Annotated in this window: 110 protein-coding genes, 4 tRNA genes and 3 pseudogenes; 69 read left to right on the forward strand and 48 right to left on the reverse strand. The window is 42.5% G+C overall.

Annotation, left to right across the window (positions count from 1 at the left end; translation table 11 throughout):
- Positions 1-123 precede the first annotated feature (123 nt).
- From JWG44_RS12740 to JWG44_RS12785, 10 genes are all read left to right on the forward strand, one after another.
- Positions 124-1,440 carry an imelysin family protein gene (locus JWG44_RS12740; RefSeq protein WP_205275342.1) on the forward strand — a complete coding sequence of 439 codons (1,317 nt, stop codon included), beginning with the start codon at positions 124-126 and terminating at the stop codon, positions 1,438-1,440.
- A gap of 53 nt (positions 1,441-1,493) precedes the next feature.
- Entirely contained in the window at positions 1,494-2,996 is a 1,503-nt protein-coding gene (locus tag JWG44_RS12745; protein WP_408611967.1) for a di-heme oxidoreductase family protein, read from the forward strand.
- Positions 2,993-4,213, forward strand: a complete 1,221-nt coding sequence (locus JWG44_RS12750; RefSeq protein ID WP_205275344.1) for an imelysin family protein — start codon at positions 2,993-2,995, stop codon at positions 4,211-4,213. The genes JWG44_RS12745 and JWG44_RS12750 overlap by 4 nt, the downstream gene beginning before the upstream one ends.
- A 232-nt stretch (positions 4,214-4,445) precedes the next feature.
- Positions 4,446-4,994, forward strand: coding sequence for a hypothetical protein (locus JWG44_RS12755; protein WP_205275345.1), 549 nt, complete (start codon positions 4,446-4,448; stop codon positions 4,992-4,994).
- Between the two features lie 248 nt (positions 4,995-5,242).
- The gene (locus tag JWG44_RS12760; RefSeq protein ID WP_205275346.1) at positions 5,243-5,665 is read left to right on the forward strand and encodes an MAPEG family protein; all 423 of its coding nucleotides are present in this window, start codon (positions 5,243-5,245) and stop codon (positions 5,663-5,665) included.
- A gap of 50 nt (positions 5,666-5,715) precedes the next feature.
- On the forward strand, positions 5,716-6,165 hold the full coding sequence (locus tag JWG44_RS12765) for a hypothetical protein (RefSeq protein WP_205275347.1): 450 nt from the start codon (positions 5,716-5,718) through the stop codon (positions 6,163-6,165).
- Positions 6,149-6,583 (forward strand): PRC-barrel domain-containing protein, encoded by a 435-nt coding sequence (locus tag JWG44_RS12770; RefSeq protein ID WP_205275348.1) that lies wholly within the window; start codon positions 6,149-6,151, stop codon positions 6,581-6,583. Before JWG44_RS12765 ends, JWG44_RS12770 begins: the two co-directional genes overlap by 17 nt.
- A 109-nt stretch (positions 6,584-6,692) precedes the next feature.
- Positions 6,693-7,406 (forward strand): phosphate signaling complex PhoU family protein, encoded by a 714-nt coding sequence (locus JWG44_RS12775; RefSeq protein ID WP_205275349.1) that lies wholly within the window; start codon positions 6,693-6,695, stop codon positions 7,404-7,406.
- A 143-nt stretch (positions 7,407-7,549) separates the two neighbouring features.
- Positions 7,550-9,760: a WGR domain-containing protein gene (locus JWG44_RS12780; RefSeq protein ID WP_205275350.1), complete on the forward strand. Its 2,211-nt coding sequence runs from the start codon at positions 7,550-7,552 to the stop codon at positions 9,758-9,760.
- A gap of 386 nt (positions 9,761-10,146) precedes the next feature.
- Entirely contained in the window at positions 10,147-10,656 is a 510-nt protein-coding gene (locus JWG44_RS12785) for a DUF1564 domain-containing protein (RefSeq protein WP_205275351.1), read from the forward strand.
- Between the two features lie 9 nt (positions 10,657-10,665).
- On the opposite strand, the gene JWG44_RS12790 is transcribed toward JWG44_RS12785, so the two are convergent.
- Positions 10,666-11,475: a prohibitin family protein gene (locus JWG44_RS12790; protein ID WP_205275352.1), complete on the reverse strand. Its 810-nt coding sequence runs from the start codon at positions 11,473-11,475 to the stop codon at positions 10,666-10,668.
- Positions 11,476-11,505: 30 nt separating this feature from the next.
- Positions 11,506-11,784 (reverse strand): annotated as a pseudogene (locus JWG44_RS22695) (FxLYD domain-containing protein); the annotation flags it as partial.
- A gap of 353 nt (positions 11,785-12,137) precedes the next feature.
- On the opposite strand from JWG44_RS22695, the gene JWG44_RS12800 reads away from it, so the two are divergent.
- Positions 12,138-12,863, forward strand: coding sequence for a CPBP family intramembrane glutamic endopeptidase (locus JWG44_RS12800; protein WP_205275353.1), 726 nt, complete (start codon positions 12,138-12,140; stop codon positions 12,861-12,863).
- 146 nt (positions 12,864-13,009) lie between these two features.
- Here the strand turns inward: JWG44_RS12800 and JWG44_RS12805 are convergent, their stop codons facing one another.
- Positions 13,010-13,684 carry a hypothetical protein gene (locus JWG44_RS12805; RefSeq protein ID WP_205275354.1) on the reverse strand — a complete coding sequence of 225 codons (675 nt, stop codon included), beginning with the start codon at positions 13,682-13,684 and terminating at the stop codon, positions 13,010-13,012.
- Positions 13,681-14,388 carry an alpha/beta hydrolase gene (locus JWG44_RS12810; protein ID WP_205275355.1) on the reverse strand — a complete coding sequence of 236 codons (708 nt, stop codon included), beginning with the start codon at positions 14,386-14,388 and terminating at the stop codon, positions 13,681-13,683. Before JWG44_RS12810 ends, JWG44_RS12805 begins: the two co-directional genes overlap by 4 nt.
- 160 nt (positions 14,389-14,548) lie before the next feature.
- On the opposite strand from JWG44_RS12810, the gene JWG44_RS12815 reads away from it, so the two are divergent.
- The gene (locus JWG44_RS12815; protein ID WP_205275356.1) at positions 14,549-15,316 is read left to right on the forward strand and encodes a beta-ketoacyl-ACP reductase; all 768 of its coding nucleotides are present in this window, start codon (positions 14,549-14,551) and stop codon (positions 15,314-15,316) included.
- A 434-nt stretch (positions 15,317-15,750) separates the two neighbouring features.
- Here JWG44_RS12815 and JWG44_RS12820 read toward each other — a convergent pair whose 3' ends face one another.
- The 3 genes from JWG44_RS12820 to JWG44_RS12830 are packed head-to-tail and all read right to left on the reverse strand — an operon-like array spanning position 15,751 to position 17,924.
- Positions 15,751-16,071, reverse strand: coding sequence for a DsrE family protein (locus JWG44_RS12820; RefSeq protein ID WP_205275357.1), 321 nt, complete (start codon positions 16,069-16,071; stop codon positions 15,751-15,753).
- A gap of 40 nt (positions 16,072-16,111) precedes the next feature.
- A complete protein-coding gene (locus tag JWG44_RS12825) occupies positions 16,112-17,242 on the reverse strand; it encodes an NAD(P)/FAD-dependent oxidoreductase (protein WP_205275358.1) in 1,131 nt (376 codons plus the stop codon).
- 1 nt (position 17,243) lies between these two features.
- Positions 17,244-17,924, reverse strand: a complete 681-nt coding sequence (locus JWG44_RS12830) for an ArsR/SmtB family transcription factor (protein WP_205275359.1) — start codon at positions 17,922-17,924, stop codon at positions 17,244-17,246.
- A gap of 73 nt (positions 17,925-17,997) precedes the next feature.
- On the opposite strand from JWG44_RS12830, the gene JWG44_RS12835 reads away from it, so the two are divergent.
- From JWG44_RS12835 to JWG44_RS12850, 4 genes are all read left to right on the forward strand, one after another.
- Entirely contained in the window at positions 17,998-18,567 is a 570-nt protein-coding gene (locus JWG44_RS12835) for a class I SAM-dependent methyltransferase (protein ID WP_205275360.1), read from the forward strand.
- 135 nt (positions 18,568-18,702) lie between these two features.
- Positions 18,703-19,527 carry a sterol desaturase family protein gene (locus tag JWG44_RS12840; protein WP_205275361.1) on the forward strand — a complete coding sequence of 275 codons (825 nt, stop codon included), beginning with the start codon at positions 18,703-18,705 and terminating at the stop codon, positions 19,525-19,527.
- A 16-nt stretch (positions 19,528-19,543) separates the two neighbouring features.
- Positions 19,544-20,599: a hypothetical protein gene (locus JWG44_RS12845; RefSeq protein ID WP_205275362.1), complete on the forward strand. Its 1,056-nt coding sequence runs from the start codon at positions 19,544-19,546 to the stop codon at positions 20,597-20,599.
- 71 nt (positions 20,600-20,670) lie between these two features.
- Entirely contained in the window at positions 20,671-21,375 is a 705-nt protein-coding gene (locus JWG44_RS12850) for a class I SAM-dependent methyltransferase (protein ID WP_205275363.1), read from the forward strand.
- A gap of 9 nt (positions 21,376-21,384) precedes the next feature.
- On the opposite strand, the gene JWG44_RS12855 is transcribed toward JWG44_RS12850, so the two are convergent.
- The gene (locus JWG44_RS12855; RefSeq protein ID WP_205275364.1) at positions 21,385-22,443 is read right to left on the reverse strand and encodes a helix-turn-helix domain-containing protein; all 1,059 of its coding nucleotides are present in this window, start codon (positions 22,441-22,443) and stop codon (positions 21,385-21,387) included.
- 301 nt (positions 22,444-22,744) lie between these two features.
- On the opposite strand from JWG44_RS12855, the gene JWG44_RS12860 reads away from it, so the two are divergent.
- The 5 genes from JWG44_RS12860 (at position 22,745) to JWG44_RS12880 (ending at position 25,488) form a co-directional block, all read left to right on the forward strand.
- Positions 22,745-23,905: a thiolase domain-containing protein gene (locus tag JWG44_RS12860; RefSeq protein ID WP_205275456.1), complete on the forward strand. Its 1,161-nt coding sequence runs from the start codon at positions 22,745-22,747 to the stop codon at positions 23,903-23,905.
- Between the two features lie 2 nt (positions 23,906-23,907).
- Positions 23,908-24,264, forward strand: coding sequence for a Zn-ribbon domain-containing OB-fold protein (locus JWG44_RS12865; RefSeq protein WP_205275365.1), 357 nt, complete (start codon positions 23,908-23,910; stop codon positions 24,262-24,264).
- Between the two features lie 114 nt (positions 24,265-24,378).
- Positions 24,379-24,792 (forward strand): c-type cytochrome, encoded by a 414-nt coding sequence (locus tag JWG44_RS12870; protein ID WP_205275366.1) that lies wholly within the window; start codon positions 24,379-24,381, stop codon positions 24,790-24,792.
- 92 nt (positions 24,793-24,884) lie between these two features.
- Positions 24,885-25,100, forward strand: a complete 216-nt coding sequence (locus JWG44_RS12875) for a hypothetical protein (RefSeq protein ID WP_205275367.1) — start codon at positions 24,885-24,887, stop codon at positions 25,098-25,100.
- A gap of 49 nt (positions 25,101-25,149) precedes the next feature.
- Positions 25,150-25,488, forward strand: coding sequence for an STAS domain-containing protein (locus JWG44_RS12880; protein ID WP_205275368.1), 339 nt, complete (start codon positions 25,150-25,152; stop codon positions 25,486-25,488).
- Here the strand turns inward: JWG44_RS12880 and kdsB are convergent.
- The 6 genes from kdsB to JWG44_RS12910 are packed head-to-tail and all read right to left on the reverse strand — an operon-like array spanning position 25,481 to position 29,748.
- Complete coding sequence (gene kdsB, locus JWG44_RS12885; RefSeq protein ID WP_205275369.1) at positions 25,481-26,221, reverse strand: 3-deoxy-manno-octulosonate cytidylyltransferase; 741 nt, start codon at positions 26,219-26,221, stop codon at positions 25,481-25,483. The two genes, JWG44_RS12880 and kdsB, sit on opposite strands and share 8 nt — an antisense overlap.
- On the reverse strand, positions 26,221-26,745 hold the full coding sequence (locus JWG44_RS12890) for a flagellar basal body-associated FliL family protein (protein WP_010573664.1): 525 nt from the start codon (positions 26,743-26,745) through the stop codon (positions 26,221-26,223). Before JWG44_RS12890 ends, kdsB begins: the two co-directional genes overlap by 1 nt.
- Before the next feature lie 40 nt (positions 26,746-26,785).
- Positions 26,786-27,613 carry a flagellar motor protein MotB gene (gene motB, locus JWG44_RS12895; protein WP_205275370.1) on the reverse strand — a complete coding sequence of 276 codons (828 nt, stop codon included), beginning with the start codon at positions 27,611-27,613 and terminating at the stop codon, positions 26,786-26,788.
- Between the two features lie 15 nt (positions 27,614-27,628).
- Positions 27,629-28,411: a motility protein A gene (locus tag JWG44_RS12900; RefSeq protein WP_205275371.1), complete on the reverse strand. Its 783-nt coding sequence runs from the start codon at positions 28,409-28,411 to the stop codon at positions 27,629-27,631.
- 6 nt (positions 28,412-28,417) lie between these two features.
- Positions 28,418-28,642 (reverse strand): flagellar FlbD family protein, encoded by a 225-nt coding sequence (locus tag JWG44_RS12905; RefSeq protein ID WP_069608486.1) that lies wholly within the window; start codon positions 28,640-28,642, stop codon positions 28,418-28,420.
- Entirely contained in the window at positions 28,639-29,748 is a 1,110-nt protein-coding gene (locus JWG44_RS12910; protein WP_205275372.1) for a glycosyltransferase, read from the reverse strand. Before JWG44_RS12910 ends, JWG44_RS12905 begins: the two co-directional genes overlap by 4 nt.
- Positions 29,749-29,905: 157 nt before the next feature.
- Between JWG44_RS12910 and JWG44_RS22475 the strand changes: the two genes are divergently transcribed.
- Both JWG44_RS22475 and JWG44_RS12915 read left to right on the forward strand, forming a co-directional pair.
- Positions 29,906-30,028: a hypothetical protein gene (locus JWG44_RS22475; RefSeq protein WP_269752209.1), complete on the forward strand. Its 123-nt coding sequence runs from the start codon at positions 29,906-29,908 to the stop codon at positions 30,026-30,028.
- 30 nt (positions 30,029-30,058) lie between these two features.
- Complete coding sequence (locus JWG44_RS12915; RefSeq protein WP_205275373.1) at positions 30,059-30,232, forward strand: hypothetical protein; 174 nt, start codon at positions 30,059-30,061, stop codon at positions 30,230-30,232.
- A gap of 233 nt (positions 30,233-30,465) precedes the next feature.
- Here the strand turns inward: JWG44_RS12915 and JWG44_RS12920 are convergent, their stop codons facing one another.
- Positions 30,466-31,266, reverse strand: a complete 801-nt coding sequence (locus tag JWG44_RS12920; RefSeq protein WP_205275374.1) for an MlaD family protein — start codon at positions 31,264-31,266, stop codon at positions 30,466-30,468.
- Between the two features lie 325 nt (positions 31,267-31,591).
- On the opposite strand from JWG44_RS12920, the gene JWG44_RS12925 reads away from it, so the two are divergent.
- Genes JWG44_RS12925 through ftsZ form a run of 3 tightly spaced genes read left to right on the forward strand, consistent with a single transcriptional unit; the run spans position 31,592 to position 34,797 of the window.
- Entirely contained in the window at positions 31,592-32,338 is a 747-nt protein-coding gene (locus JWG44_RS12925; protein ID WP_205275375.1) for a cell division protein FtsQ/DivIB, read from the forward strand.
- 1 nt (position 32,339) lies between these two features.
- Positions 32,340-33,569 carry a cell division protein FtsA gene (gene ftsA, locus JWG44_RS12930; RefSeq protein WP_205275376.1) on the forward strand — a complete coding sequence of 410 codons (1,230 nt, stop codon included), beginning with the start codon at positions 32,340-32,342 and terminating at the stop codon, positions 33,567-33,569.
- A gap of 25 nt (positions 33,570-33,594) precedes the next feature.
- On the forward strand, positions 33,595-34,797 hold the full coding sequence (ftsZ, locus tag JWG44_RS12935; protein ID WP_205275377.1) for a cell division protein FtsZ: 1,203 nt from the start codon (positions 33,595-33,597) through the stop codon (positions 34,795-34,797).
- A 295-nt stretch (positions 34,798-35,092) separates the two neighbouring features.
- Here the strand turns inward: ftsZ and lep are convergent.
- Together lep and JWG44_RS12945 are read right to left on the reverse strand one after the other, a co-directional pair.
- Positions 35,093-35,475 (reverse strand): annotated as a pseudogene (gene lep / locus JWG44_RS12940) (LipL41-expression chaperone Lep).
- Positions 35,453-36,520, reverse strand: a complete 1,068-nt coding sequence (locus tag JWG44_RS12945; RefSeq protein ID WP_205275378.1) for a lipoprotein LipL41 — start codon at positions 36,518-36,520, stop codon at positions 35,453-35,455. The pseudogene lep and the gene JWG44_RS12945 overlap by 23 nt, the downstream one beginning before the upstream one ends.
- A gap of 182 nt (positions 36,521-36,702) precedes the next feature.
- On the opposite strand from JWG44_RS12945, the gene JWG44_RS12950 reads away from it, so the two are divergent.
- From JWG44_RS12950 to ispF, 4 genes are all read left to right on the forward strand, one after another.
- Positions 36,703-37,209, forward strand: a complete 507-nt coding sequence (locus JWG44_RS12950) for a hypothetical protein (protein WP_205275379.1) — start codon at positions 36,703-36,705, stop codon at positions 37,207-37,209.
- Positions 37,206-38,180, forward strand: a complete 975-nt coding sequence (gene nadA, locus JWG44_RS12955) for a quinolinate synthase NadA (protein ID WP_205275380.1) — start codon at positions 37,206-37,208, stop codon at positions 38,178-38,180. The genes JWG44_RS12950 and nadA overlap by 4 nt, the downstream gene beginning before the upstream one ends.
- 190 nt (positions 38,181-38,370) lie before the next feature.
- Positions 38,371-39,483, forward strand: a complete 1,113-nt coding sequence (locus JWG44_RS12960) for a tetratricopeptide repeat protein (protein WP_205275381.1) — start codon at positions 38,371-38,373, stop codon at positions 39,481-39,483.
- Positions 39,484-39,533: 50 nt separating this feature from the next.
- On the forward strand, positions 39,534-40,025 hold the full coding sequence (ispF, locus tag JWG44_RS12965) for a 2-C-methyl-D-erythritol 2,4-cyclodiphosphate synthase (RefSeq protein ID WP_205275382.1): 492 nt from the start codon (positions 39,534-39,536) through the stop codon (positions 40,023-40,025).
- Positions 40,026-40,291: 266 nt separating this feature from the next.
- Here ispF and JWG44_RS12970 read toward each other — a convergent pair whose 3' ends face one another.
- From JWG44_RS12970 to JWG44_RS12980, 3 genes are all read right to left on the reverse strand, one after another.
- Complete coding sequence (locus tag JWG44_RS12970) at positions 40,292-41,035, reverse strand: LIC_13076 family protein (protein ID WP_205275383.1); 744 nt, start codon at positions 41,033-41,035, stop codon at positions 40,292-40,294.
- Positions 41,036-41,099: 64 nt separating this feature from the next.
- A complete protein-coding gene (locus JWG44_RS12975; RefSeq protein ID WP_205275384.1) occupies positions 41,100-42,131 on the reverse strand; it encodes a glycoside hydrolase xylanase in 1,032 nt (343 codons plus the stop codon).
- 240 nt (positions 42,132-42,371) lie between these two features.
- Entirely contained in the window at positions 42,372-42,818 is a 447-nt protein-coding gene (locus JWG44_RS12980) for a GNAT family N-acetyltransferase (protein ID WP_205275385.1), read from the reverse strand.
- Between the two features lie 131 nt (positions 42,819-42,949).
- On the opposite strand from JWG44_RS12980, the gene JWG44_RS12985 reads away from it, so the two are divergent.
- The 4 genes and pseudogenes from JWG44_RS12985 to JWG44_RS13000 all read left to right on the forward strand — a co-directional run bounded on the left by JWG44_RS12985 (position 42,950) and on the right by JWG44_RS13000 (position 46,794).
- A complete protein-coding gene (locus JWG44_RS12985) occupies positions 42,950-43,297 on the forward strand; it encodes a DoxX family protein (RefSeq protein ID WP_205275386.1) in 348 nt (115 codons plus the stop codon).
- Between the two features lie 203 nt (positions 43,298-43,500).
- A pseudogene (locus JWG44_RS12990) lies at positions 43,501-44,346 on the forward strand (tetratricopeptide repeat protein); the annotation flags it as partial.
- Positions 44,343-45,326 (forward strand): DNA-processing protein DprA, encoded by a 984-nt coding sequence (locus JWG44_RS12995; protein WP_205275388.1) that lies wholly within the window; start codon positions 44,343-44,345, stop codon positions 45,324-45,326. The pseudogene JWG44_RS12990 and the gene JWG44_RS12995, both read left to right, overlap by 4 nt.
- On the forward strand, positions 45,283-46,794 hold the full coding sequence (locus JWG44_RS13000) for an HTTM domain-containing protein (protein WP_205275389.1): 1,512 nt from the start codon (positions 45,283-45,285) through the stop codon (positions 46,792-46,794). Before JWG44_RS12995 ends, JWG44_RS13000 begins: the two co-directional genes overlap by 44 nt.
- A 2-nt stretch (positions 46,795-46,796) precedes the next feature.
- On the opposite strand, the gene ygiD is transcribed toward JWG44_RS13000, so the two are convergent.
- Both ygiD and add read right to left on the reverse strand, forming a co-directional pair.
- Positions 46,797-47,567: a 4,5-DOPA-extradiol-dioxygenase gene (gene ygiD, locus JWG44_RS13005; protein ID WP_205275390.1), complete on the reverse strand. Its 771-nt coding sequence runs from the start codon at positions 47,565-47,567 to the stop codon at positions 46,797-46,799.
- A gap of 158 nt (positions 47,568-47,725) precedes the next feature.
- Positions 47,726-49,054 carry an adenosine deaminase gene (gene add, locus JWG44_RS13010; protein WP_205275391.1) on the reverse strand — a complete coding sequence of 443 codons (1,329 nt, stop codon included), beginning with the start codon at positions 49,052-49,054 and terminating at the stop codon, positions 47,726-47,728.
- Between the two features lie 614 nt (positions 49,055-49,668).
- Between add and JWG44_RS13015 the strand changes: the two genes are divergently transcribed.
- Positions 49,669-50,877, forward strand: a complete 1,209-nt coding sequence (locus JWG44_RS13015; protein WP_205275392.1) for a DegT/DnrJ/EryC1/StrS family aminotransferase — start codon at positions 49,669-49,671, stop codon at positions 50,875-50,877.
- On the opposite strand, the gene JWG44_RS13020 is transcribed toward JWG44_RS13015, so the two are convergent.
- Positions 50,874-51,680 carry an alpha/beta fold hydrolase gene (locus JWG44_RS13020; RefSeq protein ID WP_232371636.1) on the reverse strand — a complete coding sequence of 269 codons (807 nt, stop codon included), beginning with the start codon at positions 51,678-51,680 and terminating at the stop codon, positions 50,874-50,876. The genes JWG44_RS13015 and JWG44_RS13020 overlap by 4 nt on opposite strands.
- Before the next feature lie 332 nt (positions 51,681-52,012).
- Here JWG44_RS13020 and JWG44_RS13025 point away from each other — a divergent pair, with 332 nt between their 5' ends.
- The 4 genes from JWG44_RS13025 to JWG44_RS13040 are packed head-to-tail and all read left to right on the forward strand — an operon-like array spanning position 52,013 to position 57,633.
- Complete coding sequence (locus JWG44_RS13025) at positions 52,013-54,334, forward strand: ATP-binding protein (protein ID WP_205275394.1); 2,322 nt, start codon at positions 52,013-52,015, stop codon at positions 54,332-54,334.
- A 53-nt stretch (positions 54,335-54,387) separates the two neighbouring features.
- Positions 54,388-55,899: a hybrid sensor histidine kinase/response regulator gene (locus JWG44_RS13030; protein ID WP_205275395.1), complete on the forward strand. Its 1,512-nt coding sequence runs from the start codon at positions 54,388-54,390 to the stop codon at positions 55,897-55,899.
- A gap of 7 nt (positions 55,900-55,906) precedes the next feature.
- Positions 55,907-56,899 carry an aminoglycoside phosphotransferase family protein gene (locus tag JWG44_RS13035; protein WP_205275396.1) on the forward strand — a complete coding sequence of 331 codons (993 nt, stop codon included), beginning with the start codon at positions 55,907-55,909 and terminating at the stop codon, positions 56,897-56,899.
- 14 nt (positions 56,900-56,913) lie between these two features.
- Entirely contained in the window at positions 56,914-57,633 is a 720-nt protein-coding gene (locus JWG44_RS13040; protein ID WP_205275397.1) for a sugar phosphate nucleotidyltransferase, read from the forward strand.
- A gap of 132 nt (positions 57,634-57,765) precedes the next feature.
- Here JWG44_RS13040 and JWG44_RS13045 read toward each other — a convergent pair whose 3' ends face one another.
- From JWG44_RS13045 to JWG44_RS13055, 3 genes are all read right to left on the reverse strand, one after another.
- Positions 57,766-58,653 (reverse strand): hypothetical protein, encoded by an 888-nt coding sequence (locus tag JWG44_RS13045; protein WP_205275398.1) that lies wholly within the window; start codon positions 58,651-58,653, stop codon positions 57,766-57,768.
- Between the two features lie 656 nt (positions 58,654-59,309).
- Positions 59,310-59,645, reverse strand: a complete 336-nt coding sequence (locus JWG44_RS13050) for a hypothetical protein (protein WP_205275399.1) — start codon at positions 59,643-59,645, stop codon at positions 59,310-59,312.
- A gap of 115 nt (positions 59,646-59,760) precedes the next feature.
- A complete protein-coding gene (locus JWG44_RS13055; protein WP_205275400.1) occupies positions 59,761-61,098 on the reverse strand; it encodes a glucose-6-phosphate isomerase in 1,338 nt (445 codons plus the stop codon).
- Between the two features lie 273 nt (positions 61,099-61,371).
- Here JWG44_RS13055 and galK point away from each other — a divergent pair, with 273 nt between their 5' ends.
- The 3 genes from galK to JWG44_RS13070 are packed head-to-tail and all read left to right on the forward strand — an operon-like array spanning position 61,372 to position 63,617.
- Positions 61,372-62,529: a galactokinase gene (gene galK / locus JWG44_RS13060; protein WP_205275401.1), complete on the forward strand. Its 1,158-nt coding sequence runs from the start codon at positions 61,372-61,374 to the stop codon at positions 62,527-62,529.
- A 35-nt stretch (positions 62,530-62,564) separates the two neighbouring features.
- Positions 62,565-62,987 carry an STAS domain-containing protein gene (locus JWG44_RS13065; protein WP_205275402.1) on the forward strand — a complete coding sequence of 141 codons (423 nt, stop codon included), beginning with the start codon at positions 62,565-62,567 and terminating at the stop codon, positions 62,985-62,987.
- A gap of 12 nt (positions 62,988-62,999) precedes the next feature.
- Entirely contained in the window at positions 63,000-63,617 is a 618-nt protein-coding gene (locus tag JWG44_RS13070) for a uracil-DNA glycosylase family protein (protein ID WP_205275403.1), read from the forward strand.
- A gap of 214 nt (positions 63,618-63,831) precedes the next feature.
- Here the strand turns inward: JWG44_RS13070 and JWG44_RS22700 are convergent, their stop codons facing one another.
- Entirely contained in the window at positions 63,832-64,335 is a 504-nt protein-coding gene (locus JWG44_RS22700) for a DUF1564 family protein (protein WP_205275404.1), read from the reverse strand.
- A gap of 98 nt (positions 64,336-64,433) precedes the next feature.
- Positions 64,434-65,345, reverse strand: a complete 912-nt coding sequence (locus JWG44_RS13080; protein ID WP_205275405.1) for a TIGR01777 family oxidoreductase — start codon at positions 65,343-65,345, stop codon at positions 64,434-64,436.
- A gap of 92 nt (positions 65,346-65,437) precedes the next feature.
- Between JWG44_RS13080 and JWG44_RS13085 the strand changes: the two genes are divergently transcribed.
- The gene (locus tag JWG44_RS13085) at positions 65,438-66,064 is read left to right on the forward strand and encodes a hypothetical protein (protein WP_205275457.1); all 627 of its coding nucleotides are present in this window, start codon (positions 65,438-65,440) and stop codon (positions 66,062-66,064) included.
- A gap of 35 nt (positions 66,065-66,099) precedes the next feature.
- Here JWG44_RS13085 and JWG44_RS13090 read toward each other — a convergent pair.
- From JWG44_RS13090 to sppA, 7 genes are all read right to left on the reverse strand, one after another.
- Positions 66,100-66,175, reverse strand: a tRNA-His gene (locus JWG44_RS13090).
- Between the two features lie 18 nt (positions 66,176-66,193).
- Positions 66,194-66,270: transfer RNA gene (locus tag JWG44_RS13095), tRNA-Arg, on the reverse strand.
- 17 nt (positions 66,271-66,287) lie between these two features.
- Positions 66,288-66,359: transfer RNA gene (locus JWG44_RS13100), tRNA-Pro, on the reverse strand.
- Positions 66,360-66,394: 35 nt separating this feature from the next.
- Positions 66,395-67,102, reverse strand: coding sequence for a tetratricopeptide repeat protein (locus JWG44_RS13105; protein WP_205275406.1), 708 nt, complete (start codon positions 67,100-67,102; stop codon positions 66,395-66,397).
- Positions 67,095-67,844: a 5'/3'-nucleotidase SurE gene (surE, locus tag JWG44_RS13110; protein WP_205275407.1), complete on the reverse strand. Its 750-nt coding sequence runs from the start codon at positions 67,842-67,844 to the stop codon at positions 67,095-67,097. Before surE ends, JWG44_RS13105 begins: the two co-directional genes overlap by 8 nt.
- Positions 67,841-68,440 (reverse strand): hypothetical protein, encoded by a 600-nt coding sequence (locus JWG44_RS13115; RefSeq protein WP_205275408.1) that lies wholly within the window; start codon positions 68,438-68,440, stop codon positions 67,841-67,843. The genes surE and JWG44_RS13115 overlap by 4 nt, the downstream gene beginning before the upstream one ends.
- A 6-nt stretch (positions 68,441-68,446) precedes the next feature.
- Positions 68,447-69,400: a signal peptide peptidase SppA gene (gene sppA / locus JWG44_RS13120; RefSeq protein ID WP_118980848.1), complete on the reverse strand. Its 954-nt coding sequence runs from the start codon at positions 69,398-69,400 to the stop codon at positions 68,447-68,449.
- 330 nt (positions 69,401-69,730) lie between these two features.
- Here sppA and JWG44_RS13125 point away from each other — a divergent pair, with 330 nt between their 5' ends.
- Together JWG44_RS13125 and JWG44_RS13130 are read left to right on the forward strand one after the other, a co-directional pair.
- A complete protein-coding gene (locus JWG44_RS13125) occupies positions 69,731-72,844 on the forward strand; it encodes an efflux RND transporter permease subunit (RefSeq protein WP_205275409.1) in 3,114 nt (1,037 codons plus the stop codon).
- A 4-nt stretch (positions 72,845-72,848) separates the two neighbouring features.
- Complete coding sequence (locus JWG44_RS13130) at positions 72,849-73,556, forward strand: TetR/AcrR family transcriptional regulator (RefSeq protein WP_205275410.1); 708 nt, start codon at positions 72,849-72,851, stop codon at positions 73,554-73,556.
- Here the strand turns inward: JWG44_RS13130 and JWG44_RS13135 are convergent.
- The gene (locus tag JWG44_RS13135; protein WP_205275411.1) at positions 73,550-75,262 is read right to left on the reverse strand and encodes a hypothetical protein; all 1,713 of its coding nucleotides are present in this window, start codon (positions 75,260-75,262) and stop codon (positions 73,550-73,552) included. The genes JWG44_RS13130 and JWG44_RS13135 overlap by 7 nt on opposite strands.
- A 240-nt stretch (positions 75,263-75,502) precedes the next feature.
- Between JWG44_RS13135 and JWG44_RS13140 the strand changes: the two genes are divergently transcribed.
- A complete protein-coding gene (locus tag JWG44_RS13140; protein WP_205275412.1) occupies positions 75,503-76,369 on the forward strand; it encodes an MBL fold metallo-hydrolase in 867 nt (288 codons plus the stop codon).
- Here JWG44_RS13140 and JWG44_RS13145 read toward each other — a convergent pair.
- Positions 76,366-76,788 (reverse strand): hemerythrin HHE cation-binding domain protein, encoded by a 423-nt coding sequence (locus JWG44_RS13145; protein ID WP_205275413.1) that lies wholly within the window; start codon positions 76,786-76,788, stop codon positions 76,366-76,368. The two genes, JWG44_RS13140 and JWG44_RS13145, sit on opposite strands and share 4 nt — an antisense overlap.
- Before the next feature lie 374 nt (positions 76,789-77,162).
- Between JWG44_RS13145 and JWG44_RS13150 the strand changes: the two genes are divergently transcribed.
- Positions 77,163-78,827 carry a GGDEF domain-containing phosphodiesterase gene (locus tag JWG44_RS13150; RefSeq protein ID WP_205275414.1) on the forward strand — a complete coding sequence of 555 codons (1,665 nt, stop codon included), beginning with the start codon at positions 77,163-77,165 and terminating at the stop codon, positions 78,825-78,827.
- A gap of 366 nt (positions 78,828-79,193) precedes the next feature.
- Here JWG44_RS13150 and JWG44_RS13155 read toward each other — a convergent pair whose 3' ends face one another.
- The 3 genes from JWG44_RS13155 to metG form a co-directional block, all read right to left on the reverse strand.
- Positions 79,194-80,882 (reverse strand): acyl-CoA dehydrogenase family protein, encoded by a 1,689-nt coding sequence (locus JWG44_RS13155; protein WP_232371632.1) that lies wholly within the window; start codon positions 80,880-80,882, stop codon positions 79,194-79,196.
- A 193-nt stretch (positions 80,883-81,075) separates the two neighbouring features.
- Entirely contained in the window at positions 81,076-83,706 is a 2,631-nt protein-coding gene (locus JWG44_RS13160) for a [protein-PII] uridylyltransferase family protein (protein WP_205275415.1), read from the reverse strand.
- 516 nt (positions 83,707-84,222) lie between these two features.
- Positions 84,223-86,313, reverse strand: coding sequence for a methionine--tRNA ligase (gene metG, locus JWG44_RS13165; RefSeq protein ID WP_205275416.1), 2,091 nt, complete (start codon positions 86,311-86,313; stop codon positions 84,223-84,225).
- A 116-nt stretch (positions 86,314-86,429) separates the two neighbouring features.
- On the opposite strand from metG, the gene JWG44_RS13170 reads away from it, so the two are divergent.
- Both JWG44_RS13170 and JWG44_RS13175 read left to right on the forward strand, forming a co-directional pair.
- Positions 86,430-86,933: a TerB family tellurite resistance protein gene (locus JWG44_RS13170; RefSeq protein ID WP_408611974.1), complete on the forward strand. Its 504-nt coding sequence runs from the start codon at positions 86,430-86,432 to the stop codon at positions 86,931-86,933.
- A 62-nt stretch (positions 86,934-86,995) separates the two neighbouring features.
- Positions 86,996-87,958 carry a hypothetical protein gene (locus JWG44_RS13175; RefSeq protein WP_205275418.1) on the forward strand — a complete coding sequence of 321 codons (963 nt, stop codon included), beginning with the start codon at positions 86,996-86,998 and terminating at the stop codon, positions 87,956-87,958.
- A 746-nt stretch (positions 87,959-88,704) separates the two neighbouring features.
- Here JWG44_RS13175 and JWG44_RS13180 read toward each other — a convergent pair.
- Positions 88,705-89,871 carry a DUF1554 domain-containing protein gene (locus JWG44_RS13180; protein ID WP_205275419.1) on the reverse strand — a complete coding sequence of 389 codons (1,167 nt, stop codon included), beginning with the start codon at positions 89,869-89,871 and terminating at the stop codon, positions 88,705-88,707.
- 291 nt (positions 89,872-90,162) lie between these two features.
- Entirely contained in the window at positions 90,163-91,329 is a 1,167-nt protein-coding gene (locus tag JWG44_RS13185; protein WP_205275420.1) for a helix-turn-helix domain-containing protein, read from the reverse strand.
- Positions 91,330-92,061: 732 nt separating this feature from the next.
- On the opposite strand from JWG44_RS13185, the gene JWG44_RS13190 reads away from it, so the two are divergent.
- Entirely contained in the window at positions 92,062-94,143 is a 2,082-nt protein-coding gene (locus tag JWG44_RS13190; protein ID WP_205275421.1) for an Lcl domain-containing protein, read from the forward strand.
- 17 nt (positions 94,144-94,160) lie between these two features.
- Entirely contained in the window at positions 94,161-94,784 is a 624-nt protein-coding gene (locus JWG44_RS13195) for an Lcl C-terminal domain-containing protein (RefSeq protein ID WP_205275422.1), read from the forward strand.
- Positions 94,785-94,850: 66 nt separating this feature from the next.
- Here the strand turns inward: JWG44_RS13195 and JWG44_RS13200 are convergent, their stop codons facing one another.
- On the reverse strand, positions 94,851-95,294 hold the full coding sequence (locus JWG44_RS13200; protein WP_205275423.1) for a hypothetical protein: 444 nt from the start codon (positions 95,292-95,294) through the stop codon (positions 94,851-94,853).
- A 669-nt stretch (positions 95,295-95,963) separates the two neighbouring features.
- Between JWG44_RS13200 and JWG44_RS13205 the strand changes: the two genes are divergently transcribed.
- From JWG44_RS13205 to JWG44_RS13240, 8 genes are all read left to right on the forward strand, one after another.
- Positions 95,964-96,947, forward strand: a complete 984-nt coding sequence (locus JWG44_RS13205; protein ID WP_205275424.1) for a c-type cytochrome — start codon at positions 95,964-95,966, stop codon at positions 96,945-96,947.
- 304 nt (positions 96,948-97,251) lie between these two features.
- Positions 97,252-98,733, forward strand: a complete 1,482-nt coding sequence (locus JWG44_RS13210) for a SpoIIE family protein phosphatase (RefSeq protein WP_205275425.1) — start codon at positions 97,252-97,254, stop codon at positions 98,731-98,733.
- A gap of 2 nt (positions 98,734-98,735) precedes the next feature.
- Positions 98,736-100,184, forward strand: a complete 1,449-nt coding sequence (locus JWG44_RS13215; RefSeq protein ID WP_205275426.1) for a tetratricopeptide repeat protein — start codon at positions 98,736-98,738, stop codon at positions 100,182-100,184.
- The gene (locus tag JWG44_RS13220; RefSeq protein ID WP_205275427.1) at positions 100,181-101,152 is read left to right on the forward strand and encodes an LB_137 family protein; all 972 of its coding nucleotides are present in this window, start codon (positions 100,181-100,183) and stop codon (positions 101,150-101,152) included. The genes JWG44_RS13215 and JWG44_RS13220 overlap by 4 nt, the downstream gene beginning before the upstream one ends.
- Before the next feature lie 14 nt (positions 101,153-101,166).
- Positions 101,167-101,574 (forward strand): STAS domain-containing protein, encoded by a 408-nt coding sequence (locus JWG44_RS13225; protein WP_205275428.1) that lies wholly within the window; start codon positions 101,167-101,169, stop codon positions 101,572-101,574.
- Positions 101,575-101,661: 87 nt separating this feature from the next.
- On the forward strand, positions 101,662-102,438 hold the full coding sequence (locus JWG44_RS13230) for a helix-turn-helix domain-containing protein (protein ID WP_205275429.1): 777 nt from the start codon (positions 101,662-101,664) through the stop codon (positions 102,436-102,438).
- A 71-nt stretch (positions 102,439-102,509) separates the two neighbouring features.
- Complete coding sequence (locus JWG44_RS13235) at positions 102,510-103,001, forward strand: Mpo1 family 2-hydroxy fatty acid dioxygenase (RefSeq protein ID WP_205275430.1); 492 nt, start codon at positions 102,510-102,512, stop codon at positions 102,999-103,001.
- 192 nt (positions 103,002-103,193) lie between these two features.
- Entirely contained in the window at positions 103,194-103,793 is a 600-nt protein-coding gene (locus JWG44_RS13240) for a DUF1569 domain-containing protein (protein ID WP_205275459.1), read from the forward strand.
- Positions 103,794-103,992: 199 nt separating this feature from the next.
- Here the strand turns inward: JWG44_RS13240 and JWG44_RS13245 are convergent, their stop codons facing one another.
- The gene (locus JWG44_RS13245) at positions 103,993-104,826 is read right to left on the reverse strand and encodes a metal-dependent hydrolase (protein ID WP_205275431.1); all 834 of its coding nucleotides are present in this window, start codon (positions 104,824-104,826) and stop codon (positions 103,993-103,995) included.
- A 229-nt stretch (positions 104,827-105,055) separates the two neighbouring features.
- On the opposite strand from JWG44_RS13245, the gene JWG44_RS13250 reads away from it, so the two are divergent.
- Both JWG44_RS13250 and JWG44_RS13255 read left to right on the forward strand, forming a co-directional pair.
- Positions 105,056-105,132: transfer RNA gene (locus JWG44_RS13250), tRNA-Val, on the forward strand.
- Positions 105,133-105,199: 67 nt separating this feature from the next.
- Positions 105,200-106,405 carry an MFS transporter gene (locus JWG44_RS13255; protein ID WP_205275432.1) on the forward strand — a complete coding sequence of 402 codons (1,206 nt, stop codon included), beginning with the start codon at positions 105,200-105,202 and terminating at the stop codon, positions 106,403-106,405.
- A 72-nt stretch (positions 106,406-106,477) separates the two neighbouring features.
- Here the strand turns inward: JWG44_RS13255 and JWG44_RS13260 are convergent, their stop codons facing one another.
- Entirely contained in the window at positions 106,478-107,353 is an 876-nt protein-coding gene (locus tag JWG44_RS13260) for a HEAT repeat domain-containing protein (protein WP_205275433.1), read from the reverse strand.
- A 49-nt stretch (positions 107,354-107,402) separates the two neighbouring features.
- The gene (locus JWG44_RS13265; RefSeq protein ID WP_205275434.1) at positions 107,403-107,963 is read right to left on the reverse strand and encodes a polyhydroxyalkanoate synthesis regulator DNA-binding domain-containing protein; all 561 of its coding nucleotides are present in this window, start codon (positions 107,961-107,963) and stop codon (positions 107,403-107,405) included.
- A gap of 76 nt (positions 107,964-108,039) precedes the next feature.
- Between JWG44_RS13265 and JWG44_RS13270 the strand changes: the two genes are divergently transcribed.
- The 4 genes from JWG44_RS13270 (at position 108,040) to JWG44_RS13285 (ending at position 110,141) form a co-directional block, all read left to right on the forward strand.
- Positions 108,040-108,912 (forward strand): response regulator, encoded by an 873-nt coding sequence (locus JWG44_RS13270; protein ID WP_205275435.1) that lies wholly within the window; start codon positions 108,040-108,042, stop codon positions 108,910-108,912.
- Between the two features lie 54 nt (positions 108,913-108,966).
- Positions 108,967-109,398, forward strand: coding sequence for a GNAT family N-acetyltransferase (locus JWG44_RS13275; RefSeq protein WP_205275436.1), 432 nt, complete (start codon positions 108,967-108,969; stop codon positions 109,396-109,398).
- Between the two features lie 8 nt (positions 109,399-109,406).
- Positions 109,407-109,601, forward strand: a complete 195-nt coding sequence (locus JWG44_RS13280) for a KTSC domain-containing protein (RefSeq protein WP_205275437.1) — start codon at positions 109,407-109,409, stop codon at positions 109,599-109,601.
- Between the two features lie 72 nt (positions 109,602-109,673).
- Positions 109,674-110,141 carry a MarR family winged helix-turn-helix transcriptional regulator gene (locus tag JWG44_RS13285; protein WP_205275438.1) on the forward strand — a complete coding sequence of 156 codons (468 nt, stop codon included), beginning with the start codon at positions 109,674-109,676 and terminating at the stop codon, positions 110,139-110,141.
- A gap of 133 nt (positions 110,142-110,274) precedes the next feature.
- On the opposite strand, the gene JWG44_RS13290 is transcribed toward JWG44_RS13285, so the two are convergent.
- The gene (locus JWG44_RS13290) at positions 110,275-110,811 is read right to left on the reverse strand and encodes a redoxin domain-containing protein (RefSeq protein WP_205275439.1); all 537 of its coding nucleotides are present in this window, start codon (positions 110,809-110,811) and stop codon (positions 110,275-110,277) included.
- Positions 110,812-111,031: 220 nt separating this feature from the next.
- Between JWG44_RS13290 and JWG44_RS13295 the strand changes: the two genes are divergently transcribed.
- Positions 111,032-111,961 carry an alpha/beta fold hydrolase gene (locus tag JWG44_RS13295; protein ID WP_205275440.1) on the forward strand — a complete coding sequence of 310 codons (930 nt, stop codon included), beginning with the start codon at positions 111,032-111,034 and terminating at the stop codon, positions 111,959-111,961.
- A 49-nt stretch (positions 111,962-112,010) separates the two neighbouring features.
- Here the strand turns inward: JWG44_RS13295 and JWG44_RS13300 are convergent, their stop codons facing one another.
- Positions 112,011-112,556 carry a GyrI-like domain-containing protein gene (locus tag JWG44_RS13300; RefSeq protein ID WP_205275441.1) on the reverse strand — a complete coding sequence of 182 codons (546 nt, stop codon included), beginning with the start codon at positions 112,554-112,556 and terminating at the stop codon, positions 112,011-112,013.
- A 200-nt stretch (positions 112,557-112,756) separates the two neighbouring features.
- On the opposite strand from JWG44_RS13300, the gene JWG44_RS13305 reads away from it, so the two are divergent.
- From JWG44_RS13305 to JWG44_RS13315, 3 genes are read left to right on the forward strand one after another with little or no spacing between them, the layout of a single operon-like run.
- The gene (locus JWG44_RS13305) at positions 112,757-113,596 is read left to right on the forward strand and encodes an ankyrin repeat domain-containing protein (protein WP_205275442.1); all 840 of its coding nucleotides are present in this window, start codon (positions 112,757-112,759) and stop codon (positions 113,594-113,596) included.
- Positions 113,593-114,279 carry a TetR/AcrR family transcriptional regulator gene (locus tag JWG44_RS13310; RefSeq protein WP_205275443.1) on the forward strand — a complete coding sequence of 229 codons (687 nt, stop codon included), beginning with the start codon at positions 113,593-113,595 and terminating at the stop codon, positions 114,277-114,279. Before JWG44_RS13305 ends, JWG44_RS13310 begins: the two co-directional genes overlap by 4 nt.
- 24 nt (positions 114,280-114,303) lie before the next feature.
- Complete coding sequence (locus JWG44_RS13315) at positions 114,304-115,023, forward strand: PPK2 family polyphosphate kinase (protein WP_205275444.1); 720 nt, start codon at positions 114,304-114,306, stop codon at positions 115,021-115,023.
- Positions 115,024-115,343 lie beyond the last annotated feature (320 nt).

Consider the following 115,343-nt stretch of genomic DNA (forward strand, 5'->3'; position numbering starts at 1 on the left):
GAACTGGTTGTTATGATATTGATACTAATTCTCAAAATCATAATTTTGGTCAATCGAAATTCTTTTTGGTGGGCGAAAGCCTTCTCCCGGGACCTTTTTTCAAAGACATTCAGGAAAAAATACATGGACCTAAAAAAATCACCTCTCATTCTCCTATTCTTTCTAATCGGGCTTTTCCTTTTTGCAGATTGCAAAGCAGATAAGAATAACAACGATTCGACGATCCTCGCAGGAATCGCCGTATTAGGATCGGTTCCAACGGCTACAAAGGCGCAGGTCATAGACCGTTACCTTCAGTTAGGTTACGAGTCCTACGATCAGAGTTATAAGGATGCCGTCGCATTACAATCGGCAGTAACAACATTTGCGGCGACCAATACTCCTACGGCGGCCGATCATACGAATTTGAAAAATCTCTTCATCATCGCGCGTGCTTCTTATCTCATCACCGAAGCATTCCGTTTTTCATCCGGACCGATCGACAATTCCGATGTAGTAGCTTGCGGAGCCGGAGCTGACGGATCGGGAGGATTAGAATGTGAAGGAGTTCTCAACGCATGGCCGTTAGACGAAAGCGCAATCGAAAACTATATCGGCGGCGGAGACCCGACAACTTACGCCGCGATCTTAGCGGCAAACGGCGATTCAGCAGCGACTGGCGCAGCAGAAGGTAACGATGATAAGGCGATCACCGTCGGTTGGCACGCGATCGAATTTCTCCTCTGGGGACAGGATCTTTCCGGAGGTGGCACAAACCAAATATCGGGACAACGTCCCGTGGGTGATTTTAACGGAGCGGCCGGCGTCCCGGCCCGCAGAAAGGCCTATTTAAAAGCGATAACCGACGCACTCGTACTCCAACTCAAATTGGTTCGGGATCAATTCTCCGACGGAACCGTCTATTCCAACACCATGAAATCCAGTCCAAACGCGGGAATCACAAATATCTTCCAAGGACTCGGAAAGTTCATCGCGGGAGAATGGGGTGGAGAAAGGCTAACCGGAACATTCGACGGACAACAAGAAGAGGAACATTCTTGTTTTAGCGATACGACAAAAGCCGATTTTTACTACGACGCACAAGGTGTTCTCAATCTCTGGACGGGATCTTATCAGATCAAAAAGAACGTCGCGATCTCGACCGGCCCCGGACTCAGCAGCCTTTTCGGAACTTTTACGGCCCCTCCGATCGCGGCTCAGTTGATCGCATCCAGAGACGCTTTCTGCATCAATCTCCCGGAACAGACCTCGGATCCGAACTACACTTCGACTTGTTCTTCCGGAACCCTCACGGGACGTTACGATCAAATCATCAAGAATACGGATTCCGAATATAAAATTCTTTTTGATACGCAAAAATTGATCGGAGACACTCTGAAAAAAACCATCACGGACGCGGCAAAGGGCGTCGGGGTTTCCATCACCGATTTCTCGATTTAATAAAAAAATAAAATATAAAAAGATGAACCGTTATGAAAAACAAAAGTATAAAAATGAAGGAAAAATTTCATTCCTTCATGGTTTCAGCATATTCTAATATACGAATAGGATTCCTCCTCGGAATCCTTTTTGTTTTATTCTCCCAATGCGGCGGAATTTTAGATTCGAAAAAGAAGAACAATAACGATCTAGAATTAGCCGCCATTCTTCTAATTCTCCAAAACATAGATCCGGGAGAACAATACTCGGGCGGATTGACGACCACGTTCGACACAACGGTAAACGCATTCGACTTAGTCGCTTCGAATCTTCGAGACGGCGGAAACATCGACTTTCAGGGCGGAAACTCATTCTTTAACAGACTCTGGGTCCAAGGCGGAAATTCCGCGTCCGACGGATTGGGTCCCGTATTCAACAGCAATTCCTGCAACGGCTGTCACGTAAAAGACGGAAGAGGAACTCCTCCCGTCAGCGGAAGCAGCACCTTCTCGACGATGTTGGTTCGAGTCAGTAAGAATGGAAAAGATCCGATCACGGGCGGTCCCGTCGGTTTGGACAACTACGGATTACAGATCAACGATCGTGGAGTGGCCGGTCCTCCCTTAGTTCCCGGAGAAGCTACCACAACGGTGACATTTGTGGAAGAACCCGGAACCTTTCCGGACGGAGAAGCCTATTCTCTCCGAAGACCTACGTTTACGATTTCAGCTTGGGCCTTTGGAGTTCCTCCCGTCGTCAATCAATCTCCCCGTACTTCTCCTATGATTCCGGGGCTTGGACTTTTGGAAGCGATACCGGAATCTACGATTCGTTCTTTTGCGGATCCGGATGACACGGATGGAGACGGTATATCAGGAAAACCGAATACAGTTTGGGATGCCAGACTTCAGAAAAAAGTTCTCGGTCGATTCGGATGGAAGGCAAACGAACCAAACTTAAACCAGCAGAATCAAGGCGCTTTTTTAGGCGATATCGGAATCACAAGCCCTCTTTTTCCGACCCAGAATTGCACTGCCGCACAAGCCAACTGTCTCGCGTCCACACCCGGAAACAACGGAACCTCGGAAGGAACCGAAGTTTCGACAAAAACCGCCGATCTCGTAACTCTCTATACAAAACTCGTGGGTGTACCCGGAAGAAGAAACTGGACGAATACGAACGTGATTCGCGGAAAAGAGATCTTTTCCGAAATCGGATGCAACTCCTGTCACAAACCTTATATTTTCACGGGTTATCTTGAAGGATTTCCCGAAGTATCCTTTCAACACATAAAACCTTATACGGATCTTCTTCTTCACGATATGGGAGCCGATCTCGCGGACAATCGAGAAGATTTTGAAGCTACCGGAACCGAATGGAGAACCCCTCCTCTTTGGGGAACCGGACTTGTTCAAAAGGTAAACGGGCATAACCATCTCCTTCACGACGGAAGAGCAAGGGGACACAAAGAAGCGATCCTTTGGCACGGAGGAGAAGCCCTCAATTCCAAAAACAAATTTATCGCCCTTTCGAAAGCGGATCGGGATAAACTGATCCTTTTTCTGGAGTCTTTATGAGAATTTTAGAATTTTCTAATATGATTAAGAAAAGAGCCCTCATTGCCGGAAAAGTCAAAATTCTACTTTTTACTTTTTTGGTTATTTTTCCCGGAATCCGTTGTGAAGAAATCGGAAAAATATCGGGAGCGGAAACGCTCATCATCGCCTTGTTTGCAAACGCTAGCACGGGAGAATTTCTAAATTACACGGCCAACCAGGTCGCAGTCCCTCAATTCAATCGACTTCTGATCGCTTCCAATCAATTGAAAACGAGCGCCGCAAACTATTTTACGACCGCAGGAACCGGAACTGGGCCGGCTGATTTGGCCGACCTCCAAAACAAATGGTTAGCAGCCAGAAAACTTTTCAAACAAGCCGAGATCTTTTATATCAACCGTTCGTATCTTCCTTCCACATACGTTCACAGATTGGACGGTTATGTTTTGGGAGAAAGCAGCCGTCCCACTACGGCCGATTTGGACACGGCGGCGGCTACCTCCCCATCCTCGAACGCCGTAGACGGATTTCCTCTCACTCGAAAAGGATTCGCGGCTTTAGAGTATTTCATCTTCGACAACGGAGCCAATGTTCATACGTTAGCCGCCATCGATAATGCAAACGGCTTGAGCGTGGGAAGAAGAACTTACATCGCCTCACTTGCGAGTGTGATCGAACTCGATTCACAAAGACTCTACAACTCTTGGAATTCTTCTTTTGCAAACGAGTTGGCGACGGGTTCCGGTTCCTTTGCGGGAATCAAAGACGCGGTCGATTCGTTTATCAACGGAATCGTACAATTGGAATACACGAATCAAGTCGTTCGTATCGGAGTTCCCGCAGGGTTAACGGTCGCGGGAACTACTCAGTATCCTGCAAAATTAGAATCGATTTACAGCGACACTTCCTACCAAGACCTTCTTTCTTCGGTGGAAGGACTGGAACTAGTATACGCCGGAAATGCCGGAGACGCGGATTCCCGATCCCTGAGTTATTTGGTAAAATTGCAAAACAGCGAGTTGGACACTAGGGTGAAAAATAAGATCGCAACTCTCAAAAACAATCTTCAGAGCAGAATCAACGCATCCATCACTTTAAAAACGGATCTCACCGGAAATCTGACTTTTGTAAACACCCAGATTCACGCCAATTTTAAGGATTTGAGAACTACCTTTGCGACCGAAGTGATCGGCATTTTGGGCGCGAACGCACTTCCGTCGAACTCGGACGGAGATTAGAATTTTAGAATATTCTAAATTCTAATTTTCGACAAAAAAGAATAAAGGGGAACAAACGAATTGTGGTTCCTCTTTATTTAAGAATCCGGAAAGGAAAAATCAAACGGAACACCGCGGGAAAACCGTAACCTTCGAATCAAAAAAATCGCCTTTTTCCAAGTTTTAAATTCGTAAATTTCTTTCCAGAACCGCTTTTCTTTTCTAAATTCGAATTTACGACTGAAATTCCGATATGAACCTTTCCAAAAAAATAACGTTCTATTGGATTCTACTTTGGAGTCCTTTTCTCTGCATGAGCCAAATTCACTACCAACAAATCACTCTGGAGGAATTGGTTCGAAGTTCTCCCTATATCTTTTTGGTCCGCGCGGCCGATCCTTCTTTTTCCGTGACAAAGATAAAAATTCATTCCAAACTTTTAAAGGAACTTGGGATTCAGGAAAAACTCAAAAAAAAGGTTCCCGATTTCGAAAGAAGAATCGCTCATTACGAGGTTCAAGAAGTTTTAAAGGGAAGCTGGGATCAAAAAACGATCTCGGTTCTTCCTGCGAATTTCGTCAATTCACTCGAACTCCATATTCTTTATTATGGGACCGGACTTTCAATTTCCCCCATCTATCTTTCCTACAATCCTCCTCAGGAAGTGAACGAGGAGAATCAAGATTTTATCATATTCTTACGGCGCTCTTCCCGGTTCGAAACGTTTGAGTGGAACACGGTCGGAAGTATAGAATCGATAGGCCGTAAGGAAGAAATTTTGGATCTTATCCGCAATCGATAGAGAAAAGACTCGATTCTTCTCAAACGCACAGAATAAGAATCCGCTTTCTATTGCCGATCGTGATCTGCGTTAGTCCGCATTTCTCCCCGTTTTCACTCGATCGCCCCTTCTAAGTTGTGTTCCGTTTTTTAAAATTCAACAACGACTTCGAAGAATTTTCCGAGGAAGAAGTTTCGAATTTGAAAATCCGACTTGCCATTCTTAGCAAGATTGATTCCATTCTCCGAAAAACAAAGAGTGGAGAAACAATGAATCCTGCAATCATCGCGTTAATTGGTTTTACGATTTGGACCATCCTTCTCGGAATCGGAGTGATCAGCATCCGCACGTTTAAGGTTCTGAAGGGAGAAAAAAAATCGAACGAGTTTCCTTCCGGAGTTCAACACGGAAGTAATTTCTATTGGAGACTGAACAGAGCTCACAACAACTGTATCGAAAATCTTCCGATCTTTGCGACCTTGGTTTTGATCGGGGCCTTTATTGGAGTTTTGGATTCGACATTCGCATTCGTAAGTCAAATCGTCTTGGGAGCGAGATTGATTCAATCCTTGGCGCATCTGAGTTCCGGTTCCGAGATGGCGGTAAACATACGTTTTACCGGCTTTGTCGTTCAATACGGAAGTTTTCTCTATTTGTTCTGGCAAATTCTCCGCAAGTCGGGAACGATCTGAAAAACAAAAAGAATTGGATTCTTTAGAATTCTCCTGGATTCTGGAATCCGATGATTCTATTTGCGGACAAAGAAAAAGAATTCAAAAACTCGAAAAGTTTTTGGACCTCCCTCGGAAAAAACGTTCTCTCCAAATCCGGAGAGAACTCCGGAAGATTGATCGACGTCCGAATTCTTTCCGGAAATCTCTCGGGTATCGTAGTCCTCAAAGGATTTCGAAAAATCTACTTTTCGAAAGAATATCTCAAATCCGATTCCAAAGAAAGAATCCTCTTAAAGATCGATCCTCCTAGCAACCTTCTCGGCAAAAGAGTCTACGATAAAAACGCAAGACTTCTCGGATCGGTCGTTTCGATTCAAGTTTCGCCGGGTTCTTCCAAGTTGATCCGTTTTTGGGTAAGGAAGTTTCCATTCTCTCCAAAGATCGAGTTTTATCCCGAAGACATCGAAACATCCATTAAGAATGTCTTATTAAAAAAAGATTATGCCAAACGAAAGTAACATAATCACTTCCGATGATATTCTAGGAAAGGAAGCTCTCGATCCGGAAGGCCAAATTCTCGGGGTCGTGGTCAAACTTCATATCGATCGTACTGAAAAAAGAATCATAGGTATCACGATCGACCAAGGTTTTATGAAACCCGATCTTTTTGTGGGAATCGACTTTGTTCGTACTTTAGGAGTGGATGCGATTTTTCTCAATACGATTCCATTTGAAAAATACAAAGGGCTCAAGGTTTTGAGCAGCGACGGCTCCGAAGCCGGAATCGTTGATGAAGTGATTTCCAAAAACGGAAAGTTGGAATCCATTCTCGTAAAAACGTCCCTCAATCCGCTTTCCAAAGAAAGAACTAAAATCCCCGCCGCTAAGATCCAGGAAATCGGGGACAAGATTTTGCTCAAAAGAAAATCTTCTTGACCAAAACGGGTTTTTAAGGAGGATTCTGAGTACCTGAACTTTTGTCCACTTTCCGCGATAAATTTGATTCGGAACCTTGTTATCAAATCTACAGGTCTTAAGAAATCCTATGACTTCCAAGTTTGACTTTCTCCGCAAAAATCTCTACAGTATGGCGGAGCTTTGTCTCGAACAAGTACTCATTCTCGACGACGCTCTGGAAACCGACGATTCCGAACTTGCAAAAAAGCTAATCGACCGAGACGATCTGATCGATAACCTCGAAAAACAAAACGACAACCTTTCCCAGAACGCGATCTTGGAAGCGGTCGCCAATCGGAATTCTATGGGAATGGATCAGGTCGACGGAGAAGTCATCTTAAAAAGAGACCCTCTTCGTTTCGCACTTTCTGCGATCCGGATCACAAGAAACTTGGAAAGAATGGGAGATCAGATCGTAAACTGCGCGAAGTGTTTTCGAAGAGGCCTGATCCCGAAACGTTTTTTCTGCGACGAAGAGATTCTAAACAAACTTTTATCCAGAGTCATCACCATCGTCGGAATGGCGGTGGAATCCTTGGTCGAAGAAAAAAATCGTTTTTACGGAAGCGTTCATTCTGTCGAGGAAGAGATCAACAATCTCTGTCAATCCGCATTCTTAAAATTCGTAATGGATCCAAGATTGGATAAAAATCAATTCGCGGATGTGTATCGTCTCATCCTCTGTTTAGAAAGAACGGGAGACTATGCGGTCAACATCGCGGAAGAATTGGTTCGTTTGAATACGGGAATGGACATTCGACACGTTTCGGATCCGGTTCAAGCGATTGCAAAAACAAGCTGAGACTCCTTTCACACCTAACTCCAATTAGTATCTCTGGATGTATAAATTCTGTTATCTCAGAATATAACGTGATAGGTAGTTTTCTCCGCGATGAGTTATACTGTTAACGCGTAATCTTTACAATCTAAGAATTAGGTTTTATCATGAGAAAACACTTCACTCAAACTCGGAACGGCCTAGAAAGGTTTTGGCAGATCGAGATCTCCGGTTATTCTCTCCTTGTTTCTTTTGGAAAAACGGGTTCTCTCGGAAAAAGAAGAATTCTCAATTTTGAAAAGAGGGACGAGTGCAGCAAAGAATTCGAAAGGCTCGTAGAGGAAAAAACAAAACAAGGTTTTCAAGAATCCGATCGGATTCCTTCTTATAAAATTCTTTCCGGCGATCCGAACTATTTGGAGAGCTGGAATCGAATCTTAGAATCTTCCGATCAAAAAGAAGCCCTTCGAAATCATTTTCATTTTTTGACGGAAACGGAAGAGTGCAAAACTCTTCTGGAGCAAATTTTTTCCCAGATCACCGACGTAAAAATCGAAGAAGAACAATTGATTCTTACTTTACCTTGGTCTTACGATAACGAAACTCCGGTTCATCTTTGTTGGCAAAAACCATTTCTCGGGAAAATTCATACTTCCGTTCCCAACTCGATGGCAGAATTTGCCTGCATCTTTAACGGAATCAAAATCAAACACGACAAAGACGATTATCCAACGTTTGCGATCCGAGGAATCGGGGCGGATTCAAATTCTCCGGATCAACCCGCCGTAGTAGAAGACGACTACGGATGGGAAGAAGAAATCTTGGAAGATGGCGAAAGCTGGTGGATCGCTCCTCTGGAAATCGTAGGAAAGGATTTTTCCGACATACAGTCGTTAGGCGCATTGCTCGTCTATCATCCGTTTATCAAAAACAAACACGGAGAAGCGGCTATCTCTTGTGTCGATCACGGAAGCTGCGACTTAGAACCTCCTGCGGTCCGTTATGGAATGGGCGGTTTTTTGCTCCGAGAAATTGGCCGCTGGGTACGAGATATCGAGGTGGATTCGGATAAGGATTTGAGTTTCGACGGAACTCCGATCGTTTCGAGACGGTTTCAGGAATTTATGGCTCACAAAGCGGTGGAGATTTCCGAAAACGATTCCGACGTCGCAAAGAGAATTTTAGAATTCGACTGGCATTCTCTCGCGTTTAAAATTCACAGAACGATTTCGAAATGGATCCAAGGGCTCGGAAAAGAAGGTGCGATCCAAGAAAAAATTCTCGTTTTTGATTCTTATTGGGACGACGCGGGGGAAATCGTTTTTCTCGGTTTTGATTGGCACGCAGGAAAGGACTATGAAGACGCAATTTCGGAAGGTGCAAACTTTATAGATTATTTTCTGAATTTCACGTCCTTCTACAACTATATATTAGAAAATTCTGATTCTTCCGAAATCTCCGGAGGGGAGATCGTGGAAATTCTCGGAGAAGATTACAATTCGGTTCGAGACATTCTCGCGTTTTTATCCATTGAGAATTTTATTTCCATCGCGAACGGTAAAGAATTCAAAAAAGTTCCGAAAGAAGAGGAAGGTGTTTATTTCGCGTATTCTCATTTTCACGACGAGGAGGCGAGTGTCGCTTATCATTCTCAGAAAGGAATCGAGGAAAAATTTTTCGAGGAGTATTTTCCAAAGGAAAAAAAAACTAAAAAGAAAAAGGAAATCCCGGAAGAAGATCGGGAACTTTTGGACGATATTATCGGCGACGTTATGGATGACTACGCCGGCGTCTGGAAAACCACGATGGAACAATCCATTGAACGTCTGGATCAAAACTTTCACGAAAATCAGGAAAGGTATAAAAAAGAATTCGATCGAATTTTAGAATACAAAGAGAAAGTTTCCTCGAAAGAGGAAAAAGAAAAGTTTAGCGACTTGGGAATGCAGATCAGTTCCATCGCTTTGAATCGGTTTCTAAAAGCGAACAAACCCGACGTTGCGGGTTGGGTTCTGAATTGTTATCACGAAATTTATGAGAAGTTAGGAATCAACAGAAACTCCGTAGTGAAGGGAAACGAGTCAGGTAAGATGTACAATACTTCCGAATACTTTGCGGGAGATATCATCGTCTTTATCGCCAAATACGGCGGAGGGAAATTTCTCGCCTTAGTGGAAGAATTACTCCCGACCGAGATCAAGGATAGTCGTCTCGCTTTTAATCTTGCCTGTTTGAATTCTTTAGAAAAGAAAAGAACCGATATGCTTCGTTATACTCAGATCGCGTTGGCCCTTGGAAAACCGAAAAGCGATTTTAAAGATCGAGACTTTGACAATTTTCGAGAGGATCCCGAGTTTCATGCGTTAGTCGGTCCTTGACCAAAAGGATAGGAATTTTGAATTCTAAAAATCGGATTCTCCCCTTAGCAAAACGGCGTTTTGAATGAGATTATTTTCGGTTTTTGTAATATCGATCCTAGGTTTTTTTCTCGGAAAACGTCTGGAAAGTTTGTTTGGTTTGGATCCGCCCTACTCTTTGTTCTATGCCGGTATTCTAATTCAGCTTTATTCTATCATTACCCTTGCTTTTTCCCTGGCCTTCTTTGTAACAACGAATACAATTTTAAGAATCCGTTCTAAAGACCGGCGGTGATGTTTCATCCCCATCGAGCGCCGAAGAGAATGTTTTTTTGAAAAAATTCTTCAGCGTCTTTTTTTTTCTCCAAAAATCGACGGCCTGATCTTGTTCGAGAACCGTCTTGTGTATGGGAACAATCCATCTTGACACAAAGAGAAAAATTCAATCCTCCTTTTCCGATTCCAAGAAGGAAGTGGAAACGATCCTTTTTCCGGAAACATTTCTGAATTCTTTATCCGACGAAGAAAGGAAAAAACTTCCGAGATGTGTTTTTCCTCTTCTGAAGAGATATCAAAAGTTCATCTTATCAAAAAGAAGAATCAATCCAAGAGCCGGGAAAACGCTTTACCAAGGAGATCGGGGAAAACTGATTCGTGTGAATCTTAGAATCGAATCCGAAGCTTGGTTGTTGCTCGGAGTTCTTTCGGCGGCGCACGGAGTATCTCGCTGTTTTATGTTGAACTATCTCCTTTGGTTGGAGGCCTCCGAAGTCGGGGACTCTATCGATAAAGTTTTGAACGTGGGATGTCCACCGCTCCACAACTCTTACAGCTATATCTGGCACCTCGATCGGGTCGAAAAGAAGATCATTCGAAGGATAGAATTCGATCCCGACCCGCTTTTTACCGATTTTTAGGAGAATTTCTCATTCTTTCGGACTTACTACGATCGGAAGATTGTTCTTATCCAAAGGAACAAAAATCAACTTTGAGTTCGGATTATCAAAAGCTTTGTATTGAAGATATCTCGTCGTCAACTTATCGTTGATAATCGCTTGCGACCTTGCTTGCCCGTCTGCACGAATCATCTGCGCTTCCGCATCGGCCCTCGCCTTCTTCTTCGCAATCTCTATACTTTTCTCCGCTATTTCGAGTTCGTATTTTTGTTGTTCAAGTTCCTGTTGTTTCGTAAGTTTCGCTTCGATTGCGTGCAACATATTTGGAGAATATTCTATGTCGTCCAAGATTACGTCGAAAACTTCGATGTGTTTTCCTTTGGTTCTTTCGATCACTGCGGTTTTGATATCTCTCGCGAGGACGGCGCTGTTTTTAGAAATTTGAATCATCTGATGATGGGAAACTACGTTTCTAATCGAAGCCCTAAACTCCGGCTGCACAATACTTCTGTAATATTCCGGACCCACCTCGATATGAAGCTGATACACTTCTTCCCTTATCGGTCGCATGATGATAACCGCTTGAACGTCGATCTTTAAGTCGTCGTTTGAAAGAACGTCCACCTTTTCCTTATACGAATTCCATTGTGTGGAATAAGTATAAATATCGTTCCAAGGAAGTAACCAGTAAAACCCGTTAAAAACAGGATCTTTACTGAGTCCGACATCCGAAAGACCGAACGGTTTCCAAAACAATCCGATTTCGCCCGGACGCACCGTAGCGCCGCAATTAAGGGTGAGAATGGCTAAAAGAATGAAAAAAAGTTTTTTCTGATTCATAAATAAACTCTTATATTCCTGATTTTTAATTTAGTTACTTCCGTCGAATTCTATCGTAAAACGTACGATCAATTTAGGATCCACATGTCTCGCGCTTCCGTAAAAATCTCTTTTATGACCCGCGAGAAGACCTTGAATCGCGATTTGACAAGATTCCAAAAGGGAATCGTCCTTATCGTATAGTTTTACGGTAAAAAAAGCCTCTGCGTAATCTTGACCGGATCGATTCTCGATCTGTCCGAAGATTTCAAGATAAGCGAATTGATCCTGGATTCCTACGTTGTAGTATTTGAATTTTCCGTCCAAAGTCGTTTCCGGGGAGGATTTTCTGGAAGCGTCCAATGATTTAAAATCCGCCATCGACGCAACAAACATCGTCAAAAGAAAAATTGAGAGAAAGGCAAATATAAATCTTCTCAGAAATAGGATTGTAGAACGAATCTTTAAAATTTCAGATTTGGAAATTTCTTTCCAAAGTCTAAAAAACGTTTTTGGGACTTTTTTTTGATCGACGGGTTTAATCGTATCTAACGATGTTTTCATTCAAAATGATCCTTTAGAAAAGAAAGAATAGAGAACGTATCGGCTTCGTTTTTTCATGGATCCCGTATTTCTTTACGAAGTAATATTAGATTCGCTTTTTAGAAAAGGTAAACAACTTTATGAGTTCCGCAAAATCGATTTCTTCCGGTTCTTCCCTTTGGTTTCTCGTTCTTTTTCCACCGTTGAGTTTTTTGATTTCGATTCTGGGATTCTCCATCTTTTTTGTTCTCTCCGGGCTTCAAGAACCGGATCAAATTTCAAAAGAAGTTCAATCCAACGTCCCACTGATCCTTTTATTTTCTCAAATCCAAATTCTCCTTCTTTTTTTCATTCTCCTCAATCGGAACGAACACTACCAGATTCGGGAAGAATGGAAGATTCTCTCCTTTTCGGAAACGTTTCAGAAGATCGGACTCGGATTTTTTTTTGGAACGGGACTCGCCTTAAGTTACATCTTTATTCTCGCCGATTTCCTTTTTTTTCTACAGACTCGACTCGGAGACTGGGTCCCTCCGGGAGAAATGTTGTCTTCGTTTCAAAAACCGGTTTGGATTTTTATCGCTGCAAATTCTCTATTGGCTCCTTGGATCGAGGAATCGGTTTATAGAGGAATGACAATGCGCGCTTTGGAGGAAAGATTCGGGATTACGGCGTCGATTCTCGGATCCAGCTTACTTTTCGGCATTTTACACTGGTTAGGCGGTTTTTGGTATATTCTTCTGACGGCGATCGTGGTCGGAATTCCATTTGCGATAGTCAAACGTTATACGAAATCGTTATGGGTCGTCTTCTCGGCCCATTTTATTCTAAACCTAATCGAAAGTTTATGGATTCTAAACCGTTAGAGAAATTTCTCCATCGACTCTTTTTCCAGGAGGATTTTTGATTTTTTTGGAGATTCCATTCTTATCCGGAAAGAAGAAGATATTTGTTTTTTACACACAAAGCGAATCGAAAAAAGTCATGGATCTAATTTTAGAAAATAGAAAGTTTAAACTTCCGGAACATCATCCAGATAACTTTTTAATTCCTCTTTAAGACCGGGAGGCAACGCTAAACCTGCGCCTTCGATTCTTTCATTGTATTTGTTAAACGAAAAACGATGTCTCGAGGTCCGAATGTAATCTTCCAATGCTTCGGAGCCCCAGTCTAAAATATCGTTTATAAATTCTTCGTTCTCCTCCAGCTTTTCACAATAAGGAATAAAAAGAGGACGATTGACCGGTCTTCCGATGGTTCTGTAAAACATAAGCCTTTTGATGAGATCGCTGTCTTTCAGATTTTCCTTTTTCTCTATGGCTTTTTCGACCATTCTCAGATTGATACAATCTAAGAATTCAACTTTCAGATTTTCGTCGTTCAGACGTTTTCGAAGCGAGGTTTTAATCTCCTCGGTCTCGTAAAGAAAGTTTGGACAGAATTCGGGACATTCCACGTCTTTGTGAAGGTCGCAAAAGTGAAGAAGAATACAATCGATATCGGAAGCCGTTTCCACAATTCCGAAATTGATCGAACCTAAAATTTCAACTCCCGTATGAAAACCTTTCTCCTGCAATTCCTTAAGGGCGATCCGAAAAGCCTGCATTCTTTTGAGAGCTTCCTTCGTATCGTAATTGCGATACTTGTTTTTTAGAGCTATGTATTTTTCTACAAGTGTTGACGTCATCCGGTGATGTTCCTGAGATACAGGTTCATTCCCCTAAGTACGATCTCAGGAATTTCGTGTCCACCCGGAAACGCTATCATTTCTCCTTTCCATCCGGCTCCGATTAAAAGTTGTTCCAACTTTTTCGCCGCCGGATAACCCAGAACGGGATCCATTCTTCCATGACTCTGAAAGAATTTGTAATCCTTCTTCTTTTCCGCCAAACGTCTCCAGTCGGTTTCGCTGATCAGAGTTCCCGATAAAATAAGAAGTCCCGCGGGATTCATTTCAGAATGAAGCGCGATATCTGTGGCGAGCATCGCACCTTGACTAAAACCTCCCAAGATCACTTTGTCCATGCTAAGACCTAGACTGGAAATCATCTCCACCGCTTTCTCGCGTGCGCTTTCAAGTCCTGCGGGATAACGATCCGAAAAATCTCTGTATCCTCCGGTCATCATCGCCTTCTGCAGCGCTTCCATATCGATCGGAAACCAAGCCCTTCCGTTGTAGCCTGGCATCACGGGAATTTCTAAAATTCCGTTTGGGAAAAGCCAATTGGTTCCTTCCGGGAGATCCAAGTATGCGCTGAGAGGAGAAAGGTCGTATGCGTTCGCTCCGTATCCGTGAAAAAGAATCACGGTATAAGCTTCCGGGTTTCCCGGAAGATAAACGGCTTCGATCGGACCGATCGATTCTAAAGGACGGTTGTATGAAGATTGCATGTTTTGATTCTCCAAATTCAAAATGAAAGAATGTTCATCTAACGATGATATATTTTCGTTTTAGAAAGGCAAAGGAAATTCAAGAGAAAGTTTTTACTTGGCAATTCTATTTCTCTCACGGAAATGGAAAGCCAATCAGTAACTCGACACGAGGGGAATCATGTCTAAACAATTCGAAGGAAAAATAGCACTCGTTACCGGAGCGGCGTCTCCACGCGGGCTCGGAAGAGCGATCGCAAATACTATCGCTAAAGAGGGAGGGGACATAGTAGTATGCGACTTAAACAAAGAACATATCGAACAAGCGGCGGCCGAGATCGCCAAAGAATTCGGCGTAAAAACCTTAGGAATTCCGTGTAACGTAACAAAGCCCGAAGACTGCGACGCCGTCATCGCGGGAATCAAAGAAAAATTCGGTAAACTGGACTTTCTAGTAAACAACGCGGGAGTTCTCAAAGACAATCTTCTTATGAGAATGAGCGAGCAAGAATTCGACTTCGTGATGGACGTAAACCTAAAAGGTGTTTTTCTTATGACAAAGTCCGCGTCCAAACTTCTTCTCAAAGCCGAGTCCGGAAGAATCGTAAACATCTCTTCGGTTTCAGGTCTTACCGGACAACCGGGACAAGCAAACTACTCGGCTTCAAAGGCGGGTGTGATCGCTCTTACAAAAGTTTCCGCGAGAGAATTTTCAGGAAGAAACGTTCTTGTAAACGCGGTTTGTCCCGGATATGTTCAGACAGACATGACCGCTTCCCTTCCGGAAGAAGTTCAGAAAAAACTGACCGACCCTATGTTCATTCCTCTGAGAAGACCCGGAACACAACAAGAGATCGCAAACGCAGTGAAATTCTTCTTAAGCGATCAATCCAATTACATCACAGGCACTTACTTGAGAGTGGACGGCGGCGCCGCGATCGGAATGTAATTTGTCTTTTTTGAATTTTGCAGGAGCTTTTTAAGAATGGCTTCTGCAGAATTCAAAATTCTGCATGTAATTTGCCTTTTTTCTACAAGCCATTTCTCTTTCTTTTCATTTCATAAACCAAAGAGGATAACTTCCTGAAAAGTTCATAAGGACGGATTTAAGTCCAGTTCCAAGTAGTTCTCTATTCTTCTTTAGAAACAAAAAGAGCGAATTCGAATTTCAAAAAAATTCGATACGATCTTTTAAACCTCAGAATGTAGGAACTCCCATAAGGATCCAACGGTTACGCATCTTTTGGAAAGCCGCTGAACTTTTAGAGAAGGAATTTGCGGGAACTCCAGCGTTCTGATTACGTCTCGGCGACCTGGAAAAGCGGGGTTTCGGGTCCGACTCTCGATTGTTAGCAGGAAAAATGAAAAAAACGGAATTAACTTTTAGAAACTCAAGAGTCGATCGCTTTCGGAGATAATTTCATAAAGATCGGTAAGGTTAGAATATTTGCAGGAGCCGGCCTCTTTCGTATTCCTCAGATCCAAACAAGTTCCACACGCAAGAATTTCACCGCTCCCGTCCTGAAAGAGCGAAATCTGATCTTTGATTTTAAATTCTGAAGAATCGAGTCGTATCGATTCTACACCTTCACCCAAAAGAAAAACTTTTACGGAATCTCCTTTTTTCAAAGCAAAGTTTCCGATCCGAAAAGCGTTGTAAACGGTTTCCGGTTTTGCAGAATCGATAAGAATACCCAATTTCATCTCCAATGCTCCTTTCTCAAAATTGAAACTTGCGGACGACTTATACCCAATGCCAAAGCCACCACTTTTCAAAAAGAACTTTGGCTAAATGCCAAAATCGGGAAGGAGGACGAATCGAAACGCCCGGACCTTCTTGAGAATAAAACTTTCCGTTTGCAAACCCGGCCTTCCCATCGCCGACTTCTAAGAAACAACCGCCTTCCCCTAAAAATTCATCCTTAGGAGTTCGCATCGATAATTCATCCGTAATTCTGGATGCAACGATTTCCGCCTGGGCGTGGGCAAAAACTCCGGCCTTCGGAAGAGGTTTTCCTGAGGGTAGAGCGATCGTAGTAATGTCGCCGATGGCATACACATTTGGAAGAGAAGTTTGAAGAGTAACCGGATCTACTTTTACCCAACCACTCTCCGCAACAATGGGCGAATTCTTTAAGAACATCGGAGGAGAATGAGCCGGAATTCCAATCAAGAGATCAAAAGACTCCGCCTCTTGATCGGAAAAAATCAACTCTTTGCGGGCCGTATCGATCTTCGTAACCGCACTTTTATTATGAAAGGATATTCCCCTTTGTTTTAAAAGCTCAACGACCTGACGCCCAGCTTCGGGACCGCCCGCCGACATCGGCATTTCTTCCGGCGTTACGATCGTAACGTTTGAATTTATTTTTCTCTCTTTGAAAAATGAGTCGATCAGCAATGCCGCTTCATAAGGAGCCGCAGGACATTTAAAAGGAATTGAAGAGACTAGGATCGTAACGTTTCCGGACGAGGAGGAAAAAAGTTTTTCCTTAGCCTTCATCACTCCGTCGAGTGAATACAAATTGAATGCACTCTGCTGAAATCCCGGAACTTTTTCAGGATTCAGATCCGCACCGGGAGATAGAACGAGATAATCGTAAGACAGTTCGTTCGAAATCGTATTTACGATTTTTTGATTCCAATCTATGCTCAAAACGGAATCGACGATGAGGTTAACTCCTTTCGAACGTATTTTTTTTTGAAATTGGTTCGGTTTTCTTTTGCCCACCAATGCCCAAAGAAGAGACGGGGAAAACGTATGAATTTCCGAACGATCGATCATTATGATTTCGACATTTCGATTCTTCCTTCTCAATTCCCTCGCGACGACAATTCCACCGATTCCTGCGCCTATGATTACGATTCGTTTCATCTTAATTCTCACCTTCTTTTATCAATTCGATACCGTTATTTTTGAACTCAAGCGGACCTTGTGGAATTCGATACGCATGCAAACCCTTCGCCCTTAGAATTTCAACCGCCTCTTTGGAAAGAACACAATACTTGCCTCGACAGTAGGCCACGATCTTTTTGCGTTTGGGAAGTGTATCCATTTTTGATTTGAGTTCGCTCAATGGAATGGAAATCGAACCGGGAACGTGACCGGAATTGTATTCGTTTTCGGGACGTACGTCGAGGAGTATGATATCTTTCAAAAAAACCCGTTTCAGAAATTCCTTATATTCGAGTTCGCTTAATTCTTCCTCGGAATCAAAAAAAGAATCCATCGCGACCCTGATTTCAGCGCTAAATTCCTCTCCCGTCGAAGCAACGCTGTCAAAAATCGAAATTCCCGCCGATTCGATACGATAAAAAATGTTTCTTCCCTCTTTGCGATCCGTTACGAGGCGCGCTTCTTTTAAGATTTGAAGGTGGTGTGAAGTCGCGGCCACGCTCATTCCGATTTCTCTGGATAAAAGATCGACGTTTTTCTCCGCTTGAAGCAGAAGATCCAGTAATTCGATTCGTTTTGGATCGGAAATCGCCTTCCCGTATTTCGCCAATACGGAATAGACAAAACTCTTAAATTCGCGACCGGATTTTTGGTTTTCCATAATTCCTCAAATATTCAAATATATGTTTGAATATTTGATTGACTTTGTCAATCCTAATTTTTAAATAAGAATCATGAAAGTAAGAGACAGCGGAATGCCGGAAGCCGAGTATTGGGATACCCTTTTTAACGTATCTTTGATTCTTGAAAGAATGAATTTGCTAAACGATATCGGAACGATTGTGGAATTCGGGTCCGGTTACGGAACGTTCACGATCCCTTTGGCGAAAAATCATAAAAATCGAATCATCGCCTTCGAGATCGAAAGTGATCTCGTAAAAGATCTTCGGGAAAAAGCGAAACGGGACGGTCTGGACCATATCATTCCGATCGAAAAAGACATCATTGCGGAAGGAACCTCGCTCGCACCCGATTCCGTGGATTACGTAATGATCTTCAATCTTTTACACCACGAAGATCCGATTGCGATCCTTAAAGAAGCTCACAGAATTTTAAAACCGGGAAGTTATGCAGGGCTCGTTCATTGGAACTACGATCCAAAAACTCCCCGCGGTCCCAAAATGGAAATTCGTCCAAAACCGGAAGAGATTTATAACCGAGCCAAAGAAGCAAAGTTCCAAATGGAAACGGCTCAACCGATCGATCTTCCGCCGTATCACTACGGCTTCCTCGCAAAAAAATAAAACGAACTAAAAAAGACCGATCGAATCCGGCTTTGATCAGTCTTTTGCCGAATTCGATAAGAGCGGAATCGGAAAATAGGTTCTAATAGGTTCATAAGTCCGGACTCAACTCAACGCGGACTTAAAGGATGAACCATGAACGAACAATGCCACTTTCTCCAAACCGTATCGGCGCTGCTCCCTCACACGCCGAAAATCTTTTTGATCGATTTTCTCAGATACTTCGTATTCGCCGGACTCGCCTTTACGACGCTCTATATCTGGAAACATCCTTTTCAACACAGGAAGATTCAAACAAAAACCGCAAAACCTTCCCAGTTTAGAAAAGAGTTTTTATACTCCGTCTCTTCCGTCGTAGTATATACAACCGTTACCTTGATCGTCTTGATTCTTAAAGAATACGGATTTTTTAAGTTCTACGATAGAATCGAAGACTACGGTTGGGGTTATCTTCTCTTGAGCGTATTTCTCATTCTTTTGATCCAGGACTTTTACTTCTACTGGACTCACCGTCTGATGCATACGCGTCTTTTTTTCAAAACCTTTCATAAGATTCACCACGACTCTACGACTCCCTCTCCTTGGACCGCGTATTCGTTTAGCCCCTGGGAAGCTCTCGTACATGCGATGATCATGCCGATCGTAGTCTCCTTATTCCCGGTTCATACGTTTGCCCTCGTGATCTTTATGACAATCCAGATCGTCAGAAACGTATTGGGTCATAGCGGTTATGAAATGTTCCCGAGTTGGATCCTATCCAATCGAATTCTAAAGTATATCAATACGAATACGAATCACGATATGCACCACCAATACTTTCGATATAACTTCGGACTTTATTCTACGATTTGGGATGAAATATTCGGAACCGTTCATCCGGAATACGAACAAACATATAAGAATATAACAGAACGAGAACCGGCCGATCTTTCTCAAGAAGCAAGAACGTTAGCCGATTAAAATTTTGTTAAACGAAATGCACAACGTAGCGATCATCGGAATACTGATTTTGTTCAGTCTCTTTTGTCAGCGGACTCAAAAATTCTACCGCGCACAAGGAATACTCGTCGGAAAGGAGAGAGAATTGGCGTTAGACAGCGAAGCGGCGGCAAACCTACTTCAGTCATCGGAAGCGGGATTGAGAATTCCATCACTCAAAGAACTTTCCGCTTTGGTAAAACGATATTCTTCCGATTACGCTACGATTTTTCTTTTAAGGGCCATCTACTCGAACACGTTTCAGGAGAGATCGCAAAAACTGTATTGGAGTTTCGCCGAACGATTAAAAACGTCCGATCTCTCGAAACGAGATCTCGTCCGGCTCGGTGAATTCCGATTTCTTTTTGTTCCGGGGCTAGCTTATCGTCTCGATACTTCTACGGGAGCTGATTTTGCCAGACAACGCCGGTGGTTTGATAAACAAGGGATTGAATCCGTTCTCATTGAAACCGATGAACTCGGTCTCGCTAAAAACAATGCGCTTAGCATTCGAAAATATTTGGCGACTCATCCCGATAAACGCAAAATAATTTTAGTCAGTGCATCGAAAGGAAGCCAGGACGTTCTCGCGTATCTCAATGAAATAGCATCTTCGGAAGAAACCGCCCGGATTCACGCCTGGGTCAATATCGGAGGAATCAATCGGGGAACCTTGCTCGCGGATGAGTTCGCGAAATTTCCGAAAATCTTGTTTGCAAAAATTCTTTTGGGATTTCGCGGAAGATCGACCGCGCTCGTAAACGATCTTCAAAGAAAACAAGATCCGTTAGAGTCCGCGAAATATTCTTTTCCAAAAACGATCCGAGTGATTCATTTTCAAGGGGTTTTGTTGGAATCGCAGGTGAGTGATAAAATCCGCTCTCGTTATAAGATTTTAAAACCTTATGGTCCAAACGACGGTCTGACACTGACGATCGATTCGATTATTCCCGATGGGATCGTAATCACGGAGATCGGACTCGATCACTACTTTCAGGATCCGGAGATCGACATAAAAACCGCCGCACTTGCCTTGCTTGCGGCAGAGAAATAAACAACACACAATTATTTAAGAATATTAAATAATTACAATATATTGATTAAAAATCCAATTGAGGAATGAATATGAGACTTACAAATCTTACAGAAAGTTTAGCTTATGTTACGGCAAATATCAGATTACGGGGTTCTGTCCCGGTATTGGGACGGGTTTTTATTACGATCACAATTTCTTTGGTCACTATATCCTGTGCCGGAATGAATAAACTTCAGTATTCTAAGATTTACTCAAGAGCGGGATGGCAACTGCCGGAACAAGTAGTGGAGACGCTGGAAATCAAACCCGGGCAGTCCGTCGCTGACTTAGGCGCGGGGAATGGATATTTTACTAAATATCTTTCCAAGGCCGTTGGCGAAACTGGAAACGTATTTGCGATCGAAGTGGAACCGGATTTGGTTTCACAGCTTAAAACAAAATTTTCCGATCACAAACCTGAGAATGTTCGGATCGTTCTTGGAAGTTCTGAGAATGCAAATCTGCCGGAAAAAGTGGATCTGATATTTTCCTGCAATACCTATCATCACGTTGAGAATCGCTCCGCGTATTTCTCAGAGTTAAAAAAGTTTCTAAAACCCGGCGGAAGAATCGCAATCGTCGATCATAAGGACGATCTAACCGGAGTTCTTCGCATTTTTGTAACAAAGGATCATTGGTCTCCAAGAGAAATCCTGGAAAAGGAAATGAAAGAAGCGGGCTTTGAAAAAATCGGTAATTTCGATTTTTTACCGACTCAAAATTTCTTTCTTTTTCAGATACAAAAACGGAATTGATGGTTTTATTTAGTTAATTTTTTGCAAAAGATTTTGTTTTCGGAAATCGGAAGGAGTGATTCCTACGATTTCCTTAAATGCTCGATTGAACGGAGCCAAGGATCCGTAACCGAGATCCATCGCGATCCGCAAAACCTGCAATTCGTTTTTGGAAGGATCCGACAAAATCGTCTTTGCTTCCCGGATCCGATAGTGATTTAAGAACTCGTTAAAGTTGCGATAACCCAAACCTTGATTGATCAGTTTTCTTATTTTCTTTTCGGGAACGTTCATCTGCCGGGCAAGACTTAAGATCGTGAGATTTTCTTTTAAAAAGATGCGTTGTATGTCCAAAAGGGAATTCAGAGTTTTGAGTAGATTCTCATCCAAAGGTTCTTCATCCGATTGTTGTTTCGGTTCCGAAACCAAAAAGGTGTTCTCTCTAAACTCAAAAAGTTTAAAGGAGAAAAAGAAAACAAGCGACGTGATTAAAACCGAATTCACCAAATCCAATTCTATGGAATATTCCGAATTTTTTATGATCACTTCCACCATTACTACCGAAATGGCGTAAATTCCGGTTATGGCCGCAAAGATCACTCGAAATTCCCGTCTCGATTCCAAAAGATCCACATTCTTATCCTTTAAAACGCCGCCTAACGCAAACAGAATGAGCCCTAAATAAACCAATTGGGGCATACTAAAGAGAATTTTAGCTATTACTGAAGTTTCGTTTCGTACATTCGAAAAATTGAATATAAAAAAACTAAAAAGATTGATTGTAAAAAATAAAACTCCGTGCCAAACCCTGAATCGAAATCCGTCCGCAAACAGGCTGGAAACAAAAAGATAAAAAAATAGCGATACGGAGTAACATCCGATATGTATGACTACGAAGAGGAACGGATTTACTTCGGTATGACCGAACGCGGGACACAAAAAATACGCGATCAGGCTTGTACAAAATAAACTACCGAGCGCGGTCCGATACGTGATCTTGATTCTTATTAAGAAGTTTAGAATCAGAAAACCCAGTTGTGCGACCGTGATCGCTTTCAATACCAAGATAAAATTTGCCAAATCGGACATTTTCCTTCCCTATCGAATTCAAATGGATTCACGATCCATCGGAGACAACAATCCCTTTTCTTTTAAAAGAGTCTTCGATCAAGTATAAAATCCAGTCTACGGATCACAGATAAAAAAGTATAAGAGGAGTATTACGAAAAAAATCACTTTGGATTCACGGCTTTTAGCCTAAAAAAAGAAGTGCATTCTCCGTAAACTTCCGGATTCTTCTTCCAAAACTTGGAAGGGATCGATGGATTTTAATGAACTTTTGTTCACTACATTCTTAAAACCTTCAAATTCAATTCAGGGAGAATCTTCAATGAGGGAAGTTGCGATCATCGGAGCTTATGAAACGGAACACGGGAACCACAAGGATAGAACCCTAAGAGATCTTGTCACCGAAGCCGGAAACGGAGCGATCTTAGATTCGGGAATCGATCGAAAGGAAATCCAAGCCGTTTTTGTCGGCAATTACGCCGGCAACGAATTCAATCATCAAAACACGATGGGTTCTTATGCAGCCAACTTACTTGGGTTAGGCGACAAACCCGCGATCCGAACGGAAGGAGCCTGTGCTTCCGGAGGAATCGCCGTCCGTCAGGGATTCTTATCCGTCGCCGCGGGAATCTATGATACGGTTTTGATTTTAGGCGTGGAAAAGATGAACGGTCTCGATCCGGAAACCACGATGGAAATTGTGGCGAGAGGACAAGACGCGGACGTAGAAGGGGGTTATTGTATCTCCGGTCCTTCCGGTTTTGCACTCAACGCGACCCGTCACATGCACGAATTCGGAACGACGAAGGAAATGCTCGCCAAAGTCGCCGAAAAAAATTATTATCACGGAAGTCTCAATCCGTTCGCTCACAAACAAAAAGAGATTTCGTTTAACAATATTATGAGAGCCAGAATGGTCACCACTCCTTTCGGTTTTCACGACGTTTCCTTGGTAACGGACGCAAGCGCGGCTATCGTGATCACAACCTTAGACAAAGCCAAATCGATCCGCAAAAATCCGATCGCGATCAAAGGTTCCGGAATCGGAGGAGATTATTTCAACGTTGCTTTGAAAAAAGATTCAGTCAGTTTTCCCGCGAGTATCCAAGCGGCCGCGGAAGCTTTCAAAATGTCCGGGGTAAAAAGAGAAGACATCGACGTTTTGGAATGTCACGATTGTTTTACGATTACCGAAATCATCAACATCGAAGATCTTGGTTTTGTGGAGAAGGGAAAAGGCGGAGCCTTTACGATGGACGGACATACTCGTCTCGGAGGCAAACTTCCCGTAAACACTTCCGGAGGACTCAAGGCAAAAGGACATCCGGTTGGAGCCACAGGAGTCGGTCAGATCGTCGAGATGACTTTTCAGCTCAGAGACCAAGCCGATAAACGTCAGGTAACAAACGCAAGAACCGCGATGACTCACGTTTTGGGCGGTCCGGGTGCGGTCAGTTGTATTCATATTCTTCAGAGGGTTTAACAATGTCGGAAACTATATTAGAAATTTTGAAAGGGAAAAAATGCAACTCCTGCGGTTTTCGGATGACGGAACCTTCGGTCGCCTGCACGAATTGCGGAAGTTCGGAGACTTCCGAAATTCAATTTTCAGGAAAGGGTAAGATTTATACTTACACAGTTGTGCACGTAGGTTTTGGTCATCTCGCAAAAAGAGCGCCTTATGTTTTGGCAGTCGTTGAGTTGGAAGAAGGAATCAAGACGATGGGTCTTTTGGAAGGGGAAGTTTCCGGTGTTCCCGTGACGGAATCCGTTCAAATCGATCTTCCCGTACAATTCCTAAAAGAAGAATCCGGAACCGGTTTTATCTTCACGCCGGCTTAAGCCGTTATCGGGACTTGAGAAAAATCAAGTCCCGTGACAATAACCTGACAAAAAAATTCTATCGTGAAAATTCCTCCCAAGATAAGCTGGTTGCACAAATAGAGGTGATTTTCGATGAACTCCAAAAATATGATCATTTCCATCGTTGTCGCTCTTACCTCTCTGGTTCTTTTTTTGAACTGCGGAGATAAGTCCGAGAAACCCGCTGAAACGCCTGCGCCTGCCGCAACTACAGCTTCCACACTCAGCCCGGAACTTCAAAAAGGACAGGAAATCTTTCTGCAAAACTGCGCTTCCTGTCATGGTGAAAAAGGCGCCGGAGACGGAGCTGCTGCGGCGAGTCTGAATCCGAAACCTCGCAACTATAAGGCTCCCGCCGGACAGTGGAAAAACGGAAACACCGAAGCGGGAGTTTTGAAAACTCTGAACAACGGAATTCCCGGCGGTCCGATGGTCGCTTACAAATTCTTAGGGGATGAGAATATTAAACTACTTGCAAAATATGTAGTTTATCTGACTCAAAACTAAAATTTTCTTTTCGGGTCGGAAGCGACTATTTTCCGACCCATCTTCCGGTTTTTCGACTGGTATTTTTTACAGCCCGAAAGGAACCTACTTTTGTGAACTCAAACAACCAGCTGCCTCCTTGCGGCGAAAATTGCGGAATCAGCAGAACTTCTCCGAACGCTCAAGAAAAAAAGACTTATACCAAACTCGGAATTTTTTTGATTCTTTTTGGAATCTCGTCCAAACCGAAGGAAGTAAAATTCTTTTGTAAAAAATGCGGAAGACAATTCGACCAATTGTCCGCGATCGAACTCGGAAATTATGCGTAATTCGATTGACTTTAATAGAATTTAGCTGTTTTTAGTGGAAAGATTCCTTATGTCCGACGATTTCAAAATTTTCGTAGATCTCACCGTATCCGTTCCCATCATTCACATTGAAGGAGAGATTACTTCCGAAGCCGACGAGGAAATCGTAGGGAAGTATGAATCCATTCCCGCAGACAAAAGAAGCAGAGTGATCTTGAACTTTCAAGGAACTTCGTATATCAATTCGGCGGGAATCGCGACTTTGATCAGCTTGATTACGAGAGCTTCCGAGACAAAAGGGAAAATCGAATTTGCGGGTCTCAACGAACACTTTCGAAAGGTGATGGACATCGTCGGTTTAACCGATTTCGTCTTAATCCACAACACTCTTCAAGAAGCTCTTAAGTAACCCAACCTTTCTTTTTAAAATCCCGGATTACGATTTCCAGATCTTCTGGAGTGTCCACAGACAATCCCGCTTCCTTTGTTAGAAAAACTCCGATCCCGTAACCGGCTTCGATCGCCCTAAGTTGTTCCAACGATTCGGATTCTTCCAAATTGCTTTTCGGGAGTGAATTGTATTTTAATAAGAATTCTCGATCGTATCCGTAAATTCCCAAATGGCGATAGAGTGGGACTTTTGTTTTGAACTGACTCGGTATAAGCGACCTTGAAAAGTAGATCGCCTTTCCGTTGTGATCTATAATAACTTTGACCCGATTGGGATCGGTTCCATGAGAAGAATCCAAAAGCGGAACTGCGGCGGTGCTCATCGTCCATTCCGGATGAGAGGCTTTCATACTTGCGACTCCGTCGATGAGTTCGGGTTCGATCCCGGGTTCGTCTCCTTGAATGTTTACGATGACCGGAAAATCAGGAAACTGTTCGGCGACTTCGATGATTCGATCTGTTCCCGAAGGATGACCCGGACTCGTAAGAACGCTCTTTCCCCCAAAACCGATTACAACTTCGTGAATCCGTTCGTCGTCGGTTGCGACTACCAACTCCGAAAGAGTGGAAGACCGGGAGGCATTCCGATACGTCCACTCAATCATGGTCTTATCGCCTATCTTTGCGAGCGGCTTTCCCGGAAACCGAGAGCTCGCATAACGCGCCGGTATAACCCCGAGAATTTTTCTCATCAGTTGACGATAAATTCAGTAAAGTAAACTTCCTGGATCTTTCCTTCCGTAAGAATGTGATTCACCTGAGCCTTGATCTCTTCCCGAAGATCCAACTGATCTTCGATATTGATCAATTCGTCTTTGGATTTTCTTCCCACGATCAGGTTGATCAAATCCCGCATCTGCGCGTTTCTTTCCGCAAGTTCCGCGGACAAGGTTTGATCTTCTTTTGCGATCCCGAATGCCAACTTCATTTTTACGAAGTGAGCTTCTCCTTTGTCCGAAGTATTGATCCGAAATTCTTCCGTAAAATTATAGTTCGCTAACGGCGGAGGCGGTTTTACCAACGCCACGTTCTTCATCTGTTTGAATGTGCTGGTCGCGGTTTGTTTCGCGACTACCATTGCTATGATGGCTACGATGATAATTCCAAATATTGCCCCGGCTACGTAAAGAAGCCATTTGATTATGGGCGATGTTCCGCCGCCGCCTTCGGCGGCGGGTAGCCCGCCTTCTTCCTCGTCTATTTCCGCATCACCCATTGGTTTGCCTCCTGAATTTTAACGTTAGTCGCTCTTCCGATTACTCGTTGCCTGGTGTGGACGACTCGGAACCGGGAATTTTAGTTTTTGGAAGTCCGAAATTGGTTTCGTATGGACTTCTCTTGGTAGACTTGTCTGTCATGATTACGATATCGATTCTTCGATTGTATGCCTTTGCTTCCGGTGTTCCGGAATATTCCACAACCAAGGGTCTAAAGGCCCCAAAACTCACCGCTTGGAACCAGGAAGGATCCAATTTCTCCACGTTGATGATATAGTCCGTCGCGTTGATCGCTCTCGCTCCGGCCAAATCCCAGTTGTTGATATAGGCCCTTTCTTCTTTTCCGGGTGCGACTCCCGGATTGACCGCGTCCGCATCCGAATGTCCTTCTACCCGCACAAAACGATCGAGTTCTTTGATCAAAGAACTCGCTTTTTTTAAAGCGATCTTGATCGAATCGGTAAGGACCGCAGAACCCGGATTGAAATAATCCGCGCTGACTAAAGAGATGATCAGACCTCTTTCGTCTTCCGTGATCTTTACCTTGCCCGCTTCCACTTCCGGTTTGAAAAGTTCGGTCGCGAGTTTTTTGGATTTCGAAAGCGTCTTCCCGGTTGTCTGAGAAGGAAGGCTTTCAATGTTCATTCCCATCTCTTCGAGCTTTCCTTTGGAAAGGGTCTGACCTCCGTCGAAAAAGCCGGTCGTCGTTTTGAATGCGGAAAGAATGATCTGCATCTCGATTGCGTTTGTTTTACCCGTCGTGTAGAGCATGATGAAGAAACAAAGAAGAAGCGTTACCATGTCCCCGTATGTAAGCATATACTCGGGGATATTCTGAATACATTCCGGACATTTTGCTTTTGCCATAATAAAAGCCCGAGTTTACTCGCTGTCGTCCTTGAGAACGTCCCTTTCCGAAGGTGGAAGAAACGAAGACAGCTTATCTTTTACGATCCTCGGGTTATCCCCGGACTGAATGGAAAGAGTTCCTTCGATCATAATCTGTTTAATCGTAAGTTCGTCTTCGGATTTGCGCATGAGCTTTTTCATTACCGGAATCGCAAACATGTTCGCGCCCATCGATCCGTAAAGTGTCGTGATCAAGGCGGCCGCCATCCCGGTTCCGATCGCGGAAGGGTCGCCCGAACCGAGGTTCTTTAACATCTGAACGAGTCCGATCAGGGTTCCGATCATCCCGAAGGCCGGCGCCAAGGCTCCCCAGTTTTCCCACCAAGCCTTACCGTTGTTATGGCGCGCGGCGATGTTTCCCATTTCGGTTTCCATAATGTTACGGACGAGTTCGGGATCCGTTCCATCCACGACGAGAGTAATTCCTTTTCTTAAGAATTCGTCGGGAAGTTCGTTCACGTCGTCCTCCAATGCGAGGAGACCTTCTCTTCTGGCTTTTTCGGAAAAGGAGACTAACGTTTTGATCAATTCGATAAGGTCGTGTTTTTCGGTTCTAAAAACCTTTTGAGTGACTTTTCCGACTGCGAGAGTCGATTCCCAAGGGACCGCCATGATGGTTCCTGCGGTTGCACCGCCGAACGTAATCAGTACGGAAGGAATATCAAAAAGGTCTAATGGACTTAAACCTGCCGAGATGATCCCGAAGATCATCAGGACAACCGCCGATCCTAAACCAACTACTGTTCCAAAATCCATAATTTTTTATTCCACCCTTTTGAACTGGTCCGGAGAAGAACCCAGAGGAAATACAAGAATCCGTTTCTTATATTCTAAAATTTTTTCGATGACTTCGGGAATGGATTCCTTTACCACAAACTTTCTATCGTTCGAAAGGGTGATCGTCGTATCCGGATTGGCTTCCAGGCATTCGATATGAGATGCGTTGAGCACGAATTCGTCCCCTTTTAGTCTATGGAGTAGAATCAAAGTAATTTTCCCTTTTTCCTCGGAGTTCTCATTCTAGTCTCGACCTGCTTCTTGATTTCGATAATGAATTTTTCCTCTGTAAAGCGGCTTACATTCTTCTGAAAATCGGAGGTTTTCCACGGTATTTGATCGGATCGTTCGATCGCCTCGTTGAGGGATTCCACGGTTTGTTCCTGGAAAAAAACTCCCGTCTTACCGGATACTACGGTTTCGATCGCGCCTCCTTTTCCAAAGGCGATCACCGGGGTTTGGTGGGCTTGGGCCTCGACCGGAGCGATCCCGAAATCTTCCATTCCCGGAAAGATAAAGGCTTTTGCCTTTTTGTAATATTCTATAACTTCTTCCCTTTTGAGATGCGGAAGGACTTCGATATTTTTCGGAAGATGAGAAGTCAGTTTTTTAAACTCCTGCCCTCCTCCGATGAGGACGAGCCTCTTTCCATTCTTACGAAACGCCTCGATCGCGAGATCGATTCTTTTGTAAGGCGCGAAGGCTGAGACGATGAGATAGAAATCGTCCTTCTTTTCGGAGACAACTTTCCATTTTTCCGGAAGACAAGGTGGAAAGATGACCTTTGATTCTCTACGGTAGAATTTTTGGATTCTTCTTGCTACGAACTCGGAATTGGACCAGAAAGAATCCACCCGCGAAGAGGAGGCCGCGTCCCAGGTTCTGAGATAATTGGAGATGAGTTCGAAGGCGAAAAATTTCAATCCTTTACGAGATGGAAAGTAATCGTAGTAGAGATCCCAGACGTAACGCATCGGAGAATGGACATAGCTAAAATGAAGCGAGTCCGGATCCGTGATCACTCCCTTGGCGACGCAGTGGGAAGAAGAAATGACGAGATCGTAACCTTTCAAATCCAAGGATTCGATCGCGGTCGGGAAAAGAGGGAGATACCAGCGATATTTGGAATCCTTAAAGGGAAGATTGTTTGTAAACGCAGTCGTGATTTTTCTTTGTTCGATCCGAGGATTCAACTTTCCGGGTGTGTAGAATAGAGTAAAAAGATCGGCGGTAGGATAAATTTTGAAGAGAGAATCGAGGACCAATTCTCCTCCGCGCATTCCGTTGAGCCAGTCATGGATGATTGCAACTTTCATATTGGTCTTATCGGCAGATTTTGGGTTTCTCTGTTGTGAGAATGTGGGAACTCCTAAGTTTTAAGATTCAGAGCTGGATCGTGATTTGGAAAAAAGTAGGATCTCCTATGTTCGAAGTTCAAAGCTGGTTCGTGATTTGGAAAAAGTAGGATCTCCTATGTTCGAAGTTCAGAGCTGGATCGTGGTTTGGAAAAAAGTAGGATCTCCTATGTTCGAAGTTCAGAGCTGGATCGTGATTTGGAAAAAAGTAGGATCTCCTATGTTCGAAGTTCAGAGCTGAGTCGTGATTTGGAAAAAAGTAGGATCTCCTATGTTCGAAGTTCAGAGCTGGTTCGTGATTTGGAAAAAAGTAGGATCTCCTAAGTTCGAAGTTCAGAGCTGGATCGTGATTTGGAAAAAAGTAGGATCTCCTATATTCGAAGTTCAAAGCTGGTTCGTGATTTGGGAAAAAGTAGGATCTCCTATGTTCGAAGTTCAAAGCTGAGTCGTGATTTGGAAAAAGTAGGATCTCCTATGTTTCCCAAAGGACTATAAGATCGGAAGAATCTCTTAAAAAAAATCCATCTAAGAACCAATTTTTGCCGTTTCAAAATAAAATAAATTACTGAAATCAGTCGCTGCGGATTTAAAGTTCGGAACATTGGAAAATTCAAGAATTCTATCTTCTCAACGTGTTGAGAAAAAATTATAAGAACGTTCCAAGAAAAAAGAAAACCTTCAGAGTTTACCAAAATAATAGTCGTTCCCGACGCTTCCGATCAGAGTAGTTCTCCGATACAAATTGATAGTAAAAGGCGTCGGAGCGGAACGTTCCAATTTGCGATAACCTTCCGAATAACGCCGAGCGTCGTTCCCAAAAATTCTCGCGTCGGTAAGAAGTTCCAAAAGATTATCGTAAGTTTCCGGAGAATGAATCATCCTTGGAATGGTTCCACGATTGGATTTGAGTTTTTCCGAAATCTCATAAAGATTCGTAAAAGAAGCGCGAATGTCTTCACGATTCTCGCGAATCACTCCCGTCGAAGCCGCAAAAAAATCTTCGAAATAGTCCGCAGAAGGAAGAAAGTCGGGAGCTCGCTGTTCCTCTTCGAGATAAGTGGGTTGGAAGAATGTGGTATCTTCTTTCTCAGAAGAACCCGGATCGATGTCGATCGTTCTTCCGGAAAGAATCGTATTCGTCTGAAACGTAATCTTATAGTTGTCCCAAAGAGTGATCGGTTCCTTGAGACGGATCACGATCTCGATCGCCTTTGTCTGATCCTTGTTCAAAAATCTCTGGTCCCCCACTTCGTCGATCGGAACAACATCCAGACTTCGGACGATTCCTCTCTCCACTCCGAGAATTCGAACCGGCGCTCCGGGATGAATTCCTTCCAGACGAGGGTAATAGATCTTCATCGTGTAGGGATAATCGTCTATACTTCCGGCCTTTTCGATCACGGCAATATACATCCCCAAGGAGAATCCTAAAAAGAAAATAACGCCCGTAAGAACCGCTGTAGGTTTTGAAAGATTCATAAATGAACTCGGATATTTATAAGATCGGTATTCAATTCTTTGCTTTCCAAGAAGGAATTCTTTTTTTGAAAAAATATCAATATCTCAAGAGTTCCTGAATTCGGGACAATGCTCGAATTTTACGATTTTTCTCTTGGATCGCAATCTCTTTGTATTCTCAAAGAATGTGGGAACTCCTCGATTTCCAACACCAAACTCTTCCCAAGAATCGCGATCCCTTTGTACTTCGAAAGAATGCGGGAACTCCCCATCAAAAACAAGCTGTACTTTAGAAAGAAATTCCCGATATTGGAATCAGAGAAGAAATTTACCCCAAGATGTAACGATGAGACATAATCTGATTGACTTTCTAAAAGAATTCGTGCAGAAAAGGAGAAACATTCTCCTCTTAGCTCTTCTTCTCTGTATTTTGAGCATTGGGGTGATTCTCGGATTTCGTTTTCAAGGAATTCCCCGAGAACTGAATAAGTTAATCATAACGGGGCACGAAAAGCTCAAAACGGAAGAAATCGTCAGAATGCTTGAAATTCAACCCGGAACCTCCTTTGATACTCTGGACTTGGATCTTCTGGAAAAAAAACTCTCCAGGTATCCGAGAGTGAATTCTGCCCGTATCACAAAAAAGTCGGAAGACCAACTCCTCATCGAACTCAACGAGAGAAAAGCATCCTTTATTGTAAACTCGGACGGACATCTCTTTGAGATCGACTCCGAACTCAGGGTTCTTTCCAAAGACGACGTTCGAGAAAAGGATCTCTGCGTTCTTTCCGGAAATTTTCCCGTCAAAAACGGCTTTATCCAAGACGCGAGCTTTCGAGACCTTTATAATTCCGTAGAACAGGCTTTTAGAATGTATCCGGCCCTAAAGCCAAGAATCTCGGAGGTTCTTCTGCAAGAGGACGGAGAAATCTTTTTTTTCGCCGACGAACCGATTCAATTGAGAATTCAAATCGGAACCCTTCTTCACAAGGACCAAATCCGCAAACTCTATGCCATCTTAGCCTATTTCGAAAAAGATAAAATTCAATCCGAACTCGTAGATATCAGAGGAGAAGACGCAGTCTACCACTGATATGTTGGAACCAAGAGATAGAATCATCGCCGCCTTGGACCTCGGGACTTCTCTGACAAAAGTAGTCGTAGCCCGACCCATCTCCGAATACGAAGTGGAAATCATAGGAACCGGAGCCTATCCTTCTTCGGGTGTTAAGAATGGGTCGATCATCAATATAGAATCCACAACCCGTTCGATCATCGAAGCCGTAAGCGAAGCGGAACTCATGTCCGGGCAAGAAATCACGTCGGTCGCGGTCAACATCACTGGTAAAACCGTCAAAGCGGACAATTCCAAAGGAGTTGTAGCGATCACAAACCGCGATCGAACCGTAGCCGAACCCGATGTAGTTCGCGTGATCGAAGCCGCGCAGGCGATTCGAGTTCCAGCGGATCAGCAAATTCTTCACGTTCTTTCCAAAGAATTTTCGGTGGACGATCAGACGAGTATCCGAGATCCGATCGGAATGACGGGCGTTCGCTTGGAAGCGGAAGTTCATATCGTCACCGCGGGTATAACAGCAATTCATAATTTAGAAAAGTGTATTGAATCTTCCGGACTTCACTGCGAGGTGATGATCCTTTCCAGCCTCGCGTCTTCCGAAGCCGTTTTGACCTCGGGAGAAAAAGATCTCGGCACCGCCGTCCTCGATATCGGCGCGGGAATCTGCGATCTTATCATCTACGTGGACGGAGGAATTTCCTATTCTTCCGTGATTCCTTTTGGAGGAATCAACGTCACGAGCGATATTTCGATCGGTCTGAAAACAACTTTGGAAACCGCCGAACTTCTCAAAAAAAGATACGGACATACCGTTCTTTCCGAGATCGATCCTACCGAATCGATCGAAATCCCTCCGATCAGCGGAAGACCCGCGAGACAGGTTCTCAGAGAAGAATTGGTAGCAATCATAGAACCCCGAATGAGGGAAATTTTCGAGATGGTGGATAAGGAGCTCGTGAAGTCCGGTAAAAAAGGACTTCTTGCGGGAGGAGTGATTCTCACGGGAGGAGGAAGTCTTCTCGAAGGAATCGACACTCTCGCCGAAGACGTATTTCGTCTAACGGCATCCAGAGCGCGTCCGGGCGGGATCAGCGGACTTGCTGAAAAAGCGTCCTCACCCGAATTTTCCACCGTAATCGGAATGATCAAATACGCGGATAGAATGACGGACATGGATCAGAAATCCGTGGACCGATCGGAAGGTTGGACGAAAAAAATCAGAAGATGGATCGAAGAGAATCTTTGACCCGTCCTCTAAAGAGGAAAATACGATGATCCGTTTTGAAGAAGAGACAAAAACAAGTCCCGCAGTCATTAAAGTATTCGGAGTCGGCGGAGGCGGAATGAACGCAGTCACGCGGATGTCCAATTCCACACTCAAAGGGGTCGAGTTCGCGATTCTAAACACGGACGAACAGGTATTACTCCGTTCTCCAGTCGAAAATAAAATCATCTTAGGAACCAAGATCACCCGCGGAATGGGAGCCGGCGGCGATCCCGAACTCGGCTACAAAGCCGCGGAAGAAGATAAGGAAAGAATCCAATCCGCAGTAAGAGGAGCCGACATGGTCTTTATCACCGCAGGAATGGGCGGGGGAACCGGAACCGGCGCGGCTCCGGTGATCGCAAAGATCGCAAAAGAAATGAAATGTCTCGTGGTTGGAGTGGTTACTCTTCCCTTTTCATTTGAAGGAAGAAGAAGAATGGAACTCGCCCGTAAAGGGATCGAACAACTCCGAGCACACGTGGACACACTCCTTCTGATCAACAATGATTCTATCTTTCGAGTTGTGGATAAATCGACTCCGATCGATCTCGCCTTTCAGGTGATAGACGATATTCTTCTCAACGCCGTAAGAGGGATCAGCGATATCATCAACAACCCCGGTCTGATCAACGTGGACTTTGCGGATGTAAAAACGATCATGAGAGATACGGGCGACGCCGTGATGGGAGTCGGTGAAGGAAGCGGAGAAGGAAAGGTGAAAGAGGCCGTGGAATTCGCGATCAACAATTCGTTGTTAGATTCCACTTCGATCGCAGGCGCTTCGTCGCTTCTTATCAACGTTTCGGGCGGAAAAGATCTTACGATCTCCGATTGGAACGAGGTTTCGGGAATCATCACTTCTCAAGTGGATCCGAACGCAAACATCATCATCGGTCTTCACGAAGACGAAAGTCTCACGAACAAAATTCGGGTCACAGTGATCGCGACCGGTTTTAGCAAACGAAATCCTTCCGGAAAACTGATTCAAAACCAGGACCTCAATACAAGAGTTCAGGAGAACTACGGTTTTCAGAGAAAGGCGGTCGGTATGGAATCTCCGAGCGAAAGAAAGGAGTTCCTACAAGAAGACCCAGGAGAATCGCTTCGACCGACTCCAGGTTCGCTTCGACTTCGTTCGTCTAACGCGCCCAAGCCGGAAGACTACGATATTCCAGCCTATCTTCGAAGAAACAATACCGGACCTTGACAACCTTGTAGATCCCAAGTCCGAATTTTGAAGTAAAAAGGTGCGGAGTTCCCGCACTTTCTATTTGGATCTCGGCCTTAATTTCAGATCGAAAGGAGTTCCTACTTTTTGCAAAAATCTTTCGATGATTCGTTCACTCGGACAGAAAAAAAAGACCCGAAACGATCGGGCCATTCTTTGTTTTATTTTTCGAGAATCGTCTTTCCCGTATTCGAACGAATTCGGTCTTTAAGTCCGTCCTCGACTTTTTTTAGAAAAGTTTAACTTTGTCGATCGAAGTAAAAAGAAGGAGTTCCTACTCTTCTTCTCCCTTCCCGAATTGTTTGCATTCCTTCAAATCCAAAAACTTTTCCTTCCCAAGTTCACACTGAACCTGTTTCAAAGTTTTATCCGACATACAACGCAAAACAATGGCTCTCGACATATCCGGTTGGAGAATCTGCTTCAGCATCAACTGTCTCATTCCCGTTGGAATTTCCGTTTCGGAAGCCTGAGCGAGCAGCTTTACGTTGTGCATCTGATTTTCGACGCATTCTTCTTCGGTCGGAATTTTTCTGCAATCTCCAAAAAAGAGAAAACAAAATGAGAATATAGAAATAAGAAAAGCGGACTTGCGCCCGCTTTTCATACAATCAATCGATTTCAATGGAATCGATTACTTTGCGTTGCTTTCGTCAACTGCGAAAGTAGCTTCTACTCTCTTTCTAAGTTCTCTCAGGTAGCTTTTTTTAGCTCCGTTGATCTTCATAGCTTCTTCGTAGAGTTTAATCGCTTTTTCGAAATCACCGGTTGAGAAGTAATAAGTTCCCAGGTTCGCTTTCGCTCCCCAAGACTGACCCTTCGCTTTTTTATCGGCTTTTTCCCATGCTTCTTTTGCTTTTTTGAAACTTGGAGTTTCACCTTGGATTTCTTCGTAACCTTCAGTAAGAAGTTCTTTTACTTCTTCATCTTCGTCTTTTACGAAAATTTCGATTTTTTCAGTCTTAACGATCGGAGAAAGTCTGCTCTTGATATAAGCTGCAGCTTCGTCCAAACCTTGTCCAAAAGAATCCAAAATGGAAGGACATGCTAAGTTTCCAACGCTGTTGAAGATTTTCGCAGGATTAGAAACAACCGCTTTTTTAACTTCTCCAGTCTCCACTTTGATCAGAGTAGCGTCGAGAGGAATCAACATGTAACGAACGCCTGTCGGTTTAGAAACAGGATCGTTTCCGGTGTTCACTTCTTTTCCAGTCGCCATAGAAGCCGCGAAACCGGCAACCTTCATTCCTGCAGCTACCATATCGATTTTGTTTTCGCTACCGCACTCAGTGTAAGGTTTTTGATATCCGATGTAAAGAATCGCTTCCGCACCGAGAAGATTTCCGATCTTTGCTCTGGACTTAGTGATACCAGTAAGAGAAAGAGTCGCTTCGTTGAGAACGTCCGCACGTTTGCTGAGGTCGATCAGTTTGTAATAAGATTCTTTGTCGAATGCTTCGAAAACTTTTGCCGGCATTTGATCGATAAAGCTAGAACCTTCTCCGAAGATCGCTTCCCAAAGGCTTTTCTTTGGAGGTTCGACTGCTAATCCTACGTTACGAATGGTTCCGAGGAATTTCTGAAGGGCACGGCCCTCTTTATCTTTCGGGAATACCGGATATTCTACATCGACTGTATCTGCGCAATTTCCTAAGAACATAAGGAGAACTAACACAGAAATTAGAGAAGATAATTTTCTCATGGAAAGTAATACCAATCCTGTTTGATTTTGGGGATAAGGGCTCATTTAAAACTCGAAATAAATCGTGTCAATATATTTTAGAATACAGGTTTGCAATTTGAGTCCGGGCCGATTCGGATCCTATTTTTTTTGATTGTAGCAAGACTTCTCTTAAGGGAAAGTGAAAGAGAACGGATTTTGCTGTGCACAAACGATCCATTTTTATTCTACTTTGTATCTTTTTAGCGACCGGATGTTTTGCATCGAAGAAAGAATCCGACTCAAAAGACCAACAACTTATAAGCTGGCTCCTCGCTTCCGGATCCGATCCCTCGTGCGTTGATTACTATACTCAAGGGAATCTTTGTCTCAAAACTCCCGTTGTCATCAGTGAAAAATGTTCCGGCTCGGAATTGGATCGATTTCAAAATGGAATTCAACCGGCCAATCTGCAAAACAGAAATACGCTGGGGGAACTCCTACGCTGCTGGAGCAAGTGCAATTCTACATTCTATCTAAACTACGTTTCCGGCAGCACAACTTGTGCCTTTGAGACCGAAAAAGATTTTGAAAATGCAAAACGCTCCGGTTCCTCAAATAGCGGGAATCTTTGGAGACAATGCCAGTCTAATTGTAACACGGGGGTCGATCCCGCTTTTCCAAAGTTAAGAGGAATTTCCACCACAACAACCTATTGGCCCTATTTATGAAAACCCTCGACGAAATCACAAAAGCCCTCAAGAACACTTATATGGATCACGAAGTGGAAGCAAAACTTCCTCTGATCCAAGAAATTCAGAAATTAAAAAAAGATAAGAATGCGGTTCTTCTCGGACACAACTACATGACTCCGGACGTCTTTCATGGAGTTTCCGATATTACCGGAGATTCTCTTTATCTGAGTAAGGTTGCGGCCGACACTTCCGCGGACGTCATTCTTTTTAACGGCGTCCACTTTATGGCGGAAACCGCAAAACTTATGTCCCCGCAAAAAAAGGTTCTCATCGCGGATCTCAAAGCCGGTTGTTCGCTCGCGGAAAGTATTACAAGACAGGACGTGATCGATCTTAAGAAAAAATATCCCGGGGTTCCCGTGGTCACTTATGTAAACTGTACGGCGGACGTAAAAGCGGAAACGGATATCTGCTGTACTTCCGCCAACGCCCTTCAGGTGGTGGAATCTCTGGAAAGCGATACGGTCATTTTTTTACCCGATCAATATTTGGCGGCGAACGTTCAAAACCTGACGAAAAAAAAGATCATCACACATCCGGGAAGTTGTATGGTTCATGAGATGTATTCTGCGGAAGACATCGAGCTTACGAGAAGACAGTTTCCGGGAGTTACCGTAATCTCTCACCCGGAATGTAAAACCGAAGTTGTGGACCATTCCGATTATTCGGGTTCCACTTCTCAGATGAGCGAGTTTATTCGTAAATCAGGCGCGAAGGACATCTTTCTGATTACGGAATGTTCGATGGGAGACAATCTTCGCTCCGAGTTTCCGGACAGACATTTCGTTTCCACTTGTCAGGTTTGTCCTCACATGAAAAGGATCACTTTGGAAAAAATCAGAGACGCGCTTCTTTATGATCAGTTTGAGATTCATCTGGATCCGGAAGTGATCGAAAAGGGAAGAATGTCCGTCCAAAGGATGTTGGATCTTTCTTTTAAGAAGTGATTTCTTCTTTGAAGAGCGGACGTTCATCCTCGGATAACAATTCTTTCGTGTTTCAAAATCCGCGCTTAGGCAAACGGAAATTTCGACATACGAAAAAAGAATTATGATTTTGGAATATTCAAGATGTATAGAATCGGAAAGAACTCGTAGTGTTTCGAAATTAGCGCCCAAAACTCAAGGATTGTCTTATATGCTTGGAAAACAAAATCCTCTTTTGATTCTGCTCTTTTTATTCGGAACCATCTTATTTGCGACTCCGGACGACAACTCCGATCGTGAAATTTCGTTAAACGAAGTTCTAACACAATACAAACTGAAAAATTACAGCGTTGCGTTGATGCTCGCAAATCGAACGACTCGACTGAATCGATCCGAGAATTTAGCCTTAAACTATCTGCGCGCACATTCATTCTTGCAATTGAAAGAATACAAAAACGCCCTAGAACAATTTTTGAATCTTCTCGGGGACGCACCTTATAAATACGAGATTTTCAACAATATCGGTGCGTGTTACTTTTATCTCGGAGATTACGAAAACGCACTGCGTTACTTCGATTTTTCAAAAGCCGAAAATCCAAATTACAAAATTGCGGAAAAGAATTACATCCTACTCCAAAATGCAACCGCTAAAAAAAACTTGGAAAAAAATTGGATGAATCCGGCGGAGTTTCCGGAAACGTTTTTAGTCTCCTCCTCCGCGACGGCCGACATTACTTCAGGATGGATCCATTTTTATCTCGGAAAACCTACCGAAGCGATTCACCTTTTTAAAAAAGCGATCGAAAGTGATCCGGAATATTCATTCGCTTATCTATCTATAGGGTATTTGTATGATTCAGGCGGAAACTTTCGATCCGCAATTCGTTATTACGAAGCCGCATTAAAAATCGATCCTGAATATCCGGATCTTTGGAATAATCTTGCGATCAGTTACTATAACGACGGTCAGACGGAAAAAGCGCTTTCTCATTTTCAAAAAGCGGTCGAATTAAATCCTACGTTTGCTTATCCGGTCAACAATCTCGGATATCTCCATCTTCAAAAAGGAGATTACACTTCGGCAAAAAAATATTTCCTACGGTCAATCGAGTTGAATCCTTCGGAACCTTTTCTTTTGGGGGAAACATACGCCGGTTTATCGATTTGTAATTTTCATTTTTCGGAACGGAACGAAGCGAAACGGAATAAAAAAAAATCGATCGAACTCCATCAAAATCTCGCCAATGAGAGCTATCTCCGAAAAGAACTGCGATGGAAACAAAATATAGTGGACGTTTTTTTGAATCGAATCGATACAAAATAGGTATGCCATTAATTCACAGATAAAGAATATTATAATTTAGGAATATACTAATGTATCGAATCGGAAATGGAATCGATTTTCACAAATTAGAAATCAATCGGGAGCGTCCCCTCGTTCTGGGAGGAATCGAATGTGAATCGGAGTTCGCACTCGTGGGCCACTCGGATGCCGATATCATTCTCCACTCGATTTCCGATGCGATCTTGGGAGCCTTGGCCCTCGGCGATATCGGACAGTATTTCCCGGACACCGATCCGAAGATAAAAAACATCGATAGCAAGATCATTCTCTCCAAGTGTTTGGAACTTATGAGGGAAAGAAATTTCGAACTTGTCAATTTGGACTGTACTGTGATCGGAGAAAGACCGAAGATCGCTCCTCTCAAAGAAAGAATTACAAAATCCTTAAGTAATCTTTTATCCCTTCCTATGGATTGTGTTTCCGTCAAAGCGACTACGACCGAAAAAATGGGAGCGCTGGGTCGACAAGAGGGGCTGGGAACTTTCTGTACGATTCTTCTCGGAAAGAAGAATAAAGTCTAATGGAAACATTCTTCGATATTTCGGTTCCGCAAAGGCATCGCTTCGAAGCTCGACTTTCTTTCGCGAGCTTCCGTTGCAAAAAATCAAATCGCCTCGTATCGGATTCTATGAAGAATGCAGTAAATTACCGTTTCCTTTCGCAACACATTCAATAAACCGAATATCCCAAAAAGCCTTTTCGACTCATAGTATCCAAATGAATGTCAAATCAACGGTTGACTTCCGTTTGCAAATCGTATCTTTGATTCACCACAGAAGACGGAAGGTTATTTTTTCAAAGAATCTTCAAACGCGATTTTAGAAATGTCGGCCTTCAAAAAATTTTTCTTTTCTCTGATCGTTTTTGGAACCCGCATATCAATCTTGTGCAGATTCGATTTTTGAATGGTGATCTTTTTGCCGTCCAGATTCTCCATCAAAACTTCTTTGTCGTCTTGTCCAAGCTGTCTTCCATCGATGCTGGAACCGTCTCTCAAAATCGCTCGGTCCGTAAAACCTCCGTTAGGATCGGGGAACAAGGCTTCGACATCGATTGAACTTTCATCAAACGCAAGAATTTTTACTTGGGACAAAAACTCGCCGGATTTCAGATATAGAGAAACCTTTCCGGAAGCGGCTAATTGATAAAGAGTCTGATCCACGGATTGTTTTTCAGGATTCCAACTGTTTGCGAATAAGTTCTCTTCGCAAAATTCTATTGTCCTCGTTCTTCTCACAAGAGTGATAGCCCAACCTCCGACCAGAGTGACGGCGTAGTCTTTCCAGTTTGTAACTTCCGTAATTCTCAAAGTTTGACCCGCCGGAAGGTTGGGTTCGGCTTTCCGAAAGACCGGAAGCAAACCGAACAAAAAAGAGTAAAGCGGTTCTACGGCTGCGACTTTACACGTCGCATCCGCGGACGCCAAAATTGTTCGATGATTTTTGTCTTCGCTGTATCTCTGATCGATCTTACAGTTCGCAAAAAGGACAACTAAGTAAAGCGGGATTAGAATATAGAATGTAACTTTCATTTAAAAAACGACCTTGAATAAAAAATAATACTTTAATTTTTGCAATTCGATAAGCCAAAAAATATCAGGAAGCAAGATTATACATACAACGAATCGCTTTTCCTTTGCTGCTTTTAGTATGTGTCGTCGTGTTGCTTATGCCGCCGAATTGAATTACTTGCATCGTCGAAGTCGAACATCCGCTCGGTGTAAACGTCCAGTAGTATCCGTTGACCGTTTGCGGAAATAAATCAACGTTGATCGTCGAACCCGTATTTCCCGGGCATTGGGTCCCCGTTCCGCAATAAGGCCCCTTTGAATAAGGACTACAAGAAGTCAGAAGGTTTAAGTCGTCGAAGGAACCCGGCCGCATTACACTCGTAGGTATATCAGGAGGCGATAATGTCGCTTGCATCTCATAACAAGCATTTTGAAACGCCGCCTTCCCGTAAGCATCACAGGCGCCATCGTCAGTATCGCAAAAAACGATATCGGTGTTTGCTCCGTAATTATCCTCCGTGCTTCCTTTCCCTTGACAGTCGTTAAAACCCGGTCTCCAAATCTGACCGTAGGAACACTTCGTCCAAAGTAACATTCCTAAAAGAACCGTTCCGTTTAAACGATCTCCGGATAACGCCTGTTTAACGGTAACCGTATAGTTTTGAGTGGCGCCTTTTTCATCGGTAAATTTGTAGATCAAGGGATTCGTAAAATCCTGGACCGATGTTCCGGAAGATTGTTTAACTCCGTCCACTTCCAGAGAAGAATTTTCGGGAATTCGAAAGGTAGGTTTTAGTGTGGTTATATTTGTTCCGTTGGGAACGGTGATGGTCACCGTGGAATTCGGCTGCGCTTCCGTAATCCCTCCGGCGCAGATTCCAGCCGCGCAGAATGCTGAAAAAGAAGCCGATAGATCGAATGCAAATCCTTGGATTCCATCGGCGTTCGGTTTTATCACCGCGGCCAAAGCGACGAACTGTTGTTCTGTACAATCCGGACAATTTTCCTTGGTTGGGAAAATCGATTCGGTAACAAATTGAGAAAGAGGATTTAAAAAACAGTTTGTAGAAAAACTACTTACCAAAATCAAAAAGAGTATGCAACTAAATCTTCTCATATTATAATTTTCCAATAGAAAGAGTGTAACTCAGAAATCGAATCTTGCATCCAAATTTCAAAAAGAAGATCGGAAAGTGTATAAAAAAATGCTTTTATTCCCGGGAAAGGGCTTTGGACTTCGTTTGAATCCCGGTTTGAGGGAAAGAATCTCACTCGTTCGAGTAGTATTCTATTCTTTATAAAATCGAATTTGGTCGCTTAACAGAAACGTCAAACCGAAGTCGGTACGAGTGTTAGTCTAACTCGGAACGTCAAAACTGAAATTTTCCAAATCGTCCGCAGGAGGTTTTTTGAAAATGAGGGCGTCCGAACCGTCGGTATAGTAGTGTTTTCTTATATGAATTCTTTGAAATCCGCAAGAAATATAAAGACCGATCGCAGGAAGATTGTTAGAACCGACCTCTAAAAAAAAAGTTTTATCCTTCTGAGAGCCGAGCAAGGATTCCAACATTCCTTTTGCCTTACCTTCTCTTTGGTGGGAAGGATGAACCGCAACTTTATAAATTTCGATCTCATCTCCAATGAGTTTGTAAAACACATAACCCTGATCCTTGACTCCGATTCCTTCCGATTCCACAAAGTGAGAAAGAATCATCTCTTCGGTCCAGGCTTGAGTTCCAAAACAGGAGTTTTCAATCAAGACGAGCCAGTTCAAATCCGATTTATCGAGCTTTTTTACTTCCAAAAGATTGAAACCATTTTGATTTTACCGTCAAATTCTGATTGCGGGAGTCCAATGTTCAATTAAGATTCAGACCTTATCATATTCAAGAAGATTGAATTCTTCTTAGGAATCTTAAGAATTAAGGAGTTCGTATGAAAAAAATAGGTAAAATCGTATACGCGGTTCCCTTTGCGATTTTCGGATTGTTCCATTTCCTTTCCGCTCCGGCTATGTCCGGGATGGTTCCGTCTTATATTCCGTTTCCGGTAATCTGGGTTTATCTTATCGGCTTGGCTCTGATCGCGGCTTCGGTTTCCATCATTACGGGAATCAAAACTCATCTCGCGACAATTCTTCTTGCGGTTCTTCTCGGAATTTTTATCGTTTTGGTTCATCTTCCGGGCGCGGCTGCCGGAAATCAAATGTCCACCGTAGCCTTTCTCAAAGACCTTTCCTTGTTGGGCGCGGCCCTTTTGATCGCCGGTTCCACAAAAGACTGAGTTCTTTTTTTAAAAAAGCGGGGTTTTCACTCCGCTTTTTTAGTTTTTCCTTTCAAAAACACACTTCCTCTTTTCGATCCGAGAACCGTAACATTTAGGGAGATGAGATTTTTTCCGTTAGCCGATAGTTACTAAGGAAGACTCACCCGTTACGAGGAAGTTTCATGTCACAAAAAATTCTACGCTCTCTTATCGTTTTTACAGTTCTCTTTTTTGTTTCCTGCGAAAGATCCAAAAACTTCGGATTTCAGAATCGGGGAGATCGCCCCCCGACCGTAGAAGATCTGGAAGCCTGGAAAGAAAGGCTGGCTCTCAACGAAGCCGAGATCATCGAACTGGAAAAAAAAATCTCCGCGATGGTTCAAAAGACCAGGTCCGCCGGCGCCTTGAGCTGGAAGATCGCACAAGGTTATATGAAAATCGGCGACTACGATATGGGAGTAAAATACTACAACCGCGCACTCAAAGAAAACGACGAAGGAAAAAAGGTCGAAATCGTCGGAGCCGAACTCCATTTTTTCGAACCGGCGATTCCTTTTTTTGAAAAAGCGCTTCTTCTCAAACCGATCGACCAACAGCTGTTATTCGAAACCGCTCTCGCATACGCGAACGCCTCCAAGGACCGAGGTTGGGAAACTACGAGAAGACAGATTGCAATCGATCTTTTTACTCATCTTGCGATTCAAGATCCGAGGGATTCCCGTTTTCCGTTTCAATTGGCTTTGATCTATTTCGATTCTTCCATGCCCGATTCCTCTTGGGAAGGCGTTTCCGCGGGCTTTCACGACCAGGACAAGGCGCTCCGAATTTTGGACGATATCATCAAAAAAGAATTTAGAAATGTTCCCGCTCGTTTTGCAAAGGCCAACTTTTTATACAGACTCGGAAAAACCGAAGACGCAAAGGAAGAATATCTTAAAATCAAAAAGACGATCGAAGAATTGAACGACGCCGGTCTGGTCCGGGAAGGCCTGGATAAAAACGATTCTTATCAAAACGTTCTTCAAAACCTTAAAAAAATCTCCGAGAATTCGACAAAAGAAGAATGAATCTTTTAGTTCTCGCGGATCCGAAGGTTTCACAATTCTGCATTCGGACAAGAATATTCAAAAAATGGAATTCTTGGGAAGAAGCTCAAACAAATCTGAATTCTTCTCTTCCGGAATCGATTTTGAAAAACGCCGAATTTTTTTCTGAACGTGTTTCTCGGGAAATTCAAGAACTCGGATTTTCGGTTCTTTCCATCTTCGACGAGGAATATCCGCCTCTGTTAAAAGAAATCTTCGATCCCCCTCTGATTCTTTTTGTTAAAGGAAATCGAAAAATTCTTCTTGAGAATTTCGCCGCCGTCGTGGGAACAAGAGAACCTTCTCCGATCTCTTCCTTTGCCGCTACGTTACTTCCTCCGTTTCTCAAAACTTATGAGTTTTTCGGAATCGTTTCAGGTCTTGCAAAAGGAATCGACGCAGCAGTTATGAGTTCCGCACTTGAGGAAGGCCTTGCAGTGATCGGAGTCATGGGAACCGGACCAGAGATTGAATATCCTTCCGAAAATAAAAAACTGTATAAGAGTATGAAAGAATCGGATCGCGCCTTGATCCTTACCGAATATCCTCCGGGTCATGTCCCATTAAAATATTCTTTTCCAAAACGAAATCGAATCATTACGGGAATTTGTTCCTCGGTTTTTATCTTAGAAGCCCCGGAAAAATCGGGAGCCATCTCCTCGGCGCACAACGCCCTCGAACAGGATCGGCAGATTTTTATTTTTTCTCATCCGAGCCAAACTCGAAATCAAGGCGGAGAACTTCTAATTCGGGAAGGAGCCGACGTTTTGGATTTGAAAACCATCTCTTTGGGAATGGAGGAAGTCTTTCATACAAACGAGCTTTTACCCGATTCTCAATCGGCGATCCCGGGAATGCTTGCAGAACTTTCAAAGAAACGTTTTTCTGGCGAGTGGAAACATATCGGATCCGGATACTATGCGAGAAAAACGAATTCCCAATCTTTACTCCCGGGCCTTTGATCCCGTTCCCGCTTGGTCCCTCGGATTTTACAGAATCGTCTTCGGTCTTTTACTTTTTATATTAGCATTTCGTTATTTTTCAAACGGCTGGATTTCCAAATACTTTTTGGACCCTGCGTTTCATTTTAAATTCTACGGACTTTCCTGGGTTGGCGTCCTTCCATCTTGGATCTTATACCCCCTCTTCGTTTCTCTTCTTTTTTTCGCGGTTTTTATTTCTTTGGGAATTTTTTACAGAATTTCGATCCTTTGTTTTTTTCTCATCTTCAGCTATGTCAATCTTTTGGAAGTCGCGGTTTATCTAAACCACTACTATCTCATCTGTCTGATTCTTTTTTTATTGAGTTGGATTCCCGCAGACAGAGCCCTCAATGTATTTCATGTTTTTAGAATATTCAAAAACAGATCGATACAGGAAATAGATCCGATTCCCGCCTGGAATTTATACCTTTTGCGTTTTCAGATCGGAGTCGTTTATTTTTTCGGGGGAATCGGAAAACTAGTTCCCGACTGGCTCTTCGACGCCCAGCCCGTGCGTATTTGGCTGCTCCGTAATTCCGACATTCCGGTTTTCGGCTCCACACTTTCGATGCCGGCGACAGGTTATCTTTTCAGTTACGCAGGTTTGGTTTTTGACCTTACGGTTCCATTCTTACTCTTAAACCGAAAAACCAGGGCCTTCGGATATTCTTTAGTTCTAATATTCCATTTTTTGACTTGGAAGCTGTTTCCGATCGGAATGTTTCCCTGGGTGATGATCCTAAACGCGACTCTGTTCTTTTCGCCCAGTTGGCCCGTGGATCTGTTTACTTTTCTTAAATCCAGAAGTATGCTTCCGAACCGGGAAAACATTCTTCTTTTTTTATGGACCCGTTTCCCGATTCACTTTAGAAAATCGGTTTTTGCCTTTATTGAAACTTCCTTAACCTTTTTGGAAAAAAAATCCTTACAATCGGAGAATTTTCTCTTTTCAAAAGGATCGAGTTTGAGAAAAAAATTCGGTTTTATTTTATCGGATCGATCCTTCCGTTATTTCTGGATCTTTTATATTCTTCTTCAGATTCTTTTTCCTCTCCGTCATTTTTTATATCCCGGATATCATCTCTGGACCGAACAAGGATTTAGATTCTCCTGGCAAATCATGCTCGTTCAAAAAAACGGGATCGCTTCCTTTCGTGTCGTCAATCAGCAGACTGGGGAAACGACGGTGGTTCTTCCCGAATCTCATCTCAACGAGATTCAGAGAATTATGATGAGTTATCAACCGGACTTGATTCTTCAATTCGCTCACTGGGTCGGCGAAAATGAAAAGGTGAAAACGGGTCAGGAAGTTTCAGTTTATGCGGACGTGATGGTTTCTCTCAACGGAAGAAAAAGTCAGATTTTGATCGATCCGGAAAGAGATCTTATGAAAGTTACGAATTCGCTCGCAAACAAGGAATGGGTTCTTTCCGGCGACGAAGACTAAACTTATACGGCTACGAAGGATCGCATCGAAACCGATCGATTCTGAAAACTATGATGGATGAACTTCACCTTTTCTTCCGGCGTCATCGCTCCTAAGACATAGAAGATCGGTTCCAAATGTTCCGTCGAAGGAGCGGCTAACGTTGCGATATCTCCCTTCTTCCGGAATTCTAAGATCGCCTTATCGTTTCTGGATTCAAGCGCTTGACGAACAAACTCGTCAAACTCGATCGCCCAATCGGCGGGGGTCGCGTTCATATTGTGAAAGTCGGCTTTTCCCAGATTGTGAACGATATTTCCGCTTCCTACGATCAAAGTTCCTTCTTCTCTCAGTTGTCTTAACTCTTTTCCTATCGTATATTGTTGTTCCGGACTGAGGCTCGCATCGATGCTCAATTGTACGACGGGAAAATTCGCTTTTTGAAAAAGAAAATAAAGAACTCCCCAACTTCCGTGATCGATTCCCCACTCGGACGTGGTTTGTACGGGAACGGATTTGACAAGTTCCTTCACTCGATCCGCCAACGCGGAATCTCCTTTCGGATGATATTGGATCGCATACAAAGCATCCGGAAATCCGTAAAAATCGTAAATTTGCTCCGGCGGGTCTGAAATGGTCACGTAAGTTCCTCTCGTCTTCCAATGCGCGGAAACGACGAGAATATTTTTGACACCTTCTAAGTTCGAACCGAAGGCTTCCAAACTGCGAGTGAACTCCGATGGGATCACGAGGTTCATGGGCGATCCGTGACCTAAGAATAGAACTGGATTCATGTTTTTATTTAGACACAATCCGCTTTAAAAAAGAAACACATATTCCAGCGAAATAAAAATAAGATCCTTGAAACCAGGCGACCCAAAAAAGACCGAAAACAATTTATTAACAACGCTACTTTCGGCGAAAATGTTCGAAAATTTTGGAACTCAGAAGTTTACTTTCTCAAGCCGTATCTCGCTTTTACGAGATTGATTTTCTTTTCCATTTCCGCCCAGAGAGATTCCTTGTTCGGATGAAAGGAGGCGAAAACTCCCTGACGAATCAAGTCGACGATCTCGTCCAAGGAGAAATCCAAAAATCTCCAGAGTTTAAAGTATTCGTAGGTAAGATTTACGTTGAAGATCTCGGGATCGTCCGTGTTGATACTGAGTGGAAGCCCTTGATCGTAGTAATAACGAACCGGATGATTCTGTTCTTTGCGAACGTATTTTCCGGTAAACACGTTAGACGTCACACAGATCTCGATCGGAATGTGTTTTTCTCTGAGATAACGTACGAGTTCCGGATCTTGGATCGCGGAAGTTCCGTGTCCGATTCTTTCCGCCTTGAGAAGTTCCACCGCTTCCCAGATCGCCCAAGGCCCGTCGTCTTCTCCGGAGTGAGCGACCACACGAAGCCCGGCTTCTCTCGCTTTTTGAAATACTCCCTGATAATCTCTCGCCGGTCCCATTAGCTCCGCGCCTCCGAGTCCGATTCCGATCACTTCCGGATGTCTGAGCTTGAGAACACGGTTGAGATTGTTCATCGCATTCTCGGGTCCGAAAGATCGGGAAACGTCGACTAACAAGCGTATGGTGATTCCGTCGTTTTCCTTCTCTTCCCGGATTCTGTTTACGAGATAGTCCACCATCTCGTCGAAGTCGAGTCCGTTCTGGATAAATTTGGATGGTGCGAAGAATACTTCGGTATAGACGATATTGTTCGCCCTCATATATTCCGCGAGGCTTCCTACAAAGTAGGAAAAGTCGGCCGGTTCTTTGACGAGAGATTGGATAAAAAAGAATACTTGGATAAATCCGTTGAGATCCTTGAAGTTGAACTTCGCTTCGAACTCTTCGTCGGTTACGCTGACTCCATTCTTCGCCATGAGTTGTTTCATCGTGTCTTTGTTCACACAGGCTTCGAGATGAAGGTGGATTTCAGTCTTTGGAAGTTCTCGGAGAAAATTGATTACGTCTTGGTCGTCCGGTTTTTCTTTGGAGAGATCGCCGGATGGGAAAAGTCCCTTGATCGGAACCGGTGTTTCTTGGGGAATTCCGACTGTAGGAACTCCTAAAATCCAGGACGGTGGATCCAAGACCTCGAGTTCCATGAGGCCTACGCGCTCGTTTAAGAGTTCGTTGATCTGTTTATCAAATGAGATCTGAAGGGAAGAAGAATAAGGACGGTCTGCGGGAAGTCTGGACTTGAGACGATTGAGTTCCGTTACATCTCGATCGATGATCCGGATTCTTTCTAAGATCTCTCCAAATGTTAGAGCCACTAAGGCAAAATATATTTCCTATCAAAAGATTTCAATTCTGAATTGAAAGAGGGAGTTCCCGCATTTGTTTCGTTCCAAGAGGAATTAGCGGTCGATACTCTGGTTTTGGTCTTTGAGAAGGAGTTCCTACTTTTACCGTGTTCTTTGAGTTTGGTTCGACTTCTTCGAAATTCGCGGGGGGTTTTCCAGCACTTTTTCTGTCTCAAGACGGATTCTCCCGCGATCAGGAACGGCTTTCCTCTGAAAGAAAAGAAGGAGTTCCTACTTTTTCAACGAGACATTCTGTTCGAGTTGGGCCCTCTTCTTCGAAATTCGGAGGAGATCCCGCATTCCTTCCGTTTCCAAAACATTGCTTCGATCTTTTTCAACCCGCAAGGGACATGAAAGGCTTGGTCCGAAGGACCGAGCGGGACTCCGCGAGCCTGGAATGGCCCGGTCCTGCGAATCCACCGTAGGAACTCCTTTTTTTTTCCGTTGAATCCTTCTCTTTCGGTGCAGACGCAGGATGCGGCCGAAAAATTCCGCGGGAGTTCCCGCATTTTTCCCATCTTCGAACCAATTTCCAGCTCAGGAAAATTCAAAATCTGCCGAAGTTTAAGAATGCACCGGGGGTTATGTCCGATATGATCACAGCTCGCAAAACGTTTCTTCCATTCGCGCTTCCTTCCATCTCGGAAAGGGCAATCGAAGAAGTCTCCTCTGTCCTTCGTTCCGGTTGGATTACCTCCGGACCTAAAGTCAAAGAATTCGAGGAAGAATTTGCCCGTTTTACCGGCGCCGATTACGCTCTTGCTCTGAACTCCGCAACCGCGGGGCTTCATCTCGCGCTCGAAGCCATCGGTATGAGTCGCGGTGACGCCGCCATCTGCCCTGCCGTTACTTTCACCGCGACTGCGGAAGTCATCTGCTATTTCGACGCAGAGCCGATCCTCACCGACGTCGACCCGATCTTCAACCTCATGACTCCAGAAACTCTCCGCTCCACGATCGAGAGAGAATGTATTTATCAAAACGGTTCTCTTCTCCATAAAAAAACCGGTAAAACCGTGAGAGCGATCCTTCCCGTCCATCTAGCAGGCGTTATCTGCGACATGGAAGGAATTTTGGAGATCGCAAAAGAATATCACCTTTATGTAATAGAAGACGCTGCCCACGCATTCCCCGCAGTTCACAAAGGAAGAAAGATCGGAACCTTCGGAGATTTTACGGTCTTCAGTTTTTACGCGACAAAGGGAATCACAACCGGAGAAGGAGGAATGGTCACCACCAATCATTCCCACTTCGCCGAAAGAATCAAACTCATGCGTCTTCACGGAATCAACCGTGAAACCTACGATCGTCCCGGTTGGTATTACGAAGTCGTCTCCCCCGGTTTTAAATACAACATGACCGACGTCGCCGCGGCGCTGGGAATCGTCCAACTTTCCGAAGCAGACGACCTCTGGAAAAGAAGAATCGAAATCGCCGAATTATACAAAAAAGAATTCGCCGACCTTCCCTTTCTTCATCTCCCCCTTTCCGCTCCGGACGGAGAACATTCTTGGCATCTCTTCCGTGTGGAGGTGGATCGCGCTTCCTCCAAAATCGATCGGGACATCTTCGCTTCTGAATTAAAAAAACGGAATATAGGTTCCAGCCTTCATTTTATTCCTCTTTTTGAACATCCTTTTTACAACGCACGTTTCGAATATAAGAAGGAACACTTCCCGAATTCGAACGCGATGTATTCCAGATCCCTTTCACTTCCTCTCTTCCCGGGCATGAAGGAAGAGGATATCCGGGACGTCGTCAAAGCGGTCAAAGAAATCTTCAACGGGATCTAATCCAGATATCGATTGATCTCCAATGAAAGTTCATCCGGCCTCTCCATGTGAATCGCATGTTTTGCGCCGGTTATAAAAACGAGTTTACTTTTTTTTATGTAAGAATGGAGTTTTTTCGTCATAGACGCGTCCGTGATCGGATCGTCTTTCCCCGAAACGATCAACGCGGGAATTTTGATTTCTCCTAATTTTTTTCCTAAGAAAATCTCCTCTTCTCTCTCCAAAGTGTTGATCGTCAAAAACTGATTCGGGAGTTCGTTCCAGGATTGAATCAACGCTTTTCTCGCGATTCTTCCGGGCAATTCCGGGGTTTCGTAATAAAGCGCCTCTATGAGTTTTAACATATCCTCTTCCGTTTTCGGAAACAATAGTTCCTTCATCTCGTCCCTTTTCGGATGAGGAATTCCCCCCGGAGCGATCAAGACCAACTTTGAAATTCTTTTCTCCCGGTCTCTGAGAGCGATGTGCATCGCGATCAAAGCTCCCATCGAATGTCCGCCTAACACAAGATTTTTGAGATCCAATTTACGGATCGCTTCATAGATCAGATCTCCGAACACATCCACTTGATAGAGATATTTCAGATCGGGAAGTTTACTCTTTCCGAAGCCCGGAATATCGGGGATAAGAATCCGGTAATCCTGTCGAATTTTGGGGGCAAGTCTTCGTAGTCCGGTCGCGGAATCCAAAAGTCCGTGGATCAAAAGAATCGTCTTCTCTTTCTCTCCGTTCTTCTCCAGAAAATAAACCGAGTTTCCGCCCGTCTCCACTTCGAGCTCCCGAAAACCGAGAACCTCTTTCATGTATTTTCTTTTTTTCCAATTGTAATAAGTGAGAAAGAAACTAAACAATGATTTCATAAAAGCCGATTCTTAATTTTAGAATTGTCTTTTGATTCCATTTCAATCCGATGATTTTAATCTTTTCGGATCGGAATGGATTTCTTGGAAGACATTTAAAACAAAAATTCCATCCTCTTCCTCGTTGTAAATCCTTCCACCGCCGAGATTCCGGAATTAGTTCTTGCAAAGAATCGGAATCGACCGAAATTCAATTTAGATTCGGAAGCGGCGAAGACGTCTGAGCTTTTTGTCAACCGACTCTAAGGTATAAGACCTATTGAACTGGAATCAGAATGCCTGAATCTTTACTCTCCGTTCTCCATTCTTTCTTTTATCCCGTGAAAGAGGGAATTCTTGCGTTGGATCCGGAAACCGAAACCATTCTCTATCTCAATCCTTCTCTCGAAAGACTTTTAAACTATTCGGTCGACGAACTCAGAGGTAAACCCTTGGACTTCATCCTTCCGAGTCCGACACAACCCCGCGAAACCCTCACGATCAAACGAAACGAACCTCTCAAGGTTTACTGGCAGCTCCGAGATAAAAACGGTGAAAGAAAGTTGGTCAATTTCACGGTAAACACCTCCAACTTTTTGGGAAAAGACGTATTCTTATTTTACTTTACGGATCGCTCCGAAATCCAACAGACGGAACTTCGTCTCTACTATATGCAAAGTGTCTTAAGAACCCTTAGACTCCTAAGACAAAATCTACGTTATCTGACATCGGAAAGTTCGGTCTTTCAAAAACTCTGCGATACCTTAAAGGAAAACCCTCACTACTTTTTAGTCTGGGCTTTCTTTTACATAGACGGTGAGTTGAAGGTGCTCGGACAAAAAGATCTCAACCCGGATCTAAAGCAAAAAATTCATTCCATCATCGCATCCGATTCTCCCCTCCCGATGAGAAACCTCATCGACTCCAAGGATAACTTCATCATTCACGAATTCGGGAACGGTAAATATCCGGAATGGGAATCCATTTTTTCCGATCATAAGTTTCGTAGAAGTCTTTCGATCGGAATCCGAGACAAAGAAAAACTCTTGGGAGGAATCGAAATTCTCTCTCTGGAAGGAATGGCCTTCGATTCCGGCGAAAATTTTCTCTACGAAGAAATCATCTCCGATGTTCACACTTCGCTTCAAAACGCCAAGACCGAAAGGACACGGATCGAAAACTCCAAAAAACTTCAGTTCCAAGGCGCGCTTTTAAACTCGATCGAAGTTCCTCTCATCTCGACCGACGACGAAGGCTTTATCACTTACGGAAACAGAAGTTTGGAAAAGATATTAGGAGTTTATAAAGAAGATTTTATAGATCTTCACATCGGAGAATTTTTGAATCTCAGTCAGGAAGTCATCGATCGTTTTTCCAAGGAAGAATTTAGAACGGAAATCAAGATGAAAATTTTTCCGGACATAGAAGCTCCGATGCTTCTTGCGTCCTCTCGCATCCGGGACGAATACGGAAATTCGATCGGTACAATTCTTCTCCTTTTGGATATTTCGGAACAAAAGAAGAATGAAGAACTCATTCGTTCTTCCGAAATCAAACTTCGAAATCTTTTCTCGGCGATGAACAACGGAATCGTAATCTTAACTCCGGACGGAATCATCCTCGAAGTGGCGCCGATTCTTAAATTTCTACTTTTCCAAATCCTAAACGTGAATCCGGGAGAAGACTTCTTTTCCCTTTTTGTAAAATCGGTTTCAGACGAACTCAAAAAAGGGATCGAAAGTTGCCTTTCTTCTCAGAGAGCGGTCTTCTTGGATCTTCCGATTCAATTTATCGCAGGAGAAGACAACTTCTTCTCCATCAAAATTCTTCCTCTTAAAAAATACAGAGACGACGGAGAAGCGGTTATGCTCATTTTCTCCGATGTAACTCAGACAAAACTTTTAGACAAACAACTCTATGAAACCGCTCGCTTCGCTTCTATCGGAGAATTGGCGGCGGGTATCGCTCACGAAGTAAACAATCCTCTTCAAGCGAGTCTTCTCTATCTTGAAGATCTCATCGAGACGGAGGAATCCGATCCCGCGGAAAGACTCAAGATCTACAAACGAATCGAAGCCGCGAGCATTCGAATCCGAGATCTGATCAAGTCTCTTTTGGATTTGGGAAGAACGGTAGCCAGAGAAAAAGAATTGATCTCTCCTTATTATATTCTTTTGAGAGCCTGCGAGTTGATCGAAGTTTCCTGTAAAAAGAACGGAATCGAATTAAAACGAATCGCGAGCCCAGACCTTCCTAAAATTCGAGTCGCTTGGCAGGAAATCGAACAAGTCCTGATCAATTGTTTGGTGAATGCGATCAATGCAATCTCCGAGATGGAAACCAAACCTCCGAACCCTAAAATTACGATCACCGCCCGCAAAGAATTTCACTTAAATCGGGACGGAATTTTATTTATGATTTCGGATAACGGCCCCGGAATGAGTAAAGAAGTTCTTGATAAAGCGTTCCTACCTCTCTTTACTACGAGAAGGGGCAAACAAGGAACGGGTCTAGGACTCGCCATTTCCCAAAGGATTATTTCCGAACACAACGGGACCATTTCCTTGGACTCTTCTCCCGATAACGGGACTAGGGTTTTGATTCGCCTTCCCATATAGGAATGATTTTTTGGTAAATTAGGGATCTTCTTAGAGGTAAGAATCTAAGTCCGATGGAATCTAAGCATACATCAGTACTCGTTATAGACGACGAATCGGATATTCGCACGGTTCTTGAAAGAGTCATCTCCAGAGAAGGATATCATGTCTTTCTCGCCAAAGACTACGACTCCGCTATCGAAATCATTCGTAATCACGATATAGACGTCGTCATTTCGGATATCGTTATGAACGGAAAAAACGGAATCGAAGTCACGAAAGAAATCCGAAAGATCAACGAGAACATTCCCGTCATTTTGATGACCGGGAACCCGGACCTCACTACCGCAGAAGAAGCGGTTAGAAACCGCGCTTTCGATTACATCTCAAAACCCATCCGAAGAACTAACATTCTGGAAGTTTTGGAAAAAGCCAGTATCGAAAAAGAATCCAGGGACAAACATACAGAATCCCTAATCCAGTCGACAACCGAAAATACAAAACTTGCGCAAAGAGCAAAAGATCTTTATTTACAAAATTATAATATTCTTAACGCCACTAGCGACTGCGTCATCACCCTAAACCAGGATCTGAAATTTTCAGGCTTCAATCAAGCCGCGCTAAACGCATTCGGTTATACGGAAGAGGAAATCCTCGGCAAACATATCAGCGTTCTGATTCCTCCCGGAAAAGAAAGTCTTTATATGGAAAAGGTCGCGTTGTTATTAAAACGAAAAGGAAAAAAACAGATCGCAAGAATCAGTCATTCCGATCTAAAGAGCAAAAGCGGCGAAGTCAGAACCTACGACATATCGGTTTGTTATTACGACGTGGAAGGCCAGACGTATTACACCGGAATCGCCCGGGACATCACCAACAAACTTTTGATCTCCGAAAAGCTGATTGATGCGGAAAGAAGAGCCTTCCTTTCCACGCTCGCCTCCAGTATCGGACATGAAATCAATAATTCGCTTACGGCGATTCAAGGTCATATCGAAATTGCAAAACTACCCGATTCGACGGACTCAACCCGCCAAAAGGCGATCCAGATCACATGGGGGCAATTGATCAAATTAAAAACTCTCACGAATAATCTTCTTCAACTTGGAAAACCCGGCGAGAGTCTAAAAAAACATTCGGAACCGATCAATCTCAACGAGTCGGTGGAAAGCGTCATCGACGTTTTTCAAAAAACCTCTCGATTAAAAAACTGTCAGATCCATTTCAAACCGGAATCTACTCCCGTTTTGGTCGAATCGAATCAGGATCAACTTTCTCTTTTGTTGTCGAACATCATGTTGAATTCCGCGGACGCCACCGGCAACCGAGGCAATATTACGATTTCAGTACATATTAGAAATCATCATCCGATTGTTTCGATCCTAGATGATGGAATCGGAATGAACGAAGAAGTGATTCAAAAAATATATCAGCCTTACTTTACAACCAAGGGAATCGGAAAAGGAACCGGCTTAGGAATGTTCGTCGCAAAAGAAATCGCCGATCAATACGGAATCAGAATCGAAATCGAATCGGAACCGAACTCAGGAACCGAATTTCGTTTGGTCTTCCCGGACAAGGTATAAAAAAATCATGAACGCTTCCGTTTCGCTCACCGATAGAGAGTTTAAATTTTTAGAACTCCCCGGAAAAACCCCGCAAAAAATCACGCCGATCACCTTAGAAGCCTCGGAAAGAAAGTATTTTCGAGTTCAGTATTCGGATCAAACTCTGATACTTTGCAAAGACGTTCGATTTCAACACGACTTCGTTGAAATCGCGGATTTCCTAAGTCATCATAATTTTACAGTTCCGGAGATACTCAAAAAGGATCTGATTCATTATTTGATTCTGACGACGGACGGAGGAGAGAAAGATCTTACCTCGATTACTGACGACGTTGAATACAGGGACTGGCTTGTTAAATCGTTGGAGATTCTCGTAAAACTTCAAAAAACGGATCCTATGCCCCCCGTGAGTTCAAGGGAATTCGACGTCGAAAAATTTCATTTCGAAAGTGAATTCACATATTTTAATTATCTAAAATTCCAGAAACAATTCCAACTTCAGACTCAATTGAGAAGCGAAGTGAAAATTTTTATCGAAGAGTGTTCCGCGTATTTGGCGGAATATCCGGTAAAAGTTTTCTGCCACAGAGACTTTCACGGACGTAATCTCCTGATCAATTCTCAAAACGAAATTTGTATGATCGACTTTCAGGACGCGAGAATGGGAACTCCTTTCTACGATCTCGCCAGCATTCTCTACGATGCATATAGGCCGATTCCTTTTGCGATGCGACAGGGACTCTATCAACTTTTTATAAAGTTAGGCGAACAGAATTTTCCCCGTTCAAAAGAGTGTTATTATCTTCAGTGTCTTCAACGTTCCTACAAAGCTCTCGGTTCTTATTTCTATCTGGTGGCCGATAAGAAGATGGATAAATATAGGGAGAGTATTCTCGGTTGTTTGGATAATCTCACTGAAATCGTTCAAGCGGGTTTATTTCCGGATCAGCTTTTTGTTTTTTTTCATCTTCTCAAAGAAGAACTTTTGTCGAATTATTCTTTTATTAAAAACAAGTAAACGGGAAGTCTTCTTTGAAATTTTTCATACCAGCCGCCGGTTTCGGAACCAGGATGAAAGAACTCACCCAAAATCTTCCGAAACCGTTACTTCCGGTTCACGGGATTCCGTTGATCTACTATGCGCTTTTTCAAGCCTGGATTCAAAATGCGGAAGGAGCCGTGATCAATCTTCACTATGAAGGAAAAAAGATCCTAAAAACTCTGGAGAGATTTTCTCTTTTTCCTTTGATCTTTTCCGAAGAGAAAAAGGAAATTTTAGGAACCGCCGGAGGAATTCGAACCGGTCTGGAAAGAGCCGGATGGATGGGAGAAACGATCGGAATCATCAATCCGGATTTTCTTTACTTTCCCCATCAAGGTTTTTCGCTTCCGACAACTTTAAAAAACGACGACTGCCTTCTTTACTTACTTCCTCAACCGGATTCGGCGAATTACACGGGACTCGGTTTAGAAAACGGGAAGATCCGTTATGGTCATGGGAATCTGTTTTATATCGGAATTTCGATTTTGAATAGTTCAGTTTTAAAAAATGTGACTCCCGAAACTTTCGCGGATCTCTCCGATAACTTTAGAGAATTGTCCGAAAAACAAAGATTAGGCGGAGTTTTATTTCCCGGAGAAGCAATGGATTTAGGAGAAAAAGAATATTATCTTTCCCTAAAGGATCTGGATTTTTCTCAAAGGATGGATTCTCGATGGAAAGAATTTTTAAAACTCTGCAATCTTGTTTAGAATTTGTGTAGAAAATCATCTACCTTGCGCGGCAAACTCGTTATAAGTCGCAGGAGTTCCCGCAAATTACGTCTCTCCCACGGTTTCATTGGAGTTCCTACATACTGGAAGTTTTTCGGGAAAATCTCTTGATTAAAGATATGAAGAAAGGCACCAAGCGCAGATTCCGTTTCCAACTCGAATCGGTTCCGGAAGGTTTTTGAGCTGAATATCTTTTGGAATTTCGGAAAAGAAAATCCGATCGTCCACGGTTCTTCCACAATAACTACAGTGGCTCGTTTTCCAGGGTAATTCGGCTTCTTCGTGCAAATCCTTCGGGAATGGAAAAATCTCTTCGTCGTTTAGAATTTTCTTTCGTATACTTCTGTATTCTTCTCCGAATGGAATTTCTAAACGAGAAGTTTGCACATCCGGTCCCGAACCGATTCTTAAGAGTTCAGGTTTTAATCCGGTTTCTCTAAGCATCAAAATTGAAAGGGCCAACCCGATGTCCCTTCCTTCGGAATCTTCGGGATAAAGATCGTAGTATTCCATCAAATTCTTAAATTCCATAGCCGCCGCGAGATATTTTCGGAGACGTTCTTCCACAAATGGAATCATTTTAGAATTGTGTAATACTTCTGCGGCCATGCCGGTATCGTTGTGATGAATCGTTACTTTTAGAAAAAGGCCTTTCTCTTTTAAAGAATTTCTGACGGTCTGCGCATCGAAAGTATTTAAGAATTTTCTAAATTCTTCTTCGTTTGAATCGTATTCAATTTCATCCAGAGAATTTAGGCCTTTTTCCGAAGCGAATATTTCTCTGAGATTGGATGTAGCAGACCGGAGGAGCATTTCCTGAATCACTGAATAGACGACCGGTGTAAGATCGGTCTTATTATAATTTTCGAGGCAGAGTTTGAGGAACTTCTCAAGATTTTGACGGAAACAATCGTTGAGAATATATCCGGTAAGTTCGATTCTTTTGCCGGCCTCGATCGCTCTGAGGAGGCGGGTCCATCTTTTAAATTCTTGATCCATTTCGCTTTCGGAAAAAATTCCTCCGAAAACCTATCCGAGTTTTTAGAGAAAGAAAACCCATTTTTGATTTGGATTGGGAAAAAGGAATGGAGAGAACCTGTCCCCTATTCTTATAACATAGATCTTTTTTTATGAACTCAGGAGAATCTTAAAAAAGGATGCCAACCCCAATCTTGAGAACGAGTAGTTTCCCAAGATCAGGATTGGCATAATTTGGAGATCCGTAAGTTGCAAACAGTAATAAGGACGAATTTGATTCCGAGCTCTTGCGAAATCTCGAACAAAGTAGGAACTCCTAAAAAGGAGTGAAGCTTTGAAATCGAAAGGAGTGCGGGAACTCCACACTTCTCTTGGTCTCCAACGGGGATTGACCTTTGCGATCCGGGATTTCAGAGAGGAAAATGCGGGAACTCCACACTTTTTTCCAGAAGATCCCGAGATTTCAGTCCGACTTTCCTCAAAAAAAATGGTGAATTCCGATTTCATAGCTGCTGAAGCGCAGTTTTTCTTTCCTTCTACAAAAAAATTCAGAAGAGAGCCGGATCTCTTTCTAAAAGAATTCCAAAAAAAAGAAAGGTTGAAAATTGCGAACGCAATTGAGTCTGGATTGTCGGACATCTTTCCCCCGTAAGGACAAAACTAGAAAAATCGACTAGTTAAGCGAGAACAGGAGGAGGTAAATTCAGCAGATTTATTGTTTGGATGTTACAGAAGTGGAATTGGAACCTATCCTGGAGGGAAGTGATTTTGCCCTTGAATACGAAAAGAATATTTTTATGTGAAAGAGATAGAAAGCTAAAGAGGAATTCTTCGGATTCCTCTTCCAGCTGCACCAGCTCTTTATATTCGGATTCAATACCGTCTATTGTCTGTTTTTGGGTAGGCAACTTCCCAGGAAGATTGCTGGAGGAGGCGACAGAAAATATTAGAAACAAAAACGCCAGCGCGCAAGCGGTTAGAGGAAAACTAATTTTGTTTCTTTGCCTCTTCATAACCTCATCGAGTCCTAAATTTTAAAAAGCGTCAAGCAGGAAATAAAAATTCACCAAAAAGATCCCGATCGACTCGAAGATAGATCCGTAGTACGATCGGATTAGGGAAAACGATTTAGTTTTCTATAATTCTTTTTCGAAGAATTGCTCCTTCCTTTTCAAAACCTTCTTTATGAAGAAGTGCGAACATATTCTTCTTATAAGCCTCTACGCCCGGTTGATCAAAAGGGTTCACACCCAGAGAATATCCGGAAATCGCGCAAGAATATTCAAAGAAATACATGATTTCTCCCAGGGATTCGGGAGAGATTTCCGGAAAAATCAATTCTAAACAAGGAACACCGCCGTCCGCGTGAGCGAGAAGAGTTCCCAATCGAGCCTGTTCGTTTACGTGTTCGATCGTATTTCCGGCAAGAAAATTCAGCGAGTCCAAATTCTCCTTTGTGGCCGTAAGAGTGAGATCGGAAAGGATCTTGGCCGGACTCAAAACCGTTTCGAACAAAATCCGTTTTCCCTCCTGCACATATTGGCCTAAAGAATGGAGATCTGTCGTAAAGTCCATAGACGCCGGAAAAATCCCTTTGTTTTCCTTTCCTTCACTTTCTCCGAATAGCTGCTTCCACCACTCGGAAAGATAACGAAGAGAAGGATTAAAATTTGCTAATACTTCGACGTATTTTCCGGTCGATAAAAAATAATTTCTGAGAGCCGCATAATGAGTGGCTGGGTTTTTGATCGGATCGTTTTCGGAATGCAAACCTTCCAGAACATTCTTAAATCCTAATATATAGTTTCGAATCGGAATTCCCGCCACGGCAAGCGGGAACAACCCGACGGGAGTAAGAACCGAATATCGCCCTCCTACGGAATCCGGGATCGCAAAAGTTTCAAAACCTTCCGACTCCGCAAAAGTTTTAAGAGCGCCTTTTCTGGAATCCGTTGTCGCAACCACTCTTGAAGAAGCGTCTTTCCCGTATTTTTTTACGAGGAGATCCCAGAAAATCCGGAACGCAATCGCAGGTTCCGTAGTAGTTCCGGATTTGGAGATTACATTGATGGAAAAATCTCTGTCCTTTAGATATTCGAGCAACTCGGAAAAATATCTCGATTCCAGATGATGTCCTGCAAAGATCACTTCTGGATTTCCTTTTTTGGGAGAACGAAAAAAGGGAAGACTGGCCTCTAAAACCGCTCGAGATCCAAGATACGATCCGCCGATCCCGATCACGATCACGACATCGGAAAAAGCTCGGATTCTTTCTGCGGCTTGAACGATTCTTTCTATTTCCGAATTTTGAATTTCGTTCGGAAGATTCAACCAACCCAAAAACTCGCTTCCCTTTCCTTGCAAAGAATGCAACGTCTTTCTCGCGGACTCGGCTCCTTTCAAAAAGGTTTCGAATTCTTGCGATTGAATAAACGCTGATGCGAATCTTGTTTCTAATCGGATCATAGTGAATTACAAATTCTCTTTTTTTCTATTACGTCTCGGATTCGTTTCGTTCGATTCCAAGATTCTATCGGTTCCCAATCTCAAATCGCGACTTATGATTTGAATTCTTCTTCCAAAACCATCAAAAAAAGGGACGCTGGATCAGTTTAGGAAAACGAAAATGCGGGGCAAGAAAAAAGCAAAGGGAAAGAGAGGATAAAAATACGGAGAAGGATTGACGAGAAAGGAAGTGTAATTCAATCTTTCCGGGATTTTTAAAAGTAAAGACCCGCAATGGACAAAGAAGAACTTACAAGAATTCTCAATGAAGAATTTTCATCGTCTCCCAAAGAAGAACCGATCCGATTCTTCTCGGCTCCCGGAAGAATCAATCTCATCGGAGAACACGTCGATTACGCGGGCGGAATCGTTTTGCCGGCGGCCATCGACGTTTTCATAAAAATCGCAATTCGAAAGAATCGAAGCTCTTTTTTTAGAATTTTTTCCGCCGAATCCGGTGAGAAGATAGAAGCGAAAATCATCACTTACAATTCAAAAAGTTCCTGGGTCAATTATGTCTTCGGGGTCCTTCAAGAATTTAGTAAACTCGGATTTGAATCGGATCCATTTGATCTGGTTGTTTGGGGAAATATTCCGCAAGGTGCTGGCCTTTCCTCTTCTGCGGCGTTTGAAGTTGCAACCGCTTTTGCGATTTCCGAAATTCATTCCTGGAAAATCAAAAAAGAAGAACTCGCTCTTTTGGGTCAAAGGGCTGAAAATCTTTTCGTGGGTGTGAATTGCGGAATCATGGATCAGTTCATCATCTCGACGGGTAAAGAGGGCTTTTGTATCGCTCTCGATACGGAGACTCTTACATACGAATATCATAAAATGCACTTGGAAGATTCCGAATTCTACCTCATAGACTCGAAAGTAAAACATTCTTTGAAGGATAGCGCTTACAATGAAAGAAGAATGGAAGTGGAATCGGCGTTTGATAAGATCAAAAAAAGAAAACCGTTCCTCAAAAGTCTTTATCAGGCTGAATTAGAAGACTTAGAGAACGAATCCTTCGGACTGAATCCGATCGAAAAAAAACGGGCAAAACATGTTGTTACTGAAAGACTAAGAACCGAAAAGGTAATCCAAAATCTCAAAAGCGGAAACGCCCAAAACGTCGGTGAAATTCTTTTTGAATGCCATAATTCTCTCTCTAAAGATTACGAAGTTTCGTGTGAAGAATCGGATTTTATAGTCGAACACTTAAGAAAAGAAGGAGTTCTCGGGGCGAGGATGATCGGAGGCGGTTTTGGAGGTTGCGTTTTGATACTGGACAAAAAAGGCAGAAGAGATATACTGTTTGAGAAAATTAAAACGCTTTATTGGAAAGAATTTAAAAACGAACCCCAACTCTATACTTTCCGAATTTCAGACGGCGTCAAAGAATTCTAAAAAAAGAATTTCAGTGGAACTGAGGGAGAAACGAGATGGGAACAGATAATTCTCTGAACCTCGACGGTGGAGAAGTGGATTTTTCAATCAACGAGTTGACCGTTCATCTTCAGAAGGAAGATATCCCGGAGAATTTCCCCAAGGATGCGGTTGCTCTGAAAATCAGCGGAGAAATCAATCTTTATTCCGCACACGCACTCAAAGAAAAAATTTTCGATCTGATAGACAAGGGCTTTATTTATATTTTCGTGAATATGGAAAACATTCGTTATATTGATTCTTCCGGTCTGGCGGTTTTTATGAGCACCCATGCAAAACTTGTAAAGATCGGGAAAGGCGGAATCGCGATGTTCTCCCCTTCTTCCCAAGTGAATAAAATCTTAGAATTGACCAAATTAAAATCTCTGATTCGCGTCACCGGAACGCTCAAGGACGCGATGAATATCCTTCTCAATTGATTATCTTAGAGAATGAATAAAAAGAAAACAGAATATTCTAAATATTTAAATAACTTACTCAGCTGCAATAAGTGTCCAAAAATGGAAGGGAGGCCCGTTCACGGTTGTGTTCCTTCCACTAAAATTATCAGCATCGGTCAGGCGCCGGGCATTCACGAAGAAAGATTCGGAAGGCCTTTTTCCTACACGGCAGGGAAAACCCTTTTTGGTTGGTTTCAGAAAATCGGAATCGAAGAGGAAATTTTTCGAAAAAAAGTGAATATGTCCGCCGTTTGTAGATGTTTTCCCGGGAAAGCCAAAAGTGGAGATCGAAAACCAAATCCGGAAGAGGTCCTGAATTGCTCTGAATTTTTGGAATTCGAAGTCCGCTTTCACAAACCTCAGTTGATCATTCCTATTGGGAAACTCGCTATCGATCAGTTGTTCGAGAGTCGTAGTTACAAGTTGGAGGACGTGATCGGTGGAAGGTTTTCGCGGGAACTCTACGGAATACGGGTGGACTGGGTCCCTCTGCCGCATCCATCAGGACTGAACGTCTGGAATCACACTGAAACTGGAAAGAGACTGATTCAAAAAGCTTTAAATCTTCTAAAAAACCACCCTGTTATGAAGCAGGAATTTGATTTGTAAAGGCAAGTTCGCGGGAACTCTCCTATTCCAATTGAAAAAAGACACCGAAAATCAAGATGAATTCCCGATTTTCAAATCCAACATTTCCTAAAGAGGAGAAATTATAAAGTAATCTTGTGTTTTAGAGAATTAATTCCTGAACTTTGGACAATCAAGACGTACAATGATATCCAAAGCCTTTTGAGCTTTTGATTTTCCTATAGAACTTCTATATTCAATGGATTGCTTGAGACGAAAATTCATTCACAAGTTGAGCCATTCTTTGCGAATACTCTTCTTTAAAGTCGATCATCCAAATTAAAATCAACTTTTGATTGATCCTCGAATCCAAAGGTCTTGGAACAACTAAATTTTCTTTTTCTTCCGAGAGTTCCCACTTCAAGAGGAGATGGTATAAATAGCAATTTGAGATTCCATGAGATCGCGATAGAATTGTCAATTCTTCCCAAAAAAGAGGATAAATTCTTACATTAAATTTTATCAGAACATTTCCCTTTTCCTGATAAAGAGCAGTTGCTGTTTTCTTATGAATTCTCTTGATCTTAAGAATTCGATTCCTATATTTTCTTAGGAGGTATTCTAAATTTCTTCCAATTCTTTTTTTGCTTTTAATGGGAAGTCTGTTATAAAGGCGTTCCGGTACTAAAAAAGAACAGGTAATTTTCGATTTATCGAAATTGGAAGATAACACTTCGTCTTTAATTTTTATATTCCTCATATCCGATACGGTTCTAAGGGAACGAATCGTAAGATGAATTTTTTAAAAAAAAGTATTCTTATTATAATTTTTTTTGAAAAATTTGAAATTCAAACCTCCTATCTGAGGAGTTCCCGCAAGGCAATATCTATAGTGGGGTACGAAAACGAAAACCCAGCCTTTTGGAGTTTTTCCGGTATCACATCTTGACCTTTTAGAATCACATCCGCGCCTTCTCCGAACAATCCATATAGTAGAGGTGCGGGAACTCTAAAATATGCTGGTCGGCTTAAGATCTTCGCGAGGGTTTCTGAAAAAATACGATTGCTCACCGAATTCGGGGCAACCAGATTAAATGCCCCTGAAAGATTTGGATCCAAAATAATATATAGGATAGAACTTATCAAATCCTTCAGATGAATCCAACTTAAAACTTGTTCTCCCGATCCAATTGGCCCCCCAAGTCCAAACCGAAAGGACGGAAGCATACTTTTTAAAGCTCCTCCTTGAAGACTTAGAACAAGTCCCGTTCTCATCTTCACATGACGAATTTCTGTCTTTGCGATTTCATCAGAAGCATCCTCCCATTCCTTACAAAGATTGGCTAAATAATCCAATCCGACAGGAGATGATTCTGAAAATATAGGAGAGTCACTTTCATACGAGCCATAATAACCAATCGCTGATCCTTGTAAGAAGAATTTTAAAGGAGTTCCCGCAATTTTCGAAACAGATTTAACTAATTTTTCGGTATAATCAACGCGAGAATAACGAATCTCATCCTTTACCTTTTGGCTCCATCGGACTCCCGCAATCGGGGCTCCCGCCAAATTAATAATTCCATCCAAACCTTCTAGATCTTTTACTCTCGGGAAAGAACCCACAATAATTTCTAAATTAGGTCTTCCAAGAAAGAAAGTCGGAACATTTGCAGAACGTGTGAAAATTCGAACGTGAAATCCTTTTTCTAATAAAGCAAATGCAAGATCTCTACCGATTAAACCAGTTCCGCCGGAAATCCCAACTATCATACTCTTCCCCTTAAAAAAACCTTTTTTGAATGTCTTCTTTGTTTCATGAATCCTGATTGCTAGAAGAAGGGAGTTCCCGCAACTTTGGATTCGTGGTTCACAAAAAAAGTATTCTACTAATTTTGGCTTTAATATTTCCGATTTCTATTATAACCGGAAATATCCTTCTTTTTAATTCGACCAACAGCAAAATCGAAGTGTTTGAATTAAAACCGCCTTTCTTGGCATTTGATTTCACGAATTCCTACCTCAAAAAGAGCGATTATAGGATTGCCAATCTCTTAGACAGAAACCCGAAGACAACATGGAGGAAAGTTCGCGATTCTTCTCGAGAAGAAGATTTTCAGTTGGAGCTTCGACAGACTCACCATTTAAGCCAAAACAAACCGAAAATTTCGAATTGGAAGTTCCTACAAATCATTGCCTGCCCAGAAACCGACGAAATTCTAAAAATAGATTTAGTAATAAGGGAATCCATTGATATGGATAAAGAATTACGAATGCCAAAGGATGAAATCAAAGGACAAAAACTGTTGAATTTTTCCAAATCAAAGCATTTCAAGATTCCCCTCGAGCCTTACTACAAACCTGAAGAAAGTAAGGAGTTCCCGCAAAAAATGTTCATCTGGACGGTCTTTGGTACTTGGATAAAGGACGAGAAGGAGCAATTGAAAGATAGAACGCTATGTTTAGAAGATATCTGGCTAAGTGAGGACTGATTTTTCGCCAGAAACGCGGGAGCTCCCGCAAAAACTGGGGAGAACGACGGGGATCGAACCCGCGACAGCCAGTACCACAAACTGGAGCTCTACCAACTGAGCTACGTTCTCCATCTCTTGTTTGTCCTTTGGTGACCCGAGAGGGATTCGAACCCCCGACCCACTGCTTAGAAGGCAGTTGCTCTATCCAACTGAGCTACCGAGTCTTGGGAGGATTGGAAAATCGGGATGATAGGATTTGAACCTACGACCCTCTGCTCCCAAGGCAGATGCGCTACCCCTGCGCTACATCCCGTTTCCGACTCCATGTTTTTAAAAACACCCGCAGTGTCAAGAAGACTCTTCAACTTTTTCAATATGCCTCAGAATCTCCGGATGTGTCGGAGCTTTCCGAAGAGCCTTCTGCAGAGCTTTGATCGCCTCTTCTTTTTTACCCGCTTTTAAGAGAAGAATTCCGAACGAATCCAAATAAGCGGGATTTTCCGGTTCTTCTTTGAGGACCGACTTCAGACAATCGGCCGCCAATTTCCATTCTTCCGGGCTGACTTCTCGATTATTCAGGAGAAGAAAACCGAGAGAATTTAAAGAATTCTTATACTCCGGACGCAATCTCAAAATTCTTTTGTGAGTCTCGATTGCTTCTCCGATCTTACCTGACTTTTCGAGTGCAAACGCTTTCAGGGAAAGAATACGAATATCGTCGACTTGAAGTTTGAGCCTTTCATCGCATTTTTCCAGAGCTTTCTTAAAATCTTTGCTCTGAATCAAAGAGTAAATCATCATAAGAATGGAATTTTCTCTTTCTCCAAATCTCGGAAACTTCTCCAAAAGTTCTTCTAAAATCGAAATACACTTTTTAAAGTTGCCGGTTCTCGCGCAGCAAATTGCAAAATTGTAATATAGATCCGGATCATCGTTCCCGGAGGAAATCTCGCGATCGATCAGAGTCAGAGCAAAAAGAAAATTCTCCTTATTGATTTCCTGAAGAATTCTTTTTTTCGCGGAAGCCGTTTTCTTTTTGTTATCTTTTTCAGACATTCTTACTAACGGAATCAGAAAGTTCTTTTAAAAGAGAAGAATCCGTTTGATCGAGAGACAAGGGAGTTAGAGAAATCAATCCGGAGAAGAATGTAGAAAAGTCGGTTCCTTCTTCTTCGAAATGACCCAATTCCGAACCTCCCAAGTAGAAGTCCGCGATTCCGCCGATGATATTTTTTTTGGAATATGTATCTTCATACGTCCTTCTTCCCAATTTCGTGATCCGAAGATTTTCCAGAGAAGAAACGAAATCCGAAGGAATGTTGATATTATAGACGGTCCCCGTTCTAAGAAAAGTCGTATAACGTTTGATAAACTCCAAGATAAATTCAGCTTCCTTAATATAGTCGTAATCTCTGTTGATGTTTCCCGAACTGACCGCAAGAGAAAGACGATTATGGATCGCACCGTGTCTCGCGGCTCCAACCGTTCCGGAATAATGGACGTCGTGTCCCATATTCACTCCACGATTAATACCGGATAAAACGAGATCGATTTTCGGAAAAATTTCACCGTGTAAACCGATGTTCACACAATCCGCAGGATAACCGTCTACGATATAATGATTGTCGTTGATCTTCTCCACTCTCATCGAATCGTAAATCGAAAGTGCCATAGAAGTCGCCGACCTTTCGCGAAGAGGAGCGATTAAGAATGTGTTGTGTTCTTTTTGAAGAATTTTCTCAAGAGCTTTAATACCCGACGAGGCTATTCCGTCGTCATTCGTAATCAGTATATTCATAAAATCAAATGTAGAATGGATCCGGAAATATAAAAATAGAATACAAAAGGGAAAATTCCCGAGATCAAGATAGAAGTCAGAGAAAAACGAAACGCATCCGAAGTTTTCAGATCATAAATAAACTGAATTCCTCTGGAAACGATTACGACGTAGTAAACAATCAAAAAAAGAAGAATCAAGAAGTATCCGATTCCACCCGTCAACCCCGTTTCACGAAGGAGAATCGCCAGAGGAGTAAAAAACACGAAGACCGCCATCGCAAAACGACAGAGGTTGTGAGAAAAACGAACGTTACCCGTTCTTTCTTTTTTTTGCGCGTGAAAATCGATCACAGCTCCCAAAATCAAAGGAAGCGTTGAAATCATAGAAAGGTTCGCCAAAAATGCAAAGGCGATCATTCCTAAAGATCCGCTCGTATAAGGAGGTGAAAGATAAGTCGCTCCGACGGAAATACTGAGAGCGCTGGGAATCAGAATGATCCAGGAAAAAAGGTTTAACGTTTTTTCCGAAAGATTGGAAAGGGCGGATTCAAGGCGAATCGGATCATATAAAACCGCTTCTAAAACTTCGACGATAGAATTGAGTAGATCTTTCAAGAATTCTTACCTAAGCGCTTGTGGAAGAATGATGAGAACCGGAGAATTTTTAAATTCTTTGAAGAAAATTCTTTCACTCGAAAAAGAATTCATCTTTGCGCCTAACATCATAAAGAGTCTGTCAAACGGAGACTCTTCTTCTTCATAAAGAGGAATTTCACCGTCATACTGACAAAGCCTGGATAATTCTTCTAACGCTTCCTTTCTTCCGCCGATTTCATCCACGAGTTTATTTCGAAATGCATCCTGTCCGGAGTAGATTCTTCCTTCCGCCAAAGTCTGAACGGACTTTACGGTTTGATTTCTTCCTTTTGCGACGTCTTGGATAAATTCGTTATATGTATCGGAAAGCATCTTCTGGATCATCTCATCCTCTTCGGGAGTTGAATCGCGAAAGAGCGACAAAGAATCTTTGTATTTCCCTTCTTTGTAGACTCTCATCTTCACTCCGTAACGATCAAGAAGACCTTTGACGTTAGGAGCCATCGCTATGACTCCGATCGATCCCGTAATTGTTCCCGAGAGCGCGAAAATTTTGTCGGCGGAAGCCGCGATATAATATCCGCCCGACGCCGCCATGTCCTTCATAGAAACCACGATCTTTCGCGTTTTTCGAAGACGCATGAGCTCGTTATAAATTTCTTGAGAAGCTCCTACGGTTCCTCCGGGAGAATTGATTTCGATTAAGATTCCCTTAATATTCGGATTTTGTTCTATATCCCTAAGTTTTTGAAGAATGCTCTCGGCACCCGTAGATTCGAACGTCGAATGTCCGGAATGAATCTCTCCGTCAATCTTTATCAGCGCCGCCCCGATCGGGGCCGTACTAAAAAAAGTTCCACCGGAAGTTTTGGAATATTTCGAAGTGGTCGTTGAGAGGGAAATGTTTACGAGCCCGATGAGGACGGAGAGGATCGTAAGAACAAATGTAATCGCTAAAGCAAGACGGTTTCTTTCCACTCTTGAGATCAGATTCTCCCCTTTCGAGAGTGTCAAATGAAATAAGAATCGTTGGGTTAGGCTGTGAAAGGGGAAATTCTGGGGAGTTCCCGCAAATCCCCGAGACAACGAGGGTGGGCCCGGAAGTGCGGTTTTGTTCTCAAAGGAAATCTGTGCCGGTTTTCGACTTTTTTCGATAAAAAATGGGACATAACTTTCCAGCGTCAAGCAGCGGACGACCTCGTTCTGAAAAAATTCTGTGAGAATTCGTGATTTTTTGGGGAGTTCCCGCAATTTCCAGTTTGACTACAAAATGAATAGTGCAGGAAACTGACCAGTCAGTCAGAAAATATGAAATCAATCATCGAATCTTTTATCAAAAACCGACTTTTTATGTATCTGGGAATGGTCTTTATCGTCCTTTCCGGAACGATTTCGCTCTTAGGCCTCCGCCGAGATGCGTTCCCGAACGTAGACATGAAACAAATGGTCATCTCTACAAAGTTCCCCGGAGCATCCCCCGAGGACGTCGAACTCCGAGTCACCTACCCAATCGAGCAACGACTCAAGGAAATCGATGGGATCGACGAGATTCGCTCCTTTTCCAGAAACTCAGTCTCGGACATCGACGTTCGAGTCAGCCTGGAAGAAAAAGATCCGGAAAAAGTTCTCAACGAGATTCGACGCGCCGTAGACAATGCAATGTCGGAATTCCCTCCTCAAGTAACGGAAAAACCGAAGATGACAGAACGAAAATCAGGATCTTTTCCGATCATTGAATTTTCGATTTCCGGCGGGAAAGACGAAATCGAACTTCACACAACCGCGGAATTCATAGAACTCGAATTGGAAAAAATACCCGGAGTGGCGAGAGTCGACGTTTTTGGAAAAAGAGACCGAGAATGGCAAATTTTAGTAAATGCAAATAAGCTAAAACAGTATTCATTAGATTTATCTGATATAGTTAATACTGTAAGAAATCGAAACATCAATCTTCCGGCAGGATCCGTGGATTCGGAAAACTCTTTCGATCTAAGAATCGATGGAGAATTTAAAACTCCTTCCGAAATCGGAAAAATTCCCACTCGAACCAATGAAATATTTTCCACGGTAAAATTAGGCGATCTCGCGAGAATCGAAGATACTTTCGAATATCCGCGCTTTTTAGCGATCGCAAACGGAAAACAAGGACTCGTTCTTTCGGTAATCAAAAAGGAAAGAGCCGATGCCATCGAAGTAGCCGATACGGTTCACAAAAGATTGGAGACACTATCGAGTTCTTATCCTTCGGGGATGAAAACTTTCGTTTTAAACGACGAAGCCAAGAGGACGAAAAATAGACTGAGTGTGGTTTCTTCCAACGCCCTTATCGGATTTATTATAGTCTTCGGTATTCTTTTCTTATTCTTAGATTTTAGAACGGCCACTCTTACTTCTCTCTCGCTCCCGCTTTCCATGCTGATGACATTTTCGGTCCTTCCGTTTTTCGACGTTTCGTTTAACATGATCTCTATGATGGGATTGATCATTTCTCTCGGAATGCTCGTGGACAACTCCATCGTAATCTCCGAAAATATCTACACCTACTTGGATCAAAAAAACGATTCTCATACGGCTTCCATTCGCGGAACGGTCGAAATGATAGTTCCTATTTTCGGATCCTATCTAACCACGGTTACCGCCTTTCTCCCTATGCTCTTTATGACGGGAATCATGGGTAAATTTATCTGGGAAATTCCGTTAGTCGTCATCGTGGCTCTTACTGCGAGTCTTATCGAATCTTTCCTCTTTTTGCCGGCGAGGATCGCGGTTTACGCAAAAACGCCGGAACAACTCAAAGTAAAAAGCCGATTCCGGCAAAAGATGGATTCTTATTTTATTTCTCTCGAAAATTCTTTTTCGAGACTCGTTTCGTTTAATATCAAACACAAAAAGGCATCGTTTGCTTTCATTATTCTTCTTGTTTTTGGATCTTGCGGAGCCATGTCTCAAATGGACTTTATCCTTTTCCCGAAAGAAGACATTGAAATCATCATGATCAAGGCGGAATTTCCTCCTACTTCCAGGATCTTTCAAACGCGGGAAAAGATGAAATACATGGAAGGGATCGTCCAGAAAATTCCAAAAGAAGAATTGGTAAGTTATTCTACGAAGATCGGAGTTCAACAAACGGATCCGGACGATCCTCTCTCTCGATTCGGAGAGAATTTAGCGGTGATTCTCATCTATCTCACTCCGGAAGTAAAAAGAGAACGGAAGGCTTCCGAAATTCTTCAATCCATCGAACCCGAACTTCGTAAAACTCCCGGTATGACGGATCTTTTTTTGGAGGAATTCGGAAACGCTCCTCCTATCGGAGCTCCGATCACGATTTCGATTCAAGGAAGAGATTACGAAACTCTAAAGAAGATTTCCAACGAACTTCAGGCATTCTTAAAATCCATTCCGGGAGTTTTTTCAGTTCGGGACGATTATCGATTCGGCCGTAAACAAATGTACATCCAATTGAACGAGGGCCTCGAGAGTTTTACCGGAGTCTCCACTCTTGCGGCGGCCAACGGACTTCGCGCGGCCTACGACGGAGAAAGGGCAGGTTCGATTCGTAAAGGAAGAACAAAAATTTATCTGAGAGTCGTTTACGATCGTGACTTTCGTAAAAACCCGAACGAGATCAAATCGATCCCGCTTCGAAACAAGGCGGGAAACATCACGTATCTTGCGAAAATTTCCCGTATGGATCTGATAGAATCTCCGGAACTCCTCGCGCACAAGGACTTTGAACGAGCCATCACGGTCAATGGTGATGTGAAGATAGATCAAATCACTGCTCACGACGCGAATCAAAAGGTCGCGGACGAATTCAAACCTTTGATCGAAAGACAGTATCCCGGTATTTCCATCTCGTTCGGCGGAGAAGAAAAAGATACGCAGAGATCGATGGCTTCCCTCGGCAAAGCGGGTATCATCGCGATCTTCGGAATTTTCGGAATTCTCGCGCTCACGATCCGAAGTTTTTGGAAGCCGATTCTAATCTTAAGTACGATTCCGTTGGGAATCATCGGAATCGTAATCGGGTTTCCTCTTTCCGGAAAATCCATCAGTTTTCTCGCGATGATCGGAATCATTGGACTCGCGGGAGTTCTTGTAAACGCGTCGATTGTCCTCGTCGATTGTATCGATTCGATTAAAAAGGGATCGAAAGCGAGTATGGACGAAATCCTAATCGAAGCGAGTCAAAGAAGATTCAGACCGATTCTTCTTACAACTCTTACCACGGTTGCCGGTCTTCTTCCAACCGCATACAGCCTCGGCGGTTCCGATCCTGTTTTGATTCCGATGACTTTGGCTTTGGGTTGGGGATTGGGTTTTGGAACGTTAGGAAGTCTTCTCTATGTTCCCGTGACACTTTCAGTATTTCACGAACTCGGTTCTAAATTCTCAAAGAAAAACGGTAAGAAGAAGTAGAACCTTGAAACTCTCTTCTAAAGAAGAATCCAAAATCCGCCCGAGAAAAAGGACTTTTCTCGGGTTTTCGTTTTCTTCTTCCCCTTCCAAAAAAGAATCTAAAAAATCCTTTGAAACAAAAGAGAAACTTTTAGAAGCTACTCTTTCCGTTTTTGGAAGCAAGGGTTTTCATGAAGCAAGAGTGGAAGACATCACCGCGCAGGCGGGTTTTGCAAAAGGAACTTTTTACGAACACTTCGACAGCAAGGACGATCTCATCTACATTCTGATCGACTATGCGGCGAGAAAGGATTTGGAGATCACACAATCGCTCTTTCAAAAGTGCAAAAATTCGATCGCGATACGGGATCAGTATTTAAAGCCGATCCTTCTCGATATTCATTCGAAAAAAGAACTCAATCGAGTCTGTTATCAATTCCTGACAAACGAAATTCTTACAAAAGAAAAACTGCAGAAAAAAACGGATTATTACAACCGTTTGTATCAGCGATATCATCGAAGAAGTATCAAACTCGCACAAAAGTTAAACTTACTAAATCCGAACTTTGATACGGAGGAGATTTATGTGATGTTTCGATACCTGATCGACGGTTTTACAATCAATCAGGCTTATTCGTTTTTCTGTACGAAAAGCGGAGACGTGGAGATAAACTCGATTCTTAAACTTTTCGATCAGGCGCTTTTTGTAAAGGATTCCAAACTCGATCAATAATCCTGTCTGTAGATCGCGCCTCCGGAAACGTTTTCGGGAGAAGTGGTCCCGGTCCAGAAGTTCGCTTGAAACTGAAGATAAACCGTTCTCGAATCGCGATTGTCCGTAGTATTCAAGAAATAATTCTTCGCAGAATTTGAATGTATATACTGATAAAAAAGTTGCACCTTAAAAAGATGAGAATCGCCTAACAGGTTGATTCCCGCCCAATAAACATAGTAGGCTTCACTCGGTTCAAACGTTTTATTTTGGTTCCAGTCTCCTTTTAAGAATTCAACCTTAATCAAAGGCATGATATACTTCGTATCCCAGAGATGAAAATTATAACCGATCATTCCGTGATATCCCATCACCTGATTGGCGGCGGAACCGGAAAACTTACTCCAAGCTCCATTGAGATAAAATCCCTTCCAAGTAAAGGTCATGTCGTATGTATGACCGACGATACCGAGATTCGGTCTTCCCGGAGTAGTCGTCGACGCGTCCGCGAGATAGTCGGAACGAAGCCCCGTAGGATCAATTCCGTTTGTAGGGGTCGTTTGTTGAAGAATCAATTTTGTGGGCGTCTGATCCTTATATAAAAATTCGATCGGAACCGGTTGAGAGGTTTTGACTTGAGTCGTTTGTGCGACGGCGGCGCCGAAAGAAAGTTTAGGATCGTTTTGAAAGATCTCGTCTCCTTCCACCCAACCGATGTCCTTGTCTTTTTTGATCAGACCGCCGAAGACGTTGTATTGAGCCCTACCGTAAAAAATCGGAGCGAGAAGCTGCGGCAAGTTCTGACGCGCCGCAGAATTGTCTTGTCTTCTTCCGTAACCGTAATCCCCGCCGCCTCCGTGGCCGTTGCCGATAAAACCGTGAAGAGATAAATATCTTGTGTATTTTTTATCGATCGCTTGCAAAGGATGGATCGCGATCATCGCGCCCAAATCAAACTGAGGAAGGACGTTTGTAACGAGAGATCTTTCTAAAGAAACAAAGTTCGCGGAACTCTGGATGTATTCCCTGTTAAAAGGAACGTTGATTTGACCCAAGGTCAAACGGGAGCTTAGAATCGGAATGTTCACCCAGACTACCGCTTCATGAATGAGGCCTCGGGCGTCGTTCAAGGTAACGTCCTGAACGTCGCCCGAGGTTTTGTCTTTTGTCACCTTTAAGAACTGGCTATTGAGAGCGTTTTCCAGACGAAGCTGGGTTGCAAAACCCCACCACTTCGCACCTTGGTAAAAGAAACCGAGACGCAATCTTCTGAAGTTCGCATCGACGGTATTAAAGTTTTCGTTCCCGGAAAAGGGAGAATCTCGATCACCGCTCACGGCACGGAATTGAGTCCTTGCGGCGATGACCAACTTTTCTTCGTTCAAATTTTCCGGTCTATGTTTGAAGTGATTCGGAAGCTGCATCTCTTTGCGCTCCGGGAAAGGATCCTTTTCCGGAGAATCGATTTTGGTCCGATTCGGGCCGGGTTTTGTGTAGATCAATCCGCTATCGTTGTCTTCGTAAAATTCCTTTTTCGGTTTTTCTTGGGGTTTGGAAGAATCCGGAGCCGTAAACGGAACTGATGGCTTTTCCAGCACATTGGTCGTGTCCAGGCCCGGCGTATTCTTCTCCTGCGCGAAAAGGGAAGTCTGAGTAAGGGTGAAAATCTGAAATCCGATTTGTAATAATGCAAGCCTAGTTCTTCGATTTTTTTCTCTAATATTCATTCTAAGATACTGAAATGTAATAAATCAGTTCTCCGTTGTGATTTTTGTAATTTCAGAGAATTTTATATTTCAATTAGGTTACAATCAGATGAGGATCTTGTTTCATTTTGATTACAGAATTTAAAACCGCAGGACCCTTGTAACATTGATAAAACGGGAAAATAGGAGGGAATTCCGACTTTCAAAGCGGATTCAAAGAAGTGATTTTGGAATCTGGGAGAATCTAAAAGTCTAAAAAGCATGGCCCATCCATCAAAAAGGAGAAGTGAGAATCCGGAAGGCAACTTCTATGTGGATTCTTCTTGTATCGATTGCGAAACGTGCAGAATCATCGCACCTTCCACCTTCTCGGAAAAAAACGGGGCTTCGTTTGTTTGGAAACAACCGGAGACGGACTTGGAAAGAATTTCTGCCGAAAGAGCGCTTCTCGCCTGCCCTACGACGTCTATCGGAAGTGAAGAAAGGATCGATCTCAAAGAAGCCAAGGAAAGTTTCCCTAGTAAAATCGAAGGAAACGTTTATTACTGCGGATATCATTCAAAAGATTCTTTCGGAGCCTTTTCCTATTTGATCCAAAGAGAGGAAGGAAATATTTTAATCGATTCCCCCCGATTTCTTCCTTCGCTCGCCGAAAAAATCGAGAGGCTCGGAGGAATCCGATATCATTTCTTAACACACCAAGATGACGTAGCCGATCACGAAAAATTTAAGACGGCCTTCGGATGTGAAAGAATCATCCACGAAGGCGATCTGCGCGCGGTTCCATCCGCTGAGATCGTGTTCGGAGGAAATGAAATCTTAGAATTCGCCGAAGACATCCAGATCATTCCAACACCGGGTCACACAAAAGGCCACGCCGTCCTGCTGTATCGGGAAGAATTTCTTTTCACCGGGGATCATCTCGCATACGATCCTAAAAAAGATCGGCTGATCGCATTTCGAGACGTTTGCTGGTATTCCTGGTCCGAACAAAAAAAATCGATGGAAAGGCTGAAAGAATATTCCTTTGAAAGAATTCTTCCGGGACATGGATATCCCTTGTATCGGGAAAAAAAAGAAATCCAAAGAATGTTAGAGAACTGTATCGAATGGATGGGAAAACGTTAAGTTATCTCGGATTTTCTTTCGAAAATAAAATCGATTTCGGCTCCTTCCCTTTTTACGATCTTTCTCAGAGAAACGATCAATCTTCGGGTATCCTTACGGAATTCCGACTCACGCTGAAGAATCGAAGAAGGAAGCGACCATCTGCTATTGTATTCCTTGAACGCGATCTTTAAGTTTGTAGCTTTTTTCAGATATTCTTCCTGAAAGAAAAGTTCTCTGTTTAAAATCAAATCCTTCACTTTCGGAAAGACGAAATTTTCCTTCATATTTATATGAAGAACCAGTCTTGCCGACAAACCGGCGAGTTCGTGTAAGAGGATTTCAACACTCTGGGAAATTTCAGATTCCAATCTACTTTCAATTTCGCTCAAACGATCGAGAATTTCGACGTGCTGATTTTTATAGAATTCGATGTCCAATCCTTGTTCCGTCCTTGTATCAAAGAAATATTCGAATCAAGATTTAAGGTTTTCCTTAAAAGTTTTCGCGACCGATTTCGAACTCGGAATTCGTATCAGAATTTTTCAATTGGAACGTGGAAGAATCTGCTTCGGATCGCAAAGGTCAGAAAGCGGGATTTTCGACGGATTACAGAAATAATCCTAGGTTCGCCTCTAAGGAAAGATCTTTTTTTCCAAGAGGAAAAATAATTCACAGATCCTTTTCGGAATGAGTTTCAATCCGATGACAAACAAAAGACAAAGAATTCTTTAAAAGTGTAAACTTATAATAGCGAATATTTTGATTTATAGTACGTATTTCATTATAGCGTTTTAACGATAAAATGCTAAGCATGGGTACACCAATGGAGAACATTTCTCCTTCCTTACAAAAGTCATTATTGTATTTTTCGGATCAGTCGATCGAAGCAATTGTAGTCTTGGATCGGGAATGGAAAACGATTTATTCCAATTCTAAATTTCAAAAACACTGGTCAACACCCGAGTTTCGAATTTCGTTTGAAAAGTTAATCCCGATTTTAAGCGCTAAAAAAACTTGGGAAAAAGAATTCGATATTACTTCGATCTTAGAAGAGAACGGCATCGAATTTCCATTCTTCTCAAACAGCGATCTAAAACTTCATTTGACGATTCACGATTTAGAACATTCTTATATGATTCGCTTCAGACCGGAAGTTTCCATTCCTCCAAAAAAGGAATTCGATTCGAGTTATTTTGATAAGGTCACAAATCTTCCGAATAAAAAATACTTCTTAAAACACTTCCAAGAACTTGTTTCGCAGAATTCTCGGAATATGGACGGACATTTTGTATTCTTAGTTTCCTTCACAAATCCGGACGCGGTCGCGTCGCAAGAGGAAAATTCTTATTTTGATTCGATTTCAGTTAAGGTTGCGGAGAGGTTAAAAAAATATCTCAATCCGAAGGATTCGGTTTTTAAGATCGAAGGTGATAACTTTTTGATTTCCTGCACACAGATCGATTCCGAGTCCAAAGCCGAGTGGTTCTGTGATTGTATCGTTCTTCTTTTTAATTTTCCTTTTTCTTACGGAGAAAGGGAATTTCATCTCAACGTCAATATAGGGTATTCGCGTTTTGAACCGGAATCCGGAAGCGATATGAATGCGATTCGGATCCTAAAGGAATCTCTGCACCGTTCTTTTATGATGGGACCGAATTCTCATTTCTACTATGATCGAAATGCGATCTCCGCGACTTCGGAAAAGGCGAAAATTGAGATCGATCTTCGAAAAGTATTAAACAGAAACGAACTGGAAATTCACTTTCAACCGATCGTGAATATGAAAGAGAATCGGATTTTTTCGATGGAGACCCTGGTTCGCTGGAATCATCCCCAAAAGGGAAAACTGCTTCCGGGAAGTTTTATCACGATCGCGGAGAATTCCAGTTTTATCAAGACGATCGGAGAATGGATGATCTGGGAGACGTTTCGATATTACGAAAATTCAATATTAGAATCCAAGAATATTTCCTTGTCTCTGAACATTTCCCCGAAACAACTGGGGGATAAGAATATCGTTCCGCTTCTTAAGGAGGCGAGCGCTTATTATAAAATTCAACCCGATCGTATCATTCTGGAAATCATCGAAAATTCTTTCGATTCTTGTGAAACTCAAATCGGAAAAGTCGTAAACTCCTTGAGGGATTTCGGTTTTAAATTTGCTCTCGACGATTTCGGAAAGGGTTATTCTTCCTTGGGAAGATTGATTCATCTCCCGATCGACTACATCAAACTTGATAAAATTTTTCTTTTTAATTATTTCCAGACTTCTACAAGGACGATCATCACTTCCTTGGTCAATCTTGTTCAAGCGATGGGAAAATCGATCATCGTGGAAGGTGTGGAAAATGAAACACAACACAATCTTCTGCAAGAGCTCAATTGCGATTTTGGGCAGGGTTATTTTTATTCTTATCCGTTGGAGATCCTACAAGCGGAAGAATTGGTCTTGAACGAGAAAATCTTTACGGTTTAAATTCGGAGCCGCTTCCACTCGAACGATCTTTTGGTCCGACAAAGAAATTCTTTCGGTTCGGTTTCGCAGTTTTGTGAAGGATTCTTTTGTTTTGAACGTGAATTTTTGCGGGAACTCCCCACTTTTCAAAGGAGAACGGAAGAATTGGTTTTGAACGAGAAGATCTTTACGGTTTAAATTCGGAGCCGCTTCCACTCGAACGATCCTTTGGTCCGACAAAGAAATTCTTTCGGTTCGGTTTCGCAGTTTTGTGAAGGATTCTTTTGTTTTGAACGGGAATTTTTGCGGGAACTCCCCACTACAGGAAAATTCCGACCTCAACCGGTAGACTCTTTTTACAAAAAGTCTACCGACCCCGCAAAAAATTCAGTAATGAATCACCGATTTCAATTTTTCAGGATTTCCGGAAAAACTTCCCGTCTTCGCAAAACCCTGAGAAGAAATTACAAGATCCAAGTATCCGTCCCGGAAGGAAGAAAGATCTTTTTGTTTACTGGGCGCATTTTTCCCGGAAACATCGGAAAGAGAAGCCAACGCAAAAATTTCAAAGGCCAAATCGGAAATATAAATTCGATTGAGATCCAATTCTTCCGAACTGGACTTTTCCAAGAGCCCTTTTAAAAGACCGGCCTTATTTCGAATCGTTTCCGAAGCCTCGGTCGTATTGTCGGTCAACTCTTCCACAAATTTGAAAAACGCGTTCGTCACTTTCTCTCTTTTAAATCCCCTGAGAACGTGTTCGCTTAACAATAAGTGGGTTCCTTCCCAAGTTTCATTGATGATGGAATCGTTATGAAGTCTCGGAAGCGCAGAAAAATCCCCTACGATTCCGTTTCCGCCGAGAACCAAAATTGAATTGTATGTGATCTCCGTCGAAGTCGCGGAACATTTGTATTTCAAAAGAGGGGCCAAAACTTCTCCCGCCAATTTTAAATTTTCGGGCGTATGATAGTGTCTAAACACGGAAGTCAACATCGCGGTATGTTTTAATCTTTGATCGCTGAGTTGTTTTAAAAGGGATGGGAATTCCAAAATTTTACTCCCGTATGCGGAACGAAACTTTGAGTATTCGTAAGCTTCCATCCAGGCCCTTCTAGAAATTCCGGAGGCTGCAAGAGAAACATGAAGTCTGGAAATCCCTATCACATATTTGATCAGATTCGAGATTCCGTGCGAGGGCCTGCCCAGAGATTCCGCTTCGACTCCGTCATAAATGATTTCAACGGTGAGTTTTCCTCTGGATCCGATGATATCTTTTTTACGAAGAATATGATGTCCGTTTAATGTACCGTCTTCTTTGATTCTCGGCACCAAAAAAAGTCCGATCGTATTCGTGTCTTCGACTCTTGCGGTAGTAACCCAAAGATCGCCGGGATTGGAGCAGAACCATTTTTCTCCGGTAAGAATCCACTTTCCGTTCTCCTGTTTTCTTGCGATCGTTCGGTTCGCGCTCACGTTGGAACCGCCCACTCTTTCGGTCACATACTGGCCCGCCATAAAATGAGAATCACTTCCCTCGCCTGCCACCAACGGCAAGTATTTCTCTTTTTGATCGGGAGTTCCGATCGATTCCAAAACCTTAATCATCCCTTCGGTCATCGCGAGAGGACAGGTCACTCCACCTTCTCCGTTTTGATTGGCAAGATAAGCTAACGCATAACGATGAAGGTCCGTAAAAGGATGTTTCCAGGAGGAATGATAATTCAAATTTACGATTCCATAATCATAGGAAATCTTTCTGGATTGTTTCTGTTCGTTGGAATAAACGATTTGGTCGATACGGTTTCCGGTTCTGTCGTATTTGACGACTTCTCCGTATTTCCCTTCTTTGTGAGAGGCCTCCGTAAGCTCGTCTAAAACTCCGCCCACAAGAGCGCCGTAACCGAGGAGATGATCCTGCATCGCTTTCTTATGAGTGGAATCGTAACCTTGCGAATACTTCTCGACCAAAGTTTGTAACACTCTATCTTCTTCGTAAAAATTCTTTCCCCGATTTCCCTTATAATTGGAAATATCGAAAGGGGCAAGCCCCGGGTTGATAGATGGATTATTCAAAATATTCTCTCCCGATTCACTATACTATTCTAATAGAAATATTTTTAAGTTTATTCTTTTTGAAATATCGATTTTAGGAAAGTATAACTCCGGCCCGGTTTACTAGCGAGCGAAAAAAGGAAGGAATCGGAAACGAACTAACGTGTTTTGATTTTAGAATTTCATAGATCTTTTTTTTTAAATAACAGCGATATCAAATCGTTATTTCATCCAGAATTTGTTCCGAAAGTTGTATCGTAAGAATCTTATCTCTCAGCTTGGATAATAGATTCTGGTCTTCCAGCTTTGCCCCCTCGTAAGTTTGGAGATAAAAAGAATCATACGCATAATCCGCGCTAGTCGAAACTCTCAAGTATCTGACCTTTAAATCAAGATGAAGAATGATCTGAAGAATCCTATAAACCAAACCGACCACGTCCGGCATTCTTACTTCCATGATAGTAACATCCGGAAGGTCTGAGTTGTAAAACATAACGGATCTATTTACTATACTTTCGGGTGTAGGTTTTCTTGGATTCCAATCCGCTCTCTGAAAGGCGATACTTTCTCTTTTTAGATTTCCGGATGCGATCGCTTTCAGCTTGGCTTCGATACGATCCATTCTTTCGGAGGGAAGATTTCCCCCGCCCGCAGAATCGGTGACTTGAATCGAAGTGATCCAATATTCTCCGAGAGTATAACTTTTCATTCCTAAAAGGCTAAGCCCCTCGGAGGAAACTGCACACGAAAGATCCAAAAGAATTTCCGGTTGATTTACGGTTACAACATCGATCGTGACAAAGGCGGGATCCTGCTCCGAATCAAAAATCAAACCCCTCGCCGCATCCTGTGCGAGCGTCCCGAGCGATTTAAAGTTTTTTAATATTTTACGATTGGAAACCGTGTTTAGGTAGGAAGAAGGAGTCACTTCGTTCGCAAACTGGACGATCGATTTGGAAATATCTTCTTCCAAACCTTCTTTTCCCATCAGATATTTTTTTAAATTCTCGAGTTCCACGTCTCGATCCGGACCGACCTCTCCGAAATTTCCATTGGAATCGCTGATTAGATACGGAATCGTGTTTTGATAGAGAGTATTCAGAATCGAACTCTTCCAATTCGTAAGGACGCCGGAACCCACCGACTTGGTATCAATTACCGTAAGAATATAAAGTTTTCTTAATCTTTCTCTATTACCCACGGTCCTCGCAAAATCAAAGACCAACTTCGGATCTCCAATGTCCCTCTTGGAACTCAACTCGGACATAAGAGTGTGTTTTTCCACAAGAAAACGACAGAGATCGCGATCCTCTTCGCTAAGGCCTAGACGGTCTCCGACGGAAGAGACGAGCTCCGCACCGTATTGGGAATGATCCCCTTCCTTTACTTTACCGGCGTCATGTAACAAAATCGCCAAAGCGAGAAGTTCTATCTTAGAACATTCTTTGTAAGCCTTTTGCACTTCCACGTCTTGGAATTCTCCCTTATCGAGAAGATCCAATTCGTGCAAGATCAAAAGTGTGTGTTCGTCGACCGTAAACTCGTGATGATAACTGAAGAGAGGAAAATTCGTACAAGCTCCGAACTCGGGAAGAATCGCACCCAATACTCCGGACTCGTGCATGAGTTTTAAAATTCTTCCCCTTTGAGAAGGAGTTCTTAGGATTTTTAAGAATTCATCGTTCACTTCCGGGGAATACTTGAAGTCGTCGTCCAAAAAATTGGAAGCGAAACGAAATTCGTTGAGGAGAGTTCCCGAAACTTGAAGATCCTTTTCTTGAATCATTCGAAAAGAGATCATAACGTCGCGGTAGATCGTATGTGGGTTCGTAAAAAGAGTTCCAATGACGGGCGGAAAAACGGTTCTTCCGATTTTAAAAAAATGAAGATCCTCGTAAGGAAAACTTTCTCCTTCCGAACTTTTTCGCTTTTCGATGATCGAGTCCAAGTAGGTACGAATGATGAAGTAGATATTCTTCTGATGTCCGTATAAGACGTACATAAACTTTTCCACCGAGGAAAGTTCAGTTTTTTTACCGAAGCCCAAATATTCCGCGACCTCTTGCTGAAGATTGAGATCGAGTCGATCCGTTTTCCGGGATGTGATGACGTGCATTGCTATCCGAGTTCTCAAAAGAAAATCGTAAGCTTCCTGCAAAAGTTGGATCTCCCCTCTTTGGAAAACGGGAAGAATCGAAAGGCCGCCCAAAGACGGAAGATTGCGAACCGATTTTTCCATCCAAAACATATATTGAATGTCTCGAAGACCGCAGAGGTCGGATTTAAGATTCGGTTCGCTTAATAAAATAGGACGTTCTTCTTTGAGAAAGCGAGAGGAAAGAATTTCTTCTTTCGCCTGGTTATAATTTTTGGTTCTTTTTTCAGGAAGTTTTTCCAGAAAATCCGTTTTGAATTTTTCAAAGAGCGCTCGCGAACCCGCAAGGAAACGTGCGTCTAAAAACGCGTGATACGAAGACATGTCGTCGAGATATTGAAAACATTCCTTGATCGTTCTACAGGAATGTCCTACTTCTTTTCCGGAATCATAAAGATAAGTGTTGATCTTGGAGATTAAAGCTGCGAGTTTTTCCTCTTTGATTCCGTTGTGAAGATATAAAAGATCGATATCGGAATGAGGAGCCATTTCCATTCTTCCGTAACCGCCCATTGCAATGAGACAAATTTCATCGCCGGATTTGAATTCAACCCCGGAAGTTTCAAACTTGGAAAGGATAAACGAATCAACGATGTGAGTGAGCTGACGGGAAACCAGACGACCGCCGACGTTCTTACTTTTTTCCAGAAGTCTTTGAAAACTATAAGAGATATCTAATTGTAAGGGCATCTAAATTCCTAAAAATAAATTCAATTTCAGCCGGTTCAATCTGCTACGAGTTCCGATTCCTCTCAAGAGTTGCTTCGATTCCGTAAATCTTTTTTTGACCCCGACAAATTTGGTCCGACAAAGTTTCTCGCTAAAAAATGGCTTGTCACCGAATGAAAATCTATCGCCAAGAAAAATGATAACCTTATCTACGAACGAATTCAGTCTGGAGAAAAATCTGTCGTAACAACGACAAACCCGTAAAAGCCGCGCGCCCCACCCTAACCTTGGGTGGAGGGGAGCGGTGGTGGGAAAACTCGGGAGACTTTTCTCTATCATAAAATCATAATTTTGCAAGTAAAAAGTCTCCTTGCCCTCTTTGTGGGAATTCCCACAAAAACTTTGCAATTGGATCGTTCTCATCCCTTATACGATTCTTCAAGACGTGAGTAAGAATTACGGAAAAATTAAACTTACGCGAACCTCAGCAACATTTGATTTTACCACAACCCTCTTTAGAAAGCTCTTTGATTTTTCTTATTTTAACTTATCCCCGGGTTTTGCGTCTTTGTGAGGAACAAACAAACTCAAAGACTCCCCTTCACCGGACGCGAGGAGCATCGCTTCCGAAATGCCGAATTTCATTTTTCTCGGTTTGAGATTGGCCACGACTACCACCTTCAAACCTTTTAGATCTTCCGGTTGATAAGCGACTTTGATTCCCGCAAAAACGTTTTTGATTCCCAGTTCTCCGAGATCCACTTTCACGTTGATAAGTTTGTCCGCACCTTCGACCGGCCCCGCTTCTACGATTTGACCGACTCTCAATTCGACCTTTGCGAGATCTTCGATCGAAATTTCAAGTTTTTCCTCGGCAGGCGCCGCGTTCGCCGCCTTGGTTTCTTCTTCTTTTTTGGAATGTTCAGTTACGGATTGTTTGTTTTCTTCTAACATTGAGTTGATCGCCTTTTCATCCACACGTTTTGTGATCATCTCGTACGGATTTACTTTCGTTTTTTCTAATGCGTTAAATTCTTCTAAATCTTTAAACTTCGGCGTTTCTTTCAATCCGAGCAAAGCGTAGATTTTTTCGGAAACCTTCGGAACGATCGGATACAGATAAACGGCGAGAATTCGACTCGCGTTTAAGACGGTAGTCACGACTTCACGGGTCTTTTCCGGATTCTCCTTGATCAATTTCCAAGGAGCGTTGTCGTTCACATAACGATTGACCGTGTCTCCCAGACGAGTAATTTCCCTCATCACCCTTGCGTAATTTTTTTGTTCGTATGCAGTTTTTATAATATCTTGAACCGATTGTTCGCCGGTTCCAACCTTGATCGGTTGACGGAGCAATTCGTTTAACAATTCTTTTCCGTCAGGAGGAAGAATTCCCAAAGTCCGATCCAACTGATCCAAAATACTCGTGGAAATTCTGGAAACAAGATTGACCAGATTTCCGACGAGATCGGAATTCACCCGTGCCGCGTAATCGTCAAAGGAAAGATCCAGGTCGTCCATCCCCGGGCTCAACTTTCCTGCGAGATAAAATCGAAGGTGCTCCGGATCCAGATATTTTGCGTAAGTGCCCGCATTGATAAACGTTCCGCGGGACTTGGACATCTTCTCTCCATTGACGGTGATAAATCCGTGAACGTGAACATTCTTCGGAGTTTGATAACCGCTTCCGTGTAACATCGCGGGCCAAAATAAAGCATGAAAGTATAATATATCTTTTCCGATAAAGTGAACGATCTCCGCGTTCTCATCCTTCCAATAAGAATCGAACTTCTTCCAATCTCCTTTGAAAAAATTTAAAGAAGAAGCCATGTAGCCGATCGGTGCGTCCAGCCAAACGTAAAAGTATTTATTCTTTTCTTCCGGGATTTCGAAACCGAAGTAAGGTCCGTCTCGGGAAATGTCCCACTGTTGCAGACCGGCTTCGAACCATTCTTTCAATTTTTTTTGAACACCTTCGGTTACGTGATTTCCGGCTTCGATCCATTCTTTTAAGAATTCTTGAAAGTCTTCCAATTTAAAAAAGATATGATCCGAATTCTTAAGAACCGGAGCCGTTCCGCAGAGAGCGCAGTGAGAATCGATCAAGTCTTTCGGACTATAAGTTTTACCGCACACTTCGCAGTTGTCCCCGTATTGATCCTTGGATTTACAATTGGGACAAGTACCTTTGATAAAACGATCGGGAAGAAACATCTGATCGTGTTCGCAATAGGATTGTTCTATTCCTCTTCGAGCGATATGACCTTTTTTTTTGAGTTCTAAATAAATTTTTTCCGAAATAACTTTATTCTCATCCGAGTTTGTGGAATAATAATTATCGTATTGAACTCCGAACGCGCTCAGATCCCGAAAGTGTTCTTTTTGAACTCTTTCGATCAGTTCTTCAGGAGTAATTCCTTCTTTCCGAGCCGCAAGCATTACCGGAGTGCCGTGCGTATCGTCCGCACAGAAAAAATAACATTCGTTTCCGTTGGCTTTTTGAAAACGAACCCAAATATCCGTTTGAATACCTTCCAACACGTGCCCTAGGTGGATCGGGCCGTTCGCATAGGGAAGCGCCGATGTAACCAATATCTTTCTTGGGTTTTTATTAAGAGAAGAGTTCACAAAAGTCAGGTTCCTAAAATTTAGGTCAAAATCAACGTCTTTCTTTTCAGTTTTTCATTGCAAATCCAATGGTTAGGATAGAATTTTCTGAAAACCTGGAGGAACTCCCGATGCCAATGGAGAATCTTTCATCCCTTGCAAGCAAAGTCCTGCCGGGGCATGAATTCTATGAAAAGTTCAGAGAAGAATTAGACCCCGAACAAGAAATCTTTCATCTGAAGATGAATTATGCCAAGGTCCTCGTCAGTGTTTGGTCTTATTCCTGCATGGCGGACGGAATCTTTCATCAAAAAGAAGGAAGTCTCGTCGGTCAGATGGTAAAAGCTCTCTTTGAAGAAGGTTGTATCTTCTTCGATCATCAAGCGGAAAAAACTTCCATCATCAGCGAACTATCCGATGTGTTTGAAAATCCTCTCCCAGTAAAAACGATCCGCAATTTTTCGGAAGGAAATCCGATCATGGCTGCTGGTTTTTACGAAGACGCCTGCGTGATCGTTTCGATGGACGGTGCGCTTACAAAAAAGGAAAGAGAATTTTTAGACGATCTATCGAAGGAACTCGAGATATCTTCCATGGATAAGAAGAATATCGAAAATCGAATTCTTGAGAAAAAGAAGTAAATCCGTCTTTTGAAACAGAACCGTTTCCTACAGATCTTATTCTTTTTTCCCGGAGAATCGTTATGATCGGCTGGGTCTGGGAAACGTTATTCTATCTTTTGATCTTTTACGCCGGGCTTCAGTTCCTGATGTCGGGTCCGGTCATTCAACTTCTCGTTAACTTTTTTTCCTTTCGGCATTTCAAATTCAAATGGACCTCTTCGGGAATTCTTCTGCCGGTTTTTTACGTCCTATCCAAAAACTGTACGATAGAATTTCCGGGAATTCTCAAAACCGATCAGGTTTACACGAGAATCTCCTCTTTGAATTTTCAGATCGATTTTTTTTCCTTATTCAAAGGCAAGCTTAGAATTCCCTCTTCTTACTTTGGAAACTTCCACATGGATTATACGAACATCGTCAGTCCTCATAAAAAAATAGGACTGATGCCGAAACGTGGAAGAATCATATTCCAAAATATGAAAATAGAAAACGGATCGATCTCGATCGTAGATAAAACTCTTACACCCACGTATTCGATTCAGCTCAGAGACATCGCGATCGAAGGCGGATATATGGATTCGGGTTCTCCGCTCGAACTTCTTTTTAGGACAAAAAGCGGCTCTTGCAGACTCGGAAAAAGGGGAAATCTTAGAATCGGCGTTTTGGCCGGAGAAACGAGGGGTTTTCTATCGTTAAGCGACATCACCTGGTCCGAACTCGCCGGTCTGCAAGTGATTCCTCTTCCCTTTCTCAAAAATCGAGTTCAGATCTACGTTGAATTCAAACATATAAACGAAGATCAGACTTCCGTAGAAGGAACTCTGATCCATTTTGCGCCGAACTCGAACGACAAACCGGAACAAAGTTATCCGTTTCAATTTGTGATCGATTGGAAAAATTACAATCTTCCTTTCGACCTCGCGCTTCGAGAATTGATCTTAGAATTATTTTTAAAAATCAAACTCAAAGGTGTGATGACAAGAACGATCCAGAGCGTTGCCAAAGGACTTTATGCGATCATCGGTAGAAATCGGAAACGTTAGACGAAATTATAATTCTATAACGACAAAAAAAGGATAGAATCCGGATTGTCCCAAGTTCTAAGAATTCCCTTACGATACCTCTTGTTCCGACAGACTGATCGACCGAAAAAGACTTTGAATCGGGCTTTCAGTCCTTCGAGTGTAGGACCTCTCACAATACCGTCTTCTTCAAAAGACGAATTTCAATCTTTGCCTCGGAACTTTTTCCTAAAACCTGTCAAGCGCCAATAGAAGCGGCACCCGAGTTTCACAAAAAAGTAGGAACTCCAATCAAAATTTAACAAAAAGAAGTCTCTTAGAAAGTTAGTAAACCGCTAAAAGCGACGTAATCTGTAGGAACTCCAGCGTTCTGATTACGAGCGGACTTGAGTTTTGTAAGCGGGTTCCACTCAGGATTTGGGACAAGTTCTCAATATTTCAAAAAAGCAGATAATTTACGGATATAACCGTTCTCTAATAAAACCGCGGGTCATTTGTCTTCATCCTTCGGGGCGAAGTATGGAATCCCCATCGTTTTCGAAAAAATTGAATCCTTCGTATGAAGATAAAAATCGGAATTCAATCGAATCCACGAGATTCTAAATAACATATTATTTCTATAATATTCATAAAATAGAATTTGCTCTTCCAATCTAAAAGCCGAATCCGACTTTAGGTTTCAAAACTTACAGTACGTCCAAAAACTCGCTTATACTTTATCAGAAAGATCAAGCCGCAAGGCTCTGTCCCGGTTTTGAAAAAGGTTCTTATTGTTCGATACAAAGCGAGAGTTTATTTCCCGTAGTACACGGTATTAAAGTGGATCCATCGCCGGCCAATCCGTTACCGGAGGCACTATTCGTCCAGTCGTCGCAGTTATTGGGACTGATAGTCCAATCCGTATTAAAGCCGGACCAGAAATTCGCAGGAGCATCCCCGGTGCTGTTGTAAAGCGTATTGTAGGCCATATAGCCGTTGTTATCCGAAGTTGCAATAAAGGCATTGTTATCGGCGCGGTAGTATTTTGTATTCTTCGCGATGGGCCAATCGGCATTTCCCGGAACCCGCGTTGCAACTCCCGCCAAAATCTTAGAACTGATCCCCGAATAACCGATACAAGCCGAATCACCGCCGTTGATCCCGAAGGAACCCCCGCCGTATTGCATATTCCCCGCAGACGGTCTGGTCACGGATACGATCCTTTTATCGTTGTTGAGAATTTTTATCGTAAAAGAAACCGCCAGATTGGAAGGAGTCACTGCAACATTCAAAGTATAGGTTTTATCAAAATAATCCGAAGCGGCAGAAGGAGTTAAATCGCTGGCGATCACAGAAATCGAATCCGGATTTGCAAAGTTCATATCGTAATTCTCCGGACCCGGACTAAAATGATCGATGGTCGCAGTCGTGGAAAGGCCGACGTGAGCGACTGGATCGTTTGGTCCGGTCGGACCGCTGAGGGAAACATCGAAATTCAGCGCGGTTCCATTCTCCTTGATTTCGATCGTATCGCCTGGAATTTTCCCGTTGATCAAAACCGTCGAACAATAGACAACAAGATTCGAAACATCGGAGACGACGCTTCCGGAAGGATTCTCAGTCGTATCGGAATAAATTTTACAAGAATGATTGGGAGCGGAAGAATTCACACTCAACTGATACGTTTTGTTTTGAGGAACACGGTTTGCAAATTGAAATCCTCCATTCGCGGAGACGGGAAGAATTTCTTCGTTCAACTGAATTTGAACGGTTCCGGATTTTAAACCTTGCAAGGTTCCGCTGAATTGAAAAGCGGGAACAGAAGAAACGGCAGAAGATGAGATAGAGGCATTCTCCGCTACCTCTTGCACCAATGTGATTAAGGCGCCGCTTGGGCCATCTAGAGAAAAACGATTTGCTTGAGCGCAGGTAATCAAAGCGCTTGAAAGGAACATTAATACCGCAAAATTATAAAATGATATTCGCTTCATGGGTTCGTTTGTTTCTATCTAAACTTGATTCGCTGATAGACACTTAACTTTATAATTTTTTGAATTCTTTTTCATTTTCAGAATCATCTTCTTTATAGGAAAGAAAAATTTGCTTAGAATTCACCACTTCTCCTATTTTTTCAGAGCGAATTTCAGATAAAACCCACTCTGAAAAAATAGACTTGAGAATCGTGGAAATCGATCATTTTCGGATTCTTCTTGGATCGATCAAATCAAAGGAGAATCCGAATCATCCTATATAGAATGAGAGTATCTGGAATCAAGATCTCCCATTTCATCTTCTTTGTTTTTATAATTCGTAAGATGTTCTTCTCGAAATGCCTTCGGAGATTTTTTTGTCTCTTTCAAAAATGCTCTGTGAAAAGCCGAGGAAGAACTAAAACCGACCGCCATTCCAATCGAAAGAATCGATCGATCGGGTTCGTCCAGGAGCATTACTTTTGCTTCCTTGACTCGATGATGATTGATAAACGAATTAAAATTCATTCCCATATGTTCGTTTAAAAAAGCTGATAAATGATGTACGGAAAGTCCCATTTCAGAGGCCAAAGAAGGAAGTCTGAGTTCCTCATCGAGATGGATTTTTTCGTTTTGCATCAACTCGTTCAGCTTACTTTCTACTTTTTCTATATTCAAGTCTTCTAAAAGAGATCTTTTTTCTAAATTGGAATCTCTTTGTTCGAAATTCTTCTCTAAAGTCAGTTCCCTCGAAGAGACGTTTCCTTTTGAGAATTCGTCGTTTGCTCTTTGAAGATCCGCGACAATCGGAATAAATTCGCTCAAAATAATCGGGGAAAGGATCAAAAAGTAATAATTGATCGTGTTAATGGGCTCGATGATCTTAGCGCCTTCAAAATATCGAATCACTTCGGTCAATTTTATCACGAGTAATACGCTGATCGCAGGAAGAATTTTGTAGATAGTCCCGCGATTTTCCGAGGAGCGCAGCGGCACCAAAACCTGAAAAAGCAAATACGCGAAGAACAAAAAGCTTCCTAATGAAATCATTTCCGATAAGTTAGGAATCTTAAATTCATCCAATAGATCCCACACCACGACAATGGCGGCAGTCGCCGCAAAACTTCGAAGGAGCAGCTTTCTCAACGCGGAAAAATCCCCGTCGTTGATCTGAGTATTTCCATTCTTCGCCGTCATAGTAAGATTCATAAAAAAGAAAATTACCGTTACAGAGAAAAAGGCATAAAAATACTGAGCCAACTTTTTTGCGAGAGCATACTCAGTGATAAAAATAGTAGCCGTAAACGACCAGAAAAGAGAGGCCATCAAAAAAAACAGCACAGACGTACCAAACCTTTTGTTACGATCCCTCTTAAACAGTCCAAAGGCCGCGATGATAAAATAGAGCATCGCAGCTAAAGAGTAATATTTAACCTCTTCCACATCCGAATCCTTAAGTAGTTATTTATTTGTATTTTTACCAGATATTTTGGTAACAAAGCGATTCCGAGCCTTTGCTCATTTTTTTTAATTCTTGAGAATTATAAATCGTCACTTCCCAAAAAAAAATAAAAATTGTTTTCCTCTGTTCCCAATCAATACGGTACCCAAACCAAAGAATGCCAAAAAAGTGTCCAAAAAGAGGGAAAAATGAAAACTTACTGATTTATAGGAAAAGTTATTGAATAATAACTCAACAGACTTGCAAAAAAAAATGAGAAGAGCGTAATTCTCTCGGTTTCGCTCCGAAAGAAAACGACATCATCCGAAATGCCCTCCTAACGTGAAAATCTTTCCGATTTTTAAATCGGAAAGGGAAAATCGGAAAAACACATTTTCCACACAGATTCAAAATAAAATTCAAAGCTTTTTCAACAGCTTTGACCTATTCATACGATTCAAAATACGCTTTCTGCACGTGTTTCCCTTATTTATAAGCAGAGAATTCCTCAATTATAGGCGGTGACGCATTACTCGAAAAAAAGAAGTAAATTAACTCCACATCACTCAAATTTTGCGGATGTAAATGTTGTGGAGGATCTTCTCATGATCAAACAAAGAAAGAAACAACATGCGAAAATTAAAAAAGAAACTCGCGTTTTATATATTCTTAGCTTGAGCATAAGTCTATTTTTCGTATTTCTAAATTGTTTGCCGGGAGAAGGCAAGAAAGGAATGAACTTTTTCTTTCTTCCAAGTTCGAGCATTTCTTTTCCCGGAGGAGATTCTTCCAGTGGAAATTCGGCGCCGGCGCTCCCTCCCGTAGCTCCGACAGGCGTCATTACCTATTCCTCCCCGACTACTTTATACGTGAGCGGCTCAGGAGTCGCAGGAACCATCGCTTATTATGATATTTCCTGGTCCGCCGATATGAACGGACAATATGATCTCCGTTTCGGTGCGAGTAACTGTTCCGATGGAACCGTGAATACGAATTCAACCGCAACCGCTTCCACATCGATCACAAATCGAATCCAAGCAAGTGATCTTGCCGTAGGAACCAATTCAGTTAAACTCTGTTTGAAAAGCTCCGACGGCGTTTCTAATTGGGATACGAAGAGCATCAGCGTGATCCGGGACGACTCCGCTCCTTCCATCGCATTTTCACCTGCGGCCGGAACTTATGGAGCTTCCATTCCAAATATTACTCTTACCTGCACCGATACGGGATCCGCAGGATGTCTTGCTATGACTTATAGAAACGACGGAACAAACCCGACGATCAACACCGACGGAACCGCGCCCGCCGGCTCTACCGTATATTCTGCGGCGTTTGCAATCCCGAACAATGCCACAACCGATGTTAAGGTAATCGCGATTGATAAGGCGGGAAATAAAAGCGCCGTAAGCACGAGTCAGTACGTAGTTGCGGTGGGAAATCCGACGATTACGATCAATTCGGTGTCAAAAAGTTTTTTGCGGACGGCTGACAGTAGCGTGATCAAATGGCAATCCGATATCGCCGGAAACTACGAACTTCGATTGGGAGGAACCAATTGTACCGCCGGAACTAACGGAACGGCTCTTACTCCCGCCATTACGGGAAGCGCTGCGGCGGCGACCGAGATCACTTCCACAATCCCGGGTTCCACTTTAGCAGTCGGAGCCAATACCGTTCGAGTTTGTCTTACTACATCCGGGAGCAATGTGGGTCACAATTCATCCTCTTTGACTATCGACAACACTGCACCTACCGTGAGCACCGCTACTCCTGCGAATAACACTACCAGTTTGAGCGTGGATCAAAATAACTTTGTAATCGTTTTTAGCGAAGCGATGGACAAAAGTACAACCCCGCTTCCGGAACATCACGACAGCGGTGTGAGTGGAAATCCGACAATCGCTTGGCCTACTATGACCGGATCTTGGTCGACGGATGGACTGACCTATACGGTTGCACTCAACAGCAAACTGCCGGAGTTTCACAATTTCTATCTGCTCTTTAACGATTCCGACTTTAAGGATAGAGCTGGGAATGTCGTTACGGGAGGTTTTGTTGTTTCGAATAAAATCAGACTCAATTACCGTTCCGACGTTGAAACAGATCCGACTCTGATTTCGAGAACTTTGCAAAACGTTTGTTACGATGTTTCCGGCAATGCGGTCCCTTGTGCTTCTTCCGGACAAGACGCGGAGTTCAATTCTGCAACACCTTACGGTTTGGGAACTCCAACGACCTTAGCGGGATATCCGAACGACTACGTTACGCAAGACACCCTAAACGGAAAATTTTGGAAAACTTGCCCGCCCGCCTTTGTTTGGTCCGCCGGCACTTGTGTACAAGATGGGGTAGATCCTTACAACGTTAACCTCGTTGCTTTGGGCATCGCGGCTGTCATCGATTTGACTTGGGGTCAATCCCTGACCTATTGCCTGCAATTGAATCTGGACAACGCAGGCGCTGGCTTTGCAGGTAAAAAAACTTGGAGACTCCCGACGTTGAGCGAGCAAATGGGTATTTTGACCTATGACGGCGGCGGAACCAATCTTGGAAACGAAACGGTTCCGGCTTCGAGCTTCCCTGGATTTATTAGAAACAACTATCAAAGATATTGGACTTCCACAAATGCAGTCAGCTCATCCATAGCGAACGGAATTACAGGATCGGATTTTGCGAATGGAGCCAACGCATGGGGCGCTTGGCAGATCTCCGTCTTCGGAGGAGGCGCACATCTCAACAACAAGGGTAAGAATTATTCTTGGGGGAATTACTGGATGAACAAATACGCGACTCTTGCGATGTGTGTCGCGGATTGAACCAAAGGAGAATTATGATGAAAACGATAAGACTAATACTACTCCTCACAATCCTCTTTGGCCTGGAGAATGGGATCACTGCAATCGGCGGCGCTTACACCGATTTAAACGATGGGACAATTCAAGACGCAGGGAATCGACTTCTTTGGAGAAAGTGTATTCGAGGTAGGGGAACTGCCGGAATGAATTACACCGATTGTGGCGCGGTAAGCGGCCCAGCGGAAACCGGTAACTGGACGAACGCCCTCAGCTATTGTAGAGGTTTAGGAACTACTCTGGGAGACGGAAGACAATGGAGACTTCCTTCGATTAAGGAATTGATATCGATCGTAGATTACAGAGTGACCGCGATGCCGATCATCAACGCAACCTTGTTTCCAAACACTCCTCCCGGAAGATACTGGACTTCTACCAATTCCTTTGCTGCAGGAAACAGCCCAACACTTTCCGGAAACGGAAATAACGAAACAGATCCAAAACAATATGTTGCATCCGCGGAAAACGTGGATCAGCACTATAAGATTCCGGAAGGGACAAGCTACCGTTCGATGGCTTATATTGTGGATTTTGCAATCGGTGGAACCGTCGAATATCCGAAAGCAAACACAAACGGATACGTTCGCTGTGTAACCAGTTACTGACTTTAGCCGTATTGAAAACTCTGCAGAAATCTTTTTTTGCAGAGTTTTATTCTATTTTTCTAATGTTTACTCCAAAGTGAAACAAGCATTCAGCATAAATTCGATATTCTCTTTCGAAATTAGATCCAAACGTTCGTTCCACTTTGCTACCGGAAGACTTTTGTCATCCTTTTCCAAATAACTCGCCTGCGGAATGAGAGTGTAGGTTTGATTGATCTCGTGAACGTTCGAATTTGAAAAAGAAATCAGATTGTGAATGACGGGAACACAGGTCGTTTGCGTAGGATCACAGTATTCCACTCGCTGCTGAATGTGTCTAACGTGAATTTCGGCGTCTTTTCCGATCAACATTTTCTTTTTAGGAAATACCTTCTTAAGGGCTAAAACCAATTCTAACGCTTTCGTCAGATTTTTTTCCTTGGGAGAAGGTAAATAAACTTTCTTCCAGAGTTCATCCTGCCGATTGCGGACACAAGCCTCGTCTTCCGGATTCAAAAATTCAGGATCCATAGTTTTGGAGCAAATCTCGCGCACGGTATCGACGGAAAAAGACTCGACAACGAGAGTTTTCGCGGTTTGTATTTTTTCAATTTTATTGTGATTTTCAGGTTCTTGCGTTTGCGCTGACGAACAGGAAAACAAATGCAAAACCAAAAGGTAAAAGGAAATTCGGAACATCATACCTTTCGAAACAATGACTCTTCTTATTTTTTGAATGGAATTTAAGAGAAGAATTTGGATTTTTATCAAAGCTGGCCTTTTTTGTTCAAAAATCTCCGGATTTCATTCCCATCCAATTGGAAAAACTCGTTTCCCATCGATTTCAAAAACATCGACGTCTCCGAAAGAAATTATTGAAAGGCAAATTTTTCGGCAAAGAAAAGCAACCCCGGTATTCGTGTTGGACACGATTCAAGTTAGCCGAAATCGAAAACCGATTTTTCTTTCATCATTATTCCTTTTTCAATCCTTCCCAAAACCTTTCGATTTTATCGGAAGAGCCGCAAATCCCTGAGATCGTTTAAACACCGGGTAAACTAGCGTTAAATACCTCGTTTTGATTTTAGAATTCAAAATTTATCATATATGGAAGATGTTATAAGGTGGGAATTTGAAATCGGCGATTTAAGACAAAATTCATTTACGAGGTTGTTTAACGGGAAAATATAGCAGGAGAATATGATGAAATTTTTTGGAGCCCTTTTAAAAAGAACAGCAATTGCGATCGTCTTGATCGTGATAGGCGGGCTGAGCTTTTTATATCTAAAATATCCGGACATAGGAAAAAAAGAAGAAATCAAGATCGCGCACACTCCGGAACAAGTAAGAAGAGGTGAATATTTAGTAAAAAATGTTGCCGCTTGTATGGGTTGCCACACGGGATCAAGAGAATCTCAAAAACTCTATTATCCATTCGATAAAAACATAGGAGCTGGAAATTTAAAGTTTGGGGAAGAAGAAGGTTTACCCGGAACTTTTTACTCCAGAAATATAACGCCTGCTTCAACCGGTTTGAAACACTGGACGGACACTGATATTTTTTACGCGATGACGGCGGGAGTTTCTAAAGATGGAACCCCTCTTTTTCCGCTTATGCCTTACGAAAATTATGCGCAAATGGATAAGGAAGATATCTATTCTATCATTGCTTATATCAGAACGATTCCCGCCGTTGAAAATCAAGTGGAGACATCGAAAGCAAAGTTTCCTATGAACTTGATCATGAGAACCATACCGAAAGCGCCTAAATTCTCACAAAGGCCCGAAACGAAGGATACGATCGCTTACGGAAAATATCTGTTCACTGCTGCGTCATGCGACGATTGCCATACACAAAAGATAAAAGGAGAACCGGTTGCAGGAATGGAACACGCAGGCGGTTTTGAATTTGTGTTGGTAACAGGTGGAAAAGTAAGAAGTGCAAACATCACACCCGATGTTCAAACAGGAATCGGCACCTGGACCAAAGAAACTTTCATCGCAAGATTTAAAGCAAGCGTCGCAAGGGCAAAGACCAATCCGGATATCAAGCCCGGAGAGTTCAATAGCCTAATGCCTTGGCTGGAATACGCTGGGATGAATGACCAGGACTTGGGAGCCATCTTCGCTTATCTCATGAGTTCGAAGCCAATTTCGAACAAAGTTCAGATATTTGAAAAATAGGCGATTTATAATACGCACAGAAATCCTCTGTGCGTGTGTACAAAATAAGCATCGGAAGCAATTTTAGAATAAGTTATTTCCATAGAAAAAAACGACTCAAAAAATGCCTTCGCCCATAAAGCCGAAAATCTGAAATCTCAAAAACCCAGTTTGCTTACTTTTTTGTCGCAAAAGAAATTGTTTTATAACAAATACTTTTAAAATAAATCGTAAAACCATAGTTAATAGCTCTATATATCTGACAATTGTCGTTTTATAATAAACGATGCTAATGTCCAAAAAAAACCGTATACTTATATCAGTTATGAAACGATCACTGAGACTCCAGATAATTTCGATCTATTCTTTACTGACAGTGATCAATCTCACTTTTGTCGCAGTGATGATCTTTGAGAATCAGACGGATTTATTGATTGATAACTTTACATTGGAGTCGGATCAAATCGCCAGAAAGATTCTGAAAAAAATCGAAGGTTTAGAAACTCAAAACTACGAAGATAAAGACCAATTATCGGATATAGAGAATAAACTGCTAAGCATTGGGATTGAAAATTTTTCAATCGTCTCCGTCGAGGACCGTTCGGTTGAAAAGTTTAAAATCAATCTCGAACATGGAGCCCCCATATCCATCGATTATCTCAAGAGCAAATTGGCGACGATTATCAACGCCAAAGAAGCGATCAACAGTTCTTACGATATCGAACTCGATTCGGAAAACTTCATCGTAAGCCTGATCTTTTATCTTACTGAAAAAACGTTTTTAGTTTCTCAAGTTCGAGTAAAAGAAATTTTAGATCGTCTCAACTCGCTCTACATTCAGTTGGGATTACTGCTTCTCTGGGGAGTTATCTTTCACATCCTTTTCGGAATTTTTCTTTATAGAAAAATTTTCGTCCGTCTTTTCATTCTAAAGGAAGTGAGCGAGACTATGGCGACGGGAGATTTAAGCGCACGCGCGCTCTGGAACTTTTCTTCCAAAGACGAATTGGATCTTCTCGGAACCACCTTTAACGGAATGGTGGAAAGAATTTCTTCGCAGGTGGAAAGTTTAGAATATAAAAACAATCAAATTCAAACCGAATTGGAGATCGGAAAGAACGTACAAGAATGTTTATTACCCGGTAAAAGAAGAAAATTCAATTTGATTACTTTGGATATTTTTTATAAACCGATGCGGGAAGTCAGCGGGGATATTTACGACGTAATCGAAATCAACGAAGACAGAACCGTATTCTTTCTCGCAGACGCAACGGGGCACGGTGTATCCGCTGCGCTGATAACATCCATCATCCATTACAATATAGAAAACATCATGAAGGAAACGGTAAATCCTTCCTTTATCTTTACACGTTTGAGCGAGAGGCTCTTCGATACACTACAAGGTTCTTTTTTCGCCACGGGCATTTTTGTCCTCTTCGATAAGGAAGGATACGCGTATTTCTGCAGCGCAGGCCACAACCCGATCTACTATTTTAGAAAGAATAAAGATAAAATCGTTACTCTCGATTCCACCGGCCATATTCTCGGAATCGGAATTCCGGAAGAATACCAAGTTCTGAAAATAAAAACGGAACCCGGCGATAAAATTTTAGTTTATACGGACGGAATTCTCGATGCGACCTCTCCAACGGGAGAACAATTCGGGGACGACCGCCTTCTTCAAATTTTTCAATCGAACGTACATCTGGATGCAAAAGAAATCACGTCGGTTATCAAAAAGGAAGTCGATACTTTCGCGGATCATTATCCCGACGATGTCACGTTCGGAATTATCGAAATTCAATAATTATGAAGAAGAGTATCGCCATATCCATTATAGGATTTCTATTGATCCTTCCTCTCGGATTTATCGTTTTAGAAACGAAACTTTTCGAGTTGAGAATCATATTAGAAAGACGTAAAATTCTAAATTTTTCCTTTTCAAGTGAAATTCTCCGTTCCAAATTCGAAGGTATCATCTCCAACAAGGAAAACATCAAAGCGGAAATGAAATTGAATCATCTTCAGAGTTCGATGATCAACAATTCACAGAGTTCGGTTTCTTTGGAACCTTCGTTTTTACACGAAACCGGCGCCGTTCTGATCAACTCGGTTCGTTCCCTTTCTCTAAAAGCGGGCATCAATCTTCATCTCAATTCTTCCAAAATTCGTCTTCTGGAACACGCGTTCGCTCTGGAAAGAAACCAATTCTACAAAGAAGCTTATAGAACTTACGAAGAATCCTTTGATCAATTCGGGAAAGAATCGGAAGAAGGAGGTTTTATCCAACTTCATCAGGGCTTTTGTCTGGCGGTCCAGGGAGAATTCGACACGGCGCTCAAACCTCTCTATGAAGTGAAAGCCAATCATCCAGGAACTCTACTTTCAAGCGACGCCGAGATTCTGATCTCGTTGATTCTAAAAGCGAAACAGAGTGAAAAAGAAATCGAATCGACCGAAGACGATCCCGAAAAAAGAGCGAGGGCTTATTTTGCAAAAGGAAACTATGCAAAGGCTCTGGAAGAAATCGAAAGGGCTAACATCAATTCTCCCGAAATGAATTACATCAAAGGTTATTCTCTTGAAAAAACGGGACATCAACCGGAAGCGATTAAAGAATACGCGAGCCTTGCATTCTCCGATAAGAACAAAGAAATCGCGATCAAAGCGAATCGCAGACTTTTGATGCTCGGTTATTATTACAACGCGGGTTCCGAGATCGCGAGTCTTTCCGATAAAAACGCGGAAAGGCTCGGTGACACTTCGGAAGCAAAAGAAATCAAAACCTCTTCTGAAAAATTAAAACAACCGAGTCGATCGCTCGAAGGTTCGGAAGAAAAGCAAGACTCCAAGTTGGACGTTGAAATTTCGAAAAAGAACCAAGCCGTCTTAGAGGAAGTTCTCCAGAAATCGAATCAATTCTTAAAGAAGGCGGAAGCACAAGCCCCGCCGAAAGCTCTCATCAAGATCATAGTTTCCGACGCGGACCCGGTTTATGCAAACAGAATCGTGATCAATGGAGATCAAACTAAACTATTCTCATCGCACTTCCCGATCACTCTCCCGACGTTTACGATCGAATCCATCTCGATGGATAAAAACGCCACAAAGGATTCCAAACTAATAATGACAAAAGATACGAACAAACAATCCTTCTTAAAGGCATCCTTTGAAGAAGACACGATCACCGTAATCGATAAGACCTCTAAAAAAAAGGTTCCAATCGATTCTGCGATCAAGATAGAGGTGGTTCAATGAGCAGAATCCTACTTATTCTTACCATTTTTATTTTCTCTCTGGAAATTTCCGCTCATAGAATCATTTTAAAAAGCGGAGAAGAGATTTCGGGTAACGTGACTGAAAACGATCCGGCTCTGGAAGAAATTACGATTCAGACCGAAGACGGTGAAAGAAAGATCAAAAAAAGCGAAATCTCCGAAATGCGTTTCGAGGAAGCGGGAAACTTTCTTTGTTTGGAATTGGACGAAGATCCTAAACGAACTTGTAATCACAAATTGACTAAGATAAATCCGCAAACCCTCTTCTATGTCACCGAGGCCGGAGAATATCTCAGAGTCGCTTTGGAACGGGTGAAATTCGCGCAGATTAAGGAACCTTCCCCCAGAATTTTACAACAGCTTTCGAAAACGAATTTAAAGTTTACGGTTTCTTCCGAGACCGACGACGACATTCTTTCAAAAATCTCCATCCTAAACGACGAATCGATCATGGTCACTCGCGGTGAAACGGAATCTCCGGTAATATTAGAGAATAAGAATATTTCTAAATTAGTCTACAAACTCGAAGACGTAACTCCTAAAAATCCGGAAACAAGTCTGGTGCTCTGGGATTATCTGATTCCCGGTTATTATCTAAAAAGAAAAAATTACACTCGGTCCGGATATGCGATGATGGGACTCACAGGTTTTTTCATTGCGGGCGCCGCTTACGAATACTACGCGGGAATCAGCGTCAAAGAAAAACAACCTTTGTTGCTTCCTCAAGAAAACGGAACTTTTCTCCTTTTCGATCAAAGCAACTCGGAATATTCTAGACACAAACAGTTGAATCACCTTTTTTTGATTTCTTTATCAATTAATTATTTATTAAACACGGCTTTGATCTCGTTCCCCGCCGTCTTTTCGATCGCGGCGACCGAACGAAATCTTCCGTATGCGATGACGAAGGAAAGAAACATCGAATTTAAAATGACGTATACTTTTTAGGAGACAAGAAACTTATGCAAAACACAAACTCGGGCGGAGTAGCCTCTAAAGACGAACTACAGGTTCAAGAAATCACCGACTCTCACGTAGCCGGAGTTCTAAAAAAGAACATGGCGATCCTGAAAACGACCGGAGAGATCAGCCTCTTTTCGGCGAAAAAGTTTAAAGAAGCGATGACCGACAGAATCGAAAACGGAGTTAACATATTTTTAGTGGATCTTTCCACTACGACTCATATCGATTCTTCCGGCTTGGCGGCTTTTATCAGCACACAAGCGAGACTTTTCAAAGAAGCTCAAGGAAAGATCATCATCTTTAACGTTCCGAACCATCTTCAGAAAATTTTCGAACTTACAAGACTCGATAAACTGATCGGAATCACACTCGACTTAGACGCGGCGATGGACAAGGCGATCGCTTAACTTTAGGAATCGATTGCCTCCGGAAATCGGAATCTCCGATTTCAAAATGAGTTGCAATGAGTGGAATGCTTCCTAAGCTTTCCTGCGATGGCAGGAAAGCTTTTTCTTATCGGCTCGAACGTACTCTTGACGGGAGTTCCGATCTTGAACGAGTTGCACGAACACTACAGCGCCTCCCTGATTCTCACGAAAGACAAACCGTTTCGCTTCAGAACCGGATCCGGCGACTGGATAGAATCCAGATCCATTTTTGTCCGTCCCAACGTCGAACAACAACTGGACGCGCAGAACGAGGACGTATTCATCTTTCACTTTGATCCCGATAACATACGGGTTCACGGCACATTTTTTCAGTTTTCCTCCGAATATTTGGAGCTGGATTCCATGCTTTATGAGAGAATTTTAAAATTCTTAAAGGCTCCCGAATCCGAAGAGGAGGCGATCTCTCTTTGGAAAAGAATATTAAACGAACTCAAAAAAGATCAAAACGATTCGCAAGAACGCGATTCGAGAATCGAAAACGTGATTCGAAAACTTTCGGATTCCATTCCGGAAATCGTATCTTTGGAAGAATTGACCAAGTCGACGGGTTTATCCGAAAGCAGATTGATGCATCTTTTCAAAGACGAAGTCGGAATTCCTATGAGAAAATACATTCAATGGTTAAGAATCAAGGCGTGCGTCTTTTCCCTCGCGCAAGGGAATTCGCTCACGGTCGCTTCTCACGAGGCCGGTTTTGCGGACCAGGCCCATATGAGCCGGACTTTTCGAGAAATGTTCGGTCTCAAACCCTCGCTTTTTTTAAAAAATAGCAGTTCCGTTCAAGTAATCTTCTGCGATTTCGAGGATGATATCCAACTCTAAAATAAGCCGTCTCATCCGTGTTTAACGAAACGATCGAGAAACGGCTTTAACTACGATGAAGGGAGTTGAAAATGAAACCAATCGAACAATGGCTAAGCGAGTACGCGGATAGCCATCAAAACAAAATCAACAAAAGAATCCATTGGATCATGGTGCCTACCATCATGTTTACCTTACTCGGAATGTTGTGGTCCATTCCATCCGGATCCATCCAAAGTCTGCTTCCGGAATCCTTGGGCCAGGCCCGTCTTTTTCTAAACTGGGCTACGATCTTCGCGCTCGTTACCGGGATTTTTTATCTCAGACTTTCCATTCCTATGTTTATCGGAATGATGCTCATGGTCGTTGTAATGTTATCCGGAATTTACTACATTGCTCTTTCCGGAGTTACCGCGTTGATCAGCATTTCCGTAGGAGTTTTTGTAGTAGCCTGGATTTTTCAGTTTATCGGTCATACGATCGAAGGAAAAAAACCTTCCTTTTTCAAAGATCTTCAATTTCTTCTGATCGGTCCGGCTTGGTGTCTGAGTTACTTCTACAAAAAGATCGGAATTTCCTACTAAGACTTCGTCTTAGCAATTTTATTAAAAGACTTTCGTCTTTTGATTCGGAACGGGGCTTTTTAGTCCCGTTCTTTTAAAAATCGAAGTCGAATCCTTTCATCCGTTTCAAAACCGAAGTCGTAATATACAAAACGTTTGACTCCGTGAAAAAACGGATTAAAATTTTCGTCCTCAAGGAGCCCCAATTTGAAAATACAATCCGGCACAAAATTTTATAATAGAAAAGAATTTTTAAGTTCTTCCGCAAAACTGTTAGTTTTATTGGGAACCGCAGGCGCGATCCTTCCTAACGTCGGCAATTGTTCTTCCGCGCCCGCCGGAGCACAAAACAAAGGACTCGGTTTTGATTCTCTTTCCGAAACGTTAAAATACATAGATACATTAGAAAAGTCGAATTCGATTTCCGGCTATGGAAACTGGGACGCGGGGAGGGTTTTTCTCCACTGCGCTCAGTCGATAGATTACTCCATCCAGGGTTATCCGGAAAACAAAAGCGCCCTATTTCAAAACACGATCGGTAAACTCGTTTTTTTAAAATTCTCCTTTTCCAAAAAAATGTCCCACGACTTGGAAGCGCCGATCCCGGGAGCAAACGAAATCCAATCGAATACGGATTGGAAAAAAAGTCTTGGAGTTCTAAAAAACACCATTCTAAAATTTCAATCTTATAGCGGAGAATTCAAACCCCATTTTGCCTACGGAAATTTATCCAAAGAAGAATACGATCAAGCTCACGCCATGCACATCGCAAACCATTGTAGTTTTCTGACAACCGACGGCGGGATTTCTTAAATTTGCAAATTTCTAAGAAACCGCTTGGATTTCAAGATCCTCATCGAATTTATTTTCGGAAAGGATTTGGATTCGTCGTTTCCGATTCTGAAAAATGAAAATTCGAAGAAGACAAAAAAATAGACTTCGGAATTCCAAAGAATTCCGAAGTCCGAGAGCAAGTGTTTCGGATGGATACGTTAGTAAAAAAAGTGTAAAATTACAATGTTGCGAGACTTGCTTCAGCGAGTTCGTATCCGCCCATCTGATCCGGATGAAAATCCCTTTTGAAGTATTTTAGAAATCCTTTATATAACGGCGGGACAGAAATGTTCATCTGTTCCCGGGCGTAGGCGCGGTCGCTTTTAAACTTCTTCCAAGAAACTTCCTTATCCGCGAGTAAAAACCAATACTGAAATAGAATCGCATAAGACCAGAGCATTACGGTCGCGATCATATATCCGACGATCCTTAAACTATAACTCGGGGCTACTTCCTGAAGAACGTCGTAAACTACGGATTTGTGTTCGATCTCTTCACATGCGTGCCAAACTAAAAGTTTCTTCATATCTCCTTGTACGTCTTTCGTAAGATCGTGTTTGAGCGATATTTCCCCGAGTGTCGCCGTATAGTGTTCCAAGGCCGCGGTGATCGATAAGTTGAGCTTGGGTCCGAAAAGAAAACCCAATAAATTAAAGATGATCTTGTAACAGGTAAAATGATAGAACCTCGCGATTCGATCCAGAGGTAACCCGAAATTCCGAATCGAAGTCCAGACTCGTTCGTGTTCCTTTCCGTGTTGGACTTCCTGACCGATAAAGGCCTTGATCCGATTTTTCAAAGATTCGCTTTGGATCCGGTCTTGAAACGGCTTCACACTTCGAATAAAAAATCTTTCCCCTTCCGGAAAGATCACGTGAAAACTGTTCACGGCGTGGGTCATGATTGTGTTGTCGTTAAAATAGTATCTGGGAACATTCTCCAGAGCTTCGAAGTCCATCTTTCGGACGGAAGGAGCGTTTCCATCGATCGTTTTCGTAAACGGTTTTTTCATTTCCAACCCTCTTCGTTCAAAAAGTTTTTGTTTCCAACGCGGAGTAAGAATACCCGATATCTTAAATTCGTTCTGTCTGAATTCCAAATGAGCTTATGGATTTCAAAATCGGCTAGTTTTTTTAAAGGAAGAATCCGGATTCTACATTGAAAAAAAAATCTCCCGAACCTTGAACCCAGGAATCTTCTTTACGAATTACGCGGGATGCAAATTCTGGAACGCAAGGTAAGGGGGATTAGCTCAGCTGGTTAGAGCGCTACCTTGACATGGTAGAGGTCACTGGTTCGATCCCAGTATCTCCCACCACCCTTCCTTCGTAAAACGTTTCGAACCCGGTTTTCTCCATCGGGAATTCGTTTTCAAAATTCTCAATATGCCCGATCCACGTAAAAAAATCATTACACAGACGATTCTTGTCCTCTCTTTGGTGAGTCTTTTGACCGACGTCGCTTCGGAGATGCTCTACCCGATTCTTCCCATCTATCTCAAAGAGATCGGATTCTCCATTTTTCTCATCGGAATTTTAGAAGGAGTCGCGGAGGCAACTGCGGGTTTTAGCAAAGGTTCCTTCGGAAGAATGTCCGATCTTTCCGGGAAACGACTTCCCTTTGTTCGCTGGGGTTATCTGTTGAGCGCGCTTTCCAAGCCGATGATGACATTCTTTATTTCTCCGATTTGGGTTTTTCTGATCCGAACGACGGATCGTCTTGGAAAAGGAATCCGCACTTCGGCTAGGGACGCGCTTCTTTCGGACGAGACCACGATCGTAAACAAAGGAACGGTCTTCGGCTTTCATCGATCGATGGATACCTTCGGCGCGGTGTTGGGACCGGTTGGTGCGCTTATCTTTTTATATTTTTATCCCGGAAGATACAAAGAATTATTTTTGTTCGCGTTTATCCCCGGTTTCCTCGCGATCGCGTTTACGTTTTTAATTCGAGAAAAATACAGAGAACCGGTTCTTCCCAAAGAAGGCGAAAACTCCCGTTCTTTCTTACTTTTTTTTCGGTATTGGAAAACTTCTCCTGCCTCATACAGAAATCTCTGCAAAGGAATCCTGCTCTTTTCTCTTTTTAACGGATCGGACGTTTTTCTTCTTCTAAGACTCAAAGAATTCGGAATGAGCGACTCGGCGTCCATCGGAGCCTACATCTTTTATAATGTCGTTTATGCGGGAACCGCGTATCCGTTAGGAATTTTAGGAGATAAGATCGGATTGAAGAGTCTTTTTATCTTCGGGCTCGTTTGTTTTTCTCTCGTTTATTTTGGAATGGGATTCGGGACCTCTTCTTGGGTTCTCTGGGTTTCGTTTGCGATCTATGGAGTTTTTGCGGCTTCCACGGAAGGAATTTCGAGGGCTTGGATTACGAATCTAGTTCCCAAAACGGAAACCGCAACTGCATTAGGAACCTTTAATGCGTTTCAGAGTTTTTGTATGATTTTAGCGAGTTCCATCACCGGATTTCTTTGGACACAATGGAATTCCACCGTCGCGCTCGGCGCCTCCGGAATCGTAGCTCTCCTTGCGGGCTCGTATCTTTTTTTCTCCGAAGCTCCCAAAAAACAAAAAAGCTCCTGAAGTCAGGAGCTTTCATACACCGGTTTGGTTTGATTTTTATTTAACGATTCAATTTAGAATTTCGATTCGACTTTATTCCGCGGCAATGACCGAGATCGACGGAAGTTTAAAACCGAGAACGGTTCCTAAGTCTTTACGGATTTGATCGCGAACACTTCGTTTGTCTTCGACAAGAAGCGCTTGACGCAGATAAAATTCCGCGGCTTTCAAATCCACTTCTCCCAAAGCCATAGAAACTCTGTAACGAACCATAGGACTTTCGCTCTTAAGCATGTCGCAGAGAACGTAAAAATTCTTATCCGCAACTTTAAGAATTCGAACTATAGAGTTTAGAATCGCGGCGCGTGTAAAATCGTCCTTTTCCTTTTCCAGAGTGGAAACGAGAAAATTTACGGTTTCCTTACGGTTCATATATTTTAATCCGTCTGCGGCGGAGGCACGGATGTAAAAATTCGGATGGCTGAGTGCGTTTACGAGAACGTCTTCGGATTCTTTCGCATAAGGATAACTTCCGATCGTTCTTAGGATTTCACCGGCGGCGATCACCATCGTATAATCGTCCTTAGTCGTAAAATACGGCTCGTCCTTTTCCGTGATGGTCGGTTCGATCCTTTTGTATTCTTCGATCGTAGGTTTGATCGCAACTTCCTGATCCATTACGGAAAGGGCTTGAGCTACCGTATATTTCAGATACGGATGGTTTTCCATAGATTTAGGAACTTTCGGATTTCCTTTAAGAGCGTTTAGAAGAGGACGTACGGCGAGTTTATTACTGACAAACTTGAGATAATCGGCGGCGTCCACCTTCTCTTCGTAAGAACCGGATTCTAACTTTCGGATTTGTTCGAAGTAAGCTCTATCGGCGTATTCCACTGCCTTATCGGAAGAAAATAAAGACGCGGTGCAGATAAAAAACAAAAAGATAGAGATCGAAATATTCTTAAACATGGAATTCCCTCTCTTGTAATATCGGTTTTTAGAATCTCGGGTTAAAGTTTCAGGCTTCCTTTTCTTTTACACTTTCCGCAATTTTGCGGATTTTTTCCGAGAGATCTTCCAATGGTAAATCGGATTCGGTGGATTCTTCCAGCTCTTTTCCGATTTTTTTGAGGTCTTCTTGGATTCGGAGTTTATTCTCGGAAGCGCGGGTCGCCATGTGAGTGAGGAGATCGTCCCTGTATTCCGTCGCCATCTCGAGTTTGAGTTCTCCGAGTGAAATCATAGATTGAAGAATTTTTTCAAGTCGATCTCGAGTCAGATAACTCGCTCCGATGCCTCCCAGCACCAATCTGCCAAAGAGGGAGCTGATATCCTTTCCGGTCTCGCGGATGAGAGCCGAAAGCATAAAATTGGAGAATTCCTCGTTTCTCTGTCCCAAAGAAACTTTGAGAAAAGTTTGTCCGAGGATTTTGGGTGTGATATCCGAACCCGACATATTATCGATGACGCGAATTTCTTCTCCGTTGATGATCATCTCAGCAACGTCCTCAAGAGTAATGGTCTTACTCGTTTCAGGATCATAGAGTCTTCGGTTCGCGTATCGTTTGAGGAGTTTCATTTTAATTGGTTGCGTCTTTTACGCATCGCACAATTCTAGAATCCGTTGCAAAACCCTTCGGTCAAGCAAAATACCCATGCCAAGCCTATTGTTCGATTTTCTCTTCCTGAGCGGACTCGCCAAAAAGGAGGAAAAACTTCTGCTCTCTCTCCTGGATTGGAAAGAAATTTCCTTTGTGGAATGGTCGAGCGGCGGGAGATTTCCCGAAACAAAAACGGGAGAAATAGTGATTCGGAAATCGATCGAAACCGATTCTTTGCAGACTGCATTAGATTGGTCGAAACAACCTCTTCTCATCGGAAGAATGGAATCAAAATCTCTTGGAGAACTTTTCGATCACGGTTTGAATTATTTTTTAAATTTAGAATCTTCTAAGATCATCGATATTCCTTTGGAGGAAATTCCGCAAAAGAAAGGTTTGAACGCGCTCGTAGTCGGGCCCGATCCGCTTCTCTATCAGAGGATCCGCGCACATCTGAGAGCGATGGGATGGGAAACCTACCCGTGCAAAGAACTTTCGTTTCTCAGAGATCGATACAAAGAATACGAACCCGGAATTTTATTTTTAGACTGGGAAAGGTTGAACGTCAAAGACGCCGTCGATCAACTCAGGAATCTGCCTCAGAGACCCACCTTCCCTCCTATCGTCGGAATCAGGGACGTAAAAAGGGAGAATCTTTTTCAAGATCTTTCGCTCGGAATCAGGGACTATTGCCAAGAGTTATATTCAGAAAAAGAAATATTAGAAATTCTGAATCAATCGATCCACGAAGCGGAAAGGGAAAATATCGGATCGGAAAATCAAAAAAGAATGGTTTTCGAGTTTAGAACAGGGATCCAACCCACTGGAATCAGAATCGAAAGGATTACGCCGACTCAGTTTTCAACCGATCGGTTGGAAAAAATCAAACTCAGGAATCTGCTGAACTGGATGCGAAATTTTCTTTGAACGCCTGCTTCGTTTTTCGCTTTTAAAACGTCAATTCAAACAAATCCTGGGTTTATGAATTCCATCCAAGTCAAATCGATAGAAAGTCCGGAAGAAATTCTTTCCACATTTCCGGTGATGAGTCAATTGAGGCCCGATCTAAAAAAGGAAGAATATCTGACGCTCGTATCTTCCATGATGAAAGAAGGTTATCTTTTAGCGGCGGCATTGGAGGATTCGGAAATCTGTTCGGTCGCAGGATATCGTTTCGGAACTATGCTCGCGCGCGGAAAATATTTATACGTGGACGATCTTGTCACCGATAGTACAAAACGATCCCGAAATTTCGGAAAGATACTTTTTGATTGGCTCGTTTCCGAAGCAAAAAAGAGAGACTGCGATCAGTTTCACCTGGACAGCGGCGTTCAAAGATATTCCGCTCATCGATTTTACCTACGGGAAAGAATGATCATATCATCGCATCATTTCGTCTTAATGTTAAAGTAGAATTAAGAATGTTAGAAACACATTATATTTCCTCCCCTGAAATCGAATCCATAGGTTACGATCCGGAAATCGGAGAACTTCATATTAGAATGAGAGACGGAAAGGAAAAGATACTTTCCGGTATCAAAACCGAAGTTTATACAAAATTGATGCAATCCGGATCCAAAGCGGAATTTTTACGAAATCTGATCGAATCCATTTGATATATTTTTCCATCCTTCAATTATTGTTGAAGTAATCATTTCCAATCTAATGATTGGATTGAGATAAAAACGATGCCTCGTCCCAAAGAACAAAAAACCTCACAACTCATCGATACCGCCTTCGCGTATTATTTTCATAGAACGGATCGTCTTTTAAGGCTTCATTTTACAAAACTCATGTCCGATTTCAAAGAAGACATTACGGTTGAACAATGGATTCTTCTCAATCAGCTTTCGGCAACCGGATCCGCTTCACAAACGGATCTTGTCGATAAAACTTTCAAAGATAGACCGAACGTTACTCGCCTTTTAGACGGTCTGGAAAAAAAGGATCTAGTCCAAAGAGAAGACGATCCCGCCGATAGAAGAAAATTCCAAGTTGTCATTACAAAAAAGGGAAAAGCGCTTTTGGAAAGAACGCTTCCACTCATGCTAAAAGAGAGAAAGTCCGTTTACAAGGGATTAAGCAATTCCGATTTACAAGTTCTCAAAAGGATTTCTGAAACGATCGAAACCAACGTCTTGGATGGAAGAATATAAGGTTCCGTCCCAAAACCGGGACTGAACCTTGCAGCTTGATCTTTCAGATAAAGTATAATCGAGTTTAGGGACTCGCTATAAGTCGTTTTCTCGTTTCAGAATCTAAAATCGATTTCGGCCAACGGACTTTGTTTCAGTTGAGATAGGCTTTTAAATCTTCCAAGGGAATGTGATCCGTAACCTTTTTTGAAAATTTAACGATTTGTAACCTTAGATCCGGTCCGATCAAAAACTCGGCAGGCATACGATCCATTTTCATACCCGGGACTTTTTTCATTTCGAAACCCAATTCCTCAGCTTCCTTGATTTCTTTTTTTCCCGTAAGAATGGTACTGATAACGCCGAGCCAAGATCGTTTCACCTGGTAAAGCTTATACAATCGATTGGAAGGATCCGGAATCAAAGGAAACGGCATTTCCTTTTTACCGACGCTATTTTTGATACTTTCTTCGGAGGATTCAAATACTGCCAATATTCCGAGTCCCTTTTTCTGAAGTTCGGGATAAACCTTTAGAAGTTGGTGAACCCGTAAATTACAAAGCGCACACTCTGCGTTTCTAAAAAACGCCAAAAGAGTATATTTACCCTTCAAATCGGCGAGATGAATCGTATTTCCGAGATAATCCTTTGCCGAAAACTCTTTCGCAGTATCTCCCGTTTTTAGTCCCATAAAAACCTCCTTTTATTCAGATTTTTACAATAGGCTTTTTTGTTGCCTATGCAACAATTATTTAGGTATCTTTTTTATTTTTTAAACAAAAAGGCTTATCATTCCGGGAAAACGGACTGATGATCGAAACGCGCTCATCGATTTCTGGGGATTTTAGGATCTTTTTTGAGTGAACAAAAGATCCTTGACTTTCCCTTCTAAAACCTTACCCTCCTGGACCATGAAACGTATTCTACTCTACGTCCTACCGGTTTTGTTAGTTTTATGTATCGCGCTTCCATTTATAGCGGATGGAGAGAAGCAGATCATCGATTCCGAAATTCGTTCCAAAAGCGGCGGAACGTTTTTAGACACTCCGGACGGATTCGTTCACTACGAGTTCAACGGCCCTGAAAACGGGGAGGTTGTAGTTTTAGTTCCCGGATTTTCCAATCCGCTTTTTATTTTCGAACCTCTATCGAAAATTCTACAAAAAGAAGGTTATCGGGTTCTTACGATGGATCTTTTTGGAAGAGGACTTTCGGATCGTCCCGATACGGATTACAATCCGGAACTTTTCGAAAGGGAATTGCTTTCTTTATTCCATTCTTTGAATATTCGAAAACCCGTAAATTTAATCGGAACTTCTATGGGAGGAATTATAGTCTGCCAGTTTACGTTAAAACATCCGGAAAAAGTTAAAAAGCTCGGTTTGATAGCGCCTGCGGGTTTCCCGATGGAAATTCCTTTAATGGGAAAATTGACAAGGCTTCCGGGAATCGGCGACTATCTTACAAAAGCCTTTGGAGACGGTACGCTTCTCAAAGGTTCAAAAACAAATTTCTTTGCTCCGGACAAATTTCCGGAATTCAATTCAATCTATAAAGAGCAAATGAAATACATAGGTTTTAAAAAAGCGATTCTTTCCAGTTTGAGAAATATGCCTTTAGAGTCTTTTCAAAAAGAATATGAAAAATTGAGCGAGAATCCAATTCCTAAGTTGCTGATTTGGGGAAGAGATGACAAAGTAGTACCTTTCAAAAATAGCGAAGTTGCCGTCAAAACTCTAAAAGGAATCGAGTTTCTTTCTTTAGAAAACGAGGGTCATGTTCCCCATTTTGAATCTCCGGAAAGAATTCTCCCAAAACTCCTTGAATTTCTGAAAAAGTAAAAAGTAGGAACTCTCACACTTTAAAAAAATTCCTACTTTCCAAACTCCTTTAATCCAACGGAACCAAATAGGTTGTTTTATGTTCGGTCAAAGGTTCATAGATTTCCATCGAAGGTTTTTCTTTTAAGTTACAACCTCTCGTTTCGCAGGCCTGAAAAACGACAGGATAAACCTTATAGATTCCTAAAAAAATCGAGAGAAAATTCTTTAAAGGAAACTCGGCTAGGACGTATTTTTTTTCTGGAATCGTTCGAAGTTTTAAATCCAGCGAAAGACCTTCCGGGACTCTCGCCAAAGGTTCCGTCAAAATCACACCGACTTCCGAGCGAAGTTTTTCTTTTGAAACTTCATTCGGATTATCGAGATAAATTCCGAAAAGTTTGAAGTTCTGAATTCCTTTGGCGGGAAGTTCTTTCTGCAAAATTTCAAAAGAAACGCCGACGTTTCTATAATCGCCGATTCGATCGTGTGACAAAACATAGAATGGGCCGCGATTCTCTTCCTTAACCTGAACCTGATCAAAAGCTCCCATATAAAATAAGAATCCGGTCAGACCAAGAATCAAAACCAACGTTAAAAGTGCAAAAATTCTCATATTTCCCCCGTTAAACGTTTAGGAGATTGGAGGAATTCCTTTTGTATTCAATCCCTTTTTACACTTCCCCGAAGAATTTCTGAAATCAAGAAATCGTATTTTGAAATGAACATATTTTTTGAACATGTTCAAAAAATAAAACTTTACAAAAAATTGACAAGATCCATAATTTGAACATGTTCAATTTATGGAGTAAAAATATGAAACGAATCCATCTCATCTTTCTTTTGTTCCTTTTTGGAACCGCGTCCTCCGCTTATGGCGATTCACAAACCGATTTTTTTGAAGAAGTTCGTAAAGGGGATTTGGTTAAGATCGAAAAGACTCTTGCAAGGGAACCGGAGCTGGTAGAATACACCGACGGCAGAGGCAGAAACGCGGTGTTTTACGCGATCGAAAGCGCAAATCCAAAGGTTCTAAAGTTTATCTTAGATCGATACAATCCGGTCGATAGAGCCGATAACGCAGGCGAATATCCGATTCATCTCGCCGCGAGATATTCCGATAGCAAGTTGTTAGAATTACTGGTTGAGCGCGATTCTTTCTTGGAATATCTCAATCGAAACGGTGAGAATGCGTTAGATGTAGCTTTACAATATGGAAACACGAATGCTGCCGCTTACTTAATGGCTAAGGGTTTAAAAGCCTCCAAACCCAAATCCGGTGGTCCTTTCACGATCGGACTTTACACGGCTTATCTCGTCATTAGTATTCTGATGACCATCTGGGTTGCCAGAACCCTTTTTAATAACGGGAGAATCTTTTTGGTACAAATGTTCAATGGAGAAGAAAAACTCGCGGATTCCATCAATCACCTTCTGATCGTCGGATTCTATCTGATCAATATCGGTTACATAAGCCTTTCCTTGACTACCAACCAAAAACCTTTAGATCTGGCAGAATGTATCGAAGTCTTAACCACGAAAGTCGGTGTTGTACTTTTGATTTTAGGTGTGATGCATTTTTTCAACCTGTTCTTGTTTGCGAAGTTCAGAAAGAAAATCTCATCCAGTTTTGGAGAAGCTGAAGTCAGAGCATGATTCGAAAAAAAATCAAATCCACGGGAGAAACCGGGAAGTCTCAACAAACCCGGTCTCTCCTTTTTAAAACAGCGATCTCATTGTTTCAAAAAGAAGGATACGATGAGACCACGATGAGAGCCATCGCTCAAAAGGCGGGTCTCGCGGTGGGGGCCACCTACTATCATTTCAAAACGAAAGAAGATATCGTCCTGGAATTTTATAGACTTACTCAGGAGGAAGCCAATATTCAAAATATTGAATTCTGCAAATCCGAGTCCGAACTAAAGGTAAGAGTAAAGAATATCATTCGATTCAAACTCGGGCAATTTCAAGGATATGAAAAATTCTTACACGTTCTTGCAAGGAGCGGCGGAGATCCCAAACACCCTCTTTCCCCCTTTAGCAAAGAAACTGAACAAATCCGAGAGGACGCGATTTCCCTTTTTCGAGACGCCATCGAAACTTCTAAGGATTCGGTTTCCGCAGATTTAGTTGCGGACCTGCCTTTTTTATTCTGGCTCTTACAATTAGGATTTATCTATGTTTGGCTGTTCGATTCCTCCCCAAAAAAGAAAAAAACCGAAACGCTCATAGATAAAGGTTTAGATCTGGTTTTTCAACTTCTCAAACTTTCTTCCCTTCCTATTTTCCGATCCGTAAGAAAGTCGGTCTTGTCGATGATCGAACTTTTTAAAAATTAAAAACCTTACAAGCAGGCTTTCGAAATGAATCTTAAAGACGTCGCCACTCTTCCTTCCGCTGACAAGAACAAGGAAGAAGTCCTTCTCAAAACGGAAGAATATCTGAAGGATCTTTACAAACTTCAAGAAAAGTTATACGCAAAAAAAGAAAATTCAGTTCTGATTCTTTTACAAGGAGTGGATACGGCGGGAAAGGACGGAACGATCAAACACGTTTTTGCCGGCTTAAATCCGCAAGGATGTTCCGTAAAGGCCTGGACAAAACCGAATTCGGAAGAAGTTCAATACGATTTTCTCTGGAGAATTCATAAATACGTTCCTTCCAAAGGTATGATCTATATACACAATCGTTCCCACTATGAAGACGTGATTGTGCCGATCGTTCAACAAAATCTTCCTGAAAAAAGAATCAAAGAAAGAATGGAATCGATCCGTAATTTCGAGAGACATCTTTTAAGGGAAAACAACACTCTTATCCTTAAATTCTTCTTACATATCTCGAAAGAAATTCAAAAGGAAAGAATCGAAGAAAGAATCAATAATCCGGATAAAAAATGGAAGTATGATCCCTCGGACGAAGTCACTCAAGATCGTTGGGATGATTATCGTTCCGCTTATGAAACGATCTTCAATGAAAAAGATCAGGAGAAAGAATGGAATCTGATTCCCTCCGATAAGAAGTGGTATCGAAATTATAAGGTAGCGAAAATTATCTGCAAAGAGTTGGAGAAAATCGTTTCTTAGATTGAACTCCGAATTTTATGGATTCGAAAAGGGAAAATTTCAATCACCGCGAGAGGACGCTTCAAAATCACCTGCAAACAAATTTTATAGAAAATACTGAAAACCTTTCCCAAAACCTTAAAATGTGGGAACTCTCACGTATTTTGGATGATAATAGTACAAGTAGAAATTCCGCAAAAAATCGATAAGACGTAATCTGTGGGAACTCACACGGATAAATTAGAATTTTATAAAATGAAGATCCTTTCTTCTTTCGAGGTTTTGGGGCAGGCTTTTGCGGGAACTCCATCGAAATTTCACGGCAATCCTCTCATCGAAAT

Source organism: Leptospira ainazelensis, from assembly GCF_016918785.1.
Classification (GTDB): Bacteria; Spirochaetota; Leptospiria; order Leptospirales; family Leptospiraceae; genus Leptospira; species Leptospira ainazelensis.

Excerpts from the sequence above, each read along its gene's own strand:
- JWG44_RS13030 (WP_205275395.1), top strand. The coding sequence starts at position 54,388 with ATGGAATCTAAGCATACATCAGTACTCGTTATAGACGACGAATCGGAT.
- JWG44_RS12985 (WP_205275386.1), top strand. The coding sequence starts at position 42,950 with ATGAAAAAAATAGGTAAAATCGTATACGCGGTTCCCTTTGCGATTTTC.
- JWG44_RS13055 (WP_205275400.1), bottom strand. The coding sequence starts at position 61,098 with ATGATCCGATTAGAAACAAGATTCGCATCAGCGTTTATTCAATCGCAA.
- JWG44_RS12835 (WP_205275360.1), top strand. The coding sequence starts at position 17,998 with ATGAAAGTAAGAGACAGCGGAATGCCGGAAGCCGAGTATTGGGATACC.
- JWG44_RS13295 (WP_205275440.1), top strand. The coding sequence starts at position 111,032 with ATGAAACGTATTCTACTCTACGTCCTACCGGTTTTGTTAGTTTTATGT.
- JWG44_RS13290 (WP_205275439.1), bottom strand. The coding sequence starts at position 110,811 with ATGGGACTAAAAACGGGAGATACTGCGAAAGAGTTTTCGGCAAAGGAT.
- JWG44_RS12900 (WP_205275371.1), bottom strand. The coding sequence starts at position 28,411 with ATGGATTTTGGAACAGTAGTTGGTTTAGGATCGGCGGTTGTCCTGATG.
- JWG44_RS22475 (WP_269752209.1), top strand. The coding sequence starts at position 29,906 with ATGTTCGAAGTTCAGAGCTGGATCGTGGTTTGGAAAAAAGTAGGATCT.
- JWG44_RS12850 (WP_205275363.1), top strand. The coding sequence starts at position 20,671 with ATGAGACTTACAAATCTTACAGAAAGTTTAGCTTATGTTACGGCAAAT.
- JWG44_RS13245 (WP_205275431.1), bottom strand. The coding sequence starts at position 104,826 with ATGAAAAAACCGTTTACGAAAACGATCGATGGAAACGCTCCTTCCGTC.
- JWG44_RS13190 (WP_205275421.1), top strand. The coding sequence starts at position 92,062 with ATGAACTTTTTCTTTCTTCCAAGTTCGAGCATTTCTTTTCCCGGAGGA.
- JWG44_RS13280 (WP_205275437.1), top strand. The coding sequence starts at position 109,407 with ATGTTAGAAACACATTATATTTCCTCCCCTGAAATCGAATCCATAGGT.
- JWG44_RS12750 (WP_205275344.1), top strand. The coding sequence starts at position 2,993 with ATGAGAATTTTAGAATTTTCTAATATGATTAAGAAAAGAGCCCTCATT.
- JWG44_RS13125 (WP_205275409.1), top strand. The coding sequence starts at position 69,731 with ATGAAATCAATCATCGAATCTTTTATCAAAAACCGACTTTTTATGTAT.
- JWG44_RS12780 (WP_205275350.1), top strand. The coding sequence starts at position 7,550 with ATGAGAAAACACTTCACTCAAACTCGGAACGGCCTAGAAAGGTTTTGG.
- JWG44_RS12840 (WP_205275361.1), top strand. The coding sequence starts at position 18,703 with ATGAACGAACAATGCCACTTTCTCCAAACCGTATCGGCGCTGCTCCCT.
- JWG44_RS12810 (WP_205275355.1), bottom strand. The coding sequence starts at position 14,388 with ATGCAATCTTCATACAACCGTCCTTTAGAATCGATCGGTCCGATCGAA.
- JWG44_RS13200 (WP_205275423.1), bottom strand. The coding sequence starts at position 95,294 with ATGGATCCTGAATTTTTGAATCCGGAAGACGAGGCTTGTGTCCGCAAT.
- JWG44_RS13025 (WP_205275394.1), top strand. The coding sequence starts at position 52,013 with ATGCCTGAATCTTTACTCTCCGTTCTCCATTCTTTCTTTTATCCCGTG.
- ftsZ (WP_205275377.1), top strand. The coding sequence starts at position 33,595 with ATGATCCGTTTTGAAGAAGAGACAAAAACAAGTCCCGCAGTCATTAAA.
- JWG44_RS12890 (WP_010573664.1), bottom strand. The coding sequence starts at position 26,745 with ATGGGTGATGCGGAAATAGACGAGGAAGAAGGCGGGCTACCCGCCGCC.
- JWG44_RS13065 (WP_205275402.1), top strand. The coding sequence starts at position 62,565 with ATGGGAACAGATAATTCTCTGAACCTCGACGGTGGAGAAGTGGATTTT.
- JWG44_RS12785 (WP_205275351.1), top strand. The coding sequence starts at position 10,147 with ATGGGAACAATCCATCTTGACACAAAGAGAAAAATTCAATCCTCCTTT.
- JWG44_RS13105 (WP_205275406.1), bottom strand. The coding sequence starts at position 67,102 with ATGTCTGAAAAAGATAACAAAAAGAAAACGGCTTCCGCGAAAAAAAGA.
- JWG44_RS13255 (WP_205275432.1), top strand. The coding sequence starts at position 105,200 with ATGCCCGATCCACGTAAAAAAATCATTACACAGACGATTCTTGTCCTC.
- ispF (WP_205275382.1), top strand. The coding sequence starts at position 39,534 with ATGTATCGAATCGGAAATGGAATCGATTTTCACAAATTAGAAATCAAT.
- JWG44_RS12970 (WP_205275383.1), bottom strand. The coding sequence starts at position 41,035 with ATGAAAGTTACATTCTATATTCTAATCCCGCTTTACTTAGTTGTCCTT.
- JWG44_RS12760 (WP_205275346.1), top strand. The coding sequence starts at position 5,243 with ATGAATCCTGCAATCATCGCGTTAATTGGTTTTACGATTTGGACCATC.
- JWG44_RS13265 (WP_205275434.1), bottom strand. The coding sequence starts at position 107,963 with ATGAAACTCCTCAAACGATACGCGAACCGAAGACTCTATGATCCTGAA.
- JWG44_RS13015 (WP_205275392.1), top strand. The coding sequence starts at position 49,669 with ATGTCCGATATGATCACAGCTCGCAAAACGTTTCTTCCATTCGCGCTT.
- motB (WP_205275370.1), bottom strand. The coding sequence starts at position 27,613 with ATGGCAAAAGCAAAATGTCCGGAATGTATTCAGAATATCCCCGAGTAT.
- JWG44_RS13225 (WP_205275428.1), top strand. The coding sequence starts at position 101,167 with ATGCAAAACACAAACTCGGGCGGAGTAGCCTCTAAAGACGAACTACAG.
- JWG44_RS13160 (WP_205275415.1), bottom strand. The coding sequence starts at position 83,706 with ATGCCCTTACAATTAGATATCTCTTATAGTTTTCAAAGACTTCTGGAA.
- JWG44_RS13180 (WP_205275419.1), bottom strand. The coding sequence starts at position 89,871 with ATGTTCCTTTCAAGCGCTTTGATTACCTGCGCTCAAGCAAATCGTTTT.
- JWG44_RS12865 (WP_205275365.1), top strand. The coding sequence starts at position 23,908 with ATGTCGGAAACTATATTAGAAATTTTGAAAGGGAAAAAATGCAACTCC.
- JWG44_RS13195 (WP_205275422.1), top strand. The coding sequence starts at position 94,161 with ATGAAAACGATAAGACTAATACTACTCCTCACAATCCTCTTTGGCCTG.
- JWG44_RS13310 (WP_205275443.1), top strand. The coding sequence starts at position 113,593 with ATGATTCGAAAAAAAATCAAATCCACGGGAGAAACCGGGAAGTCTCAA.
- JWG44_RS13220 (WP_205275427.1), top strand. The coding sequence starts at position 100,181 with ATGAGCAGAATCCTACTTATTCTTACCATTTTTATTTTCTCTCTGGAA.
- JWG44_RS13050 (WP_205275399.1), bottom strand. The coding sequence starts at position 59,645 with ATGAAGAGGCAAAGAAACAAAATTAGTTTTCCTCTAACCGCTTGCGCG.
- JWG44_RS13045 (WP_205275398.1), bottom strand. The coding sequence starts at position 58,653 with ATGGATCAAGAATTTAAAAGATGGACCCGCCTCCTCAGAGCGATCGAG.
- JWG44_RS13235 (WP_205275430.1), top strand. The coding sequence starts at position 102,510 with ATGAAACCAATCGAACAATGGCTAAGCGAGTACGCGGATAGCCATCAA.
- JWG44_RS13170 (WP_408611974.1), top strand. The coding sequence starts at position 86,430 with ATGGAGAATCTTTCATCCCTTGCAAGCAAAGTCCTGCCGGGGCATGAA.
- JWG44_RS12770 (WP_205275348.1), top strand. The coding sequence starts at position 6,149 with ATGCCAAACGAAAGTAACATAATCACTTCCGATGATATTCTAGGAAAG.
- JWG44_RS13070 (WP_205275403.1), top strand. The coding sequence starts at position 63,000 with ATGAATAAAAAGAAAACAGAATATTCTAAATATTTAAATAACTTACTC.
- JWG44_RS12995 (WP_205275388.1), top strand. The coding sequence starts at position 44,343 with ATGAATCTTTTAGTTCTCGCGGATCCGAAGGTTTCACAATTCTGCATT.
- JWG44_RS12945 (WP_205275378.1), bottom strand. The coding sequence starts at position 36,520 with ATGAGAAAATTATCTTCTCTAATTTCTGTGTTAGTTCTCCTTATGTTC.
- JWG44_RS13275 (WP_205275436.1), top strand. The coding sequence starts at position 108,967 with ATGAATTCCATCCAAGTCAAATCGATAGAAAGTCCGGAAGAAATTCTT.
- JWG44_RS13230 (WP_205275429.1), top strand. The coding sequence starts at position 101,662 with ATGGCAGGAAAGCTTTTTCTTATCGGCTCGAACGTACTCTTGACGGGA.
- JWG44_RS13260 (WP_205275433.1), bottom strand. The coding sequence starts at position 107,353 with ATGTTTAAGAATATTTCGATCTCTATCTTTTTGTTTTTTATCTGCACC.
- JWG44_RS13140 (WP_205275412.1), top strand. The coding sequence starts at position 75,503 with ATGGCCCATCCATCAAAAAGGAGAAGTGAGAATCCGGAAGGCAACTTC.
- JWG44_RS12830 (WP_205275359.1), bottom strand. The coding sequence starts at position 17,924 with ATGGAAAACCAAAAATCCGGTCGCGAATTTAAGAGTTTTGTCTATTCC.
- JWG44_RS13135 (WP_205275411.1), bottom strand. The coding sequence starts at position 75,262 with ATGAATATTAGAGAAAAAAATCGAAGAACTAGGCTTGCATTATTACAA.
- JWG44_RS13080 (WP_205275405.1), bottom strand. The coding sequence starts at position 65,345 with ATGATAGTTGGGATTTCCGGCGGAACTGGTTTAATCGGTAGAGATCTT.
- JWG44_RS13270 (WP_205275435.1), top strand. The coding sequence starts at position 108,040 with ATGCCAAGCCTATTGTTCGATTTTCTCTTCCTGAGCGGACTCGCCAAA.
- JWG44_RS12925 (WP_205275375.1), top strand. The coding sequence starts at position 31,592 with ATGAGACATAATCTGATTGACTTTCTAAAAGAATTCGTGCAGAAAAGG.
- JWG44_RS12755 (WP_205275345.1), top strand. The coding sequence starts at position 4,446 with ATGAACCTTTCCAAAAAAATAACGTTCTATTGGATTCTACTTTGGAGT.
- JWG44_RS12740 (WP_205275342.1), top strand. The coding sequence starts at position 124 with ATGGACCTAAAAAAATCACCTCTCATTCTCCTATTCTTTCTAATCGGG.
- JWG44_RS12855 (WP_205275364.1), bottom strand. The coding sequence starts at position 22,443 with ATGTCCGATTTGGCAAATTTTATCTTGGTATTGAAAGCGATCACGGTC.
- JWG44_RS13300 (WP_205275441.1), bottom strand. The coding sequence starts at position 112,556 with ATGAGAATTTTTGCACTTTTAACGTTGGTTTTGATTCTTGGTCTGACC.
- JWG44_RS12745 (WP_408611967.1), top strand. The coding sequence starts at position 1,494 with ATGAAGGAAAAATTTCATTCCTTCATGGTTTCAGCATATTCTAATATA.
- galK (WP_205275401.1), top strand. The coding sequence starts at position 61,372 with ATGGACAAAGAAGAACTTACAAGAATTCTCAATGAAGAATTTTCATCG.
- JWG44_RS13210 (WP_205275425.1), top strand. The coding sequence starts at position 97,252 with ATGAAACGATCACTGAGACTCCAGATAATTTCGATCTATTCTTTACTG.
- kdsB (WP_205275369.1), bottom strand. The coding sequence starts at position 26,221 with ATGAGAAAAATTCTCGGGGTTATACCGGCGCGTTATGCGAGCTCTCGG.
- JWG44_RS22700 (WP_205275404.1), bottom strand. The coding sequence starts at position 64,335 with ATGAGGAATATAAAAATTAAAGACGAAGTGTTATCTTCCAATTTCGAT.
- JWG44_RS13305 (WP_205275442.1), top strand. The coding sequence starts at position 112,757 with ATGAAACGAATCCATCTCATCTTTCTTTTGTTCCTTTTTGGAACCGCG.
- JWG44_RS13285 (WP_205275438.1), top strand. The coding sequence starts at position 109,674 with ATGCCTCGTCCCAAAGAACAAAAAACCTCACAACTCATCGATACCGCC.
- ftsA (WP_205275376.1), top strand. The coding sequence starts at position 32,340 with ATGTTGGAACCAAGAGATAGAATCATCGCCGCCTTGGACCTCGGGACT.
- JWG44_RS12960 (WP_205275381.1), top strand. The coding sequence starts at position 38,371 with ATGCTTGGAAAACAAAATCCTCTTTTGATTCTGCTCTTTTTATTCGGA.
- JWG44_RS12815 (WP_205275356.1), top strand. The coding sequence starts at position 14,549 with ATGTCTAAACAATTCGAAGGAAAAATAGCACTCGTTACCGGAGCGGCG.
- JWG44_RS13175 (WP_205275418.1), top strand. The coding sequence starts at position 86,996 with ATGATCGGCTGGGTCTGGGAAACGTTATTCTATCTTTTGATCTTTTAC.
- JWG44_RS12845 (WP_205275362.1), top strand. The coding sequence starts at position 19,544 with ATGCACAACGTAGCGATCATCGGAATACTGATTTTGTTCAGTCTCTTT.
- JWG44_RS12920 (WP_205275374.1), bottom strand. The coding sequence starts at position 31,266 with ATGAATCTTTCAAAACCTACAGCGGTTCTTACGGGCGTTATTTTCTTT.
- JWG44_RS12975 (WP_205275384.1), bottom strand. The coding sequence starts at position 42,131 with ATGAGAAGATTTAGTTGCATACTCTTTTTGATTTTGGTAAGTAGTTTT.
- JWG44_RS13215 (WP_205275426.1), top strand. The coding sequence starts at position 98,736 with ATGAAGAAGAGTATCGCCATATCCATTATAGGATTTCTATTGATCCTT.
- JWG44_RS13315 (WP_205275444.1), top strand. The coding sequence starts at position 114,304 with ATGAATCTTAAAGACGTCGCCACTCTTCCTTCCGCTGACAAGAACAAG.
- ygiD (WP_205275390.1), bottom strand. The coding sequence starts at position 47,567 with ATGAATCCAGTTCTATTCTTAGGTCACGGATCGCCCATGAACCTCGTG.
- JWG44_RS12800 (WP_205275353.1), top strand. The coding sequence starts at position 12,138 with ATGAGTTCCGCAAAATCGATTTCTTCCGGTTCTTCCCTTTGGTTTCTC.
- JWG44_RS13205 (WP_205275424.1), top strand. The coding sequence starts at position 95,964 with ATGATGAAATTTTTTGGAGCCCTTTTAAAAAGAACAGCAATTGCGATC.
- JWG44_RS12825 (WP_205275358.1), bottom strand. The coding sequence starts at position 17,242 with ATGAAACGAATCGTAATCATAGGCGCAGGAATCGGTGGAATTGTCGTC.
- JWG44_RS13020 (WP_232371636.1), bottom strand. The coding sequence starts at position 51,680 with ATGAAAGAGGTTCTCGGTTTTCGGGAGCTCGAAGTGGAGACGGGCGGA.
- JWG44_RS13035 (WP_205275396.1), top strand. The coding sequence starts at position 55,907 with ATGAACGCTTCCGTTTCGCTCACCGATAGAGAGTTTAAATTTTTAGAA.
- JWG44_RS12765 (WP_205275347.1), top strand. The coding sequence starts at position 5,716 with ATGATTCTATTTGCGGACAAAGAAAAAGAATTCAAAAACTCGAAAAGT.
- JWG44_RS12880 (WP_205275368.1), top strand. The coding sequence starts at position 25,150 with ATGTCCGACGATTTCAAAATTTTCGTAGATCTCACCGTATCCGTTCCC.
- JWG44_RS12910 (WP_205275372.1), bottom strand. The coding sequence starts at position 29,748 with ATGAAAGTTGCAATCATCCATGACTGGCTCAACGGAATGCGCGGAGGA.
- JWG44_RS12860 (WP_205275456.1), top strand. The coding sequence starts at position 22,745 with ATGAGGGAAGTTGCGATCATCGGAGCTTATGAAACGGAACACGGGAAC.
- JWG44_RS12820 (WP_205275357.1), bottom strand. The coding sequence starts at position 16,071 with ATGAAATTGGGTATTCTTATCGATTCTGCAAAACCGGAAACCGTTTAC.
- JWG44_RS12775 (WP_205275349.1), top strand. The coding sequence starts at position 6,693 with ATGACTTCCAAGTTTGACTTTCTCCGCAAAAATCTCTACAGTATGGCG.
- JWG44_RS12915 (WP_205275373.1), top strand. The coding sequence starts at position 30,059 with ATGTTCGAAGTTCAGAGCTGGTTCGTGATTTGGAAAAAAGTAGGATCT.
- nadA (WP_205275380.1), top strand. The coding sequence starts at position 37,206 with ATGAAAACCCTCGACGAAATCACAAAAGCCCTCAAGAACACTTATATG.
- JWG44_RS13150 (WP_205275414.1), top strand. The coding sequence starts at position 77,163 with ATGGGTACACCAATGGAGAACATTTCTCCTTCCTTACAAAAGTCATTA.
- JWG44_RS12790 (WP_205275352.1), bottom strand. The coding sequence starts at position 11,475 with ATGAATCAGAAAAAACTTTTTTTCATTCTTTTAGCCATTCTCACCCTT.
- JWG44_RS12805 (WP_205275354.1), bottom strand. The coding sequence starts at position 13,684 with ATGACGTCAACACTTGTAGAAAAATACATAGCTCTAAAAAACAAGTAT.
- JWG44_RS12870 (WP_205275366.1), top strand. The coding sequence starts at position 24,379 with ATGAACTCCAAAAATATGATCATTTCCATCGTTGTCGCTCTTACCTCT.
- surE (WP_205275407.1), bottom strand. The coding sequence starts at position 67,844 with ATGAATATACTGATTACGAATGACGACGGAATAGCCTCGTCGGGTATT.
- JWG44_RS13000 (WP_205275389.1), top strand. The coding sequence starts at position 45,283 with ATGCGAGAAAAACGAATTCCCAATCTTTACTCCCGGGCCTTTGATCCC.